We start from the raw sequence: 115,343 nt of genomic DNA, 5'->3' as shown, positions 1-115,343 counted from the left end.
CACCTGATTGTTACATGATTATGTGTGAGTTACGCCATCTTTCTCCAAAAAAAGCGGCGTTCATAGCTGCCTAAGGTAAGCGCTTTCTATTTTTCCACGCGCTTACTTTCTCCCCTTTTTGTCACCTCCTATGTTAGATTATAGTGAGCTGGAAAACTGCTGTAAATTGAATAAATTAAGGATTAAATTATTAATTAGGCACATGAATTGCCACAGTACCCGTTTTTGCTGTCTCCCCATTTCCAAGGGCCGAGTCCTTCATATGATGAACTATGCCTGCTGTGACAAGCTCTCCCGACCTTCGGGATCGACACCAAAAAAGCGGATTTAGAAAAAATAAGGGGATTTTCTTTAATTTCCGCCAGCTCAAATCGACAATGATAAAATCCAAACTCCGGTCTATGCCAAATCGTTAAATCTATCGACACCAAAAGGGCATTTTCAGGCTCTCATCGCCATGAAAATACCCTATTGATCGTAGTACAGCCTCACGGCCATTCATCATGCATGTACATGCAGTGAGCGCTCATACAATTGTACCAAGCTGCTAGTCCTTGCTAGGCTACACCTTTTCACGTTCCTTGCCTTTGTCGGATTCGCCCGCATTTTTGTTGGCCGCCTCCCGATCCAGCTGCATTTCCTCAATCGTCTTGACCTTAAGCCTTGCCGCTCCCTCATACGCACGAGTTGGGATCAGATCGCCCGCAGCTAAACGTTGACGCGCCTCGGCAATTGCCGCTCCGTATTGTGGAAGCCACTCTTCCTGCGCTACCAGCATTTCATCGACCATTTGCCAGATTTCCTTCGGATTACATACCGCACCCACCAGTGGGTCCATCATGAACGCCTGCCGCAACAGCTTGTCGTCCCCATGTACGGCAGCTTCAACCGCCAAACGCTGCACTGAAATGCTAACATTGCAGACAGCCGCAGGGCCGAGCGGCAGTTCACCCACATGAGGCATGGAAATGCCGTTACGATCCACATATCCGGGCGCCTCAATAATCGCATCATCCGGCAGATTGGAAATCACTCCGTTGTTGACGACATTAAAATGCCCCCGGTATACACGTCCTGTTTCCAGTCCTTCGATAATGTAGGAGCCATGCTCCTCACCACGATTCTCTGCCTTATACACCAATGGGTCTTCCTTCATCCAGTTTGGAAAATCTGTTTCAAACCAGTTGCGTCCTTCCGTACATACACGCAGATAGCCTCCCGTTTCTCCATTAATCCAGCTGCCCAGATCAATCCAGTCGAGAATTTCATCCGGACGCTTCCGGTACCAGGGAACATACTCACTTAAATGACCGTTCGATTCGGTGCTGTAATAGCCAAAGCGACGAAGCATGTCGATCCGTACCTTTTCGGTGCGGCTATATTCGGGATGCTTTTCAAAAGCCTCCAGCAGTCCAGCTGTCAGATCCTTGCCTTCATGTGACGCCTGAATGTACCACGTCTGGTGATTGATTCCGGCACACACAATGTCCACATCCTGCTTCTCCAAGCCATATACTTCAGCAATTTGGTGATGTCCATGCTGTACACCGTGACACAACCCAATCGTACGTACACCGCTGTACTTGTTGCAGGCCCAGGTAATCATCGCCATCGGGTTCGAGTAGTTCAGCAGCAGCACATCTGGTGCGCTTAGCTCGCGGATATCCTTGCAGATCTCCAGCATTTCCGCAATACCACGCTGCCCATACATAATACCTCCTGCACACAGCGTATCGCCCACGCATTGATCCACGCCATATTTCAGCGGAATGTCTACATCGGTCGCAAACCCTTCCAGCCCGCCAACCCGGATCGTACAAATCACATATTTGGCATCCTTCAAAGCCACTTTCCGGTCCGTAGAGGACTGTATTTGAATAGACAAACCGTTCTCCCGAATATCCCGCTGGCACAGCTCAGTGACCATATCCAGATTGTGCTGATTAATGTCCGTAAAAGCCACTTCAATCTCGTTAAATTCCGGCACCGTCAACAGATCTCGCAAAATTCCACGGGTAAAACCGATGCTCCCCGCTCCAATAAAAGCTACTTTAAATGACACGGCATTCAACCTCCAGCGTTAGATGTGTAGTATACCGTCATTGTAGCAATTTGCCAGAGGGGAGCGTTATCAAAATCATGACCAGATTCGCGTATAGGTGTCAAAAATTCTAACTTAACTTGCCACCTCATCCCTCTTCATCCTCCGCATAGTTCCACACATGGCGTTCCACGGCAGAGCGGTATTCGACAGGTGTCTTGCCTGTGTGCTTTTTGAAGAGCATATGGAAATATTGCCTGCTGCCCACGCCTACATAATCGGCAATTTCGTGAATGGGAATGTCCGTTTGCTGGAGCAGCATTCGGGCCTTGTCCATTCGCAGCATGGTCAAATAAGCGGTGAGTGTTTGTCCGGTATGTTTTTTGAAAATGCGATGCAAATACCCTGGATGCAGATTCACCGCCGCTGCCATATCCTTAACCAGAATATCCTGGTCATAGTTGAGATGAAGAAATTCGATACATCGTTTAATGTAGACATCCGTTTGCTGCGTGTCACTACGTTCCGTTTCCTCACGCAAACGCGCAATTCGCACGAGCAATTGCATAAACAGCAGTTCAGCCATTGCGCCTGGATGTTCTTTTCGTTGATCCAGCTCCAGCACGAGGCTTTTCAGCGTATAATACACCTCTTCCGGGTCAGACAGTACCAGATAAGGGAATGGACGCGACATGAAGGCTGTGACCTCGTGCTCTTCCCCTGCCAGTTGTCGGATAGACGGACCTACTCGCACCCCTTCCGTAAAACCGAACTCCACATTCAGCATCCGGCACGGCTGCTCTCCTTCTACGACCAGTCGGTGCGACACATCCGCGTCCAGCATAATAAACTCCCCTTTACGCAGCGTGATGCTTTCTCCCGCTTTCTCTCCTGTCTTTACATCCACCCGGCACAGGCCGGAGATCATGTACATAATTTCGGTAGAATGATGATCGTGATACGGCATGGTGTAATCGTGCCACTGCTTGTAATAGTAAGCAAAAAAACGGGGAATATAATCCCCGTCACACAGCCGTGGCTCAAACAGACTTCCGTTCATCCCCGCACCTCCGCAAAATAGATCAGGCTAACACGGCAACGTATCTGCAACCGCCTATTTTCACAGTTTAACAGACGATGCTATGTAATTCTATTTCGCTCTAGCGGACTATCTGAAATCCGGTGGAATACGCCGAGCCGTTCCCGTCAGAATAGCCGCTTCAATTACGGCCTTCCTCACCTGGGTAACGACCTGTTCGTTGAAGATGCTTGGAATAATGTATTGCTCGTTTAACTCCCGTTCACTTACGACAGAAGCAATCGCGCGGGCGGCGGCCAATTTCATCGGCTCGTTGATGTGACGCGCCCGGCAATCGAGCGCTCCCCTGAAGATGCCCGGAAACACAAGCACATTGTTAATCTGGTTGGGATAGTCGCTGCGACCCGTGGCAAATACACGAACATGCGGGATAGCTTGCTCAGGCGCAATCTCCGGCTCTGGATTAGCCATGGCAAAAACAATACTGTCCACCGCCATCCCCTGTACATCTGAGGCATTCAGCAGATTGCCACGTGACACACCAATGAACACATCCGCATCCCGAATGACCTCCTTTAAGGTGCCTGACTCGGGCTCTACTTGCGGCTGATCCGCTAGCCATTGCCACATAGGATAGGGATAGGTGCCGCCTTGTACGATGGCTCCATCCCGATCTACCGGAACCAGTCGGCTCACCCCTGCGGCCAGCAGCATTTTGCATATCGACACGCCTGCAGCCCCTATTCCGTTCACAACGACCCGAACATTTTCGATCCGCTTCCCAACGACCTTCAATGCATTCAGCAGGCCTGCAATCACCACAACCGCCGTGCCGTGCTGGTCATCGTGAAAGACGGGAATATCCAATTCTTCTGCCAGGCGGGCTTCGATCTCGAAACAGCGTGGAGAACTGATATCCTCTAAATTAATTCCCCCGAAAATCGGGCTGATCGCCTTAATCGTACGAATGATTTCCTCCGTATCCTTCGTGTCCAGACAAATGGGGAATGCATCGACTCCGGCAAGCTGTTTGAATAGCATCGCCTTGCCCTCCATCACAGGTGCAGCCGCATGTGGGCCGATGTCACCAAGCCCCAGAACTGCAGTACCATCGGTTACAACCACGACGGTGTTTCGTTTGATGGTCAGGGAGTACGCTTTTTTCGGATTTTCATGAATGGACGTACAGACCCGGGCCACTCCCGGCGTATATACCCGTGACAGATCATCCCGATTTTTGATCGGCAAATTGGGTTGGACTGATATTTTACCCCCCAGGTGCGCGAGAAACGTGCGGTCAGAAACGTTAATGAGTTGAATGCCTGCTAACGACTTGAGTGATTCGATGAGCGCAGTCTCCGCTATTTCAGCAACGTGGACAGTGATGTCGCGAACAGAAGAATCCTGTCCGGGGCGAATAACATCAATGGAAGTAATGTCTCCTCCAGCACGGCTGATCGTTGATGCGACCTCACCGAAGTTTATTTTGGAATGAATGAGCTCCAATCGAAGAATCAGACTATTAAAGGCCACGGTACATCCGCTCCTATTCTATTCATAGCATGTGTGAGACACAAAAGGCAGACACGTGTATTGTTTGTGTCCAGGTTCCCCTGCCTTTACATGTTACCGCTTTCATAAAAGCGTTGGGAAGTTTTTGTCCATATTGTTACTTATGGTCATTTTGGTCACGCAGCAGCTCATACCGATTAACGGGACGACCGACCCCGCCATAATGCACAACCAGGCGCACAATCCCCCTTTTCTCCAGATAATCCAGGTATCTTCTTGCCGTTACACGGGCAATCCCTACTCCCTCAGCGGTTTCTTCAGCAGACAGCTTGCCGCCATGCTGCTCCATGACCGCAAGCACCTGCTTCAGGGTGGCAGCATTCAAGCCCTTTGGCAGCTCATCGTAGGACATCGCCCATTCCTCGTATACTGAAGCAGAGACTACCGCTTTCTTAGCCGCTTCTCCATTTTGCATAATAATGAGGTCCAGCTCTTCCTGGGTTCCTACTTCTTCCGCCCATAATCCAGCCTGCTGCACCCGGTAACGCTCCAGCGTATGGTGGATACGCTCTACCTTAAAAGGTTTAATAATATAATCGAACGCTCCGTTTCGCATCATTTCACGAATCGTCTCCGTATCCTTCGCGGCGGTTACGACAACTACATCTACAGGCAATGCCATAGAACGGATGCGCTGCAAGGTCGCTATCCCGTCCAGCGACGGCATGAACACGTCAAGAAAAATCAGATCAGGCTGTAGCTCCTCAATCAGCTCCAATCCCCGAAGCCCGTTGGAGGCCAGACCTACGACCTGAAACCCGTCAACCTGTTCGATAAACAGTCGATTCACCTCTTGTACCATCGGATCATCCTCGACCAGCAGCACATGAAACAGTGATTTAATAGGTTTACTCATCGTCGCTCCCTCTCTCCCTCAACGGAAATAGAATCTCTATCGAAGTTCCCAAGCCAAGTGAAGACTCGCATGTCAGGCGGCCGTTCCCCTTGGTGACAATCCCGCTTAGTAAATGCAGCCCCATGCCGCGGCTTTCTCCCTTCTTGGTCGTAAATCCGCGTTCGAGCATTCGTTGCTTCGTTGTCTCCGACATTCCACAGCCATTATCCTCGACCAATATGGACATATATTCGTCATCCTGCTGGATGCTGACATAAATCTCCTTGGAGCCGACTTCTGTATCCGCCAGTGCATCAAAGGCATTCTCAATTAAATTTCCGAGTAACAGAACGAAATCATGGCGGTCAATCAGCCGGGGAAACTGATTCATTCTGCTGTCAGGATCAATCCTGATATCAATGCCGAGCTCTTTACCACGGCTAATTTTACCCAATAGCAGTCCTGCAACTCCGTCATCATCGAAATGCCGTTGAAGGAAGCGCGTGATCTCCTCCTGTTGCTCGGTCACCTCAAACAGATAGCTCAACGCCTCGTTCTGCTGCCCAAGCTGGAGCAAGCCGGCGACGGTATGCATTTTGTTCATATGCTCATGATTTTGTGCACGAAGCGCATGAACAAACTCTTTGACACCTGTGAGCTCCTCGGCCATTCTAGTCACCTCGGTCTTGTCCTGAAATATGGAGATTGCCCCCATCGTAACTCCCTGTTCGCGAATGGGAATTCGGTTGCTCCAAATAATGGTTCCGCCAATTTTTAGCTCCTGGCTCAAAATTGCGACTCCCGAATCCAGCACTTCCGGCAAACGAGTATCCGGGATGACCTCACGGATCGGCAATCCCGCTACATCACGGTGCACATCGAAAATTTGTTTGGCCCGTTCGTTGAAAATCGTAATGATGCAGTTGCGGTCAATGGCAATGACGCCCTCATGCATCGCCTGAAAGGCTGCGCTTCGCTCACGAAACATTCTCGCAATCTCCTGCGGCTCCAGGTTGAACATCTGGAGCTTAATATGACGGGCCAGCAATGCGGAGCCAATCACACCAAACATCAGCGACAGCAACGAAGTGATGATGATGGATTGCTTCTCCTGACGGATAATCTCCGTCACGCTTGGCAGCAGGCCGCCCGCCACAACGACGCCCACCTGCTCCGAGGAAGCATTCATAATCGGCACAAAGGAACGCAAGCCGATGCCCGCTTCGCTGCGTACTTTGGAGACATACGTATGTTCAGCAAATGCGGCATCATCATCCCGAGCCTGAAACGTTCCGCCGATTCGCTCCGAAAGCGGATGAGACAACCGTTTGCGGTTCATATCGAGCACGACGATATAAGCCGCATCGTTTAATATCCGAATTTTGTCCGCCATTGGTGCAATCACGGCAGAAGCATTCGGGTCATCAATTCTTTCCACTACATCCGGCAGGTTCGCAACCGTCTGGGCTGTAATCGTAAGCCGCTGCTTGAGTTCTTCTTCCTTGAGCCGGGTGGCGCTACCAAACAGAAAAAGGCCGCCGATCAAAAGAGAAAAAAGAACGACTCCAAATGAAAGTATCATGATTTTCCAATATATGCGAAGTCTGTTCATCCTCTTCTCCTTCCCTTTAAAGCGTTTACCTTTGAATATCATTGTGGAATAATGGGTCTAAAATAGCAACAGATGGGAGGTTACTTTGTGAAAAGAGCTGCTGGATTTGGTGTTTTGCTCGTACTGGGTATCCTAACGGCTTATGTGATCGGTTTTCAAAGGAATTTTGGTGAAAAACTCCCTTATGATAATGAATTTTCGGGCCTTAAAGATCGGATTGTGATCAAATTTAGCCATGTCGTTGCCGAAAACTCTCCCAAAGGACTGGCAGCCGCTCATTTTGCACAACGGGTTAAAGAAAAATCCAACGATCGGATTGAGATTCAAGTGTTCCCCAATGGAATGCGCTATTCAGAAACCACGGAAGTGGCTGCACTTCAACGGGGAGAAATCCAGATGATAGCTCCTTCGTTTTCCAATTTGAATGCGATTGATCCAGCCTGGCTGGTGATGGATCTTCCGTTTGCCTTCGAGAATCAGGCTCAGGTCGATCAGGCACTGAACGGAGAATTGGGCAAGCGGTTATCGCAAACACTTGAGCCCTATGGCATGAAAGGCGTCGCCTTCTGGTCGAACGGCTTTCGACAGATCACTAACAACGCCCATCCCATTAGACAACCCGCAGACTTTACAGGCTTGAAATTCCGTATCCAGCCAAGCCAGGTGTTGGACCGTCAGTTTGAAGCGCTGGGAGCATCGACCATCAGCACTCCTTTTAATGAAATATATCACAGCCTGGAGACGGGCACGGCAGACGGACAGGAGAACACGATATCCAATATTCTTACCAAACGGTTTTACCAAGTGCAACGTTATATGACCATCAGCAACCACAGCTATCTGGGTTATGCCGTCGTATTTAACAAATCCTATTGGGATAGCCTCCCAAGTGACGCCAAGCGGGTGCTGCAGGAGGCACTTGAGGAAACGACGCGTTGGAACAAACGGGAAACAGCTGAAAATGCCAATCGGCTTAGCCAGCTGCAACAGACCGGAGACATTAAAATTATCCATCTGTCCGAGGGGGAGCGTAAGCTTTGGAGAGAACGTCTGCGCGTGCTCTATCCGGAGTTCACTCCTATCATCGGTACGGAGCTAATGGATATGATTCAAGGACCTTAAAGACCAAAAAGAACGTTATGACCGTATTCTTGTTTGCCAAGAACGTAGCTTTTACACTGGGGATACAAAAATAAAGCGTTTTCAAAAATTAAAAGAAAGCGAGAGCGTATCCCTATGAAACTGAGAATTAATTTTAAAAACTTGACGGTTCAGGTCGTTATCGCTATTGTGCTGGGTATTCTTTTAGGTCACTTTTTTCCTGCAACAGGCGAAAAACTCAAAGTGCTTGGAGACGCCTTTATCAAGCTCATTAAGATGGTCATCGCCCCCATTGTATTTTTTACGGTTGTACACGGGATTGCCAGCATGGGGGACATGAAAAAGGTCGGTCGTATCGGTGGAAAGGCTCTTCTCTATTTTGAAATCGTTACCACGATTGCGCTGGCGATTGGTCTGATCGTGGTCAATCTGGTAAGACCGGGGGCTGGCATTGATGTGAGCAAAGCAACCGGGGACGTATCTCAATATGCTCAAAAAGCAGCGGAAACAAGTCACGGGGTAGTTGATTTCATCGTGGGTATTATTCCTGAAAATGTAGTAAGCGCTATGGCAGGTGGAGAATTGCTGCCTATCCTGTTTTTTGCCATCCTCTTCGGACTGTCACTGACGGCCATGGGGGAGCATGCCAAACCCGTCATTGTCCTGTTCGACAAACTGTCGCACGCCTTCTTTGGCATCGTCAATATGGTCATGAAATTGTCCCCAATCGCCGCATTTGGTGCCATGTCGTACACCATTGGTAAATTCGGCATTGGGTCGTTAACCTCTCTGGGTAAGCTGATGGGTTCCGTTTACCTGACTATGGCCTTATTCGTTATCATTGTGCTCGGTCTGATTGCTCGCATGTACGGGTTCAGCATTTTCAAGTTTATCGCTTATATCAAAGAAGAAATTTTACTTGTACTCGGTACTTCATCCTCCGAGTCTGCCCTGCCACGTATGATGGACAAAATGGAGAAATACGGCTGTTCCAAATCGGTGGTTGGCCTGGTCATTCCAACGGGCTATTCGTTTAACCTGGATGGTACGGCGATCTATCTGTCCATGGCCGCCATATTTGTGGCTCAGGCCTCCGGCGTCGACATGACCATATGGCAGCAGTTGACACTGCTCGGTATTCTCATGCTGACCTCGAAGGGAGCCGCGGGCGTCACTGGTTCCGGTTTTATTACACTGGCAGCCACGTTGGCGGCATTCCCTTCGATCCCGCTGGCCGGGATGGCGCTGCTGCTTGGCGTTGACCGCTTTATGTCAGAAGCACGCGCCATCACCAATCTGATCGGTAACGGGGTCGCTACTGTCATCGTCGCCAAATCGGAAAAGGAATTTCATCCCGACAGACAGGCGGAGATGGCTTCAGCATCGGCTGAGCTTGAAACTAGCCCTTTACACAGCCCGATTACTAAATCCGTATAATAATGCAGGCTTTATGTAGAGCCGGTTTACGGCTCTTTTTTGCGTTTCAATGAACAAGGTTCCATTTACGCATTTTCTTTATTAAATGTACAGTCAGATATCCTATTGCTAATAATCCTGTGCTTATAAACCAACTAATAATTTCGAAATTAATAGTTCCCCCTAAGAAAAATGAATGTATACAAAAAGAATATATATGGTGATTTACACATTGGGCTCCCGTTTTGCAAACTCTTGTAACATACCTCTTATTTGTTCTACTAATAAAGCAGGCGCTTTCTTTGGTGAGCCCGTGTCAAACGGAGGCTGAGGATCGTATTCCAAAATCAATTGGACTCCTTTACTCATATCTTCTCCCAATTCCCATGCTATTAGTTGGAGGGCCATATCAATACCAGAGGAGACACCGGCTGCTGTAACGATTTTGCCCTGACGAACTACTCTCTCATCTGTTGGTATGGTTCCAAGAGATTGGAGCAGGTCTAAGGATCCCCAATGACTGGTGGCTACGGTTCCATTTAACAAGCCTGCAGCGCTCAAAATCAGAGAGCCGTTACAAACCGACGTGGTCCATTTCGTAGTTTCATGTATTTGGCGAATCCAATTTAACGTTTCTTCGTCATTCATTGGAGTTTTATAATTTGGCGGACTACAACCTGGAACTACAAGAATATCAGCTGAAGTAACTTCAGAAAAACTGTAATCGGCATGCAAATAACCCATATTTGAGTCCAGCTTGATTAACCCTTTTTTCCTAGCAACAAACTTCACTTCACATTTCAGTGTAGCAGCAAATACATCGTATGGACCAATTGCATCTAATGCAGTGATTCCATCGAAAAGCATGATTGCGATTTTCATGATGATCTCTCCTTTGAAGTGGGATTCTATTCTTACACACCAATACTAACATACCCATACGGGGTATGGGTATATAAAATGTTGTGAAAACACTGCTCGGCTTTCTTCATGGACGATATCGCCCACAACCAGAACAATGACCTTTTGAAGTAATAATACGCCTTATCAGTGTATAACCCTCTGCCCTCGACCGAGGTACCTTAATTTCAAACACCTCTTGTCACAAATATGGATTGACAAATGCCCATGCAAACCTTTAATAGTACGTACCTGTAAAAGAGGCTTACTTAAAAAGGGCTACCCCCCAGAGTAGCCCTTTTTATCATCATAAAGCTTCAACATCACGCCTGCAAATCTGTTTATCCAGCTTTCTCAACTGCCCATAAAATAAATCACTGTAAAATCCTTTATGGGTCAGCAGCTCATCATGAGAACCCTGCTCCTCCAGATGGCCATCCTTCAAGACCAGAATCCGATCAGCCTGACGAATGGTATTCAGCCGATGCGCGATGACAAAGCTTGTTCGCCCCTGCATAAGCCGTTCCAGTCCTTCTTGTATTTTCATCTCGGTAATCGTGTCGATGCTGCTGGTTGCCTCGTCGAGTACGAGAATCGAAGGGTTGGCCAAAATAGCGCGAGCGATAGCCAGCAGCTGCTTTTGCCCTTGACTGATGCCGCTGCCATTAGCCTCCAGCACCTTATCGTATCCGTCCTTCATCCGCATGATAAAGGAGTGGGCGTTCGCCAGCTTCGATGCTTCCTCTATCTCTTCATCGGTGGCATCCAGTCTGCCGAAGCGGATATTTTCGCGGATTGTTCCTTGGAACAGAAAGGAATCCTGTAGCACAAACGCCATGCGGGAGCGCAAGCTTTCACGCTGTATGGTGGTAATGTCTCGTCCATCTAACGTGATCATTCCCTCGTCGGGACTGTAAAAACGGGATATCAACTGGATCAGCGTTGTTTTTCCAGCCCCGGTCGGACCAACCAGTGCGATCATCTCACCCGGCTTGGCTTCAAAAGAGATGCCTTTCAGCGTAGCACTCTCCTCATCATAGCCGAAGGAAACATCGGTAAACCGCACAGCCCCCTCGACATGCTTCAGCTCTACCGCGCCGTGCTCGTCCTTGGACTCTTCATCCTCATCCAATATTTCGAATACACGCTCAGCTCCGGCAATAGCGGACAGCAGTGTGTTCCACTGGTTAGCCAGATCGTTCAGCGGTCTGGTGAACTGGCGGGCATACTCTACGAATACGATAATCGTACCTATGGTAATCGAGCCGTGAATCGCCAAAATTCCGCCGATCCCCGCTACCATGGCAAAGCTGAGATTATTCAGCCCGTTCATCAGCTTTGGAATAAAACCGGAAATCGTTTGTGCCCAGAAGCCCGACAGACGGATACGGTCATTACGTTCGCCAAAGCCTCGAATAACCCTCTTTTCCTGCGAAAATGCTTTGATAATCTGCTGCCCGGATAACGTTTCCTCGATGTATCCGTTCAGTTCGCCCAAGTTCTTCTGCCGTTCCTTGTATAATGGACCCGTGCGGCGCGTAATCCAGCGCATCCCGACTGCCATCAGCGGCACCACGATAAAGGTCAGCAGTGTCATCAGCGGGCTTAACCACAGCATGACTGCGAGTGTACCCACCAGCGTCAATATGCTCGAAAAAATCTGAATGGCCGAGCTATTCAGTGTAGAGCTGACATTTTCGATATCATTCGTCAGTCGACTCATGATCTCTCCCTGCTGACGTTTGCCGTAGAAAGGAATTGGTAGCCGATGCAAATGTGAAAACAGGTCGAAACGCATCCGGTACACGGTCTCTTGGGCGATTTCGATCATCCAGATATTTTGCAGCCAGGAGGTCAGCGAATTAAGCAAGTACACAGCCCCCAGCCCAATGAGAAAATAAATCCACGTGCGTCCGCCCGGACCTTCCAGAAAATCGTCCACTGCAACGCCGACCAAATACGGACCCAGCAGAGCCAGTCCTGAACTGAGCAGTACCATGAACAGCACCAGCATCAGCTTGGCCTTGCGGCGGGCCAAATACTCCCATATCCTACCCAGCGTGCCGGACCAGTTCTTGGCCTTGGCCTTGCGGCGTCCCTCTGCTCCTGCCGGGTTCCTCAGCACACCGGACGGCGGTGTAGGCTGACGGAACGGATCAATGAGTTCCTTGAACATGCGACTCCTCCTCACCGTGTTGTGATTCATAGATGCGTCGATACAGCTCCGAACTGTCCATTAAATGCTCATGACTTCCACTCGCGATCAGACGGCCTTCATCCAGCAGTAAAATCTGATTTGCCGATGCGGTCGAGCTGATCTTCTGCGTAATGAGAAATGTCGTGCAGGACAAGCCTTCCAGCGCCTCCAACAAAGCCGCCTCTGTCCGCACATCCAGCGCACTGGTGCTGTCGTCCAAAATAAGCACCGCCGGATGGCGCACCAGCGCGCGGGCAATAGATAGCCGTTGCTTCTGTCCACCGGACAGATTCACACCGCGCTGTCCCAGCATGGTGTCATAGCCTTGCGGCAAGCGCTCAATCATATCGTGAATTTGCGCCATACGAGCTGCTTCCTGAATCTGCTCCAGACTGGCATCCTCCAGCCCCCAAGCGATATTTTCCCGAATTGAGCCAGTGAAAAGAAGCACCTCCTGTGGCACGTAGCCAATGGCCTCACGCAGTATGGAAGCGTCCAGTTCCCGCGCGTCCTTGCCGTCAAAGCGCACACGGCCCTCATCTTCTTCATACAAACGCGTAATGAGCTGCACAAGTGAGGATTTACCCGACCCAGTGGCCCCCATAATAGCGATGCGCTCACCCGGTCGAGCCATAAAGGAAATATCCTTTAGCACCGCGAGATCGCTGCCCGGATAATGAAAGCTCACCCGATCCAGTTCCACCTGTCCCTCTATTCGCGTGTTATGTGTTGGAATAGGCTCCCGTTCCCCATAGTCTTCATGATGTGTCTCCAGTACCTCACGAATCCTCGCCGTGGAAGCGGTCGCCCGGGAAAACACGACAACAATCCCCGACAAGGCAGACAAGGCTCCAATCGTCCGCAGTGAATAATTGACGACAGCGACCACCTGTCCCACACTGGCATCTCCTGTTGCAATTTGCCCCCGTCCGAACCAAAGCACGGCGATAATTCCCGCATTCATCGTAAACAAAATGAACGGCATCGTCGTTTCTGTCCAGCGCAAAGCGGAAACCGTCCCTTTCATCAATTCGCCCCCATAATGGGCAAAACGCTCGATTTCATGCCGCATCCGCACAAAAACCCGAATGAGCCGCATACCTGTCAGATTCTCCTGAATCACCCCGTTAACGTCATCCAAACGACGCTGGACGCCTTTAAACAAAGTGACGGTTCGCCGCATCATCACCAAAACAAACACGAACAGCACCGGGGCCATAACCGCCAGCAACAGTCCAAGTCTGAAATGCACAACCAGCGCCATCACGATGCTGCCAATCACCACCAGCGGCACCCGTGTCATAAACCGCAAGCTCATAAACACCGTATCCTGCACCTGTGTCACGTCCCCCGTCAAACGCGTAATCAGCGATGAGGTAGCAAGACGTTTAAACACCGGATAGGAAAAGGATTGCACCTTATGATACAGCCTTTCCCGCAAATCATACCCAAAGCCCTGACTGGCATGAGAGGCAAAAAAGGAACTGGAAATTCCCGCTATAAAAGCAATAACGGCGCTTCCTACCAGCACACCGCCCCATAACCAGACGACGGACAAATCCTGCTGCCGGATGCCCTCATCAATAATTTTGGAGATCAGATACGGTTGCGACAATTCCACCGTCAGCTCCAGCAGCATCATCACGAGGGCCGCGATGGCCGGAACCCGGTATTTTTTCAGAAAAGAGAACATCATCCCCACAAGCATTCCTCCAATTGCTCGACAGCCGTCCTTCCAGATCAGCGTGTGATCGTCATATGAATCGAACCTGCCATATTACAATATATACACACTTTATACAGCACTATATTTTATTATACCCTTCTGAACGCCCTCCTTCTAACTAATAAATTAAAGATTTCTGCTGACACATTTAAAAATATGCATTAAAAAGAGAGCACGTAAATACGGCTCTCCTTCTGAAAAAAATTCAAATTTACTCGACCCTTACATTTTGGTAAAAAGCCTGCCCTCCAAATACATTCACGCCAAAATGCCCTTCTGCAAACGTACCGTCCTCCAGGTCGATCACCTGTAAATTCAGGTAATAGCCATTCGATCGGTCAGCATTGGCGCGAAAGAGCATGGAACCAGCACTTCCATTTCCATACAGATGCCTCCCTATGCGGCTTTGTAATACATTTGAGATATTAATAAAAAGATTGGTGGTTGTGTTGGAAAGCATCTTCCTCATTCCACATCTACTTGAAGAGCGTCGCTGCACTTCTTGTCCTATCCTGAAATTCCTTTTTTTCGAGGCCAACAGAGAATAGCTCTTATTCTTCAATTTCAACGATGACGTTAACGACAGATGCATCGTGGTCTTTAATGCGAAGTGGTGCTGTGAAGGCAGAAATGAGCTTTTTGCCAACCAATGGCGCTGGATTAATGTCTTCATAAATGAGCATTGTCGGCTCTTCATACTTTTCATGGTCTAAAAAGGCATGGTGGACAAAATAGCCGTTTCCTTTTGCTTCTGTCAAATTTTCAATGCTCAAGGTATCTATGGCCACCGCTTTGCAGTTTGGCAACTTCGTTCGGATGTATTCGGCGGCTTCCGGAGAGACAGCCGGGAAATTATTGGCGTATTTCTCGAAATCCGTATCCCGGTGTTTCCAATGGCTCGTGTTGAAAATTAGAATATCTGCCTCATTCAGTTCTTCATATTCTTTGAGCTTTTCGATAGTGATAAAGCCGTTCGGGCCAAGCGGGCAATCGATTAATAGCGGCTTTCTGTAGATGAAGTCTTCAATCGGAATAGCATCTATTCCCTTACCGTTATTCTTATGATGCCACGGGGCATCGACATGGGTACCGGCATGAAGATACATGCTTAGCACACTTCCGTTCCAGTCATCCCCTTTGTCCAAACGCTCTTTAGGCTCTAATTTCACTTCCGGCAATCCTGGAAAACAGGCATTCCTTCATAAATTGGGTAACCAATTTCGACGTATTTTGACATACTAACACGCTCCTGTAGAATATAAGATTCCATACTTAATAAGGATATTTTTACACTAAGTCCTTTTGTTAGCCTGGTAAACTCCATCACCATCAACATAAGCATAAGGCTCACTGCTCATTAAAAATGCTGTAACATTTAGTTTTTGCCAATTGAAAAGGTCCTCTCTGAGTAAAACTACAAACATAGTTTTAAAAACATCCTTAATTTAAATGTGACATATATTCAAATGCTGTTGTTCCATATACGTTTTTAAATTGTTTATTTAAATGAGTTAAATCAAGTTCTTACATATATCGTCAAGTTTAAGTACATTTTCTAAGTTAGTATGATGAATTATATCTTTTGCTTTCCTGATTAGAGCGTTATCTCTCTTATAGTCTGAAGAAAGATTAGTTTGCATAAGGCTTTCCGTTAGGGATAAGAATAAATCACAGCACAAAGCCTCATCTTTTTCGTTTAATATTGCATTAAAAAGACTTAATATTCTTTGTTTAAGTCTATAATCATACACGATAGGGGTTGAAAAACGTACGATATCCTTTTTCTCAATAACATCTAAAAGCAATTGTGGCTCAATATATAGCATAATATAATTAAGCCCTGCCTTATCATGTGCCCTCCCGTCATGTATCTGACCTGGATTAAAAAGCATAACACCATTTTGATATGATAATTGTAAACTGCCATCTAAGTTATACTGTTGAATACCACGCAATGTTACGCCTATTGCATACTCCTGGTGAGAGTGCTTTTTATACGTAAAATCAGTAATACATGCTGACAACGCAGTAATACCTGCCGATTTTTTATAGATAAATTTGTCCATTTAATTCTCCTCTTTATTAGCTTACCTACATCCATATCATTACTGCGGCATAAACTAAAAATAATGCCATGATTACATTAACAGTCTTTTGATGCCTTTGTAAAAACTCCTTGAAGATTGTACCGAAAAGAACCCACGTAGCAAATGCTAAAAATCCAACAAGAGTTATAACCATAACACTTATGGTTACTGCAGGTATTGTATTATAGTAGGGCATAATAAAGGTAGGAATTATAGTCAATGTAAATATTATCACCTTTGGATTTAAAAACTGCATAAGGAAGCCTGTCATAAAGGTAGCGGTTTGGTTTACAGCTGGTTTTGATGTATCCATTTTGTAAATTTGATAAGCGAGATAGAACATATAAAAGCTTCCGATTATCTGCATAACAACTAAAATTCTTGGTATAATCGTTATAAGCGTAGTGCTCAACACAGCAGAAAAAACAAGTAATAAACCAAAAGCAATTGTTGCTCCATACGTATATTTCATTGCCTTTTTTGTCCCAAAATTATGCACTGTGGATAATATTACGATATTAGTAGGTCCTGGTGTAAAAGTAACAATACAACAGTATAATAAAAAAGATGCAATATTCATGAGAAAAGCTCCCTTCAAGGTATTCTTATGAATATTACATCTTAAGATTAAATGGTATGTAGTATATTATTGCATGGATTATAATAAAGCTTCTGTAAAGTCTCTCCTTTGCCTCACTAATTGTTTAATTTCATTAGATATCTATCTAAGCGGCTATGAACACAAGTCCTTGTCCTTTACTTTATGCCAAACACCTTGGCCATTTCATTGGATGATGTCATTATTGATGAGCCAAGGAAGAAATGATATGTGCAATAGTTTGCGGGCTTTCCCCACTATTTGACTCAAGCCATTGATTAATGACTCCAATGGAACCGTGAACCATGTAAGTGAAAGAATAGTCCATTGAAAATGGCTCCTTCCTGTTTTGTTTGTCTCCATTTCTTTGCAGATAATCTTCAAGCAAGACTTGTGATAGAAAGTTATTTTTTCCTCTCTCCGAAATTAAGATTTTATAAATCGTTTTCTTATCTTGAATTATGCTCAATAGGTTGATCAAGGATTCTTCGGTTGTGCAGGGACTTTCTCCTTTTTGTAACGTTTCCATTATTTCTTGATTAAATCCATTCTGCATTACCTCAAATAATTCATAAGGGTCTTTATAGTGAAGATAAAAGGTGCCACGGTTAATATCTGCTTGTTTACATATTTCAGTTACCGTTATTTGAGGCATTTTTTTCGTTTCTAAAAGAGTAAGAAAACTCAATTTAATGGTGTCTGTCGTATAATTACAGGAAATACTGAAACGTCTTAAAGAGCACGAAGTGGGAAATCGATCAACTGTTAGTTAAACAAAAATTCTTGCATTCTTGCATTTCCGGGATCAGTTTTGCTGTTTGTAAAAGGTCAACATGTTCGTTCTAAGTGCTTGAGACTTTCTCTTCCTCAATAACGAATGAGTCCAACGATATCAGTTATTGTCCTCAGCTCGGAACAAATAACTGATATCGTTAAAAATAAAGCCGTCATTATGGCGACTTCATAAGCGTTTATGTTCTTGCCTTTGACCCCCATCGTGAACGATTCAATGCTACGTTTCAATTGAGCATATGGATTAGAGACTTTCTCAGAGAATTCTACAATTGTTGCTGTACGCATAATATCTCATTTAGTAAATTTGGGATATGGATAGGTTACTCCCTCTTGAAGGGAGTTCATGTCTGCTTCCTGAGCGATATCCTAGAGTTATTTTATTTATTAATGAGAACAGATAACTCCCCTTCGAAAACTTTCACATCTTTATTGTTATATGTTGACAACAAAACTGTAACTATTCCTGTTCCATTATTCTTCTCATTTACTGCAATAACCTCGACTACTGTATACAATTCGTCACCTGGATAAACTGGCTTTAAGAATTTAAGATTATTCATAGCTGTTCCAGCGATTACATCATCACCATAACTCCCAGTTTCAACCCACAATTTGAATGAAACAGCAATTGTTTGTATTCCTGAAGCAATTATTCCATTGAATCTACCTTGTTTTGCTTTCTCCTCATCCAAGTGCATATATTGTGGGTCAAACTCTGCCGCAAATTTAGTGATATTTTCTTTAGTTATTTTTATGGACTTCGTTTTAAAAATTTGGCCAACGTAAAATTCATTGAATTTCATTATTTTCACCTCATCGTTAATTTGCATTTTTTAATATTAAATCAAGGTTGTAAGGCTAATCAAGTTATGACTCTTTTGGTATGTGCCTGTCTGTACTCTTCAACTTTATTGAAGTGTGAGTATGCCTATTTTTAATTTCATGAAAATGACAGTTAATTAATATTAGACAATCACCTAATCGGATATGGATACAAGTATCAAAATTCAGAATGATCAGTTAAGCCCTAATCAACTAAAGGGAGTTTTGTTGAACAAGGAATTAACGTTGTAACACAGAAGGTTTAAAGTAAAAAAACAGAATGTATAGAGAAGGTTTTCTATTGGAATAATTAGTTATTTTATTTTTATTTGCTATTACACTACATAATCTAGAAGAAGCATTATGGTTGCCAGCATGGTCGAATCAAGCTTCAAAATTCCAGAAGCCTGTGGGGAAAAGCGAATTTTATTTGGCAGTAATTTTATTACTTCGTTGGCTTACCTTTCAACTTTTTATTATTTAAAGAGGTGAAATATGTAATTAGAAGGCTTTGTTAGAAACTATAAAGTCGGTTTGTCAATTTTTTTTATTATAATAATAGATACTTCTAAATATAATAAGGAACTCCGTTAGAAGTTCCTTATTATTTTAGAAAATTAACATGGAAAACGGAGTAGGCGGAATGGTGCTGTACAAGCGGAGCGGTCGCCTTTGCCCCCGGATTTCAAACATTGTGCGTTCATTCAGGAAATCCGGGGGCAACAGCGATGGGAAGCACCATCCGCCTGCGTAGTGGCGCCTCATGTACATTTCCAGTTCAACTTATATATTAATACAGGGAAAGCCTAGTCTATTCTTTTATAAATCCTTTGTTGATTCCGCCGACTCTGCCTCTATTTCCTTCGCATTTGTCTCCGAGGTCTCTGCCTCATCCACCTCATCGCTACTCTCTTCCTGAATTACGGCTCTTGGGGTGTAGAGCTTGGGAATCGGCACATTCGCCCAATCCATATCGGATGCGAAGTAAAAGCTTGTATAGGATGGCTGGTTATAGCCCGTATTTTGGCGGGCCACATCCGCCCGATATTGCGGATCATGCATCAGTGTGTACAATTTATGCGTCGTAGGCTCAGTGCTCAAATAGATACGGATCGCCGAGCTATCCGCTGTGCGGACGAGCATTTCTTCCCGCCAATCTCCGAAAATATCGGCTACCAGTGATGGCGTTCCTTTTGTATAGTTGTTCGTCTTCGTTCCTGTTGCGGTCAGCAATGTACCCCGTTTCCAGTCCTCAATGGTTGGAGTTACGTCAATTGCCCCGTTTACGATTTGAGTGGTCATGTCCGCCGCCCATTTGATACTCATATTAGTGCCAGGCATCTTGGTATCAAGCTGCTTGCCGGCAGCGGTCCATAAGCCTATAGCCCAGGTTTCCAGCCCTCGCTGTTCAGGGTCTATGTCCCCGATCATTCCCCGGCCTGTATCCTTGCCGGAATATCCACCGTAGATGACTTTACCCGTTTTGGCATCCCGCAGCGAATAGCCATAAGGAGCATAGGTGCCGCCCTCATGCACCATAAAGATTTCTTTCCCTGGCCGATCAGGGTCAATATCCGTCACATGCAGCGCATCGCCGTGACCCAAACGGGCTGTTTCGCCGGGAATCGCACTTTCCGATGGCATGACATCGAACGAGCTGTACAGCAGGCTACCGTCATGGTCGATGGTGGCAGAGCCGTATACGATTTCGTCCTTGCCGTCACCATCCACATCCGCCACGCTCAGCGAATGGGCTCCCTGTGTGGTCAAGGTTCCGAATTTCGGGTCCGTTCCATCACGCCCGTGCGGGCTATCGTTAAATGGATTCGTCATTGGCGCCCAGCCGCTGTCCACCATCCAGTTCTTTTGGAGATGGCGACCGTCCCATGTGTAGGTGACCAGCGTGGAACGAGTATAGTACCCGCGTGCAAATACAGCGTACGGTTTGCGTCCGTCCAAGTAAGCCACGCCTGCCAGAAAACGATCCACCCGGTTGGCGGGTTCAATCCGGGCCATGGCGTAATCGCCCCACATGAGGCCATCGTCATGACGCTCCGGCTCATAGCGGACAGTGTCCAGCTCTGCTCCCGTTTTTCCTTTGAAAATGGTTAAATATTCCGGTCCATCCACAATGAAGCCTTCGAACTCTCTCAGCTTGTTTTTGTCGCTCCGCGCAGGCGCGTATACATCCATAAAATAGTCGGTCAAACTTTCCGCATCTTTACGGGATAACGGATAGCTATACTTTGGAGCGATACCAAAGCATTCCTCCAGCGTAGCAGGCCATTTCCCTTTGACCACTTCTTCATGCTTCGTCCAGTTCATGAACATGTTCACCACATGCTCGTAATAATCCGTGCGGCTTAAACGGTAATCGTCCTTATGCGTAATCCCTGCTTTGCGATCCTCACGGGGCAGGGTAATATATGTTTCTTTTTTTGGCTTGCCCTTCTTGTCAAAAGTAATCGTTTTGGTACCCGGAGCCGTTTTGAACATCAGCTCGGCTTTGCCGTCGCCATCAAAATCGTACACTATCATCTGTGTATAATGTGCACCTGACCGAATATTCACACCCAGGTCGATCCGATATAACAGCTTGCCCTCAACTGTATATGCATCGACATACGTATTTCCGGTATAGCCCTTCTGAGAAACGTCCTTGGAGTTCGACGGGTCCCATTTTACAAAAAATTCATATTGTCCGTCTCCGTCCACATCCCCCACACTCATATCATTTGCAGAGTAGGTATAGGACTCACCTGCGGGTGTTGCTCCATCGGCGGGCTTTTGAAGAGGCAGCTCGTAGTAACCCTGCTGCCACGGCGTCACTTTGGCGCTGCGATCCTTTTCCCGTCCATTAACGACTGAAGCCACCCTGTAGACTGCATTTCCGCTTCCTTCTTTATCCACATAGTTGGTGCTGTCGGTCACCGTCGCGATCTTTTTACCGTCACGGTATACATTAAAATTCGCGCCTGTCAGCCCCGTTGGGCCGTAACCATTCACTTCCTGCGCCAGCAGCCGCCAGCTTAGAAATACACCCTCCGGCGTCACCGCAGCCACCAGTCCCCGATCCAGCTTTTCCAGTTGGATGCTGCCACTTCGGTTCTGTTCGACGGCAACAGCCGATGCTGCCTGAAGCTCCGGTTCAGATGGAGCTTCTGCCGCCATCCCCACAGTTGTACCCGTCATCGCCAGCATCGTTGCCAACGCGGCGGTCAAGGTTCCCTTTCGCCATGCGCCTTTCCTTTGAGCCATCCAAGTCGTCCTCCTCAATTGTGTTGTGATGACAAGCAAATACCCAAAATGATTGCGCTTACATAATTTAAATTCCTTATTATTATAGTTTTGCCGTTCTTCCAAAAGCGTTTAAATATCCGGGGATTTCTCTTCACAAATCCGTGTTGTTTGCCGTTTCACATAAAACAGCCCCCACCAAGCCTATACGAACACGGCAAGATGAGGGCTGAAAAGTATTTACAGAGTTATAGTTTAGTGATATCCGATAATTTGGGCGACAACTACGAATACTGCACCCAGTACGAACCAGACAGCCAGTAGCGGCCAAAAGAAGCGAACCCATTTCTGATACGGAATGCCCGATACAGCCAAGCTTCCCATTAAGGCTGAGGAAGTAGGCAAAATCATGTTCGAAAATCCGTCTCCCAATTGGAAGGCAAGCACCGTCGTCTGCCGTGTAATGCCGAGCAGATCGGACAGCGGCACCATAATCGGCATCGTCGTTGCGGCCATTCCCGAACCGGAGGTGATGAATACGTTCATAATGTTTTGGAACACATACATACCCAGCACTTGTACCGATTCAGGCAAATGTCCCACCATGATAGCAAGGCTGTTAACGATGGAATCAATCACATTGCCGTGATCCAGTACAACCACGATGGAACGTGCAAAACCGATAATCAGCGCACCATAGGTGATATCCTTGGCCCCTTTGGCAAACTCTGTCGCAATGCGACTTGGCCCGTAGCCTGCGCAAAAGCCGGAAATGACTCCCATCGAAAGAAACAGGGCAGCCAGTTCTTCCATCCACCAATCCTTTTTGGACACTCCCCAGATCAACATCGCGAAGCTTACTACAACGGTCAAAATGATCAGGATATGCTTAAGCTGTATGGAAGGCAGATTGGATAGATCCACTGGCTTGTCTTCAGCGCTCTTTTCCAATTCGTAAACAAGGCTGCTTTCCGGGCTTTTCTTCACTTTACTGGCATAACGCATAATATATAAGCTCGTAATGACGATCAGGATGACCAACAGGATGGCACGAAGCCACAGCCCTGAAAAAATAGGAATTTGCGCAATCGCCTGTGCCAAGCCGACATTAAACGGATTCAGCAGCCCGGCAGTAAATCCACAGGAAGCCCCCAGTGAAATCATGGCCGTACCCGTCATCGCATCAAATTTCAACGCCCGGGCGATAGCAATACCAATCGGCACGAATACCATAACCTCGGTGGACATGCCCATCGTAAAACCGCCCACGGAAAACAGGGTAATAAACACCGGAATCACCCATATACCTTTGTTGGAAAAAGATCTCGCGACTCTTCCAGTCACAGCCTCAATCGTCCCCGAGGACGTAATAATCTGAAAAACACCGCCGATGATCAGAATGAAAAAGACCACATCGGCAGAATCGACCAGACCGGATACGATGGATTTCGGAATATCCCACAGCGTAACCGGATTGGGATCGACATGAGCGTACGAACCGGGAATGAGAAGCGTTTTGCCGGTTGTTTCATTTTTAACCCGTTCAAACTCTCCGGCGGGCACGATATAGGTCAATATCCCGGCCACTAAGGTCAGAAAAATAAGAATGACAAAGGTATGCGGCATTTTCAGCCATTTTTTCGGGCCGCTCGGTACGGCCGTATTGCTACTCATTCGGATGCTCCCCCGTTTCTCTGCGCTTGCCACTGTTCAAATTCAGTCCGTACCTCTCTCAAAGCCACCGGATCGGTCACTAGATCATACGCCGTCAAGGCCAGCGCTTTGGCGGCATAGTTCATTTCAATCATGCCTTCCTCCGCTCCCGCAAGCTGAGCAAATTCCGGCGTATGCGTGGATGCGTCACCCAATCGGATGTAAGGATGAATCGCTGCGGTAATCTGACTGACATTGCCGATATCCGACGAACCGATCCCCCCTTGCGCAGGCGGCTCGTGTACCTCCAGACCGAGCTGCTCCAGATTGTTCTGGAACAAAGCGGCCAGCTTCTTGTTCGTATTGCGCTCCGCATAAATAAGTCCCTCGGCAATGTCCACGGTGGCGCCCATGCCTTCTGCCGCCGCACGAACAGCGCGATACACCTTGCTCCGCACTTCTGCCAGGCCGACAACGGTTTGCGCCCGCAAAATAAATACGGCCTCGCACAGCTCCGGCACAACATTCGGGGCATCTCCGCCCTTTGTAATAATGCCGTGGATACGCACGTCGCTGGTGACGAACTGGCGAACTGAATTAATCGCCACAAAGGCATTAATCATGGCATCCAGTGCGCTGATGCCCTTCTCTGGGGAGGAAGCGGCATGGGCCTGCTTGCCATGAAACGTAAACGTGGCATCCACGCAAGCCAATCCACCGCGCAAAACCATCGTTTTGCTCTGCGGATGCACCATCATTACGGCGTCAATGCCGTCGAACACGCCATGCTCGCACATGATGATTTTGCCGCCGCCTTCCTCCTCGGCTGGTGTGCCTAGCACCACGATGCGTCCGGAAAGATCCGGCATCGCTTCCTTCAGAGCTATAGCGGCCCCCACTGATGCGGTACAAATCAGGTTGTGTCCGCAGGCATGTCCGATGGCTGGAAGTGCATCATATTCAGCCAGCAGAGCGATTGTGGGTCCGCCGGATTTCCCTTCCCATACCGCACGGAAGGAGGTTTCCAGTCCGGCAATGCCTTTTTCCACAGCAAAACCAGCCTGTTCCAGTGTATTGGTGAGCCAGCCCTGTGCCTGATATTCATGAAAGCTTAGCTCAGGATGTTTATGTATCGTTCGGGCAAGCTCCCGTAATTCGTGATCCTTCGCATCTACAGCCTTCATAATCTCTTCATGGAATGGCGTTTTGCCATTATGTCCGTTCGTTGTTGAGTTCATCAATGGAATGCCGCCTTTCATTCGTCAAAACGAATAAATATACAATCAATATTCAACATTGTATAAGCGAATGCCAGTGAAGTAAATTTAATATTTTTTGGGTTTATCCTTAAAATTATTTTATATATGACATGACATCTCTTGAAATACGCCATTTTTAACCAAAAATTACGTATATTCGCTGCCCTCATCACGTCAAGACTGGAGCATCCATTCTATAAATCTCTCCACTGCCATAAGGTGGCTAGATTTATTTTTATACAACATCCATGTTCGACGCAGGACAGGCTCCCCGTTCTTACGAACTAAGTTAAATGCATATAATTCATCCTTTGGAGAGACAAATATTTCGGGTACGATGGAATATCCCAGTCCGTGTCGGACCATTTCCTTGCAGGTTTCGTAGCTGTCCACCTCCATGGAAACCCGTGGCGGCCTGCCCAACATTTCACTCCACCACGCCTGCACCGATTCGTTAAACGAGGAATACATGTGGCCGGAAAGCTGCGGTTTGCCCGGGTCCTTATAACGAATCAGCGGAAGCTCCGGCAATTGCCCAAGCTCTACAGCTTCTTTGGAGATCACGCAAATATGCTCCTCATGAAGAAGATGCTTTCCCTCAGACCAAGGGTAATCATTGCGAATGACACCCAGATGAATTTCATCTCCGCGAAGCATTTCATAAATTTCTGCGCTGAGTCCGCAGGTAACGGAAAATTGCACATCAGGATAAATATCCTTGAAGCTCTTTAAGATCGGCGGAAGCCGATAATGCCCGTAGTAGCTTGAAATCCCTAACCGGAGTGTCCCTTTTACCTCGCCTCTCAGGTGAATAACGGCTTCTTTTAATTCGGTCAATTCTCTCAAATTTCGTTTGGCATACTCAGCCAATCTTTCCCCTTCCATGGTCAGCTTCGTTCCTCTGTTCCCGCGTACGATAATCGGCACCCCGAACTCCTTTTCCAATTGGTTCAGACGGTAGGTCAAGGCGGGTTGTGTAATATACAAACGCTCGGCGGCACGTTTCAGACTATGTTCTTCTGCAATGTAGCACAACATCAGGCAATCCTTTTCATCCATCATCGTCACTCCTTTCGTTATATTGTTCCCTTGTTCATCCGTTCCCAAATTCTCCGCAGGAAAAAAGCCCACAGACGTATCGGTCTATTATACCGCACGAAGGGCTTGGGCAAAGACCCGGTTAAACGATAGAACTAACATCATTAAAACAATTTGTGTAAAAAAATTTATTAATAAGGAGATTTGTTATATATGAAAGACAGGATTTCCAATCCAAATTGGAGGTGCTGTGCGTGATCTCACATGTATTACACTTTGTGACTCCGCCGATCCCTTATTTTGTTGACTGCGGTCGTGCCACTTATCCTGTTGGTGAATCTCATATTAGTCGAAGTAATATCGGGGCGTTTGATCTGATCGTCGTCGTTGAGGGAAATCTGTCTATCGATGAAAACGACAAGGAATGGACACTGACCGCAGGCGATGCTCCCACTCTCAGGCCGGATGCCGATCATTATGGTGCAGCCTCTTGCCCGGTACATACGGAAATTTTTTGGATTCATTTTCAGACCTACGACAGTTGGAGAGAATGTGCGAATATGGACGAATGTCTAGACAGTGAGACACATCTACTTCAAAAACATACTAAAAGCATGCTCAAGGTATATGGTATGACCCCGATGGAATTTTTGCTGCAAACCCCATGGTCCATTGCCCGCATTTCAGAAGAAATCGGTTTTCATCATGCATCGCATTTTCGTCCTGTTTTTCCAGAAGAGAGGGCATTTCCCCTTCCCTGTTCCGCAAAAAGTTTGCCTATTCACGCTCGTAGTTTACCAATATGACGTATGTGCTCGCTATGAATGTATCGTATTTTACAGATAAATATATTGAAAAAAGCTCACCGATGGATAGAAGGAATCTCTCATCGAGTAAGCTTTTTTAGGCTAGCATTTTGCATAATTCGATTCCTAATGCTTCATGCAAAATGCTCAGGTTTGAAAAATCATTCCTCCAGCTCTGCACCAGAGGCAAGACTCAAGGATACCTTCTCATTTAACTGAAAGGACAAGGGCGATATGACCTCCCAATGTCGCGTACCGCTACGAATATTATAATGAAATTCTTTACCCTGAAACTGTACATTGGCAATTTCCGCCGGGATTCCCTGTTCACCCTCTCTTGCAAGAGAGAACTGATCAGGCCGCACAGGATACAGTCCATGTGTTTTAAAATACGTGCTAATCGGCAATCCCGACCATGCTGTATTCACGCTGCCTTCCGGTATAAAACGGTTATTGATCCACTGGCCTTCGACAAGGTTGGCTTTGGACACAAACTTGGCGACAAATTCGGTCTGCGGGCGCAAATAAATATCCTGTGGAGTACCTACTTGTTCAATACGTCCTTCCTTCATCACAACAATGCGGTCCGCCATAGCCAATGCCTCTCCCTGATCATGTGTTACATAAACAATTGCAGAGCCAGTTCTGCGGTGAACATCCTGTATTTCACGTCGCATATCCATACGAAGCATAGCATCCAGGCTGCTCAACGGCTCATCCATCAGCAACAGCGATGGCTCGGAGGCAATCGCACGCGCAATCGCCACCCGCTGTTTCTGACCGCCCGACAGCTCATGCGGCATACGGGAGGCCAAATGCGAAAGACCCGCAAGCTCCAGCACCTGCTCTACCCGCTCCTGCTCATGTTGCTTAATATGCGCAGGCGTTTCTTTGTGCGTACGGATTGGAAAACGAACATGCTCTGCCACATTCATATGTGGCCACAAGGCGAAGGACTGGAAAACCATGCCGATACGCCTTTTTTCCGGCGGTAACTGAATACCATTTCCGGCTACGATATTACCATTAATGCTGATGTGCCCGGAGCTAGGCTGCTCGAATCCGGCAAGGATACGCAGAAGTGTTGTTTTCCCGCACCCGGATGGTCCCAAAATCGCCACAAACTCGCCATCCTCAATGGTTAAATCAATCACATGAAGCGCCTGAGCGCTGGCAAAGGATTTGCTGATTTGTTTTATTTCAATACTCATGATCGCACTCCCTTACGTGTCGCCCATTTCTGAACAAGCAGCACAATGGCTCCCCCGGCCGCGATGAGAACGACGATCAGACTAGACAATGCAGTAGAATAAAGGGTCTCCCCGGCCTGCTCAAAACTGAATATGGTGACTCCTATCGTCTGTGAACCGGATGAATAAAGTAATGCTGACACAGTCAGCTCCGTCAATGCCGTCAGAAATACCAGTAGCCCTCCGGTCAAAATCCCCGGCAGCACCAGCGGAAGAAGAACCGCCGTCCACTTGCGCCAGAAGCCGGCTCCCGATATGCGTGCTGCCTCCTCCATAGAAGCATCCACCTGCATAAAAGCTGTAATACCGGAGCGAATCTGTAAAATCATAAAGCGGCATATATAGGCTATGAACAGAATACCCATGGTTCCATAAATTCCTGGATTCCAACCAGGAACGGGTTCCATCCAGACCAGTATCATGGATAAAGCAAAAACAATGCCTGGCAACGTATATGGAACGGCAGTGGCAAGCTCAGCTATCTTATTCAGGCGTGAAGGCTTGCGCACACGCATATAAGCGAAGCAGGAACCAATCAGCAGACAGACCAGCATCGTAATCAGTGATAGCGTCAGGCTATTCTGAATCGCTTGCCAAACTCTCGGATTTTCAAACAAAATGTAGCGATAATTGCCTAACGTCATATTGGACGCTGTCAGACCGAGTCCGTAGGCTTTTTTCAAAGACATCGACAGCATGGAAGACAGAGGCACTACCGTAACCAGCAGCAGAAAAGCCCATACTAATACAGATACCCCCTTGCTGGATTTACCCAGCGTATATCGAGGTGTATGATCCGGCTGGATGGTTTCCGAAGCGTGGCTTTTACGGAGCAGCAGCCATTGCAACAGGCTCCCCAGCACCGCCGCGAGTCCCAGTAACACAGACAGTGAAGCTCCACGCGCAAAGGCCGATGGACCGAACCCGATAATCTCCTCGTAGATCAATGTACTAAGTACCGATATGTTTACGGGTGTTCCCAAGAAAGCCGGGATGCCGAAATTGTCCATAGAAGCCAGAAATACCAGTAACCCCCCAGCCGTCAATCCAGGCAGAGACAATGGGAGTGTAATTCGGCGAAACGTTTCTATTTTACTAGCTCCCCCCGTTCTTGCTGCCCATTCCAGATCGCGGGGAATTTTTCTGAATACATCCAGCGTGAACATATACACTAATGGAAAATGATGAATCCCCATGACAAAGATAATACCGCCCATACTGTACATGCTCCAGGGCGTTAATCCAGGATCAAACCACTGTAATAGCTTGGCTACCCAGCCTTGCGTACCCATAAAGGAAGACCATGATAAGGTGAGTACGTAGGATGGTAAAATAAAGCACATTAAAATTGCCAAATGGAGTAGCCTCTTGCGAGGAATATCCGTATAAGCGATCAGCCAGGCGGACATGGCCCCGAGCGCGAGCGACAATACAGTAGAACCCGCCACGATCATTACTGTGCTACGTACTGTGTTCCAGAAGCGTTCCTGTTTCAGCAATCCTGAATAGTTCGCAAGCGACAAACCCTGTTCTCCCTGAAAACTGAGCAAGATCAGCTTCAGAATCGGAAGTACAAAAAATAGGAATACCGCTATAGCACCAAGCCCTGTGATCATTCCTTTTTTCCAAACTAACCGGGAGAGCACGGACAAAGGTTGTCGCCCTTGTCCGTATTTCAGTTGAGACTGCTCATACGGTTTTGTATTTTCCATCTTAATTCGTCCCATGCGTTATTGGCCAAACACTTTAATAAATTGCTGCTTGTCTGCTTCACGCTCGTCTGTCAGCTTCACAAGATCAGACGAGAGCACCTTCAAGTCCGATATCCCCTTCAAGCCTGCTGGAGCCGCAACACCTTTACGAATAGGCGCATAGCCAATTTCCGCAGCCAGCTTCTGCCCATCCTCCGACAACACAAAGTCCACAAAAGCCTGAGCTGCCGCCGTATTGTGCGCATCTTTCATAATTGCAATCGGCTCTGTGATGATTGGCACACCCTCTTCCGGATAGCTCAGCTCCACAGGTGAGCCCTTGGCCTTTTCCCGTGCAACCAGATAATCCACGACCATTCCGTAGGATTTCTCGCCGCTGGCTACCGCCTTCATGACAGCCCCGTTTCCTTTGATTACAGACATACCGTTATCCTTCATACTCTGGAGAAAATCCCAGCCAAAGCCTTCCGTACGGCTAAATACGCCCACATTATACGCTGCCGCACCTGAATAGAGCGGACTTGGCATAATGCTTGCATTCTTGCTATCTGAAGATGTAAGTATCTTCCAAGAGGTTGGAGCTGCGGTTACCTTTTGGGTATTGCTTGCCAGCACAGTTGCCAAGACTTTGGTCCCGGTATACATACCATCAGGGTCTGCAAGCTCTGTAGGAATGTTCGCCAGTTCAGGTGATTTGTAGGCTTGCAAAAGGTTCTCCTTTTTGAGACTTTCAAAGGTTACAGCATCAGCGAGCAGCAATATATCTGCCTGAGTCTGACCCGCTTGGCGTTCAGCCTGAATTTTGGCTGTGACCTCCTCTGTTCCAGAACGGAAAATGTTCACTTTAACATCTGGATACTTCTGATTGAATGCTGCTGTCAGCTTGGTTGCATCCTCTTCCGGCTGTGAGGTGTAGAAGGAAAGACTGCCTGAAATCCCCGTCGACGTTGCTGTGCTCTCACCGCTGCCCTCTGTAGACGTCTGTTGTCCCTGTGCCGAGCATCCACTAAATACGAGCAGTGCCGCCAAAGCGGGCCATACCAAGCTTTTTTTAATATTAATCACAGATGATCGCTCCCTTTGTGTATAAAATCTGATCGTTAATGTCGTGATGAACTTATAATTATGATCTGTTGAGCAAGTAACGGTGAATCGCCTCAGCCACTCCATCTTCGCTGTTGCTGCCTGTCACAACCCTGGCAATCGCCTTCACCTGCTCGTTAGCGTTGCCCATAGCGATACCAAGTCCTGCCCAACGCAGCATCTCGATATCATTATCATAATCACCTGCTGCTGCCACCTCGGAAGGAACAATGTCCTGCTCCCTGCACAGCTGTTCCAGTGCAACTCGCTTGCTGATTCCCGCTGCATTCACATCAAATCGACGACTGCCGGTTCGTGTCAGCTGGAATACACCCCAACTATGCAATTCAACATATAGCCGTTTCAGCACATCCCTGTCATCACATATGACAGCAGCCTTGTACAAAGGCTCGTCTGTGGATTCAATGAAATATTGCATGCTCTTTTCAATCGGCTCTACCCGAATTAGTGCAGTTTGATCCTTGTAATTTTCCTTAGTTAAAGCTTTATCCGGCTGAACTACCACGTTGGCGAGAGGCCAGCGGGTATTCATATCGTTAAGCTCCTGAACAAAAAGTTTATTGTAGCCGTAAAAATGTACGTACGCCCCGGCCCCATGTACAGCCTGCACCAGTTGGAATGCATCTGCTCTATGCAAAGGACTTCCAGCAAAAATATTTCCGGTTTCAGCGTCCAGCGTAACCGCGCCGTTCAGGGCAATCAGCGGGAAATTCATCCCTGCTGCTCTTGCATGCAGCCATACGGATGCCGGAAATCGTCCGGATGCGATAGTTACTTTTACACCAGCCTGCATGAGTGCTTGTATGGAATGCCTTGTTTCCGTCGTAATCATCTTGTCTGGATTGAGCAAGGTTCCGTCCATGTCAAGGGCGAGAAGTTTATACATGTAGCCGTTCCTCCATTTTCACAATTAGACCCAATACAGACGGGAGGGTTCAGGTAAATCGACAGGGCCACCAAAGGCTTGGCTCGCTTCCTGTCGCATCAGCTCCAGGTTACCGTCACCCGGCAGATGCACCAGGACGAGTTTTTTGACATTGGCCTGCCCGGCAATCATTCCAGCCTGAATCGCATCCATGTGGCCCGCCCCCGTAGTGTGTACACTGCCTTTACAGATGGTGGCCTCACATAAAAAGATGTCAGCATCCTTCGCCAGCTGGATTAAAGCATCACAATAAGATGTGTCACCGGAATATACGAGTACTTTGCCACGGTATGTGATCTTGACCGCATAGCAAGGTATCGTATGCTCTACAGGTACAAACTCTATTTCCGCCCCAGCCATATACAACTTCTTTTCCGGATCAATAACATGGATATCCGTATGCGTTTCATACAAGGAACTCAGCTTGTCAGCAGGTTCAGCCGGGGCATACAAAGCCAACCGGTGAGGCATACGTCCATTTCGGATTGCCCCTGTCGCTGCATATTGGAGAATCCCCATATCCGCCATGTGATCATGGTGCAAATGAGACAAAATAACCCCCGATAATTCCTCCACTCTCGTCTCAAAAGAAAAACGGCTCATCACTCCGCTACCGCAATCGAGCAAAATTTGCCCTTCTGCCGTGGTTACCAGATAACCTGCCGTTGCCCCACCAGCCGTGGGATATCCCCCCCAGTAGCCTAGTATTTTCACATTCATGTGTGCACCTCGACCCAGTTCTTGTTTCAGCTTTCCGCAATGTTTATTTAGGGGGTTGCCGATCCTTGGTTACAAATGTTACGAACAGTTACAATTGTAATCAGCCTCTATTTGGGCAGTGTTAAGCAAATGTCAAATCTAAGTAAAGCAAAAATAAGGTATTTTCACGTCGCTTGACTCTCTGCCAGATTCCAATTTATAGTGGGTGTGTGCGGCATTATTACGATAAAGGCGGACTATATGTGAACATAGAAGAACGCAAAATGTTGGTGAAGGTTTGCAAAATGTACTATTACGAATCATGGACGCAGGAAAAAATTGCAGAGAAGATCGGCGTATCAAGACCCATGATTTCCAAGATGCTGCATCGGGCACGCGAAGAGGGAATTATTGAAATCGTCATTCATGATGACGATCATGAAATCTCCACATTGGAGAAGGAAATCGAGCAGCTATTTAAGCTAAAGCAAGTGTTGGTCGTACCTACTAAAGATTTGAATAAAGAGATGCTTTCAAGTGCTGTCGGGAAGGCCGCAGCCCAATTTGTTCTCAAGTTGATCAAGAATGGCGATCGCATCGGGGTTTCTTGGGGAAATACGTTATATCATATGGTCAGAGAGTTTCCAATAGAGAAAAAAGAGAACGTCAAAATCATTCCTCTGGTTGGCGGAACAGGCAATCATCGGAATGAGATGCATTCCAATCAGATCGCTTATGAGCTATCTAAAAAGCTCGGGGTCACATGCGACACACTGTATGCACCCGCCGTCGTAGAAACGGAAGAATTAAAGAACCAAATCATTCAACTTCCCAATATTGCTGAGGTTTTGAAGGAAGGAGAACAAATTGATCTGGCGCTGGTTGGCATCGGCAATCCGTTCTCCATGTCCACCATGGAAAGATCCGGTTATTTAAATGAGCAGGTACTCACCGAATTGAAAGCGATGCACATTGTCGCCGATATCAATTCCCGGTTCATTAACCGGGATGGTAAGGTCAATGAGCATCCAATTAATAATAAAGTCATCGGGTTGGGACTGGATCAATTGAAAAAGACAAAAACCGTCGTGGGTATGGCCTTTGGCCTGCACAAAATTGATTGCATCCTGGCTGCTTTAAGAGGTCGATTCATCAATATGCTCATTACAGATGAAGCAAGCGCGAAAATCATCGTGCAAGCTCAAAAAAGGATGTAAAAAACGGACAGTGGAATGATTTCCATTGTCCGTTTTTCGCAAAGAACCAATCAACTGTATTCCCCAGTTCTAATGTGGAACGAAGGAGCTGAAATCATCCCGGCTCGATTGATCCGCATGATAAAACACCACATCCCCATCCTGCAAATGAAAGGGTTGCCCGTACGGGTCTTTTACTTCTCTTCGGTAGCCTTCCATTTGCCACTGGTTCAGCAACGGGCCGTTAATATACTGCAAATGTGGATGCTCGGTATCCCCCTGACGGAGCGACTCCAAGTTGAATCGAACCACGATATAGCCCGTTTTCTTGAATATGCTCGCATGTTCGTTTAGCTCTCTGTGACGGCCTTCTTCACGTAAATCCGCCCCTTTAGGGACTGCGTACACATCAGCAGGCAGGCTGTATTCGCCGTACCAGCGCTGAATCGACGCATTGGCACGGTCAACATCGACCCCATCCGGCAGGTCCATCTTCGGACCGATCAAGGTACGGACCGCCGCAGGCAGCACCAGCCAATCATAGCGGCCGATCCATGTCTTGCTGCGCGTGATACGCTGGGCATAGAGGGAAACATAGCGTTCCAGCGTCGACTGGCTCCGCTGTGCTTCACTCAGCTCATGCTTGTATTGGTAGGCTGCTGTATCCTGCATTTCCTCCGTCGGTACATTGCGCAGCCGCTCATTCAAAATGACATATCGCTTCTCCCGATCCTCCGCCGATCCCAAGCGGATGAACTTGCGGCTTCCCGCATGTGTATACAGCTCCACCTCTTCTCGCTGACGACCATCTTTGCTCACCCAATAGAATGATGGCGTGATGCGGATACCATCCTTGGCGCTGAACATATTCCCTTTCGTTTTGAGGTCAAACTTGAAGTGGTAGCCTGTCTTGATCGCCACATTTTGGTAGCCTTCATGCGGATGACTGCCAGGGCGGACAGGCAAGGTAAACGGCTCCTGATTCCCCCTTGGCAGTCCGTCGATGTTCCCTAGTCCCGTCCAATAGGACAGACCACTATGCACCGGGCTTCCTTTGTGCTGTCGGAAAACCCGCTCCCAATGGTAGTCGGCAATATCCGTGATATGAAAATCATACATCCGTCCGATGACCTCGATCTCTACCCCATCATTCGCAACATGATGGGCAAGGTCCGTATTCGCATGGCGCTGTTCGGTGAACCCGTCCGGTGCGTTTTCCGCAATAGTTCGAAACTCGACGGCATAATTCCCTTCATCCACCCATACGGGCAAATAGAAGTCTGTGTCCAGTTGCCTTACCGGAATGTCGATCCAGGTTCCACGCGGATAGAACTGAGTTTTCCCCTTGTCGTACACATCGAACGGAAATCGCACCTGCTTGGTTCGCACATATTTGGCATACTCCCGATCACCATAGCCGGGAATATTCAGATGCGGGCCCGCCGTTGAAATCGTCACGCGGAAAGGACGTTCCAGAATGAGCGCCGATCGACCTTTCGTCGGTTGGGTTTTCTGGTTGTGGGCCGTATCGTCTGACACACTTGAAAGATTCACCACGGGCGTATGGACGGTCACGGTATTGATCCCTTGGATCGGCAAAATCTTATCTGCACCGCCATTGATATTTCCTTTGAGAATGGTATAGGTGATATCACCGCTACTAGGCGTATTGGGCTTATTTGTCTTGTGCTTTTCAATCACATGGCCCGGGCTGTACAGGGTATCCGGCCCGATTTTTACGGGTTCAGGGATTTTGCCAGGAGTAGGGCCCTTTTCCTTGACACGCTGGTGGTCCATGATCGTTTGACCGTTGAATTTCACGGTATCGTTCTCCACCTCTACGTCTGGTGTAGCCTTCTGGGCCACAGGCTCCAGTGACCTTTGTTCATTGGGCACCTTCGGCATACTCTTGCCGCCATAAATATAAAGTGAACCGCCGTCGATAATCCCCGGCGAAGGGGCCGGATAGTATTTCCCATTGGTCGCAGATTCCAGCGCTGGCGGCGTATAGTTACGCGGTGGAATCGTAATGCTTCCTCCCGGCAGAGCATAGTTGCGGAGCTGCGCGTTCTTGATGCCGTACACTTCGAGGTTGCCGATCGTCCAGTAAGAGTACGGTTTTACAATTTCGTATTTGTAATACTCCACGACCTTCATATGCCTGGTGTCGTTGATATCTTCCCATTCCAGATCATAAGTGCGCTTCAGCTTCACGTTGTAGGTACATTCGCCCTTGAGCTGCTGAAAGGTATTCTGGAACAGATAATTACGGGCCAGCACGTTTCCGTACAGGCTTTCGGAGGTTGGAATGCCCTTCGACACGTCGAAGCGTGACGCGCCTCGCTGATCGGCTTTGATCACAGCAGACACCATCGGGTCAAGGTATTTGTCCGACTGGCTGCCGCTAGGCGTAGGTCGAGTGCAGGTGACTCCTGTTGGGGGCTGCTCTATCGTCTCTATCTCCTTATAATATAAGTAAGCTGTAAACTGCTTGAAAGAGCCGTTATAGGTAAATCCGGGTACATTTCCCGGCAAAATGTCTCCGATGGGCGGATTACCCGTGGTACTCTTTTTGTATCCCACATACTCATATTTAGGATCGGTTGGCGGGGTGAAGTCATACGGTTGATCCGGTTTTAGCTCATCTTCGATTGGTGTAAATACGTTGTTAAGAGATTTTCCATCAGTAGTAAAATGCTTGACGATGAGTCCACTGTCCAGTTCGATCTTGAAGAGGATGGGCTGGTAGATACGCCAGGCTTCAACTTCTTTTGCGCAGGTGGGGCATGACTCTTCCTTGATGTTTTCAGCTCGTACTTCTGGATTCAACCTTATGTTTACTGTAATCGGAATAATCGTGGTATCCGTACCAATCCCTTTTTTCTGGAAAGTACGAACATCTTTGTCATAATCTGTGCCTTTACTCATCGAGTAGGCATATTGTTCGTAGTTATCAGAACGAGATTCTCTAAAATATTCCGGGTGATTCTCATTGTCATTTTTCGTATACAGGCTTGCTGTCACTGCCTTGATTTTACGACCCGGAAAACTAAATTTATAGGTGAATGTAGCTTCACCCTGCATGTTCTTATAAGGTTCCTTGCCGCCGTCTGTAACCCATTTCCCCGCAGTATTCTTCCACATGTCGAAGTACATCATGCCGACAAAGTAGCGGTCATTCTTATCTGCATAATAAGACAGCGGCGTAATTTCCGTGTCAGCTGTCGCCTTGTCCATAGGAAATGAAAAAGGTGGGAGCTGCAACAGTAGCAGTACCCCCACCAGCAATACGGCCAGAATGCGTTGTACCTTCTTCATACGCTTAATTACCTTTCCATGGGTTGACCATCATCGGAATATACTCCCTTGACGCTAATCCGAATGCAATATATTCAATGTCTTGGAGTTTAAAAGATTTGTAATTTTTTATGCTTTGAAAGAGTTCGTCTCCAGACGAATAAATTGGGTAATAGATCATCTTTGTACCATCCTCATTGTCTTTTGTCATTGCTCTAAAAGGAGCGCGAAGACGGGTATCATTGTATTTGGTAATGAAAAAAATGCTGCCTGCTGTAGACTTCGTTTTTACCCTTATTTGTAGATATGGTACGCCGCTAGGAGCCGTGTAAGGTTCAACAGAATAAATATCGTTCAGTAGCTTAATAGGCAAATCAGATTGCTTGAAGATCACTACTTTGTCGTACGGCTTACCTGCAACATCATCGATGAGGTTCGGTATCGAGTTAATCGCCTTCTTGTAAGGCTCAATGCTCACCGCCTGATGCCCCGTATCCTCCAGCGCGGCAATCTCCTTCTTCCCAATCCACACCCAGCGGCTGACCTTATCCCATTCCACCGTTTGCCCCAAGCCTTCACTTACTAGCCGTAATGGTACAAAAGTACGGTTCTGCTTCAAAATAATCTTCGTCTCATATGTTTTAGTCTGTCCATCCACGGTAGCCGTGTTCTGTCCAACCGTCATGTTGACCGCATGTGCGTCATTCTTAATCGACACAGCCAACTGGCCACCATTTTTCTCCCAGCCTACCTTAGCCCCCAGCGCTTCGGATACAAAACGAATCGGAACCATCACATAATCGTTCTCATCCTGAAAAGGCTTAGCATCCGGGAACTGTATTTTTTTCGCATTCAATAAGACTTCAATCGGTTTGGAACTGCTTGCTGCTTCCGTCGTTGGAATTGTACTTGTTGCTCCCCAAAGCAACGTGACTGTGGTCAAACTCAACACCCATTTTTTCATACTCATCTCTCTATCCCCTTTGTCTGCTTAAACTATGAACTATGTATATCAGCCCAAAGACCACGAATTTATCGCATCCCCACTTTCGGAAAATACTGGATACAACTTATATATTATATGGTTTCCCTATCACAAAATCTATAAGAAAAACTTCTAATATAAAGCCTTCTAAAAAAGCCAGACTACATTGACCAAAGTTTTATTCCCCTAATATCAGAAGACTAACTCCTTCAAGTAGTTACATTTCCCAAAAATCTCAACAAAAAAGGGCTGCCTCTCCCCTGTAAGGAAGAAACAGCCCGTGTGCTTCACGCGCAAAAAACGATGAATATATCAGTTCAAATCATAATGATTGTTCCAGCATCATCCAATATTTCTTTCATCATAAATCATAATCGACTAAAAATCAAACGTTACTTTTTCTCACAAAACATCTCAAATATCATTCATGCACACCTGAACTACCTGCTTGATATAGCTGCTCATACACATCTTTATTAACCATTCTCAGGCCAAACAATCTGCGAATACGCTGTCCCGGCTTGGCTTTGAAGGTTACTGTCGCTTTATCCTTGCCCTCCAGATATGCTGCCGGAATGGCGGCATTTACGTTGTAAAACTTGTCGGCCTCATCAAAGCCTTCACTAAAATGCTCAAGCGGATGACTGTTAATCAAAATATCAAAACCGCAGTTTGGCATTTCCAGCGTAGCTGTATAGGTGATGACCAACAGCATCAGAGCAGCCGGATCTGTATTCAGATCAAAAGAAAACCAGCCGTCAATGCCCGCATTTCGGTAAGGTCGGTTGTTTACATATCCGGTGCGAGTCGAAGCATCTCCCTGAAAGTTATGATCCCGCTCCGGCTGCATTTCTCCGGGTTGGGCGAAGTCAATCGTGCACTGCTCTAGAACAGCCAGCTTTTCACGTGCCGCTGTGTATTCCTTTTCTGCCTCCTGCCACGCTTCCGGTGTAAAGATGTCCCAATATACGGAATAGGTGCGGTCATGTATTTTATACAAAGGAGACAATTCCACATCCCGGGGGTGGCCTGCATCCAAAGTGCGAAATGTGTTCGTTTTGCCCTCCACGGGTTGTATCCAGGCATCCAGCTCATCCGTTTTGGGAATGAATACCGGTGTGTACAGGAAATCCTTGGCCTTGGGATCATCTATGGGACCGAGGTCCCCTGCCAATACCAGCGGTCCATACATAACAGCCGCCCGGTCAGGGTTATCCGGCATCTGCTCCAGTCTCAGCGACATCGGAATCGTCACCTCTACAACATCGCCGTCAATCCACGTTCTGGCGATAGAGACGAAGCTGCCCGGTTCCGATACGACCGCTTGCTCCTTGCCATTTACACGGATGGTGATCCCTTTTTCAGCCCAATAAGGATAGCGGACGAGCAGCATAAATTTGGCAGGTTGATCACATTGAATTTCCAGCGTCGTATGATCGGTATAAGGATAGGACGTGCTTTGTTTTAACGTAACGCCTGTGTCTTTCCATTCCAGCGTGGAAGCAATGAACTGATTGACATACAGCTTATCGTGATCGTGAAAATAAATGCCGCTGCCGTAGCTCGCATGGTTTTCCATCCCTGTCCCAACGCAGCATGTAAAATCATCAAACTTGCTTTCAAAATGCTTGTGTCCACCCATCGCCAGCGACAGAAAATACGTTACACCCCCCTGAACCGGGTCCTGAGAGGCCAAAATATGATTAAACAAACCCCGCTCATAAAAATCTGCCTCCTTAGCGGATACATTCCACTGAAACAGATGGTTGGTCAGCTTGAGCATATTATAGGTGTTGCACGTCTCCGTCGTATGCGGCCCGATGCGATCATTTAAACCACCCGGCGCTCCAAAATATTCTCCAAAGCTATTGCCGCCAATCACATACGAATGATGATCCACCACCCGATCCCAAAAAAACTCCACCGTCGCCCGGCGCTTCGTATCATTCGTCAGCTCATATTCCTTGGCAAGCCCGATCAGCTTCGGAATTTGCGTGTTGGCGTGAATCCCCTGTAAACAATCCTCCTGTGAGCTAAGCGGGTCCAGCACCAGCTTGTGCCAGAAGCACTCAGCCAGCCGCAAGTAGCTCTCTTCTCCAGTATCCGCGTACAAATCTGCTAATACTTCATTCATGCCTCCATATTCACAAAACATCATCTGCTGCATCTGTTCATCACTCATCGGCTTCAAAATACCCCCGAGCCAGTCCGCCAGCTTGCACTCTACTGCCAATGCCTTGTCACAGCCTGTTAAATGGTACGCATCACGCAGACCGGCGAACAACTTGTGCAATGTATACAGGGGAGCCCAGGCACCATTCAGGTCAAAGCCCTTCGAACGAATATTTCCGGCAGACACCTCTTCAAAAAGTTCTTTTCCCCCCGGAATGCCGGAAACATACCCGTCACCATGCGCTTCTTGACAAACGTCCAGCTCATCCGTAATGTAATGTACAATTTCTTTAAAACGGTCGTCGCCCGTCGAAGCATACATCATGGAGCAAGCGGACAAATAGTGTCCCAGTGTATGACCGGAAATAGACATGGCTTCCCAGCCTTCATATTGAGGCGCTTTGGGCGCAAGTCCGGCATATTCCCGAAAACGCGCCAGCAGACGGTCGGGTTGAAGCTCCAACAGATAGGATCGGTTCAGCTCCATCGCCTGCTTGAAGGGACCTTCAGCCAACACCACCTCGTTCAGTGCGAACGGTCTTGCTTTCATATGGGCTTTTGCTTGGAGTGTCATCTTCCGTTCCTCCTTTAAGGCGAATTTAGGATGTAAAAAGAAAGCGCATATCCAGTACAACCAGCCATTACACGCCGCTGCCAGTGGTTTGCCCCCACTGCTGGTACAGCTGCGTTCTCGCCTCTGTAATGCCGGGATGAAACTGGATCAGCGCGTTTTTCCTTGTAAAATGAACCTCACGGATCGCCTCCTGTACCCGCTGTTCCCCGTCGGCTCCGCTGAGGCCAGCGGCTTGAATCATGGAGGCGGCGGCTAATCGCCCTTGGGCCATGGCGACCAGCCCGCTTTCGATGCCGGTAATATTTCCGGCAACATACAGCCCCTTGAGCGAGGTTTCCATTCGCTCACCATGCAGTGGAACATGCCCGCCCAGCTCGGGGCTGTACACGAATTTGCACCCGGCTACTGCCGCCAGCTCGGCGAGCGGATACAATCCGCCGCTCAGCGCCACGAAGTCGGCGGGTTCGACGCGCTCGCTGCCGGGAATAGGCGAGCCGTCCGGTTTAACGTGGACCAGGGTCACAGATTCGACCCGGTCCTGCCCGTTGACGGACAGCACTGCCGTCCGCAAACGGATCGGGATATCCCACAGACGGAAACCTCTGTGGGGATAGCAGCGCGCGATGAGACCCTCCATCCGCATCGCTGCTGCCAGCCTGCCGCCTGCACGCATCCAGGCGGCGGGAGCCAACCCCGACAGCTGTAGCAGCAGCTTGGCGGAGGCTGTCGGATCTGCCGCCGTACCAGCCAGCGGATTGGCGCACGGCAGTGTAATCGCCGCCACCTTCACCCCGGCGACGGACAGCTCTCGGGCAATTGCCATGGACAGTACGTTCATGCCTACAATGATGCCACGTTCTCCCGGCTTGACGTAATGAACGTTGGTCATCACCTGCGCGGCCCCGATGGACATTACGCCCGGCAGCGTCCAGCCGTCTAGCGGAACGGGAATTTCGGCAGCCCCGGTCGCCAGCAATACATAATCGGCAGTGAACAATCCACGGGAGGTGGAAATTTCCCACGTTTTGGTATACTCCATGCCATGCACAGATACGCCGCAGCGGATGTCCACCCCAAGCTCCACGCAACGGGTAATCAGCTCATCCGATACGTGTTTTCCGACCCACCAGCCTTTGCTGCCTTCCTCATGATACTGTCCGGGCATACGTCCACCCGGCTCCGTAAATTCATCCAGCACAGTGACGGGCAACCCTTGCTCAGCGGCCGATGCCGCTGCGGACAATCCGGCGGGTCCCGCGCCAATGACGATGAGATACGCCATTTTATTCATGTCACAATTCTCCCTGTGATTTCATTGGAAAGCTGACGCCCGGTTTCCACCACCATACCTTCCTCCAGCTTGGTCAGACAGGAACGGACGGTACCGAGCGGATGAACCGTCAGGCGGCATTCGTTACAGTGCCCAATGGCGCAATATATACCTCTGGCTGTGCCGGATTCCTCATGCCTTCTCAGCAAACGCACACCGCTTGCCAGCAGCGCAGCCGCGAGTGGCTCTCCGGCCAAGCCCTGCATGGGGCGGCCGTCGAAAACGAAAGGCACCTGTCGCCGCTCCGGCTTCGTCCCCAGAATAGGATGATTCACAATACGCGCACGATTCATAGGGAACCTCCCTCTGCCAACTGACCGAACGTTACGGGACGCACCGGGGGTCTTTGTGATAACAGCTCCGCCTCCCGGCGGGCAGCGGGATACTGACTGTAAAACCACGACTCCACCAATTGTCGGCATACCCTGCCCTGACACGCCCCCATCGTGACTCGCGTAGCCATTTTAAGCTGGCGCACCGTATCCACTCCCATGCGGCAGGCCTGCTCCAACTGCGCCATACTCACTTCTTCGCAGCGACATACGAGCAAATGACCTGACGCCCCAACCGTCTCGCTCTGCCCCGCCGCCCGCTTATTCATAGCTGATCGCGCAGGTTTTAATGGCTGAATAAAAATCCAGCGCCGCCTGCCCCTGTTCCCGGGTATGTGAGCTGGATCGCTTCAAACCGCCGAACGGGGCCTGATATTCGACACCAGCCGTTTCCTGATTAACCCGTACCATTCCGGCGTCCGCTTCATCCAGAAACCGATGGGCGAGCCGCAAATCGTGGGTGAATAGCGAGGCGCTCAACCCGTAAATGGAATCATTGCACAGCCGAATCGCATCATCGAAGTCGTCCGCCTGCACGACACCGATCACGGGTCCGAAAATCTCCTCCTGAATCAGCGGATGTGATGAATTCATCCCGGTCGCCACCAGCGGACGCACATAATACCCGTTATCTGTCCCGGCGGCGGCTCCGCCCTCAGCTAAAATATCTGCTTCCCGATGGGCCAGCGCGACATAGGACATGACCTTCTCGTACTGACCTGCGGATGCCACAGGTCCGAGATACGCGCCGGGGTCCAACGCCGGGGCTATCTGAATTTTTTCCACCGCTTGGCGCAATGCTTCCGTAAACGTTTCATAGACAGACCGTTCCACGATCACCCGGCTGGTTGCCGTACATTTTTGCCCGGCTGATCGGAAAGCTCCGCTGGCAATCATCGCCACCGCCTTCGCTATATCTGCATCCTTTAGCACAATAGCGGCATTTTTACCGCCCATCTCGGTCTGGTACTTGATGTTACGACGCGCGCATCGCTCGGCAATACCCAAACCTGTAGCAGTAGAACCCGTGAAGCTGACTGCATCCAATGCCGGATGCTCCAGCAGGACATCACCTATGCGGCTGCCCTGCCCGACGACAAGGTTCAGTACACCAGGTGGAAGCTGTACAGCTTCGAACAGTTCTGCCACCCGTACCGCAGTTAATGACGCATGTTCGGCAGGCTTCCAGATGACCGTGTTTCCACACAAGAGTGCAGGAGCGATTTTCCAGAGCGGAATGGCAACCGGAAAATTCCACGGCGTAATGACAGCCGTTACGCCCAGCGGAATGCGCTTCGTGTACTGGAGCACTCCCGGCTCATTCGAAGGGATAACCGTACCGATGGAACGTACGCCCTCTGCCGCATAGTATCGGAGCAGATGGACGCCTCGCATGACCTCTCCGCGCATCTCGGTAATCGGCTTTCCCATTTCACGGCTGGCCAGCTCAGCCAATTCGGGCAGACTCGCTTCCAGCAACCCGGCTGCTTTGAATAAATAAGCTCCCCGCGCTGCCGGACTTAATGCCGACCATCCCGTCTGTGCAAGCCGTGCAGCCTCCCCAGCCTGTGTAATATCGCCTGTATCTGAAAAATGGACGACACCCACCTCCTCTTTCAGCACGGAAGGATTGCGAACGACCATTTCTTCGCCTGAAGGACTCAGCCACTCACCGCCGATCCAATTTCGGCTCTCCATCGTCTTCACCTCCATTCAGGATGAAACCCCGCTCGGACGAACCGCCACCTCAAAAGCTTCGCGAATGCGGTCATAATCCGCCTGCGGCAGCGCAAGTCTGGGTGGACGTGTTGGGCCGACCGGAAAACCAGCCAGCTCCATCATGTATTTAATGGACTGTACGAGTTGCGGGCTGGCATCATAGCGGAACAACGGTAGCAGCCTGCGATACAAAGCGGAAGCTTCCGCCATATTTCCTGCCTGTGCAAGCTGGAACAACTCTACCCCTTCCTTGGGCAACGCATTAGGTACCCCCGAAATCCAGCCTGTCGCGCCGAATAACGCCCCCTCCATAGCCAGATTATCCACTCCGACCATGACCTCCAGCTCGGTCTGGTCCAAAATAGCGTGAATACGTCGTACATCACCTGAGAATTCCTTAACCGCTACGATATTTTCAATGCGTGACAAGTCCGCAAGGATATCCGGGGTCATATCGACCTTGTAATCATGGGGATTATTGTATGCGATGATGGGCAAGCCTACCTCCGACAATGCTTCATAGTGGGCCGTTACCTCATGAGGCAGCGGATTGTAATTAATGGGCGGCAGCGCCATGACACCAGCTGCTCCGGCATCCTTTGCATGCTGTACCCAATGCACCGCCTGCCTGGTGGATGGAGCCGCCGAGCCGACAACGACCGGGACTCGCCCCGCCGCAGCGTCAATTACCGTATGCACAACCTGTGACCGTTCCTCCGCGGACAAAGCTGCATATTCTCCCAGTGATCCCGTAGGAACCAGTCCACTAATGCCGTTCGCAATCAGATGCTCGCACAGCTCGGTCAGACGTTTGTAATCGACCTCCAGCTCTGCCGTGAACGGTGTAACCAACGCCACATATACACCTTCAAAACGTGCCATATGCTCACCAACCCTTTCCCATCTTTATTTTGATATTCAGCATTTTGTATCATTCGATTCCAGTCGCTCGCGGGTACAATATATAGACGGATAGAATCATTCCGATCTATGTACTGCTGATGAAAAGCCGCTCTTTGGATTGATGCAAAATACTCACATAAGCAAAAATCCTTCTCTAAGCGGGTCCTCGGGATCCAGCACAAATTGATGATGTCCCGTCACCCAAGCCGATCCGGTAATTTGCGGAACCACTGCCGGATAAGGGCCTACCTGTGTCTCACACACAATTTCAGCCCGGAACATGGAGCCAGTGATGCTTTCATGCACAAACGCCTCATGCAAACCCAGCTTTCCCTTGGCATGCAGCACCGCTACCTTGGCCGAGGTTCCTGTGCCACAAGGCGAACGGTCGATGCCCCCAGGTGGAATGACGACCACATTACGGCAATCGGCCTGCGAAGCCACTGGTTCCCCGTAAAATTCAATATGCGTCAGTCCCTGGATGACTGGATTTTCAGGATGCACCACCTCAATCACAGCATTCACTGCCTCCCGAATCCGCACCGCCGTCCGTACAATCTCTGCCCCATTGCTCTGCTCCAGCGCAAGACCGATGGAAGCCGCCTCGATAATGCCATAAAAGTTACCTCCATACGCAATATCCAACGTTACTTGACCGATGCCGTCTACATCCACCTCTACCTCCCGACGGTAAACAAAAGAAGGAATGTTCGTGAATGTCACCTGTTGTACTTTTCCCTCATCTACATCCAACAGCACTTGAACCGGGCCTGCCGGGGTATCCAGCAAAATCGATTTTTTGTCCGCAGCAATCAATCCGCCTTCCATCAGCGCCGTGCATACGCCAATCGTATCGTGGCCGCACATCGGCAAGTAGCCGCCTGTCTCCACGAAGACCACACCGATATCGGCATCCGGATGACAGGGTTCTGTTAAAATGCAGCCCGACATGACCTCATGTCCACGCGGCTCGAACATCAGCAGACGACGAAAATCATCATGATGCTCTGCCATATACGTCATCTTTTCCAGCATCGTATGTCCCACCAGCTTGGGCGCGCCGTGAATGACCGTTCGCGTCGGATTGCCTCCCGTGTGGGTATCAATCGTAGTGATTTTGCCTGGTATGCTCATCCGGTTACCTCCCCGTGAACCTGACTGCTGATAAAAGCCTCCCCAAATCGGTCATACCGCAGTGGTTCCACCGGAATGCAAGTCGATTCGCCGCGCACCATTTCGGTCACCAGCTTCCCCGTAACCGCTGCGAGGCTAATACCGTCTCCTTCGTGGCCCGAGGCGATAAACAGCCCCGGTATTTCGTCCACCGCCGATACAATCGGCAAGTGATCAGGCGTCCATGGACGCAATCCGGTATACACCCTCATCAGCGGCACGTTCGCCAAGTCTGGAAAAAAGCGAATTGCTCTGTGGGCGATTAACCGGATCACCTGCTGATCCACACCTGTATCCATGCCAACAAACTGGCGGCTGCTGCCGATCAGGATATTTTGTGATGCTGTCGGCTCGAATACCAGTGCTACACCGTATTTTTCATACACCTCATCCACACTCCGTTGCCCGCCAAACTTGCTCATCAGATACCCGAACTCCATCACCTTGCGGTTCCCGATCGAGGGCATCCGGGCAGACACCAGAATATGTCCTTTGCGCGGCTTAATCGGAAGATGAAGACCGAGTGATTGACCGATGCTGCGTGTCCATACGCCTGCCGCCAGCACCACCGCTCCAGCATGGATAACGCCATGGGGCGTCTCCACACCCCGGACGTTCCCCCCTTCGTCCTTGAGGACGGAATGTATCGGCGTACGCGGCAGTAATCTGGCTCCCATCCGACGTGCGGCCCCGGCCAGTGCATACGTCATCAGCACCGGATTCACGGTTGAATCTGTCGCACATTCCAGCCCGCCCGGCAAATCTTTAGCCAAATGCGGCCATTCCTCCTGCAGATCCTGCTGATCCAGCATGCGAAACGGAAGTCCCTCCTGCTGCTGACGGGCCACCCACTGCTCTGCCGCCTGCATCTCCTGATCATTTTCACAGACCAAAATACTGCCCGGCGCACGGTACTCGAACTCATCCTCCAGTTCTCTGGCCAGCTCAGCCACCAGCTCCTGCGATACCAACGACATTCGACTGTCAAATCCCGGCTCCTTGTCAATCGCTAAAATATTCCCATCACAACGGGACGAAGTGCCCCCAGCAATCTCCCCCTGCTCAGCCAGCACGACCTTCAAACCGGATTTTGCTGCATAATAAGCGGTCGCTGCTCCGATGATCCCGCCACCTACAACGACCAGATCTGCCGCATCGTGTTTCATTCGTTTCCCCTCCCTCCGACCACTCCAGCCCGAGTACATCATAATCATACGCATCTAATCAAGCCGACTTTGCCCCCGAATGGATTATTTTCAGTTACAGCTTGAGCTTAAAGCTTTGGGTCACAGGCTTGCTCAGCTCGTCATAATCCCGTAGCTGTACAGTGAACGTATACGTCTTGTTCTCTGCTCCGCTGTCTGCTGTGCCGCTGATCGTTCCTGTGAAGCGATCCAGCTTCAAACCTGCGGGCAGTTCGCCGCCTGTCACAGTCCAATCGTAAAACGGTACACCCCCCTTGGCCTCCAGCTTGGCGATGTAGGCCTTTCCTTTGACGGGTTCAGGCAGTTCCTTCGTAACGATTTCCGGCGCAAGGAAAGGAGTCAGATCCTTACGCAGCGGCCAGCCTGCTTTTTCCGCTACCAGCAACGAAAGCTTCGTGTTCATCCAGCGCCGGGTCGGGAACATATGACGCCAGCCACCATTTTGTCCGCTCAGTCTATCGACCTCTGCAATATCCCCGGAGAGATGATAGCTATCGTCCAACGCGGCCGCTCTATGTTGATAGGCCATAATATCCGGGTCGTTGCCTGCGGCCTCCTTCAGCGCCTTGACGCCCGGGAACGTGTCGCTGAACACAATCGCATGACCGAATTCATGCATGATCAGTCCGTGTACATCTGTCACCTTGGACAGATCGGATTGATACCATTCCTCATCGTCCACCGATGTGAATGGAATTGCATCATCATAGAAATCCAAAATCAAACTGTAGGAACGGTTTAAGTTCCCCGGCACGGTCACCCCGTTGCGTGTATGATAATTGCCGTTATCGGCCGGAAAGCCTGTAGAATAAGGTCCATTCAAACCTCTCATAAACACCCACATGCCCTTATAGGGCTTATCATTCGTCACCTGTATCTCATTTTGCCAATCGTCTCCCGGCAGATGGTTTACCTCTGCATTGGCAGGAACCTCGTCGAAGGAATCCAGATCAAAGAAATAGAACCAGTCCTTCACCGCCAGCTCTGCGGCCTTTCTGGTAGAAGCGTCATTGAAATAGGGCATAATCGTATCGAAGCGGTAGTCAAAATGAATGGGTACTTTCGGATCTTCATTATCGTCCTGATCCAACACCCGAATCGGAATAGATTGCATGGTCGTCTGCCCATCATTCCCGGCAACGGACATAGACAATGTGTAATGTTCTATTTCGCCGTTTCCTCCGATCCGGTCGGGATGAATGGCTAGTCGGAATTCTTTTTCCTCCTGCGCGTTGTCAAAGGTCAAGGTTTTGCTCGCGCCTTGCGCCGACAACGTACTTGGCAAATCCATCATCAGCCGGGATGTGCCCTGCGCATTCAGCGTAACCGTCACTGGAAAAGCGGCGTCCGCAGGTGGCTTTACTTTTAGTTTCACATACGGGTTCGCAAGATAGCCTTGCCAATCGACCAGATCTATACCGATATCGTTCACCGTCCGGCTAAAGATGTCGATTACTTTTGCATCCGATTCCGCCTCGGCATATGCCTGTTGACCCGGAATGGCTGGGGTCAAAGCAATGATGAGAAAAGCCGCCAGTGCGATCAGCCATATTTTCGTGCGTCTTCTTTGCATGTTCATACGATCCCTCCATATCGTTTTTGGATGACTGGAAGACCAGACATGTTCTTACAGCATTTTGCATCATTCGATTCCCAGCGCTCTTGGGATGTATGCAAAATGCTCACAATAAAAGCAGCTCTTTTGGCGAAGAGGTCAGTACCTTTACACCGTCTTCTGTGATCAGTACATCATCCTCAATACGAACCCCGCCGAAGCCGGGGATATAAATGCCTGGTTCCACGGTAATGACATGGCCCGGTACGAGCACCGACTTACTTTCGCGGGACAGGCGTACCTGCTCATGAATTTCCAGACCAAAGCCGTGGCCCAATCCGTGACCAAAATGTTCCCCATAGCCGTACGAGGCAATTACATCCCGTCCCAGACTGTCTCCCTCCCGGCCGCTTAATCCAGGGCGAAGTCCTGCAATCGTCTTCATATTCGCTTCCAGCACAATGGCATATAGTTCCTCATGGCGTTCTGACGGTTTACCGACGAATACCGTGCGCGTGATATCGGACAGATAGCCGCGCACATTTGCACCAAAATCCATCGTGACGAACTCGTTCAGACCAATTTCCTTGTCACTGGCCAGTCCGTGCGGCAGTGCCGAACGCTCCCCCGAAGCAACAATGAACGCAAAACCGCCCGATTCCGCGCCCGCCAGCCGCAGCCGATATTCCAGCTCCGCCGCAATCCGCCGCTCTGTAACCCCAGGCTGAATGTAGTTCAACACCTCCGTAAAGGCGGTATCAGTGATACGCGCCGCTTCGCTGATCGTGCGAATTTCCTCATCGTCCTTCACATCGCGTAGCCGTTCAATCACATCCTCCGTTTGCACATATTCCAGCGAACCCAGCACGGCTTGAAGCTGACTCGATTGCTGGAGTGAGACATGGCGGCTCTCCAATCCCAGTCTGTGAACGCCCAGTTTGTCTGTCAGATCAGCCACCGTCTGGAAAATTTGTGCCTCATGCCGAATGACCGAATATTCCAGTGCCTGATCGGTTGCCTGCATCATATAGCGGAAATCCGTCACCAGAAAAGCATCTTCCTCTGTAATGAGCACAATCCCAGCCGATCCTGTAAACCCCGTCATATAACGCCGATTGGGTCCATGTGTAATGAGCAGCGCATCTATACCCAGCGCCGAAAACTCCGACCGTAATCGGGCTAATCTGCCCGGAACACCCTGTACCAGCTTTGTCGAACGAATTTGCTTTTCCAAAGCCACTGCCACCTCCTGAATTGTAGTTTCAATTCCTACTAGCCTTTGATGCCTGTCAACGTGATGCCTTCAATAAAATAGCGTTGTCCGATAAAGAAAATCAGGACAATGGGAGCCAAAATCGTACTGGAAGCCGCCATCAGATAAGGCCAATTTGTATTGTTCAGCCCTCGGAAAGTCGCCAAGCCCAGCGCCAATGTAAAATGCTTTTCATCACTCAAATAAATAATCGGGCCTAGGAAATCATTCCACACATCAATAAAAGTAAATATCCCGATCACGATCAGCGCGGGTGAAGACAATGGAATAATGACGCGCCATAGTACGGTCAGAGGTGTGCCCCCGTCCATATAAGCCGCTTCGTCCAGATCGCGTGGAATGGTCAACATGAATTGTCTCATTAAAAAGATGTTAAACGCTCCGCCGCCAAACCATGCGGGAACAATCAGCGGCAGGAACGTATTCAGCCCACCCAACTCACGCCACATAACGAAGGTCGGAATGAGTGTCACCGCGTAAGGCAGCATCATCGACCCGATCAGCAGCGAAAAAATCAGATTACGTCCGGGCCAGCGCAGGCGGGCAAAGGTAAACGCCGATACAATTGAAGTCATCATCACTCCTGCCAGCACACATACCTCAATGATGAACGTATTCATAAAATACCTGCCGAACGGCACAGAGGTCAGCGCTTCCGGGTAATTGCTCCATTGAAAAGGAGACGGTATCCACTCTGGCGGGAACACGAAAATTTGCGATGTGCCCATTAGAGAGCTGCGAATGAGCCATACAAATGGCAACAGCATTAAAATACTGCCCATCATTAAAACAACGTACAGCAGAACACGACTGATTTTAAGAGGCTTGGCACGGGTAGTGGTAGCAGGACTGCGGGAGCGTTCAGGCTGTGGAGGCGGATGCTTTGGTGTTGGTGAATCGTTGACAGAAGAAGCGACTTGATTCATGAACGTCCCCTCCCTTCATAGTGAACCCACTTTTTGGACGTGGAGAAAATCAGGACGGTCAGCACCATAATGACGAAAAATAAGATCCAGGCCAGCGCCGACGCATAGCCGATTTTTGTCTCCGTAAAGGCCGTGCGCCACAAGTAGAATACATAAAACAGGGTCGAATTGTTAGGGCCCCCGTTCGTCATGACATACGCCTGATTGAATGCCTGAAAGGTACTGATTAAGGACATGACCAGATTGAAGAAAATCGTCGGTGTCATCGAAGGAATCGTAATATGAATAAATTTGTGCCACATATGGCCCCCATCCACCTCAGCCGCTTCATACAAATGGGTGGGAACCGACTGAAGCCCTGCCAAAAAGATAATGACCGTGTTCCCGATTCCCCAGGTGCTCATCATGATCAGGGAGGGGATCGCCGTGCTTTCGTCGTAAATCCATTTGCTTCCCGGCAATCCGGCGTGTTCCAGCAATGAATTCAGCAAGCCAAAATCGGGATTAAACATCCACAGCCACAGCATCGTATTGGCGATACTTGGCACAATCGTGGGCAGATAATAAATCGTGCGGAACACGGACAGGCCCTTCACCTTTTGGTTTAATAAGAGCGCAATGATAAACGCCGCCACCAACCCGAGAGGCACGCTACCCAGCGCGTAATACGTGGTCACGAACATGGATTGGGAAAAGGTGGAGTCCTCGGTCAGAATCGTCCGGTAATTGTCCAGTCCAATAAAGTTCATCTGTCCGCCAATGGTCCAGTCGGTCAGACTGAATACGAACGAGGCCGTGATTGGTCCAATCGTAAATATCATTAAGCCCAGGATGGCAGGAAGCGCGAATAGCAGACCCCAGTTGCGTTCCATGCGCATCATCCCTGATTTTTGTCGCTTCATGGGCCGATCTCCTTTCGCTGCTGTCCTGCCAGATTATTCATCCGGGTATACTCCTTGAAGCAATGGCTGAATGATGGGCTCCAGCTCATCCAGCGCCCGCTGCGGCGTCTTCTTGTTCGTCCAGATCAGGTCCAGCCCCGGGGTCAACTTGGAACCGATATCAGGCCAGTTGCGGAGAGTCGAGGTGGACGGCTTGATTGCATAATCTCTGGCATACTCGATGCCTGCCTCCTGAAATTCCGGCGGATGAGCAGCATTATTCGTCCATGATTGGATGGCCTGCTCATCTGTATAATATTTTTCCTCGATAGGCATCCACAGACCGGACTTGAACAAGTCCACCTTTTCCGGATTATTATGATACAAATAAAACTCGAGTGCCTCCTTCGGATGCTTGGTGCTCTGGAAAATAACAGTGGCCCCCGCAACGATCATCGTTTTGGGCTCCTTGAGCTTCGGCAGAACGCCGATACTCCATTGCAGCTGCTTGTTGTTCGAAAAATCGAGTAGCGACCAGGTTCCGTCCACCACCATGGCGACCTTTCTCGTCTGAAGCCGAATCGTATTGGATGGCATGTCCTGCTGCTGGATCAAATCGGGAGATACATGCTCTTTGAAAACCAGATCCTGCAGCTTCTGAAATACCTCTACTGACTCGGGACTGTTCAGTGTATACTTCTTGCCCGTTTGGTCGGTCAAAGCTCCGCCGTTGCTCGCCAGAAGCGGTCCCCATGAGCTGCGGTCGTTGCCGAAGGCAAAGCCGTATTGCACAATATTTTTCGGATCAAAGCCGCTGTCACCCGGATGCTTCCCGTTCTGATCCTTGGTCAGCTTTTTGGCGATGGCCAGAAATTCATCCCATGTCCAGGCCTTTTTAGGATCAGCCGGGGGAACGGGTACGCCTGCTTCTGAAAACAGCTCTTTGTTGTAAAATAACTGCATCACTTCCATGGCGGTGTAGTTGCCGATAGACTTGCCGGGCTCGCTGTAGAGATAGGAGGATTTAAGCTTGTTTTTTAATTCGGGATATTCATCATAATAGGAGGATAAATCCAGAAGTCTGCCTTCACTTGCCCACTTCATCGTGAGCGAATCGCCCAGGTAGGCGATATCAGGAAGCTGATTGGCGGCCATTAACGTGTTAATCTTCGTCGTGTAATCACCCGGGACATGCTCGCCCTTCACTCGAATATCCGGGTGGGATGCATTAAAGCTTTGGATCATTTTTTCCATTGCCTGTTTCTCGTCATTGCTCCCCCAGTACATGAACTTGAGTTCGACCGCATTGGGGTTGACCGGTTCACCAGCGTTACCGCTGCAAGCCGTCAACCCTGTCAACATCGCCGTCATCACGAGAGCCATCCATGTCCGTAACCTTCGTTTCAGCAAATCAATCGGCCCCTTCCTGAACTGGATTCTCCTTACAAGCCTATTATGCGCCGAGAGCCCGGAGCCGACTACCCAACGACTCCAGACTCTCTTTGTTTTGGTATGATTTTTTTAACAGCGCGTTTACAAAAATGTTTTACGAAACTCCGTCGGGGTCAGTCCGGTATGCTTTTTGAAGGCAATGCTGAAATAGTTCGTATCCGCAAAGCCCACAAGCTCCGCCACATCAGCAACCTTCCGATTCGGGTCCAGCAGCAGCTCGCGGGCACGTTCGAAGCGGACACGCGTCTGGTAGTCGGCAAAGCTTTCTCCCGTAACCTGTTTGAAACGGGCGCTCAAATATTTGGGACTCATATTCATGTAAGCCGCAAGGCTGTTCAGCCCGCCATCCTCCTGAAGATGCTCCCGAATCCATTCCTTGGCCCGTTGGAATTTGCGGGGAATGCCCTTCTCGCGCGATTCCCGAACATGGCGACCCACCCGCACAAAATAGCGGGATACATAGTCGATCATCTCGGGTCCGTGCCGCAATCGGGACAGCTCCAGCAGCGGGTCCTGCTCCTGCATGGACGTTTGGCCTACGGATGCATCACTCTGAACGATCCGCATGACGAACAGCACGAGCTGGGTGACGATCATTTTCACCTGCTTGACGGGCAAACCTGCCAATTGTCCCGACCATTCCTGTAAAATCGCATGTACGGCGGCATCATTTCCGGCCCGAATTTCCGTAATCATCAGCAGCTCCTTCTCCAGCAAATGACTGCTATTCGGCTCAGCCGCCTGAATGCTCTCATAGGGGATGATCTGGCTGTAGCCGACCCAGCCCCGATGCTCCGCTGCCCGGACAGCTTCCTCATATGCTTCGGGGAGCTGCTCCATCCGCCCTACAGGCCGGCTAATCCCGATGGACACCGCACGGTTCAGCCGCTCCTGTACCGCCTGCCGGATATGCTGTGCCGTCCGCTCCGCCGCCCTGCAAGATGCTGCCGCCAGCAGCACGACACGCCGATCCCGGGAAACCGCCGCTCCGTGTGCCTTCGCCCCGGCGGCGGCGGCGGCTTCCCAAGCCAGCCCGGCGAATTCGCTGCTGCTTCCCTCCTTACTGCCGTGCAGCTCGCCCGTGGCGGCTGCTTCCTGCTGCGGCGCCTCTTCCAGCTCGCAGCAGAGTACGGTGTAGGGCGGCCCGGAAGTCTCGCCGGAAAGCTCCAGCCCGTCCATCTCCCGAATAACCTCGGCTGCGGGACGCCGCTGCTGTAACAGATCCAGCAGTAAATGCTCCCTGTACAGCGGCTCCGACAAACGATGACGGTGAATGGCCTCTTCCTCGCTTCTTCTCAACTGCACAATCCGGTCTTCGGCCCGCCGCAGGGCCGCTTCAAAATCCCCGCTGGTCACAGGCTTGAGCAGATAATCGACCGCTTGAAGTGAAACCGCCTGACGAATGTACGTCATAGATTCGTACCCTGTCAGGAATAGCAAAGGTGTCTGCTGATCCTTTTCCCGAATGATTTTTGCAATATCCAGTCCGCTCATATCCGGTAAATTAATATCCAGTAAAATCATGTCCGGTCGCTGCTCCGCATATAAACGCAATGCCGTTTCGCCGTCACCCGCCACATCACTGACTTGCACAGGCAGGCCGCTTTCCGCCACCATCAGCTTCAGTCCTTCCCGAATATGATATTCGTCGTCCACAATCAGCAGCCGGTACATGCCATCCTCTCCCTTCCTTATTCGGTTCGAATCGGTGCCCACAAGGTAACCGAGGTGTATGTTCCCGGCTCGCTTGTCACGGACAGTCCATATTGCGGGCCATAATGGCGAAGACGCTCATGTACATTACGCAGTCCAAAACCAATGGCACTTCCCCGCTCAGCGTCCAGTGACTTCCGAATATCGTCCAGCCGCTCGGCTCCGATACCGCCTCCATCGTCACTGACCGTTAATCGCAGCGCATCGCCTTCCCTTGTACCGGACAGCATGATGTAGCCACGGTCGGTACGCCCTTTTAAGCCATGGTAAATGGCATTTTCAACGAGCGGCTGGAGTATAAGCTTGGGTACGTAAAACCCGCAAATATCTTCCTCCACCTCGCAAATCCACTCGAACGAATTCCGAAATCTGAACTGCTGTACCTTCACATAGGCGCTCACATGCTCGACTTCCTGTCCCAAGCTAATCTGCTCCCGGCCATAGCTTAGCGAGATGCGAAAGCATTTACCAAAAGCACCGATCACCTCCGCCATATCCCGTTGCCCGTTGGCCAGCGCCATTCCCTTGAGCGACTCCAGCGTGTTGTACAGAAAATGAGGATTAATCTGCGCCTGAAGCGCACGAAACTCCGCCTGCTTGCGCGACAGCAATGCTTCATAGACCTGCCCGTATAGCTCATGATTTTTTTGCATCATATGAAGAAAACGCTCCCCGATCTGCCCCACCTCATCCTTGGGATTAAAAATAACAGGTGCAGGATCGTCGGAAACTTTGGCTGAGCTTGTGGCGCTCGTACTGCCGTCCACCGCCATTAATCGGCTCAACTGAAGCAACGGACGACGAATCGTATCACTCAGCCGATAAGACAGCATCCAGCCCGACACCAGTGCAATTAAAAAAGTCCAGATGGTCCAGGCACCAATCTGCCGCGCATCCTCGAACAGCACGGACTGATCGACTTTTTGCAGCAGTGTCCATTGTCCTTCATTCAACGGGCCGTAGGAAATCATGGTCTGACGACCGTTCCATGTTCTCCAGTCCTTCGTAAGCATGGGTTTGTCCACAGCGGATTTGGCAATCTGCCGCAGCAGCGACTTGTCCGCAACGGCCTGCTCCGGCAAACGGTATACAGGCTCGCCCTTTTGATCCAGCACCCACATCTGGGTATTGCCGTCCGTTTCATGAAAGGCAAGCCCCCGGAACAGGCTGGCCTTGTCAATTTCCAGCAGCAAAAATCCAAGCGGTGCATAGTCGCCGGTCGTTTTTCGAAGCAGCTTCCCGACGTATAAACGATCATCCGCCATCCCTCGTCCCGATTCGAACGATGAATGGGCCATCCACATCATGGGCTGATCCGCGAGCAAGCGACGATAGTAAACACGTGCTTCCTCTAATGTAGGAAGGCCGCCAAAGCGGACCGAAACATTCCCTTGATACAGCGAATGCTTGGGCCCGCCATTGGCGGCATATATAAGAGAGGACGTGATATACGGCTTGGTCTGGGTTTGCGCCCGAACGACCATGCTGAGTGTTTCATCGTTCCGTAAGTATTCATAATCGTCTTCCGGCTTGTTCTCCAGCGTGGCCTGCACGTCGGGATTGCCGAGAATGGCATTGGTCAGATCGTTCAAATCGGAAAGCGTCGCATTGACGTAATTTTCACTCATTTGCCGGGACTGCATAGCCAACGCTTCCGACTTCTCACCAAGTGAATGGGCCGCGATCCGGTAAAAGGTAAAGGTCAGCACCACCATCGGAATGACCGTGAGCACCAGTGTCAGTACGATAAATTTCCCACGAATTGTAGGAATCCCGGTAAACTTTTGACGACCACGGCCTCCCATTCAACTGCCTCCCTTACACATAGGCTGGAAGCCACTCTCCGTGCGCCGCAATCAGGTCATCGCACAGAGAAACAATCTCATCCATGGACAGCTCGGCTGACGTGTGCGGGTCCAGCAGTGCGGCATGATAAATATGCTCTTTTTTCCCGGTGACAGCAGCTTCAATCGTCAATAGCTGTGTATTAATGTTCGTCCGGTTGAGCGCAGCGCATTGGGGCGGCAAATCTCCGACATAGGTCGGCGTAACTCCGTTGCGATTCACCAGACAAGGCACCTCTACACAGGCTTCTTTTGGCAGATTGGTAATTAAACCTGTATTCATCACGTTGCCGCCAATGGTAAAAGGCCGATCCGTTTCGATAGCCTCCAAAATATACGAAGCATATTCATTCGACCTTTCATGGCGAAGATCCTGATTGCTCAAAAGCTCCCCGCGCATCGTTTCCCATCGTTCAATCTGGCTCACGCAGCGACGCGGATATTCATCCAAGGGAATATTGAACCGTTCGATTAGCTCGGGATATGCCCGTTTGATAAAATACGGATGATATTCCGCATTATGCTCGGACGATTCCGTAATGTAATATCCGAATTTCAGCATCATCTCAAAGCGTACCATGTCGTTATGCTTTTCCTGCTGCTTGGCGGCAGCCCGTTTTTTAATCTCGGGATATAAATCCTCACCGTCCTTGCTCACTTCGAGCAGCCACGCCATATGATTGATGCCTGCGATTTTCGCCTTCACGCCTTCCTGCTCCAGCCCGAGGCTTTTGAACAGCTCCGGTATACACGCCTGCACGCTATGACACAGCCCCACCGTACGGACGCCGCCGTGTACGTTCATCACATTCGTCAGTACAGCCATCGGGTTGGTGTAGTTGAGAAACCATGCATCCGGGCATACCTCACGCACATCTGCAGCAAAATCGAGCATCACCGGAATCGTCCGTAAGTTGCGGAAAATACCACCTATCCCGACCGTATCGGCAATCGTTTGGCGCAGACCGTAGGTTTTGGGAATTTCAAAATCCGTAATCGTACACGGATCATAGCCGCCAACCTGAATAGCATTTACCACATAGGCAGCTCCACGCAGCGCTTCCTTGCGGTCTGTGTAGGAGCGGATCACACAGGTACTCCCCGTTGTTTTTTTCAAATTGGATAAAATATGTTCCGAATCCTTCAGCCTTCCGGGGTTAATATCGAACAACGCCAGCTCAAAGCCCTGCAAAGCAGGTGTCAGCATACAATCGCCAAGCACATTTTTAGCAAATACCGTACTGCCTGCACCCAGAAATGTAATCTTGCTCATGCCTTTCCCCCATTCACATTCTTATTCGCAGCTTTGTACTCCAAATGCAAGGATACCCACCGCCACTCTCCCCTTTGCAGGAAGAAAGTGACAGTGGGAAAGGTTATTTAACAAGAGCTATTCAATGTTTCCTCCAGATCGTAATCCCCCTGCTGATTTAGCAGAGCTGACAGGAGCAGGTGTTTCAGGTGTTACTGAGTTAACCGGATTTGTCGGCGTTTCCGGAGTACCGGAGTTGACAGGGGCCCCCGCCTCGATCACGGTCACCTTGGCAATCGCCTTCAATTCTGTTCCTTCTACATTGCCCTTCAATTCAAATGAACCCAGAGAAGCATATTGTGCAGGGGCTATATCCTCCCATTCCACAGCCACCCATTTGGTGGAGCCTTCTCCATACGTAGCTTCCACCACGCTCGGCAATTCGGGTTTTTCACCCGCACGTGTCGTCACGTTTACTTCTTTTATAGCCGTGATTTTCTCGGCTCCCGTCAGGCTCTGTGCTGTACCGGAGGCCAGACCTGCCACCTCGGAAGCATTCAGAGCCCGGCTGTAGATGCGGAATTCATCCACCAGACCGTCGAAGTATGGGTCAGGGTACTGAGACTTACCGATAAAATTGTTTTTGGTTTGACCCAGACTGGTAGGATTCAACGTCAGGCTGGTATTGCGTCCCACTTCTTTTCCATCCACGTATAAAATACCTGTGGAGCCTGAGAGAGTGACCGCAACGTGTTTCCACACCCCTGTCGGCAGCACAGGAGCCTCAATCGTCTGTTCCTGTCCCTGCCCGTTGCCTTGGTTGGTAATCGCAAACAGCATCGTATTTCCGGCTTTAGGGGTCAGGAACATATATTCATTCGTCCCGGAGCCGAAGTCAAAAATCCGTACATAATCGCTCAGGCTGTTCGCTTTGACCCAACCGGATACGGTCAATTGCTGTGCCCGGCTTACAATGCCCGCTGGAAGCTGCACATAGCTGTCCTTGCCATTCAGGCTGACAGCATTGCCTGTTTTCCCAGCAGCCCATGCAGCCGTGCCCTTCACGGCAGCATCATTGTGACTGCCCGATGAATCCACAGCAACAGAACCGCTGGTTTCATCAAACTTATACAACGCAAGCTGTTCAAGTAACGGAGCCGCCGGTTCTACGATCACGCTTACTCTGGCCTCAGCCGATAACAGCGAGTCGCTGGATGTCAGCTTGAATATATACGTTCCCGGCTCGGAAACGTCCACCTTCGTACGCAGCGATGTTTTACTGCTGAATGTGACCTTGGCATTCTGTGGCCCTTCAACCAGACTCCACTCGCTTGTAACCTTTCCTTGCGGAAGTCCATCATCCTCAGCCGTACCTTTCAAAATGATTGGATCCGGCAGCTTCACCTTGGACGCTTTACCCGCATCTACGACAGGCGCCTTGTTCGGATCAGGCGTCGTAGGTGTCAGCTCCACGGTATAGGAGGATGCTGTGCCCATGTCCAATTTCAGCTTGTTGGTAGGTGCATACGCATTAAATTTACCTTGCGATTGACCACCTACTTTAACCAAATACGTTCCCTTCTTCAAGCCATCGAACGTAACGTATGTGGAATGTGCTTGACCAGGTGTCTGATTTTTCAGCTGGAGCCATACATAATCCTTGGATGTTGCCAGCTTGGCTTCTGTATATTGGTCCCTGTCCAGCTCGATATACAGCTTTTCCGTGATCAGATTGACCCGCTTGAACAGGCCGTCCAGCGGCTTGATCGTATACACGTTACCGCTTTTGCTTACCTCTGCACCATAGCCCGTCAATCCGAAGATCGGATCTACTGCAATGTCGGCACTTAGCGTTTTGAGTGCACCGAACAGTCCAAGATCGGCCTCGCCGCTCATGCCGCGCCAGCCGTTAAAGAGCGGAACATTTTTACCGCCGCCGGTGCCGTTCGTTCCCTGGTTGCCTTTTTCTGCCTGATATGTCCATGCGACTGCCCCGATGTTGTCAGGGTCCGAGCTGATTTGCCCGGAATTAATCGCTCCGACATTGGCGATTTTAGCTGCATAGGACAGACGCTGTTGTTCCTCGCGGTGATTGTCCTCATGGTGCCGGATCCAGTCGTCCATCGCATATCCCGCAAGCGAAGTCGTGTACTGGAAATTAAACCAGTTCTCCCCGGTAATCGTCACCGGATCGGTATAGTAGTACCATACTGGCATATGTCCGCGTGCTGCACGGGTTTTGGCATTGATTTTACTCATCATTTCCAGGGCTTTATTTTGCTCGCCCTCTGTATCTATATTCTGCTTGGCTAACGTATATACGGCCTCTTCCCCAGTGTTATCGTAGCTGTATTCGGAGCCGTAAGGATATTTTGTATTTTTAAAATTGTTATATTTGCGATCCATTTTTTCCTTGAGATCATTCGCTTCATCATCATAGCCTTCATCATGAAGTGCCTGAATAATATCCGGTGTAGTCAGTTCGCCCATCAAGCCCGTTTCCCAGTTGTAAGCAACCGGCCCTTCGTACAATGCTTTGAAAATGTTATACGCCCGCAGCAAATACGTTTCCTTCGGCTGCTTGTAAGTGACAAGATCCGGGTATTCCTTCGCAATCTTGTACATGCTGAAATACGTGTTGTATACGTGCGGGTAAGCGTACCCCCGATAGGTTGGTGTATCGTTCGGCTCTGGCATCAGGAAATCATGAATCAAATAATCCTCATGATGCCCGTTCATCAGATTCGTCCAGATGGCCGTCTCCAAATAATCGTCTACCGCCCGTACCTCTTTGGCAACCGGAGACAGTGTGTTTTTCTCAGCCAGGAACTGTCCGTGGGTCAGACCCCAATCATCCCCCCAGCCCCAGTATCCGTTAAAAATGTTACGCTTGGATTTGGTATGCATCATCCAATCGTCAAAGACTTTATCGCGCAGATCACCCGGTACATTCCACTGGGTTTTATCTACCATAAATGTAGCGTGCCGTTGCAGCGCTAAATCAATCGGCTCGATGGCATAGAACTGTAAAACCGTCTTGTTGCCGTTTCCATACTCCACTGTGATGAAGTTTGGACCCAGCTTGGTGAATTTCAGTTCATAGATGTGGTGCCCTCCAGTCTTGCTGTCCGTCTGCGGAATGACGGTTCCATCTGGATAGGTTACCTTGCTGATCGCCTGCTTGGTACGCAGATCCACTTTCGCCTTCTGATTCGTAGGCACGATCATCCCCGGTACAACCGTTGTATCCACCAGGTTTTCTTGATACAACGTATCTTTCACATCATGCTCATCCTTCACTGCCAGAAACTTGAAGCCATAGTTACGGCTTTGGCCGGGGTTCAGGATCAGACTTGTGTTGGGCAAATATCCACGGTTGGCGGACTTAATCACATTGGAGTGAATATAAAATACATTCAGTCCCTCCAGCCATTTGCCTTCATTCGCCGGATTCCAGGCCCATTTGCTGCCCGGATGCTCCTCATCCCGCCAGTGATCCTGATACTCAAAGCCCGCACCCGTTGAGGAATCAGGAATCAGCAGCAGCGAAGAACCAATGCCGCTGGGACGTCCAGCCGTAATATAGGAGCTGTTGTTGCCGACAAAGGAATGCGTTACGACTCTGGTCTCGTAAATCGCATCACCGTTCGTCCACTGCTCATTGAATGGCAAAGGCAGGCCAAAATCGCCAATCTCCAACTTTTTGCCACTTGTGTTCTGTACCTGTATATTCCACAACACCGAACCGTTCGACTCCGCTGAATACGTTTCGATGACTTTAAAATTGCGAATGCCTTCTGCGTTGCTTGAGTTTTCATACGTGACGGTGACGCGGTTGCCACTGGTCGTGATTTTGCGTGCATCTGCCGACTTGTTCGTCCAAGCCTTCGTCCAGCTGCCTTCGTCCAGTCGGTACGTGAACATCAGCTCACCCAGCCACTGATGATCCGCGGTATTCTGTTCGGGTGTTACCGTTGCGTTCATCACGTACTCTGTCGGGAAAGCATCTCCCTTGATACGGATGGATGAAATTTCGCCATGCTCGCCTGTCTGAATCGTCAGCTTGTCATTGGATAGTTCATAGGCCTCCGCCGTATGCGTCCCAAATAGTACAGACGCCGCGGTTAAAAACAAAAATGCTGCCAATATTCCTTTAAATTTCATCAATACGGCCTCCTTTTGGATCTTGGGGTCCTGATTTGCTTGCCAATCGCCTGAACTCTCTTCATTTCGCCGCAACCTCCTTGGAAATGTAAGCGTTACAACTCCATTGTACAAATACTTGTCCATTGGTAAAATCAACATTTTCAACCGATTTATATATAATTTCAACCTATAGTGGGATGAGTTACGACGGTGAGTTGCGAGCGCTGCGCGTGCAGATTGTTCTTCCGATCGCTGTTGTAACGGGATTTTTTTATTTATATAACACCTGTTAAGGTTAAAATCCCGTTACAAAGGCGAACGCTTCGCTTCTTCAGAACAATTCTGCCCGCTCCGCTGACCGACCACCGTAAAGTCATCGCCCTTTTTAGGGAATTGGGGCGGCAGGGAGACTACAAGTGCCGAGCGGCAAGAAGGCTTGCAGCCTTCTAGATTTGTAAAGAAAAAGGAGCAAAAAGGTTGCCCCTCCTGCTCCTTTTTTCATTATAAAAGTATACTAAAGAATAGAACAAGTTGGACACATCAACTCAAAAGGAATGGAGTAAATCATGGTCATAAACAAGTGAGAATTTTATGTGAATGGTCTGCATTATACCGTTAGGTCGGCAATCAACAAAGCTACGACAGATTGATCTGAATTAAGATTACAGATGATGGAGAGACAGGAATTTAGATAGAGAGCAAGGGGAGGCATTTTTAGATATGCCAGGGTTTGAACAGATTATACAAACGGACACCGTGAAACCGAGAAATTTTTTTTAGTTGCTGTAGTGGGTGATCGAATCATGGGGTTTTCAAGAGGCGAAGGTATTTATTAAGATAGATTCGCTCATAAAGTAGAATTTGGAGTCTGCGCATGTAAAGAATTTTTGGATTAGAGTATGGGGAAAAATCTGCTGAAAGAATCTATCAGCTGGGCTTATTCCAATGGCATGCTTTGTATGGTCAAGCCCCATTTTGTAGACAATGAAAAAAGCCCTATTAACTGTAACTGAACTTCGAAAATTTCCAGACCACCACTTTATCATTGAACTATCGTGTCCCGTTAGTTGAATGGGAGATGAGTTTGTTTTTAGAAAAAGGTGAAGGCTTATTTGGTGTACTTTTTTGTTTTGGGTTCCAGCCCTGTTTCTTCCCTCAGTAATGATGTCTATTTCCGAAGGCTAACAAAATCATGTCTATCCCATAGCAATAGCAAGAGGCATGTAAACCGTACAAATATAAATACTGCCCCAAAATCTATTTTTTAGGGCAGTATCAACACATCACATGATTTTTCTATTTTTATAGTTCTTGAATTGTTGGACGAATAATCATCTCATTAATTGCTACATCGGCTGGCTGCTCAATTGCAAATGCTATGGCACGAGCAATGTTAGAAGGCTCGATAGCAATTTTCATATTCTCATTAATTGCAGTTTTTAACTCTGAGTTTGAAATTGCTGCTGTTAATTCTGTATCAATCGATCCTGGCGAGACAATAGTCGTTCGAATATTGTTGATACACTCTTCTCTACGAAGGCCTTCTGTAATGGCACGCACAGCAAACTTTGTACCACTATAAACTGAACTAGCAGGGAATACTAAATGACCAGCTATGGAGGAAACGTTAATGATATGCCCTTCTTTTCTTTCTCTCATGGACGGAAGAACAGCAGCAATACCATAAAGAACACCTTTGATGTTAACATCAACCATTTTGTCCCATTCACTGATCTTGATCTCAGAGATTGCGGATAAGGGCATTACTCCTGCATTGTTGATCATCACATCAATTTTCCCAAATTCTTGGAGCGTATATTTAGCCAGCTCTTCCATATGTTCTTGGGAAGCGACATCTGTAACTTTATAGATCGCTTTTCCACCATTTTTTTGAATCTCATTCTGTAGAATTTTCAAACGATCTTCACGACGTGCGGCTAGTACCAATTTCGCACCTTTGGATGCGAGTTCTTTGGCAGTAGCTTCTCCAATCCCACTAGAGGCACCTGTAATAATTACAACCTTACCTTCAATATTCGACATATAATTGACATCCTTTCTTAATGAAAACGTGATAACGCTAAAAATGTTATTCTTCGATATTAAACCATGGACCTGAAGCTTGGATGACACCCCAAAGTTTTTCCGGAAGCTCAAGCTCACTAACTTTTGAAGCCTTTATCGCTGTTTGGATTTCCGACTCTTGTCCATTTTGAACCTTTTCTACCCAGTCTGGATTCATGATTAAGGCGTGCCCAATCGCAGCTAGGGTAAGACCCTTATCTAATGCTGTTGCAACATTATCCGGGGTTACCATAGAACCAGCAGCCAGTACGGGAACCCGGCTATTTACATGTTCAACGATCAACTCAAGATACGTTTTTTCATCTTGGCTATCGACTGGCTTTGAAGAAAGAGCATCAGCTAGTGAAGCATGCACATAATCAACACCAGCTTCAATCAGTCGGTCAATCAATACATAGGTATCCTTCATTCTTAGACCGCCTTCTTGATGTTCGTCAGGAGAAATTCGGTAGCCGAAAATAAACGGTTTTGTAGCATGTTTTTTAATGACGTTTTTCATTTCCCTAATTACTTCCAGTGGGAAACGCAGGCGGTTTTCAAGTGATCCTCCCCATTGATCCTCACGTCTGTTGAAGAAAGGAGAAAAAAAGTTTTGAAGCAAAAATCCGTGCGCACCATGAATTTCAACGCCATCAAACCCTGCTTCAATGGCTCGTCTTGTTGTTTCTCCAAACGCATGAATCACTTCCAATATTTCAGCGTGCGAAAGTTCTCTCGGCAAAACGGAAGGAGCAAATTCAGTTGCTTCCGTCTCTACAGCGCTGGAACTAACCACATCTCCATTTGGCGTAAGATCCGGCAGTGCTTTGTTGCCTGCGTGAAAAATTTGAAGTACCGCAGGAGCTCCGCCGCTTTTCGCCCCATCCGCCAATTTCCGTAAACTTGGAATAAATTTATCGTCATAAGCGGCGAATTCATTCGTAAAACCTATACCGTTTGGTTGTACATGCGTACATCCTGTTATAACTAGACCAACGCCATTCACTCTTTTTTTGTAATATTTCACTTCTTCATCTGAAATCGTGTAATCGTCATTACTGGACCAAGTGGTCATAGGTGACATAACGACACGATTTCTAAGGGTTATTCCATTTTTGAATGAGAAGGATTCAAGCAAGTTGTTATATTTTGTGTTCATTTTCCAACCTCTTTCTAATTATTCATTTATAAACTGTAGTAATTGTTGTCTTAAGTTAAAGCTTTTATTCGCATTCCCAAAGTAGTCAAACAAACAATCCTCTATTCCTTGTCGGGGAATGATAAAGGAGATTACCAGTTGATGAGCGCTCACAACATTGGTACAATGACATCATAAAGTATTCGAGCAACTCGAAGTCAATAGCAAGGAGGCACAAAATTTTGAATCAGACATTACATGAACCTAAATATACGGTAAAAGATGTATCTGAAATAACTGGCCTTACAAAACATACGATTCGTTACTATGATGACCAACAATTAATACCATTCGTTTCGAGAGACGGCAGAAACAATCGCTTATTCTCTGACCATGATCTGGATTGGTTGCGAATGGTGCATTGCTTTCGTATTTCAGGATTGCCGATTTCAGAAGTCAAACATTACATTGCTATGTGTTTGCAAGGTGATGAGACGATTCCTGAAAGGGCTGAGCTTGTTGTAAAACAAGAAAAAGAACTAGAAGCGAAGATTCATGAATACAACCTTCAATTAATGCACATAAAAGAGAAGAAGGCTTACTACGAAAGTGTCTTGGCTGGTCAATTGGACGATACCTGGAATCCAGTTAACAATAACCCAGAATGTGGAGAAAAATACGATATACCAGAACATATCAAATCAGCGTCAAAAGTTCATGCATGACCTTAGAAGATAGTCTACCGCTTCGAGTACACTCGAAGTCAATTTTTTTGTCTATTTAATTTGACGGATATTGCACTAATCTGCCCGTTACTTCAATGAAAGAGGGAGCATTTGCCGCGGCGGTGGGCTCCCTGTTCTATATTCAACTATCGTTTCCCGTTAGTTGAACCCCGAATTAAATTAAATTTTGCTTACATTCCGTAAAAGTATTTCCCTTCCCTTAACTGGTTTCGTTATATTTTGAACCTTTTTATGCTTTTAGACGCTTTATATCTTGTCTAGGCGGAAAGCCAAACATTCGGGAATACTCACGACTGAATTGCGAAGGACTTTCATAGCCTACTCGAAATGCCACATCAGTGGCATCTGCTGATTCGATTAATAATAGGCGACGGGCTTCCTGAAGCCTCAATTCTTTTTGGAACTGAATAGGGCTCATAGCGGTTATCTCTTTGAAGTGCCTATGTAGCGACGAGACACTCATATTCACTTTTTCCGCAAGCTCCTCAATCCGAAATGATTTTTCATAGTTATTAGTGATATGTTCGATAACGTCTTTTATTTGATGGGCAGAGCTGCCCTCTATTGCAATTTGTTCGAGTCTAACCCCATGCTGACCTTGCATAACCCTATACAGAATTTCCTTTGTAAACAGCGGCGCAAGTATTGGGATATCCTTCGGGTTGTCCAACAAACGAGCTAACCTGATGACCGAATCCAACAAAGGCAGCTCCATCCGGCTAACAAACATACCTCGCTTTGCATTTTCTTTAGTTCCTACTCGGATTTCAGAATCACGTAAAACCTCAAAAATTTGATTCGCCGTAAATTCAAGTTTAAAACCCAAATACGGAACGTCGGGAGAACCATCGGTGTTTCGGAAATTCCCGGCATCGATGGTTCTTTTTGTTTTCGACTATGGCTAAAATAAAAATTTTCAATAAAGGAATATAAAGGTGAAATCTATTTATTCCTTTTCTTGTCTAAAAACACTAAAAAAATACAATATACCAAAAATAAGACTTACTAGAAATGAGGTTGATAATGCACTAAAAATAAAATCAGACGCAGGCAAAGTGAAGAATTTAGTCACACCGTTAACTGTAGACGACTGTGTTGGGCCTTTGATGAAGGAATAATATATGCCTACCATAAATCCATAAGACAAATACTTAATTAGGTTTATTTCAAATTTGCTCATAACGATAACCCACCCTAAAATTTTTTTGAAAAAGGAGAATTTCAATAATTATGAAACCAATCAAAATAATGACTAAAACCGCAATCTTGGCAGCAATGACCGCTCTATTACTACCATACGGCGCTCTTGCTTCTGCAAGTGAAGCCCCACATTGCTCTGTATTGGTCAAGCTCCATTTTGTAGACAATGAAAATTTGGGACAACATTAGCAATCATCCATTTTTAATTTTTTGTAGGCTAATGGTGTCATATTCATCGCCTTTCTGAATCTTTCTATAAAATAGCTTGTACTGTTAAATCCAACCTTATAGGCAACTTCTGTAACGTTAGTTTCTGATTGTTGTAGTAAGACTAAACTTTTTTGAATGCGATAATCCATTACATAATTTAACGGGGTTATCTTTAAAATTCGTTTGAAATATCGGCAGCATTCAGAACGGCTCAATTGACCAGCTCTTGCAATATCATCTAATGTGATTTTTTCAGCGTAATGTAAATAGATCCAATTCAACATTTGCTTGATCCGATGACTCTTTACCATTTCCATCTGGTCGTATTCTAATTGAAAGCCATTAATGATTAAGTTTTTCCAAATTAATGTTAAATGCATGGTGATATCGATTTCAAAGTATGGTGATTTTTGTTGAATACATTGATTAATTTTCAAAATGGCATCTAAAATGTTTTTCCCCCAAGGCTCATTAGGGTCTATGTATAAATAAGGTAAATTAGTCGCTTGGATATAAGGGGTTACATAGGCTGTGTAAAGCTCTTGTGATAAAACGAAATGAGGAGAAACATTTAAACAGATATAGACGCAACCCGATTCATTCTTTTCTTCCGCCATGTGTAGGCAGCCACTATTTATAAATATCCCATCACCTTGTCGTACTATTAGTTTATCTTCATTTATTTGAAAAATTGCTTCCCCTTTTACAATCAGAACAAATTGAATTTCATCATGCCAATGAAGTGGTATATATCCATGTATATTTTGGTTAATCGTTGTTTCGTAACACGCAACCGGTAGTACGACCGTTCGATGCTCAGTTAGTTCTTTTAAGTTTTGGTCAATCATGAAATTTTTTATTTGCAAATCATCACAACCTCAATATATTTATATTTTAACAGCAAATATAGGTATAATTAAAAAGATTTTTCACCTATCATAACACTATTATTATATTTCAAGGTGGAGAATATTCATGGGTAATTCAGCTAGAAGAACAGGATTATTTCTTGTTATAACAGGAGCTATATTTTGGGGGATTAGTGGCACCGTTTCAAAAAAACTCTTTCAACAATTCACAATCGATATAAATTGGCTTGTAACAACACGTTTGCTCATAGCTGGTGTTTTACTTTTGACCGTTCATTTTTTTGTAAAAGACCATTCGCAAATATGGGGTGTATGGAAAAATAGAAGGAGAGCTTTTCAACTCATTGTCTTCGGTTTGGTCGGTATGCTTTCGGTTCAATATACGTATATGGCATCGATCAAAACTGGAAATGCTGCTGTTGCAACGCTATTACAGTATTTAGCCCCCATAATGATTATCATCTATTTAATTCTGCGGAAACACATGGTCTTAACACGAAAGGATTTGTCAGCTATTATCCTTGCTTTAGCTGGTTGTTTTTTCTTATTAACAAACGGCTCCATTTCACAACTATCCGTGCCGAAAATCGCAATAATTTGGGGGCTTTTATCGGGAATAGCGATGGCTTTTTATACCTTGTACGCAATTCCTCTTTTGAAGCAATACGATTCCCTCGTCATTGTTGGTTGGGCTATGATCATCGGCGGTTTCGGATTAAGTTTTATCCATCCACCTTGGCATATAGACTTTAAAAACTTGACACTAGAAACCTCTTTATATTTAGTATTCGTTATCATATTCGGCACAATGATAGCATTTTGGTTCTATATAGAAAGTTTACAAAGTCTTTCACCAAAAGAAACGAGCCTTCTAGGTAGTTTGGAACCACTAGCTGCTGTTTTAACAACTGCATTTTGGTTAAAAGAGCCTTTTGGATTTTTCCAATGGATTGGTGTAATATGTATCATCGGACTGATTTTGTTAATGGCATTCAATAAAAAGGCTTCTTCAAATAACCAATCGAAAAAAGATGAAGAGCCCCTCAGAGTCAGCTAATTTTACTGGGGGGGTTATTACGGTAAACTACCCGTTAGTTGAGAAAACGGCAGCCACTTTAACGATTGCCGTCTCTTCATGTTAATTAAGCTATTGTTTTAAATTCGTTTAACAATATTTTGGTGTGACTTGTTCCAATTATTCTTTACGAGCTACACGAAACCCTTGATCGGGACCAAAGCCATTCGCATCGAACTTGCCTCGGAAGGATATCTCGTTGTTGCTGACGTTGCCAATCCAACCGCCGCCCTTCACTACCCGGAAGGAACCGCTTTGACTATCCAAATCTCCGTACCAGTCCCAGCACCATTCCCTTACGTTGCCAGACATATCGTAAATTCCTAACTCGTTGGGTTTCCGGGTACCGATCGATTTTGTTTTATTATGGTTGCTCTCTATGATAGGCCAGTTCCAGTCTCCAGATAAGTATTTGTCTCCGGCGTTTTTCCAATACCATGCGACCTCGTCGGCATTATTGCTTCCACTGTATGTGTAGCCCTTGCTCGCCTGACCTCCGCCTGCAGCATATTCCCACTCCACTTCTGTAGGCAATCGGTAACCGTTAGCTCCCTCATTAATCGTTACTGTCCATTTTATATTATCGTTATCATTCTTATTATTCGGGTCTTTTTTATCCTTGTCTATGTTGTAATACGGTTTTAAACCCTCTCGTATACTTCTTTGATTACAGTACTCCACAACGTCATACCAACTCACCATTTCTACTGGCATCTTGTCGCCTATGAATTGTGAGGGATTACTTCCCATGACTTCAACCCACTCTTTTTGAGTTACCTCGTATTTACCGATATAAAAGTTCGATAGAGTCACGTTTTTTCCAGAGTGGTTGGACTTGTTGTTCTGAAAAGCCCCACCTTCCACGTACACAAGGTTATCCTTTTTTTCAGGCTTATCTGGTGAACAAGCGCTGATCACAACCATTGTTGCTATTAAAAGGAACATTAATAGCTTTCTCATTGATATATCTCCTTTAAGCTGATTGGAAAAATGATAGGCCATAACGGCCTGCAACTCGCCTCCAGCAGCGTCGAAGGCCGTTCGCCTGGCAGGAAAACAGCCCACAACGCATCCGAACTGACGGATAGACTGGAGGGGAACGGCCATCGGCCTGTCTACAATGCTTAGGGCTCGGGGAGTCCTCCATGATCGATTCATTTAAACCCTATCTATCAGACAGCTCTCAAAACCCGCTTATCCCGTGAGACAGTCCCAACCGCGCCTGTTCGTTGAACAGCTTGCAGTTGATTGGTTACCACACCGTTACGTTAGAGCTCCCGCTACTCTGATACCCCTCTGTCGCCAACACCTGGTAAGACCAGCTACTTCCCAGATTCATTCCTTTGCTCGCCCATGCGTTCACGTGGTTACTGAAAGTGATCGCGGAGTTGCCCCCGGTCGCTCTCTTCGACTGTCGAACACTCCAGTACTGAGCAAACGTTTGTGTGCCGTCAATGGAAGGTGCGTTGTATCGCATTGTTGTGTAGATGTCATATGTGCCCCCATCACTGGTCACCGTACCTTTATACGTTCCGGTAGGTCGATAAGTCCCCCAGCTATCAACGACGTAATATTCGATGAGTGCGTTTCTCGTCCACCCGTAGAGAGTCAAATACCCATTGCCAGACGGCGCCCAGACGCCAGCATTGTAGTTAATCGTCCTGTTTGGTGATCCGGTAGTCCAGCCTTTGCCGACAACAAAATTCCCGGTATTTTGCCATGTCACGCTGTAATTACCGCCTGATCCATTAACAGCATTGACCGTCCCGCCGCCATCGGTCCAATTTTGCCAATAGTCTGTCGCTGCACTTGAGGTTGTTGCAAATAACCCAAAACTCATGGAAGCTGCAAGAACTACTGTCATCATTTTCTTACTAAACTTAAACATACTTTACCTCCTAAAATTTTTGTGTTTGTCCCATACACCTGCTTGTTGGTTGATTCTCTTTGCAGCACACATCACTTATCCGTGCCATATCCCGTTTTTTTACTTTTACCTCCTTTCTGAGTAAATTATAGAATGATAGCGCTTACATAAAAACCTAACAAATTAAAGCTTTAACTCTATTATGTTTAGCTTTCTTTGAATTTTACAGAACCCGTTGAAGGGTAATCGGGTTTCGTAACGTTGGAAGAAGGTCTTCGCTGCTTTTAATTAATTCGAGCAATATGCGAATCTATCTTTATGTCGGATTTTTTAGATATTCATTTAATCGTAAAACTAAAGAAGTTGCCATTGGTAACTGGGGTTTGAGATCGAAGGCATATTAAAAAAAGAACAAAATTCTGTCGACAGTAAGTACCACAACACAGTTAAGATGGGAATTGGCATCCCAGTGAACAAATAAAGTCTACCAATCCTGAGTCTCAAAAAGTGAATCAAAAAATTAGTGAACATATGGAGATGCTGAAAAATAAATTATCAGAAGTCGATTTTGAGCAAATGGAAGTCATATTTGATTTATTAAACGAGTCAACCTCCCTGCACTCCGCAGCAGCATTCATCCACGGGTATCGAACGGGAGCCTTAACGATGATTGAAGTATTTAGCGAGGAGAAGTAATTTGTTGATGGTAATAAACCATGAAGATTGACAATGTCCTCAGTTATAAACGTACCATTTAATGGATGGTTTCATTAAAAACACATAAAGAGGAAAACGTACAACGAGGAAGCGTATAACAGAATAGTTGCACTTGCTGCCACATAAAAATACACCCTCGCAAACATAAAGTGCGTGAGTGTATTTTTGTGATTAAGCCGATCTTTATTCCATTGTAATTCTGTTTATGAGTTTATTTAAAATAGGTATCTCTCCAGACAGATTCTTTAAATCAAATGTTTTTCTGGCGCAAAACTCCCCCGCGAGCAGTGCAGTTTTGCACCAGCGTATGGTGCTGGATTTCAGTATCCGACGACCCTTCCGCTTCTAACCAATAGCGGTCGCGCCTTCTCGAAGCCCACCGACCGCGGTGGCCGAATTAGTCAGTGTGTGCGACGGCGCGGATTTCAACCAGTTGGTGAGGGAACGCCAAACCCGACACACCGATGAGGGTGGCGGCTGGTCGATGGTCTCCCACATACTCCTTCAACAGAACGACGCACTGCTCGAAATGCTCTTGCGGGTTTGTCAGATAGACCTCGACCTCAGCGATGTTCGATCTCGTGACACCAAATCCCGCCAGCACGTGATCGAGATTCTCTAGTGTCTGCCGGGTCTGTGCCTTGATATCGCCCTCGCCAACGAACGCGCCCTGCATATCGTGGGAAAATTGTCCCGAAATGTAGATGGTGCCGTTGACGCTGTAGCCTTGGGTGACGCCAAAAGCTTCTTCCCATGCAACACCGTGATTGTAGGTTATGGCATTAGTCATTTTTTTCTCTCCTTTATTTCAAAGTAATGTTAGTATAAAATGAACGCAAATAAAAAAGTAGTACGCACTATTTGGATAGATACTACCGGAAAGGATAGTGTAAATATGAGTATGGCTGAATATAAAGGTAAAGTTAAAAATATTAAAGATACCCCTTTTGGTTATACATTGTCAGTTATTGGTGGGAAATGGAAGATGGTTATTATTTACCTCCTAGCAGAAAACCAACCGGTTCGCTTTAATGATCTGAAAAGACAGATAGGAGCTATTACTTATAAAACATTGAGTTCACAGCTTAAAGAATTGGAAGCGGATGGTATGGTGAATCGGAAAGAGTATCCCCAAGTTCCCCCTAAAGTCGAGTACCGTCTCACAGATAAAGCGGAAACACTATTACCTACTTTGGAAGGGTTATGTGAGTGGGGAGTAAAAAACCAAAATAATTAAATCCAGTTTTCTAATTGCTCCCGGTATATGAGTTCAGAAAAAAGCACTTCAAACGGCAAAAGTAATCTTTTGCCTTGAAGTGCTTTGCTTTGTATGCAAATCCCTTTACTTCGCTTCTGCCGCTCGATATTGGGCCAGTCGTTCCTTGACCATGGCGGGGTCGACTTAACGACCTGATACGTGCCTATACCACCTGCTTAAAAATAGGTTGCCTGCACAGGTGGTCGGTCAGCGCAGCGCCTCTCCTGAGAACAACTATATTTTTAATCCCCCACCCGATTCAAAAACACCTTCGTCCGCTCTAGCTGCGGATTACCAAAAATCTGCTCTGGTGTACCGGATTCCGCAATTTCACCATTATCCATAAAAATGACACGATCCGCCACATCTCTCGCAAAGTTCATTTCGTGGGTCACGATGACCATCGTCATATGTTCCTCAGCCAGCTTTTTGATAACTCGCAGCACCTCGCCCGTCAGCTCGGGATCAAGGGCCGAGGTCGGCTCGTCGAACAGCAAAATGTCGGGATTCATCATCATTGCCCGGGCAATCGCCACACGCTGCTTCTGTCCGCCCGACAGTCGGGACGGATACGCATCCGCTTTATCCGCCAAGCCGACTTTAGCCAGCAGTTCAACGCTTTGGCGGCGCAGCTCGGCCTTGCTCGTTTTTTTCACCAGCTTTGGAGCCAGCTCCAGATTATCCTGCACCGTCAAGTGAGGGAACAGATTAAAATGCTGGAACACCATGCCCATCCCGGTGGTAATACCTTTAATGTCGCCTGCCGGGGCGTACTGACCATTTTCCACCAAAGCTTTATCATGAATGCGGATCGTCCCGCCCGTCACATCCTCCAGATGAACCAGACTGCGAAGCATCGTGCTTTTCCCCGAGCCAGAAGGACCGATGACCGCAACGACCTCACCCGCCTTGACGTTAAAGCTCACTCTTTTCAGAACGTCGAGCTTACCGAACGATTTTTTCAAATCGATTACTTCTATTGCGTTAGTGTTCATATCCCGACATTCCTTTTACTCGAATTTAAAACGTTTTTCCAGCGCTCTAAAGAATAGCGTCAGCACCAAAGCCAACAACAAATAGATCATAGCCGCTACAAAATAAGGCACAATCGTAAAATCACGGTTCACAGCCGTATTCGCAAAATGTAGCAGCTCCGGTACAGCTACCGCATATAGCAACGCCGTATCTTTGACCAGTGTTGTGGCCTCATTCGTGACCGCTGGCAAAGCAATCCGTACCATTTGCGGCACAATGACTCTAATCAGCGTCTGCGACTTGCTCAGGCCCAGCACTTGAGAAGCTTCGTATTGCCCCTTATCAATCGACAACATTCCGCCTCTGAAAATTTCAGCAAAATAAGCCGCATAATTCAGCACAAACGCCAGCAACGCAGCCGTTGTCCGGTCCAGCACCAGATACTCCCCGATCACAGGCAGCATCGGCAGACCAAAGCAAAAGAACAGCAGTTGCAGCAAAAGCGGTGTGCCCCGTATGACATAAATGTACGTATGCATCAGCCAGGCAATAGGCTTAATCCGACTTTTCGCCAGCAACGTAACGATAAATCCCAGCGGAATGGACAAGATGAGCGTGATGAAAAATAAAATAACCGTCATCTGCGCCCCTTCGAGCATAGGCTTCATAATTCGTAAAATATAATCCATACTCATAACCTTCGACTCCTAAACCCTTAGTTCAATACGCTACGTATTAATTCAAAACTTTATCTTCACCAAACCACTTTTTCGAAATTTCAGCGGCTTTACCGTTCTTCTGCAGCTCATCCAAAGCGGATTGTAACTGCGTTAGCAGCTCGTCGTTCCCTTTTTTCACGCCGATACCGTACTCCTCAGGGGCCAGCGATTCGCCAAGCAGTTTATACGTTCCTGGCTCTTTGGACATGTAGTATTTGGCTACCACTTCGTCAATGACAACCGCATCCAGACGTCCGGTTTTCAGATCGGTCAACGCAAGCACATTATCGGGATACTCAGACACCTGTTTCAGTTTGCTCTTGATCGGATTCGCATCCAGTGCATCGGCTGCCGAGGACAATGTTTGAAGACCCACGTTTTTGCCCGCCAGATCGTCCAGCTTCGAGAGATTGGATTTGGCCGGAAGCGCGATCACCTGACTATTTTTGAGATACGGCTTCGTAAACAGCACCTTTTCCTTGCGCTCATCCGTAATCGTATATCCGTTCCAAATCAGATCAATACGGCCGCTGTTCAGCTCAGATTCTTTGGCAGACCAGTCAATGGGCTGAAATTCCACTTGCTTGCCCATCTGCTCCGCAGCCGCCTTGGCGTAATCAATATCAAATCCGGTCAGCTCGTTATTTTCATCTCTAAAACCCATCGGTGCAAATTTATCATCAATTCCGATGATCAGCTTGCTGTTATCTTTACCACCGGAACATCCGGCCAAAACGATCATAATCAATCCAATCATCATTGTGAACATGGCTGTTTTTTTCATTTTATTCCCTCCAGCAATGGTAACCTCCCTATCCAAAGGACAGGCGGCAAACGCTTTAGTTCGTTAACACGTTATCAGAGTATCATCATAACATACCACAGGATACTCGTCGAGAGGAAGGAGCGGAATCTTGGCCTTATAAAAATGGAAAACCTGTGACGAAAATTTGACCAATGTTCTATAATGTAAAACCTTACCTTGACACGTTGCCAAAACCGTTTTATCATTTCCTAGTATTCTTATATACTTTTATTTATTTCATAAATTTAGCAGCAATAGTATGTAAATCAGCTTGATAGACAGGAGAAATAAAGCCCCATGTACATTTTAAAACGTCTTTTTACGATGCTCGTTACATTGTGGATTATCGTCACTTTAACGTTTATCATCATGCACATCATTCCGGGGGACCCATTCTCGAACGATTCTAAAACGATTCCGGAAGCAGTGCTGCAAAACATGCGTGCCAGATACAATCTGGACAAGCCGCTTGCCGTACAGTATGTGTTGTATCTGAAAAATTTGCTGGTGCTGGATATGGGCCCATCTATTCAATCAAAAACGACGGACGTAAACATGCTCATTGCCAGAGGTTTCCCACCTTCCGCATTGCTCGGCATTCAATCCATCGTAGTTGCGATTATTGCGGGTATTGCGCTTGGAACGCTGGCTGCTTTACATCATAATCGACCATTGGATTATATTTCGATGTTTATTGCCATTGTCGGTATTTCCGTGCCCAGCTTCATTTTGGCACCGCTTTTAATCAAATATGTCGCCGTCAAATGGCATCTGCTCCCGGTCGCCTCATGGGGAACCTGGCAGCACACGGTGCTTCCATCGCTGGCTCTGGCCGTTTCACCTCTCGCCGTCATCGCCCGCTTCATGCGGACAAGCATGCTTGAAGTGATGCATCAGGAATACATACGCACCGCCAAGGCGAAAGGGCTGTCCTCTTGGGCCGTAGTCATCCGTCACGGATTACGCAACGCGTTAATTCCCGTGCTGTCCTTCATCGGACCCCTGTTCGCTTCCGTCATTACAGGTACCTTTGTTGTGGAAAAAATATTCGCCATTCCCGGCATCGGTAAATACTTTGTAGACAGTATATTTAACCGGGACTATCCGGTCATTATGGGCACAACCATTTTTTACAGTGCCATTCTGGTCGTCACCTTATTTTTAATTGATATTTCCTATCGTCTTGTCGATCCGCGAATCAAATTAGTCAGCAAAGGAGATTAACATGAAAGCAGCACCCACTGTCGAAAGGGACAGCCTGTTCAGTCCCGTTGACCGCAGCCAGCTACCCGCCCCCATATTGTCCAGACCCAAAGAATCACTATGGCGGGATCGGCTTCGCAGACTTTTTAACAACAAGCTCTCTCTACTGGGGCTTTCCTTACTTATCATTATTATCGCGCTGGCAATTGCCGGGCCTTCCATGGTTCCTTATGCACCCAGTGACCAATCCCTATTAAAGACGAACCTTCCTCCTTCGGGAGAGCATTGGTTTGGTACGGATGATCTGGGAAGAGACGTATGGGCACGGACCTGGGCCGGGGCGAGAATCTCGCTGATGATCGGCTTTGCCGCTGCCGCCATTGATTTGGTGCTTGGCATTCTCGTCGGCTGTATAGCCGGATATTGTGCGGGACGTGGCAAAACGGGCGACCGGATTGACAGCAGCCTGATGCGTATTATTGAGATTTTGTACAGCATTCCTTATTTGCTGGTCATCATTTTGTTGCTTGTCATTATGAAACCGGGACTGCTCACGATGATTATTGCCCTATCCATCACTGGATGGGTGGGTATGGCTCGTGTCGTTCGGGGGCAAATTTTACAGCTCAAGCAGCAGGAATATGTGTTAGCCGCCCGTAGTTTGGGGACCTCCCATTCGCGCATTATTTTCAAGCATTTGCTGCCGAATGCAGCGGCGATCATTATCGTGAATCTGACGTTCACCATCCCCTCGGCTATTTTTGCTGAATCGTTCCTGAGCTTTCTCGGTCTGGGGATTCAATCTCCTTCCGCCAGTTGGGGGACGATGGCTAACGATTCACTCGGGGTCATTTTAAGCGGACAATGGTGGCGCCTGTTCTTCCCCGGACTGATGATCTCGCTCACCATGCTGGCGTTCAACACGCTCGGAGACGGGCTTCAGGATGCGCTTGATCCGCGTTCACAGCATTAATAACAGGGATTTACAAATGGAAAAAGGAGGGGTGTCTACCATGATCCGCAATTTCTCGCCCAACAGCAGAACCAACGGCAGCTCCTTTATGGAACTCCGCACACGCGGCATACCTGCCGGAAAGGAGGATGAATAAATCCCGGTACGGTGCACGTTATCTTTTGGACAACTAACAAACTTAATGGAGGAATTATACGATGAAAAAAATGCATTGGATGACTGTCATTTTACTGTTGGCAGTAACGGCTTTGGCCGGATGCTCTGGCAATACAGACAAAGCAGCAAGCAATGATCCAGCCGCTGCGCCGCAAGCAGATGTTCCACAGGAAATTACAGCCAACCTGGCAGGTGGCGAGCCTTATACACTGGACCCTGCTTTTGCATCGGATACAACGTCCTACTTTGTTATTGATAACCTGTACGAAGGTCTGTATACATATGACAAAGCCGGTAAAATCGTAGAGGGCGCTGCCAGCAAAGTAGACGTAACTCCTGACGGCAAAACATACACCTTCACCATCCGCGACGGCGCGAAATGGTCGAATGGCGATCCGCTTACTGCAAAGGATTTTGAATACTCCTGGAAACGGGTCCTGAATCCGAAAACGGCTGCCTACGATCCTTCCGCTCTGTACTACATCAAGGGAGCCGAAGCCTACAACACAGGCAAAGGTAAAGTCGAAGATGTGGGCGTTACAGCCAAGGACGACAAAACCCTTGTGGTCGAGCTGAAATCACCGCTAAGCTTCTTCCCAACGATCGCAGTGGGTCATGCGTATCTGCCCGTAAACCAATCCGTGGTTGAGAAAAGCGACAAATGGGCGGCAGAAGCCAACACCATTGTCGGCAACGGCGCGTATGTAGCCAAGGAATGGAAGCATAATGAGCAAATTACATTGGCGAAAAACGATCAATACTGGAACAAAGATGCCATTACGATGGCAACGATTAACTTTAAAATGGTTCAAGACTCCACAACCTATTATCAAATGTACAAAACAGGCGATCTGGACCTGATTTTGGGTCTTCCCGTTGATACGCTGGATCAGGAGAAGAGCAACAAGGAATTTTTGTCGCATCCATCTTTCAGTGTGTACACGTATTCTTTTAACGTAAAACAAAAGCCTTTTGACAATAAAAAAATCAGACAGGCCATTGCTTACGCGATTGACCGTGAAATCCTGGCGACCAACGTAACCAAAGGTGGCGAAACTCCGGCTTACGGATACGTACCATACGGAACAACAACTCCATCCGGTAAGGACTTCCGTGATGAAGCGCCGAAGAAATACTATGAGTTTGATGCTGCAAAAGCAAAACAATTGCTGGCCGAAGGTCTGAAAGAAGAAGGTTTGGCCCAACTGCCACCGATCACCTTCAAGTACAACACTTCGGACAAGCATAAAAAAGTAGCTGAAGCGATTCAGGAAATGCTGAAAACGAACCTGGGTGTTGAAGTGACGCTGGAAAATCAGGAATGGAAAACGTACATTGATACCTTTAAACAAAAGAACTTCCAGATCGCCCGCATGGGCTGGGAAGGAAACTTCCTTGATCCGCTCGGCGTATTGGGACACTACACTTCCAAAAACTCGAACAACTTTACCAACTGGAGCAATCCGGAGTATGACAAGCTGATCGAATCTTCTACCTTCGAGCTTGATCCGGCAAAACGCTTCGAGCAGCTTCATCAGGCTGAGGACGTATTGATGGAGGATCTGCCAATTATCCCGATCCAGTTCTCTGCGGACACGGCATTGATCAGTCCTAAAGTTCAAGGCATCGTATTTGACGCTCGTTCGAACCCGGACCTTCGTTTTGCCAAACGGGTCGAAAAATAATGTTTTTTCGTTTCGGGATAACGGCCCTGATCATCGGTACCTTTGGCTATCTGTACGCCTCACCCCATCTTCTGGATGGCCGTGAAAATATGGCTACCGCGAATCTGCTATTCCTGTTGGGCTTGCTGGGCTTGGTGATCGGCGCAATCTTCCACGTCCTGCAAAGCGGGTTTCTCACCCTCTTCCTGCGGGGATTCGCCGACATCAGACATCTGTTCATCCGACAATCCAAGGCACTACAGGAGGAAAACGAACGCTTGCGTTCGGATGAGTCTCTAACTGCCTGGAAAACGTCTGTGTTCCGACATCTCAAGGTGTACACCTCGGGATGCGGTACGGGGCTTGTGCTTTGCTCGCTGGTTTTAATGGGAATAGGTTAAAGCGTGTGAGAAGCTTTCTTACGGTTGGTAGGCGCTGCGCGTGCAGATTGTTCTTCCGATCGCTGTTATTCCCGGATTTCTTTTGAATAAGAGCCTGTAAAGGGTGAAATCCGGGAATAAAGACGAACGCTTCGCTTCTTCAGAACAATTCTGCCCGCCCCTCTTTCCACCCCTACACCCTTCTATACGTTTTAGAAGGGTGTAGGGGTGGAAAGAGGGGCAGGCCAAGTGGTTAAACTTGGCCTGCCCCTAGACAATACAAAAAAAGAGAGTTCCGCGGAGTTGTGAACTGTGACCCTATTTGTGGACACATAAAAGAAAAGAGTTAGATTATGCTGTTAATAGATGGTTCCTGTATTCATCAGGAGTCATCTTTTTTAATGTCCATTGATACCGATCGGTGTTGTAGTAATCCATGTATTCATTAATGCGTGCCCGTAATTCCTGGAGAGTAACGCTGTCCCTATACTCGAGTTCATCCTTCATATGACCGAAGAAAGACTCCATGGAGGCATTGTCCCAGCAGTTACTCTTTCGCGACATGGACTGCTGGAAGCCTATCTCTTTAACTCGAGCTTGGAACCTCGGATTCGTGTAGTGAAAACCTTGGTCAGAATGGATGGTGGCTTCGGGGTGAATGTTGCCATCCAGTCGTTGAATCAACCTGTCCAAGGTTCGATCTACGATCGTCATTTCTAAGGACGAGGATACATAATGAGCAAGAATCTGTTTGCTTGCACCGTCCTTTACACAGGACAAATACGCACATTGCCCCTGACCATAGTGCAGGTATGTGATGTCTGTGAGAAAGACTTTCTCCGGCTCGCCCTGGTCAAACTGACGCTTAAGGTGATTAGGGAGTGTCTGGTGCTCTTGTGTGGCCTTTACAAGCTTACGGTACGGATTGGCCTGGCGTATCTTGGCCACCAACCCGTATTTACGCATGATACGGCGAATTTTCTTATGGTTCATGATGACGCCACTCTTATGCTCCAAGCACATTTTTAAAACAAGTGCTCCCACTTTCCCATTACGTTTTTCAAAATGTTCCCTGATGAGTAACAGATCCTGTTCGTCTGCTTCTTCTCTCAGCTGTCGTGCTTGTTCAGCGGCTAACCACCGGTAGTACCCGCTTTTACTGACATTCGCCATTTTACAAAGATGATGAGTCATCTTCTCAAGTTGATGCTTACGGATGGTACGATGGATGAGTTCGAAGCGCTCAGAGGGTGTCAGCGTTGGTTCTGCTGGGCTTGTCTCTCGAGCGCCTCGAGCTTTTTTAGGAAGTCGTTCTCCGCTTCCAGGAGCTTTATCCGTGCCTCAGCTTGTGCAAGCTTCTTCTCCATCGACTGTTCTGCTGCGGGCCTTCCCGTGCTGCCTTTTCCTCGTTGCTCTTCCAGAAGACCGGCTTCACCTTGAGAAGCAAAGGTTCTTCTCCAACGTTTTAAGCATCTATTCGGATTCTCCCGTCCGATCATATCTAAGTTGAATCCTGCCTCCCTGAAGATTTCCGCAGGAGTTTTCCCCTCCTGATAGGCCTTTAGAGCTGCCAACTTGAATGTGGGTTGGTAAGCAATAGAACGCTCTGTAATATGCAATACGTTAGTATTATCCTCCATCTGGCGGATCTGACTTTCACTAAACCTTTGCTCACCGGTAGACCAACGGTTCCCCATTTTGTATCCCCAACCTTTCGTGTATACCGATAATAAACGCAAAGAGACCCGAGAGAGGTCACTTTTTTTCAAAGTGTCCATCTTTCGGGTCACAGTTCATTTATTCGTGGGACTCTCTTTTTTTAATATCTATTTTTCAACTCAAGCTTTGTAGAAATCTCACATTACAAGGCCTACTAAGCTTAATAAATATGCTTGTCTTTCGCTTCTTGCAGCCATAAAGGGAACTCGTTAAGCAATAGTTCGTACAATGCATTGTCTTCCATAGATTCGATATCTTGGATTTGAAAAAAGTTAGCGTTATCTACCACACGACCTTCTATGTTGTCGAGCTTTTTTAATACGCCAAAATCGGACTCACCCACACCGATAAATTGCCAGAAAATCGGTTCTCCTGACGAATCAATTACCGCGTTGTCGATGTTGTCTCCTTTTCCACGTTTCACACCGCCATCATTAATAAAAATAACAAAAGCCGGATCAGCAAAAGGCTCTTCCTTGGTGTATTTGGCGATGACATCCCGCATTACAGGCGGCTCATCATTACGACCGAACTTGGGCAAATAATCATTGGACAAAATGTGTCTTTCAACATAGCTATCAACGTCATTTTCGGTAACGGACGGCAAACGCGAAAAACGGTGATCATACACCCATACGTCCAGCACACCATCATCATCCAAAGAACTCGCTACCGCGACAATTCGCTCCAACACCTTTTGAACGGTTCCATTTTTGTACAAACTTCTCATAGATCCTGAAATATCGAGCACCAATCCAACTCTCGCAGTCACATTCGTTAGATTCTTTTTAGTCAGTACCAGTTGCGCATTCTTTTTAAGCAAAGAAATACCGCTCATATTCCCCACGCTCCTCTATGATGTTTGCCTTAGTCCGTCTAATCTACCATCTGCGGCGTTCGTCGCCTCTCAGGGGAAAGTCGCTCAAATCTCCAAGCTGGTCATGCGCATCTTTGTAAATTCGGATCATAGCTTGTACCTTGTTAAAGTCGCTGTCTTCCGGGCCGAATCCTTCCATATACATTTTTTGAATAATGTTCTGGAAAAATTCGATACGCTGGCGGATGGAATCCTGCTCCATATGCAGCACATCTTCAAAGCTGTGTGCCCCAGCAAATTCAGACAGTTCATCTGGCTCCTGCTCTTGGTATCGCTCTCCCCGGGTTTCTGGATTGAGATCAATAGAGGTACGCAAGGCTGACAACAAAATATTTTCCCGTACCAGCATGACATGAAAATCTTTGTTCTTAAACAGGTCCGCCACGATCAGACGGCACATTTCCTTGTTTTGCAACAGAATTCCGTCAAAAGGATGCAGCGTCCATACACCGTAATTAAAAAACAAATTGAAATTAAAGCTGCTGCTCCCATACTGATACACAATGTTGATTTTCGATTCGTCGATGATTTCAAATGAAAATTCCAGCATGCATTCTCCTTTGGGATTCCAATATTTAACTCTATCCTATCAGAAAATGCATGATTTTCAATAAAAAAATTTATTTCACAGCATCATTTAATTCCACGATAGAATCAGCTTTTTCACTACTGGCAGCTACAAGCAGATAGACAATCACACACCCCAAAATAAAGGACATCATACGCTCGTTCTCTCCTTTGTCATTTCACTTTTTAAGAGTTTATGCACGAGATTGCTATGTATGATTATCATGTCCTTTATTAGCTGCCCCCAAACCAAAAAAGACGCCTTTCAGGATCGCCCTGGCGTCTTTTCAATAGGTTAGGTCTATTATTTTACATTTGTAAAATCAGTTCAGAAACGAGCTTAGTCCTTCGGAAGAATCTTTATCCTTCAAACTCTTGGGCTGTTCCTTCCCCTCTATACCCAGACGTTGGCTGAGGTTGGCGTTGATTGCCGTCATTTTGCTCGTATAATCATGGCAGCTTTCAATAATTTGACGGTTGGATTTTTCGGACAGATCCAAAGCTGATACCAAATCGCCAATCGCCTGATTTACAGCCTCCAGTGACATAGAAGGCTTGCTAAGTAAATCTGTCGTTCTCTCAGTCGTCGTTTTGAGAAGCTTGGCATTTTCCTTGAATTGATTCTCAATCGTACGATTCGTGGCATCCACGGCTGAAATGATTTTGTCCTGATCCGCCAGTGCCATCGCGATCATAGCCGATACAGTGATCAAATTCGACGTTTTATCAATGGCATTATTCACAGAATCAATCAGTTTATCATTATTATCATTAATAATATCCGTTGCCGCAATCGCTTGATTGTAGAGCAAAATCATTTCGGTCATCGACTGCGTGCGAGTAACCACCTTGCGCAATCCCCGTTCCAGATGAGGCTTCCGCGTTTCATTCTCCGGCTTGGCAATCTCAGTCTCGAACAGCTCCTTCAACCGATTGCCAAAGGCGATCTTCGTCTGCAAATTGTAGATTTCCTCAATGGAAGCCTTTTTCAACTGCCTCATGCTGACGATATTTTCTTCCAGATTGTCCTTACCGTCTCTCAAGGCTGTAATGATTTGCTCGATGTTTGTTTTGACGGACTGATATTTGTAAATGTAGTTCTTCAGCGGGCTTTTCCGTAGAAGCTTGCCGAAAAAGCTCACATTTTTGCTCTGCTGGAGCGTTTCGCATTCATCCCGCAGCTTTAAGATCATGTTCGATACTTTTGCCCGGTCGCCGGACATGAGGTCGTTCACCGGGCGATCCAGCATTTTAAGAGTCTGTCCCGCACGCTCCTGCGTTTTAACCCCCAGCTTCCCGATGTCGTCCATTAAGGTATCCAGACTCATGACATCGCTCTGTGACACCTTCTGAATGAGCAGTGAAGCCTCCTCGGTCACCTTTTGTTCGTCTTCTTTTTTCAATTCAGCCCATGGGGTCGCCATAACGCTACCTCCTATTCTACACAATAACTGTTAACCAACGGCTAATAGTTATTGTTCAGAGCAGCTATGCTGCTGTTTCTTAAATAGCCTACAATTCGAAACTGCTATAACGCTGGTGAATCAGCTCGGCTTTGGTTTGTAATTCAAGCAGATCCTTGTGCTCCACCGTGGATACAATCACCGATATTTTGCTATCCACATCCCGCAAGCCGTTTAATAACGTTCTCCGGTTGGTTCGCTTGGCATCACCGCTGAGCCGGAGAAACGGATTAATCAGTCCATTCAGGTCCTTCAAAATCAGCCTCCGAACGGTGTGGTTTACTTCGCTGTTATTTAATTCATGCAAAAGCGGAATCACCCGCTGTAAACGTGCGAACAGAGCCAATGCCTTCTCGACGATCTCGTTATCGAGCGCATCCTTTTGCCCCTCGGAGATTACCATATCCTCCAATACCTCCAGATACTCCATGACCTGAGCAAATTCGCTGCTCACCTGTTCTGATAAGCGTGGTTTTCCAGTTACAGGCTCCGTTGGTGCCGAGGCTTCCTTTTCAATTTTCTGTGTCTCAACAGCTTGTACCTGCTCTACCGGGATAACGGAACCCGTGAGATTGGGACGGGGATGGCGGATAGCCATAACGACATTGTATCCCCCTAAGCAAATGACCGGAATCGCCAAACACACAAACAACGGTAACCAAAAACTTAGCAAAAGCGCAATCAGATAGCTGGCCACGGCAATCGTGGTTCCCCACATTTTTGACGTCATAGCTTGTACCTCCTGACGTAAACCCTTACCATATTGTAGAAAACACACTCTACATATGTCAATGTAAGGATTTACGTATGGTGATCGGCTGCTCGATGTGACTGGCTAAAATGTCGTATTGCGGATGAAGCGGACCGACCTCGTTACCCAAAGCCGATTTCACCGCCAGATAAGGAAAATTGATGCCGGACAAGCATGACACATGTAGTCCACCAGACATCCGCGGATTGATTTCCAGCAGTTTGGGACGCTCGCCGTTATATTTTACCTGAATGTTATAATTGTACGGAATATGATACGCCTCAGCGACCTTATGCGCCACATCCAGCAGCTCGGTATGCTGCTCCAGCAACCGTAATCGTCCTCCCGCCTTCCTGCGCGGAACTGCTGCCAGCAGCTTTCCGTTTCGATCAGCCAGGCAATCAATACTGTATTCATAGCCCTCCAGCAGCTCCATCACCATCAGGTTGGGGAACGACTCTGTGGATGACAATACACGATATGCCTCCTCGAACGAAATATGGTTCAGCGCATGACCGAACAGCTCCTCCAGCGGGTTACGTTCGTTGTCGATGATGCGAAAACCCATTCCGCCCTCTGCATTACATGGCTTGAAGCATACCTTATGCTCGCGTGCCGTTAACGTCTCATAAGCCTGTTTAAACTGCTCTGCATTGCTGGCAATGGCATAATCGGGAATCGTGACAATGTCCTTTTGGCGAATGGATTCGTAAAACAGATCCTTTTCCATCAACTGTTCCAGCAGTTCGGTATCCCGGCATACGATGACCTTCGTTCCAATTTCGTCGAACAGATGAAGATTCTTGCTAATATCGAGCATATTCCACCGTGGAATAAATACATCAATTCCGTGACGCTGGCAAAAATCCGCACAATAACGTGCATACTCCACGCCACTTATGCGCGGCTCCACCTCAGCCACATCACTGGCCTGTAATGCCATATGCTGCGGGTCCGAGTGCGTCGCATAGATCTCGAACGGAATACCGTCCTCATTGTTACGAATCGCATTCATATAATGATACGCCACCGAAAACCAGCGGTTAAAATACACCTTGAGCTTCTTCACAGAGCCTTGCCCCCTTTCTGTCTTGAAATGAACTGTATTTCATGGACATAGGCCATAATCTCGTCCGCAGCATATACACCCGACACATCCGTAAAACGGTAATTGACCTCCAACTCATCCCGCAGCTGTTCCCGGTACAGCTCGCCATGACGTGGAGCAATTGCATAGTCGGCATAGTCCAGCAGACAACGGTCCAGCAAAGAATCGCCGGACGCAATGATTGGCCCCCCATCCGTGAGGTTACGGATATGCTCCACGGCTGCCTGTTTATTCACGGCCGCAGGCACCAGATACACCTTACGCCCTTGAATGGATACCTCCCAGCCCATTTCACGCATGATTCGCGCCTTCTCCAGCACCTGTTCCAGCGGCATCCGATCTCGTTCTATAACGAATGCGTAAAATAACTCGTCGCATAAACGCTCACTCCTAACCCAATCCTCATGCAGCACCTGTCCGAATACATGACGTGCTTCTTCCGCATTAGCACCATCTCGACGTACCTGCTCGTGAATGCGACGATTCCACTCCCGATCCACCTCGCCTCCGACGATGATGTTACCGCCATTACTGGTCACGGCATACGCCGGAACCAGCTCCGTTTGAAACACCATGATCCGTCCATACTGTGCCATCGTGCGAGTCGTCACAGGTATAAACATCACGTCTGGCGGCAGCGTCTTCAGCAGTTGGAGGGCCTGTGCTGAAATAAACGCCGCTGTTTCCCCTTCAATGTGTTCCGCAGGCAGCAGCCCAGGCGACTCCAACGGCACGCCAAGCGAGCGTTTGGAGTAAATTAGCGTCTGATCCAGATCGCTTGCGTAGATCATTCTTGTCCTCCCTTGAGCGGCTTGATGATCCCGCAGCAGGAATAGGTCAGACCTTCAAACACCTCGACAGGCACTCCCCGGTCCTTTGCCAGCAGTATAATATGCCGAAGATTCGGATTATCTTCACGGTCAATCAGGATTTTCCATGGCACCCTGCGCAGCAGCACACGGGTCGTCTCCCCCACACCGGGCTTTACCAGATTGATATCCCGAATACCAAAAGCCTCTTGAATCGCCTCGATATCCCGTAAGCCCTGCCACGTCACCACAGGTGGATTCAATGTCATCTGTTCAGCATACGCAACGGCAGTTTCAGCCACGTCTTGATAGTAACCGGAAACCGTATCCACAAACGTATTGGACTGGTCGACCGACCGCCAGGATTCATAAAATTTGGCCCCATGGAAATCGTCCGGTCCTATCAGATCGTCGCGCAATACCGTCCGGCTCATCAAACCCGATACGGTCGAATTCAGACAAGCGCTCGGGATCAAATAATCTTCCCGTGTACCGAAGGTATCCGAGCAGCTACCCGGATCGGCCAGCACCGCCAGATCATCATTCAGGCGCAATCCGTAATCTGCGTTCATCTCACGGCAAGCCTCAATCAGCACCTGCCGAATCGCACCTTTTCCCGTCCAGCCATCGACAAACTGGAGCTCAATATCCAGCCCATGCTGCTGTAAAATATACAAAATAGCATTCCGGTCAATGCCTTTGCCGCGAATAATGGAAATGCTGTAATGCGGCAGGGAAACGCCATACTTCCAGTCAATATACCGCTTGATCAAGATACCGATGGGAGTTCCTGCTCTGGCAAGCGAAACAATCGCCGTGTTCAGGCCCCTTTTTCTCACAATCATTTCAGCCACAGAAGCTGCGGCTAACGCGACTTTTTCGGCCGATTGGTCAAGCGTTTCGTGAAACAGTGCAATATACTCCGCTGTAGGCTCATATTCCACCGGAAGCATTTCTGAATAATGGACTCCCGACTGAATCGCCTCTTCACGATCCTCGGTCCCTTTTTCCAACGTAACACGGCTCAAATCCTTCAATAAAAATGTCACATCCGATGTAGGATAGCTCCCCAACGGTTCGGGCGGATGAATGTTCTTCTGTTGTATTTGCTTAATGAGTGTCTGCTTCATATCCGCTCTCCTTTACTCTCCGGCCCAGTTAATCGGTTAAAATAAACGACATGCACTTGGTCGCAGCCAAGACGGGTCAAAGCATCCAGCATGGGCTGCATTCGCTGCGCGTCCGACTCCCTTTCGATCAATACAAAGATCTCGTCATACTGACCAGGATCTACATTATAAATAAAATTGCGCACCGTCCCATCATCAGGTGAGGGATAAGGTACACCACAAACTACGCCATACCCTTCCTCACGATGGGGGTAAACCGGGCTGCGCGTTGTCGACTGATAATGCACATTCGGGCCTAGCTCCGCAGCAATCCGCATCGGAATGTACATAAATTCCCCCGTACCCATCACCAGCGTGCGCTGCCCTGAGCGAAGCTTCTTCAATCGTTCCGCAGTACACGTAATTTCCGCATCCAACGCAACATTATCGACGGATTGCAGGCCGAAACGACCTGTATATTTCAAATAAGGAGCCTGATTGGCATATCCGTCCGTTGAAATCGAGCTGTGTACTACCCGTTCAAAACCAGACGCATCCTCTGCAAAACAGTGGTCAATTATTCCAGAAGCGTCTGTCGTATCCTCTGCTATGCTAGTAGCAGCATGTTCTGCATGCCCGGCTCGCCCAGCGTATTCTGCGTGATCCAGCATCGGCACTCCCTGTACCTCAATCTTTCCTTTGAGCAAGCTTAAAGGCGTAATCGTAATGCCCAGCTCTGCCTCCAGATCGGTGAAAGCCTGCTCATCGCTGTCTGTCCGCCAATCCAATAACGAAGCAATCACATATTGCTTTCTTGGAAAATGTGCCTGAATATCCCGAATAATATTAAGGGTCGTTTTGCCCGTCGTAATTTCATCATCTACCAGCACAATGGGGCCGTCTCCCGCAAATGCATGCTCATCCAGCGCATAGCAGCGATGATCAACAGCATGCGAATGTTCTTCTTCAAATCGAATGATCGGCTGAAGACCCGGAATATCCTCGCGCGTCGTATGAATATACGAAGCACCGTCCGCAAACACCTGATACATGGCGTGTCCCAGCGCCGTAGCCGTCTCGGCAAAGCCAACAAACTTGATCGGCTCCGCAAAAGCCAAACGTTCGTCCATCAGCTTACGATAGGCTTCTTGGGCATAGTCCGAATCCAGAAGTCCCTTCACAGCCTCTCCAATCAGCTCATCCATCTGTTGTCCCGCCTGTGGGACAAGCTCCTTGTACAGCAGTATAGCCAGCGCCGCACCACTCAGCAGAGAGGTGTAAGGGCTCACCGGAATATGCTTGCCCAGCACCTTGCTGACAAACAAAAACGAACGCTTCTTGTTCACCCGCGCCGCCATCGCAAACAGCTTGTCTACAGGAAGGCGGAATGGATTATGTGTTTCGGTAATTTTAACGCTGAACTGCTCCAGGATAGGCAGCAGATGTGTTTTCGTGGTTGGGTAAGAGACTGACAAAATGTTGTTGTTCATGTAACACCCCGTATACTTTTGATCTGTTTATAATACGATGAGCCCAATTTAAATGCGGCTTAATTTCATTCATTTTGTTGGCATAGGTGCTTTTGAATACACCCAGACTACCGTCATTACGCTCCACAATCGCGAGGGCATCCATGTACTCTTCATGTGTCACTGCGTACATGGCCTGTACCGGCTTAATATGGGAAGGATGGATGATCGTTTTGCCGATGATGCCATTTTCCTTGTCCATCATGACCTCTCGTATTAGTCCGTCCACCGCATCTGAAATGAAGTCCATCCGCAGATTGCGTCCCTGCTTACCAAATGCATCCTCAAAGGGCGACACTCTTAATTGAGGCTTAAATACACGTTCCCGATGAGAGAAATATTCCCACACAGGACCGGAAATGACATAATCCGAATCTACGCGTCCAAACAAGTTAATAATATCAGCGATGCAATCCCGAATGACGGCAATTTCATAGATTGTAATATCCGGGCTACGTCTCAAGCCAAACAGGCTGGAAAAATCAGTTGCCCCAATTCGTACATTCAGCACATATTCCTGATACTCGTCCAAAATATCTTTGATCGACAGCAGCTCATTCCAGCGGGTTTCCCGGTAAATGATGTTGGAGCTTTCGAGGATCGGTAATCCGTACAACACGGGGATGCTCTGTTCAGCCTTACCCCGGTTATATCCGGCAATGAGTTCAAAATATGCTCGTCCATTGTCAGAAGAAAACTTGGGCAAAACAAAGCCCGTCAGTAGCGACAGAGATTCTCCCAACCCGTTCAGTAGCCGTTCGAGCTGTTCCACAGATCGCACACGTACAAACAGCAGCGGTAAACTCTGTTCACTCATCACGCCTGTCCGTACATACGAAAATAGTTGAAGTAACTGCTGTGCCAGCGACTGTTCCGCCTGCCCGACCTGCTGATCCCCAATGGCATCCTCCAAATCCAGCATGACCGTCGTCAATCCTTCATGTTTTCCATTCTTGATCTCTTCCGCTACTTCCGAACGGGTCGCAGGCATGTACAAAGCCGCCCCTATCGCGTAAGCCAATATACTTTTGGGGGATCGGTTATTAAATTCTGACGGCGGCGTACAAAAGATCGCTTCTACTTCCTCAGAGGTCAAATCATTAAAATATTTCAGGGCCTTCTCCTCCTCTTGCTCTTTCTTGCCTGACTGAAGCCCTGTGCCTCGGGTATAAAAGAAATCCCCCCTTAAGTTCAGGAGGGATTTCGCTATACTTTGTACATTAAGCCTCTTCGTCGGCCTTTTTCTTTCTTTTCGCCGAGCTAATAAACATGGTGCCTACAAAGACGGCAATCAAAATGCCGAAGAATAAAACCTGCGACATATGAAAGCCAAAAGCAGCAGCCAGCATTTTACCCCCGATAATGGCGATCAAAATAAAGGCTGTCTGTTCCAGTTCCGGAAATTTATCAATGAGCTTGAGGAACACTTGTGCAACACCGCGCATCATCAGAACGCCGATAATACCACCCAGGAACAGAACCCATACCTGTTCGCTTACACCAAAAGCGGCAATGACACTGTCAATACTGAAGGCAATATCCATCAGCTCGACCATTAATACGGTTTTCCAGAAAGAAGTAGGTTTGTTTTTCACTTCTCCGTCACTTTCGGACTTGAATAAGCCCTTATAAGCGATATAGAGCAGATAAGCCGCACCCAGCACCTTAATCAGCGTGAACTTAATCAGGAATGTACCCAAGCCGATCGCGAGGAACCTGAATATATACGCACCCAAAATCCCGTAAAATAAGGCTCTCTTCTGTTGCTCCTTCGGTAAATGCTTAACCATAACTGCGAGAACCAAGGCGTTATCCGCCGACAAAAGACCTTCCAGCAAAATGAGAGTTCCAATAATCCCCCAACTCACCGGGTCAGAAAGCGTAGCTACAACATCACTCCATGAAAAGAAATGGCCGTAGTTCTCGCTGATATTTTTAAATAAATCATTCAACATGAAAAGAGTGCCTCCGATAATTCAGTTTATTTGCTACCCTGCGACCAGCGCATGCCCCAGTTATGTGCACGATCCAACTCACGATGACCGCCATAGAACTGCACGAGTCTTTCAATGCTGAACGTCTCATCGTTCACGTTTTGGAGCATGGCAATCGCACACATCCCCTTGCGGTTGTCATGTTCATTCAGGTGAACGACAATGTCCGGTCCGTCCTTCTGGTACAACGTGACTACCCCGTCCGCCTGTGACCAGTTCGTGACCCCTTCATAGATGAAGGTAAACACCAAAATTCGCTTGATTTCAGAAATTTTAGCACCGTTGATGCGGAGATTTTCCCCTGTTTTCACAGATCCAGTACGGTCGTCGCCGTCCAAAGCAATGTATGGAAAGCGATTCAGCGAGCCGAAAGCTTCACCCAGCGCCTGAACAACACCTTTGTCCCCGTCCTTCATCTCATACAAGCAGCCCAGATCCAGATCGACACCCTTGGAGCCACGACTGAAAAAGCCCTTGCTCTGCTGCACCTGATTCCAGTTCAGATTGATCAGGATTTCTCCCAATCCACCTGAGCCTTTTTTCAGGTTGATGGTGTCGCCCTTCTTCTTCAGCTCAATTTTGCGCAGATTCAGATTCACCGGTGTTGCAGATGGCTCTGGCTTCGGAGCAGGAGGTGCTGGCGGCGGTGTTGGTACTGGCTGAGGAGTTGGAGGTGGTGTAGGCACTGGCGGCGGAGCCGGATTATTTTCCACTTCAATCCCAAAATTAACGCACAACGCATCCAATCCACCGGAAAAACCTGCGCCAATCGCGTTGAATTTCCATTCCCCGTTATGACGATACAGTTCACCAATGACAATGGCCGTTTCCACTGTAAATCCGCTGTCCAAATTAAACCGCAAAACCTCTCCGCTAACCGGATGAGCAAAACGAATGAACCCGCCTTGAACCTGTCCAAAATTTTGCCGTTTCTGATCCGCATCATAAATCGTCAGCGTGAACGCAATCTTCTCGATGTTTGCAGGAATTCGCGTCAGATCAAGGGCAAATTGCTTTTTGTCACCGGACTGTTGTCCGTCTGAATATGTGATAAAGGGCGTGGTCGGATTGTTATAAAAAATTAAATCCTCATCGCTTGACACTTTTCCTCCAGAGCCTAACAAAAATGCCGAAGTATCCAGTTCCAGAGCCGCTGGGGACTCCCAGCCGATCCCTACGTTGACCTGGGTCAGACCCGGATTCGTTTTCGTCAAATCCGCCTTCTGTCCCTTTACTACGATAACAGCCATGATTGTGTCACCTTTCTGTCCGTTTGTCATGTGTCAGCGCACGCCAATTCAATGGCTTAAAAAAAGGGTAGCGCCCTATGGACACCACCCCAAGTGGATATTATTGAGCGTCCAAGCCATAGTTTTTAGCAAGCGCACCCAATCCACCAGCAAAGCCACTGCCGATCGCCTGGAATTTCCAGTCCGCATTCTGACGGTAAAATTCACAGAATACCACGGCCGTTTCGGTTGAGAAATCCTCTCCCAAATCGTAGCGCAGCACTTCACGATCCGTCGCTGCGTCTACCACACGTACGAAAGCATTGGACACTTGACCAAAGTTTTGCGCACGTGCCTCGTAATCATAAATGGTAACCGTGATCCCGATACGGTGGATGTTCGCAGGAATCTTCGAAAAATCAACGATGATTTGCTCGTCATCCCCATCCCCTTCACCTGTGCGGTTATCGCCTGTATGGGTCACTGATCCTGCTCCGCCAGTTGGATTGTTGTAAAATACAAAATCATCAGCAGCTTTTGCTTTGCCGTCTTCATAAAGCAGGAAAGCCGAAGCATCCAGGTCAAAGTCAGCGCCACCGCTGTATTTATTCGTATCCCATCCAAGACCTACGACAACACGGGTCAAGCCAGGATTGGTTTTGGTCAGATCAATGCGTTGTCCTTTGGAAAGACTAATGGTCATACCGCATACCTGCTTTCTTTGTACAGATTTTAGTTACGCCAAACCATAATCGCGAGTCAACCCTGCAAGACCATCCTGGTAGCCACTACCAATGGCATTAAACTTCCACTCACCACTATGACGATACAATTCGCCTACAACAACGCCCGTTTCGATCGAGAAATCTTCTCCCAGATCAAAGCGGATCAATTCCTCATTGTTCGCTTCATTTACAATACGAGCATAAGCACGGGACACTTGTCCAAAGTTTTGGCTGCGTTCTTGTGCTTCATAGATTGTAATCGTAAAAGCGATCTTTTCTACGTTAGCTGGCACGCTACCCAAATCAATTTTAATTTGCTCGTCATCTCCGTCACCATCACCCGTACGGTTATCCCCAGTATGAACGACAGAACCGTTCTCATTTTGTGGGTTATTGAAAAAGACGAAGTTCTTATCCGATTCTACTTTACCTTCTGCATTAGCCAAAAATACGGATACGTCCAAGTCAAAATCCTTGCCGCCGTCGTATTTGTTCGTGTCCCAACCCAAACCAACCGTGATTTTGGACAAGCCCGGATTTGTTTTCGTCAAATCAATCTTTTGACCTTTGGATAAGTTAATTGCCATGATAAGAACCCCTTTTCCATAATTAAGTTTTGTATTCGTAAAATAAAATTACATGTAGCGCTGAGCCAGCACATCAATATGTACGGCATTCGTACCTTCACCGATGGCAGCAAACTTCCATTCGTCGTTATGACGATAGAGTTCTCCACAAACCAATGCAGTCAGCCCTTCATAATTATCAGATAAATTAAACGTCACCAGTTCCTTGGAATTAGCACCGTCCAGAATGCGGATATACGCTTTCTCGATCATGCCAAAATCCTGTTTCCGGTTTACGCAATCATATATATTTACAACAACAAGCACTTTGTGGACACTGGCAGGAATACGTGCCAAGTCAATCACAATTTGTTCATCATCACCGTCACCTTGTCCAGTCAAATTATCACCGGAATGTACGATAGAGCCGCATGGGCTTTTTTTATTGTGGAAGCATACTACGTTATCCGATTGAGTCAGTTTTCCGTTTGCGTCCAGTAAAATGGCAGAAGCGTCACAATCAATATTTGGTTGCTTCTTGATGCCAAAAAATCCTTTGGACTGCACCGGGTCCCATCCCAATCCGGCAATAACTTTGGTTAGACCTGCGTTTCCTTTGGTCAAATCAATTTTCTGGCCCTTAACCAGATTAATTACAGCCACTGATTAACACACCTCCCTTCCGTAAAATTTACAGACTAAATTCAGACGGATTCAAACCCAGCGCACCGCAAATTTCAGCGACAATTCGTTGTTCATCTGCATCAAAGTCACCGTCAGCAGCACCAATGGCACTACATACGCCAACGACGAGTCGGCCCACTTCAGGCTTGCCTTTCAATTTGCCAATCGCTTTGAGTGCTTCCTGTTTGCCGATTTCAGGCGAAAATTCAAAGTTCGCTACATAGTGATTGAAACGGCTAATGACCTCTCCCATATCAAACACTTTCAATTCTTCACTGAGATTTATGTATCCGGCCATCTTTGATTTCTCTTCCGGACTAATGGTACCATCAGCAAAGGCTACCAGCGCACAACCCGCAACAACAGCTTCCATGAAATCTTTATTTTTAAACTTCTTAACTTGGTCTCCAAGATCCTTTTTAGTCGTGTTTAGCCAATTTTTAAATGTACTCATGTTTCCCTCCACAAAATCGTATTTGGGTGAAACGCATCCTAGTTAATTTCTCCCTTTACTATAACCTGAATTACGATCTTTTTCTACAATAATATACAAAAATACGGTAAATCCGGTCTATTTTTTGTCGGTATCCTCTCTATCTTTAGCCCTATTTTCTGCTAAAAGGCCCTCTTCCATCATCTATCATTTGGTACCCTAATTGCAAGTCCATAGATACCTCGCGGGTATGATTATATGGATTGTGGCTAAATACATTTAAGATAGATTGACAGTTTGAGAGGAACAAGCTATTATTCTATCAAATTACAAGTATTTCGCTAGGAATAATATAAAATAGTATAGCCTATTTAGGAGGAAATTTCACATGACCGCACCTTTTGCCAACCTAAGACTATCCTCTTGGAGAATGATCCCACTATCCGCCGCCCTACTCATTGCTGCCTTTTCCAGTCCTATTGATTCCTATGCCGCGCCCGCGGCAGCCCCGGTCGTCCAGCAAGTAAGCATCTCCGATTCAAGCAATATTACTGATCCGGACAACCAGCTCACCTATCTAAAGGACCGTTTTAACATCCAACTATCCTCAACCCCGACAAAGGGGGAATATATCGCTGCTCTTGCCACCGTGCTGAACCTGAACAGCTCAAGTACAGCTTCTGCGGACAAAAAAACCGCCTTTACAGGCTTAAATTCAAATGACCCGTTGTATACCCAAGCGGCAGCACTGTATGCAGAAGGTATACTGGATAACACTGACGTAAAACCGTCCGTCCCCCTGTCACAAAATGACGCGATCCGTATAGCTGTAAAAGCCGCCGGATTGACTGAATTGGCTGCTACATATTCTGAGGATAAAGCGCAGGCTGTGCTGACTAAATCGGGGATTCGTACATTGGCTGGAACTGCTGAGACCCGTCTGGCGGCCTCGAAGGATCTGGCAGTCGCTGTAGATACAGGACTGCTGCCGCAAAGCGTGCTGTCCTCCTTCCAGCCGGACGAGCAAGCCGATGCGTCATTCACCACCGAGGTGCTGAGCCGTGTGCTAGCATTCCACGGCGAATACAAAAATACCATCGGTCAAGTACAGGATGACGATATTTTTGCTAAAATCCATCAGGCCTATTTTACACAGATACTCGTCCAATCCCCGGAGCTGCAAGCCCTGTTCGACGCAGGACTTCAGCAGAATCTGTTCACAGGCTACAATATCAAGGACAGCCGCTATGATGCCCATTTTGATCCGAAGCTGTCCCTCACCTATGGACACAGCAATCTCAAGCACGCGATCCAGCTGATCGGGCTGCTTCGCAGCGAGGGTATTCAAGCCAATGTACAGCTAGAGCCAAAAACTTCGGCTTTTGTATACTTGAAAGAATGGGGACAGCCTGCCCAGACCGAAGACTATAAAGTCGTACAAATCAACAACGGTAACTACATCGCCTACTCCAAGGAGTATGACTTGGCTCTCGAATTTGCGACGATCGGGCAGAAGAATCGTTTTGACACCATCATCAACCAATACGCCAAAAAGAACAGCAAAGACCAAGCCGGCCTGATCGCTCAGTCCTGGTGGCAGCCGCTCTATTACTCCCTGTCCTCCCCCGGTTCAGCCTACACGGAGATTGCGAACAACCGGGTCAGCGCGGGACGCTATTACGCCCAGTCTTTTTCGCTCACGGACAAGGCCTCCTCCATTGCCGATGGCTTACGTAAGATCAAGCCAGGTGTAGAGGTGGAAAGCTACCACTTCTGGGTGGATGCTCCCTTTTATCGTTATTTGAACGGGGAAGCTCAGTAAATATTAAGTAGCAATAAGGCGCAGCTTCCAATTCAGCGGAAGTCACTGCGCTTTTTTCTATATAAGAAACAAAAAATCTACAGACTTCTCCAGCTAGCGAGTTTTACAGTTTCCAACTGCCGCTCACCGTTCCAGAAAAAAAGACTGTAGATTGTATAGATACTCCTATTCGCGTTGCTAATGTCGTTTCAAACCCTGGACCACTTCTAGTTATAGTCCTCCCAATAGCGGTATTCCATTTCATTCTCACCTTTGGTGACGATGATCATGTTTTCGATATGTCCGGTTTCCTTGTCGGTTCGGTAGATCATGGTGCGGGTTTCGCCTTCTTCCGGTACAGAGAATAGCACCTTGTCACTGATCATGCCGCCACCGATGCCGACGACGTGCTCTCCCCAGCCGGAGGCTGCGCCGGAACTAATGCTCGAACCTGCGCCACCAACGCCAGTCCCACGCGACAAAATAAGGCCTATGCCATACCCGGTGACGGTCTGGGCCGTTTTACCCAGAGCGTGCTCTCCGGCCGATTGGGTATGCTCTTGGACCCAGTAATCGTATTTGTCGTTATTTTGCTCGTAGCTTACAATATTTCCTTTTTTATCTATAGAAATATCCGTTTTCGTGCCATCCTTACCTGTCAGCTCGGTGACGGCGACGAGAGAATCGGATGTGATCTTGGACGTTTCTCCTGTATTGTAATCTGTGCGGGTAACCGAATCCTCATATTGCAGCCGCAGGACGTTCATCTGGTCGTGGATTTTCTGCATGACCTGCTTGTCTCCAATCGCCTCGGCATCTTTCAGGAGTTTCTCATATTGCTGGTATTTATCGGCGTCAGCCTGATCCCAATCATCTATGTTTTTGGGCGACTTGGAGGCATCCCCAGCATGGTTTCCAGCTACTCCACCGCTCTCCAGCGCTGCACTAGCGCTCATAGCCGCCGCCAGCGCGGTCCAGAAGCCACGCGGATTGTCATCCGCATTTCTAAACTTCGAAGCGATGCTTTTCAGCTCAATTTCAATGGATTGAACCTTGTTTAACACGGAAGAAAGCGTATATTTAGCCGTCCGATAGTCGTTATAAAAACGATTTCTCTCCATACCGTCCCACTGGCTGTGAAGGTTGTTCATAGTGTTATCCAGGCCGTTTAACTGGTTATTCAGTGTTCCGTGGGCATTGGCAAATTGGGAGGCCACGCTATCCAACTGCTCCGGTGTGACTTGGATTTTCGTCATGATGATCACATCCCGTCTATGAAAATAGGAGATAGGCATTATATTTTACAGTAATCCTTATTTCATATTGTAAGCTATAGAAGTCAGACATTCATGAGGATTTATACGTATTTGTGTATTCAGAAGCAGTTCCTTTGATATAATGAATCCATATGAGTTAATTTCGACAATACATTATTGAAAGTCAGGTGTAAGAACATGTCAGACAAAAAAATTATCTTTTTCGATATCGACGGTACATTACTGGACGATGACAAAAAAATGCCACTAACGGCTGAAAAGGCTGTCTTTGCTTTGAAAGAGCAAGGGCATGAGGTAGCCATTGCCACAGGACGCGCGCCTTTTATGTTCAAGGAAATCCGTGAGCAGCTGGAAATTGATTCTTACGTCAGCTTTAATGGGCAATATGTCGTGCTTCGGGGAGAAGTGGTTGCTACCAATCCGTTGAACAGAGAAGCTTTGCAAGCGATGACTGATCTGGCCCTCACACATAATCATGCGATCGTATATATGGATCATGCCAATATGAAGGCTAATATTCCTAACGATGAGCTTGTAGAAAAATCGCTTCAAACGTTCAAGGCCAAGCTTTCGGTTGGATACGATCCGCTTTATTTCCAGGGAAGAGATATTTATCAGACGCTGTTGATGTGTACGGTAGAAGAAGAACCCTTCTATGAAGCGGTATTCAAAGCTTTTGACTTTGTACGCTGGCATCCGAGTTCTGTGGACGTTGTTCCTCACGCTGGCTCCAAAGCAATAGGCATCCGCGAAATTACGTCCAGACTGGGCATTGCCGATGAAAATCAATACGCTTTTGGCGACGGTTTGAACGATGTGGAAATGCTGACGGCTGTACATAATAGTGTCGCAATGGGTAACGGTTGTGATGAAGCCAAAGCCGCAGCTAAAATGGTCACGAAACGCGCAGATGAAGACGGCATTTTGTACGGGCTGCAAAAGCTTGGTTTGTTATAAGCTAACAGGATTGCTGACTGACTGGGCAATGTTTAGGGAAAAATAAGGTCTGTTTAAAGACTTACATCCGAGAAAATAGGAGGTTGTCGTTGGATATGGAGACGGAAGGCTTACGCAATGTCGAACAGCTAGCCATGAAGAAGTACAAAATTTACAAGCAAAGCCTGCTCCGGTATTTGGCTCGTTCCATGCTGGCGAGTATGTTCATCGGGTTCGGCGTTATTGTGGCCTTCAAGACGGGCAACTTTTTTTACATGGAGCATTCTCCATTCACTTATCCTATGGCAGCGCTCACGTTCGGGGCGGCCATCATTCTGATCGCTTACGGCGGCGGGGATTTGTTTACAGGCAACACCTTTTATTACACCTATGCTGCGCTCCGTAAAAAGCTCCGCTGGGGACAGGTGCTTCGGCTGTGGGCTGCCAGCTATGGCGGTAATTTGCTGGGTGCCGGGGTGTTCGCACTCCTTATTTTCTTAACTGGGCTGTTTGAGTCCTCCAATGTGAACAGTTTTTTGCTGAACGTGGTGGAGCATAAGATGGAAGCGCCCGCAATGCAGCTGTTCTTCCGAGCTATTTTGTGTAACTGGCTGGTCTGCCTTGCCTTTTTTGTTCCGATGTTTATGAAGGAAAATGGCGCGAAGATGTTTGCGATGATGCTGTTCGTGTTCTGCTTTTTCATTTCGGGATATGAGCATAGTGTGGCTAATATGTGTACTTTCGCCATTGCGCTCGTGCTGGACCATCCGGGTACGGTCTCTGTTGCTGGTGTGATCCATAACCTCGTTCCGGTTACGCTCGGGAATCTGGTTGGCGGTGTGCTGCTGATGGGTGTGATGTACTATTCGGTGAATCTCCCGTTTTTGGACGAGGAGGAGCATTAAAAAAGAAGCCGTGGAATCTAAGCATTCCACGGCTTCTTTGCATTATTTTTAGTTAGAGCATGCAGCGTCTACAGGTGTTCACTTGTCTGTTATCTTTCTTGAGCAGGAAAATGAATAAATTCCTCCAGCTCCTTAAACAGCTTTTTGGGATTGACGGTGTCGGGCACCACCAGAGTCAGCGGTTCATCCAGCTTTAGCACATACATGCCCAAAATGGATTTGGCATCTGCCATGCCGCTTTTGCCATGAATCCAAATATCATAGGTATAATTCGAAACGATTTGATTGATTTTTTCAATATCCTTAACGTCTTTTACCTTGATGGGTGTCATCATTGCACAGCACTCCCCTGCCTTGAATTGGGACTTACGAAACAAGCCTCAACCTCACTTTACCCCGTTTGAGAATAACGTTGCAAAATCTTAATTTAGAAAATGATATGCGGCGCGGAGCTGATTTTCCAGTAGCTGCCGACCTTTTCAAAATTCACGGTGATTTTCTCGTTCGCCTGCTTGGTTCCTGCCGGATAAGGCACGGTCAGCAGATAGCTGCGCTTAACCGGGGTCATCGTCACCATTTTCGCTGTAGCCCGGTTGAACTCCAGCAGGTTACCACCATCTGCGTCCAGCTGAGCTAGTTTTCCGTTAATTTCAACGAAAAATTTTCCAACAAATTGCTCACTGGCCTGCTTGGTGTAGGCCTGCGTCAGATAGCTGGTCAGCTTGGTCTTTGTGCCGATATCCTCGGACAGGTAGCGGTAGCTTTTGCCGTTCCACTGGAACGATTCGCCCACCGAGCTGCCACCGCTGATCGCGTACAGATAACGTGACTGCGCCTCCAGCACGAGCGGAATGGCGCTCTCATGATTCAGCTTATCCAGCTGCGTTGGCTTCACGCTGGCAGCCGCGGCTGCTGCTGGCGCCGAAGTGGACGGCTGCTGCGGCTTCGACGGCTTGGCAGTCGACGGTACGGACGGAGCAGCCGCTGGCGTTACTGAAGCAGGGCGCGGTGCTGGCGCAGACGGAGCTGCTGGTGTAGCGGCTTTGGCGGAATCGGCGGCTGTGGCCGGGGCCGATGTAGCTGGAACCGACGGCGCTTGTGCCGGGGCCGGCGTCGTAACCGACGCAGATACTGCTGGTGCTGGCACCTGGGCTGGGGCGGCGGCGGCCGGACTGGCAACGCCCGGCTGCGTCGCTTCCGCTGGAGCGGTCACGACGGGCGCGGCGGCGGCGGCCTGCGCGACGCTCATAAGTGCGGCTGCGATGCACAGCGCGGATAGCTTCGTATTTATTTTCATACCTGTTTTCATCATTCTATGCACCTCCATAATCATATACCTGCATAAACTGCACACGTTTCTATTATAAGAATCCCCTGCCACAATTGGGTTGCTAAATTGTTTCTATTTGCCTTTATTGTTCATTCTGCACGAAGTTTGTCCGTATTTGTCGGGCACGGTTCATTTGACTGCTTCACCTGCTTTGCCTCCACCTCTTTCAGGGATCGTGACAGTTGCTTAACAGATCGGTCAAGCTGCTCCAATCTGCGGCTGAGGGTGACAAGAATGTATTTTAACAGAATCAGACTTAATGCAGCAGGGAATCCGACATTGGTTACGAGCGCAATCATACCTTCGGTCGTTAGAGAAGTCACATATCCCGCCTCCTTTTTCATACGTATATTTCACTAATAAGAACTAATGTTCCCTTTTCTATGAAAATCATACGTTGCTCTCTTCTGAAAAAGAAGGCTGCAAAGGTGATGCCACATCTAGCCTGTAACTCCCTGCTCCCGAAGCTGTCGTTCTCTTTTTTGCTCCATAACATTCTGGCAGTATAAGCCCACCAGCATCAGATTAAGAGCGCATATGGAAACCCATCCTCCCAAGCTAATATCAATCTGCAAATAATCAAAATCGGAAAAAGACTTGCGCACAAAGCGGGCTGCCACCAAGTTTCCTACCTTCTTGACAATGGGTACAAAATCGGTGATCTGGTGTACACTCATCATGTAATCACGGACCTCTATTTTTAGCAGTTCCACTTCACTCCACGAAAACGGGTAGACCCATAGCAGTTCATTGTTTTCGTTGGTAGAGAAGGCTACGACAAAATCGTTTTTGTTCCCGCCTTCCCATTTGTCCTGAAGCGCGAAGCCATAGTCCTGAGTTTTATTCAAGCCCACATTAACAAAAATCAAATTGACCTGCTTCCATGACTTCGTTTTTCCCGGTTTTTCCGGGTTGGGTACAGGCTTGTTCAGTTCAGTGTTCATGCTCGCCAACATACGTAATGCCTTTGCTTTGTTAGGAACTTGACCGATAATACGGTTAACATCGATATAATCAAGCACAGCCTTGGGGTATTCCGGCAGGTCTGAGTATTGCTCCACATCTATATCTTTATGTCTGAAAATGGAATAGGAAGCCTGTACTTTGTTCAGATAATGATGCGTCGAAGCACTCGGTGTGCCATAGGGCCAGAACCATTTCAGTGTTGCGGTATTGTTGGGCCAGCTATCCCCAAACGTGCTGCCATCAGGCGCACGATACACGCGAATCCATCCGTCATCTGTGGTATAAATGGAGTTTTCCGCTTTATGATGCTCCCAGTAGCCGCTATGTCTCGTACACTTCTCTTTACCATTACTGTCTTTACTACAGCTTTTTCTAGGCGGATGCCACTCATCCCATTCCTCCTTATGGTGCCAATCTGTGACTTTGCCGGACCACACCTCGGTATCCCATGTCTCTATTCGGAAATCAATATAGATGGTCACAGCCGTCAATACAGCACTGAAAATAGCAGTCCAAATGATCGTTTTCCAGCGGGTCCCGGTCAGTAGCTTCACTGGAATCAACCCCACGAATATAATCAGAGGGATAAACCAATACATAAAATGATCCCCCTATTTCAGACGGATTTCATCCGCTTTCTTCTTGGTAAAAGCATCTTCGGTTTGGTCTGAAGTTACGATATATTGGGACATATCATATGTTTTCATATTAGTCAGGGAAGCCATAATAAAATGTACCTTGATATACGTGTTATATTCCCGAACGATATCCATCATTTGCTTCTGGTTGTTATCAAACTGTTGGCGACTAGCAGCAATTTCACGCTGTAGATCCGTATAAACAGATGTAGCCAAACGGGGATTTTGTTCATGCACCGCCTGATACAGCAAATTCGTATCATTATATCGTCCGGTAATCATCCCGGTATATACCTCTTTGACCTGTCCAGCCTGTAAATCCGTGACCTGCGTCATTTCCTTAAATTTCTTCCACATATTATCGTAGTTGGACTGGTTCGATAGATATTGAGCCTCAATTCTTCCTTCCAGCTTCACAGCCGTATTCCGGTGACTCCAGATCGAACCTACCGTAATCACGCAAAATAAAATAATGACGCCCATAAATATAGCAAAACCAATCAACACTTTTTTCCCCATTCGTCATGCGCTCCTTCTATTGTTGTCATTCATAGAAAATGTGTGTTACTTTGTATTTTATCGGTAGATTCCTGCGGGAATATGAATAACACACCTTATCCGATCTACTAAATAATGCCATGACAAAAAGAGCTCCGCTCAACCCGGGGCCCTTTCGTTTTTTGGTTCATTCACTGTTTCATTTCGACCTCCAAACCGCCCTGTAAATCAAGGGGTGTATATATTTGGCTGCGCGGGCTTGGACATCCCTTCTCCCAGATAAAACCCAGTGTGTGGCGGCTGATTGTAGGCCACGTTCTGCCACGCTATACTCAGACGATACAACGGATTATGCATAAGTGTATAAAAACGATACTCTGACTCATACGGTGTTGTGTAGATTCGTAGTGCAGAATTATCGCTTTTGCGCCAAATCACCTCCTCGCGCCAGTCGCCGAACAGATCGGCCTGCAAGGACGGTGTTCCTTTCGTTCCGTTATTGGAGGTGGTGCCTGTAGCCGTAAGCAAATTGGAAGTGGTCGAGTTGGTATAGTTCCACTTGTCGATTTTACCAGCGCTTGACGAGGTATGATCCAGCAGTTCACGCAGCAGGTCGCCATCCCACCAAATTCCAAAGTTAATGGAGGACGGTAGCGTATTCGTAATAAGCTCTCCTTTAGCCGAACGCACACCGATCCCCGGCGCCCATTGCTCGTTTCCTTTTGTACGGGGATCAATGTCTGCCGACATGCCTCTCCCGGTATCCTTGCCTGTATTTACGCCCCATAAAATGCTTCCATTACGCGGATCATACATAGCAGCGCCATAAGTCGCATTTTTGTCCTCGTTTACCTTAAACACTTCATAGCCTGAACGGTCCGGGTCCAAATCTCCAACATGAAGCGCATCCCCGTGTCCCATGCCCGTGTTAGCCAGCTTCGCTCCGTTATCGTCCACCACCAGCGAACCGTACACAATTTCATCCTTATCGTCTCCATCCACATCCGCCACACTCAAGCTATGGTTGCCCTGTCCGGCGGTTCCAGCATTGGTCGAACTGTTGCTATCAAAGGTCCAACGTCGATTCAAGTTACCATTACGCCAATCGTACGCGACCAGAACCGTTCGGGTGTAATACCCCCGTGCCATGACTATGCTCGGCCGTACGCCATCCAGATAAGCAACCCCGGCGAGAAAACGGTCCACCCGGTTGCCATAATTATCTCCCCAGCTGGATACCGTTCCCCGTGGCGGCACATAGTCAATCGTGCTAAGTGCTTTGCCCGTATCGCCCGAGAACACGGTCAGAAATTCAGGCCCATCCAAAATATAACCACTGGCATTGCGATAATCCGCCGAGGCGTTGCCAATGGTCACCCCTGTGCCATCTTTAGTGCCGTCTGCTGTTTTGCATACGATTTCCGCTTTGCCGTCTCCGTCAAAATCATAAACGAGAAATTGCGTGTAGTGCGCTCCAGCCCGAATGTTCCGGCCCAGGTCGATTTGCCATTTGCGTGTTCCATCCAGCTTGTAGCCGTCCAGAAATACATTTCCCGTGTAGCCGGATTGCGAATTGTCCTTGGCATTGGAAGGGTCCCATTTTAACACAATCTCATACTCGCCATCCCCATCCAGATCACCTACACTGGCGTCATTGGCATTGTACGTGTAGCTCACATTATCCGGGGTTGTACCGCCCGCAGGCTGCTGGATGGGAACATCCAGATAGTTGTTGCTCCAAACCTTCACTGCCTGAGAAGCAGCCTGTTCTGCTCCATTCACAACGGCACGAACCGTGTACGAAGAGGAAGTCGTACCTGCCTTGTCCAAAAAGTTGGTTTTCGACGTAATCGGCGCATCATTGACCTTGCTTGTCCCTCTATACAGATTGAAGCTGACCGAATCCGCTTCCGTGCCCAACAAACGCCAGCTCACCAGCACGCCCTCCGGCACCTTTACCGCAACGGCTCCACGGTTCAGCTTTTCCATTTGCCTCGCAGAAGCAGCAAAGACCTGGCTATCCATCGGGGTGACTGTTCCACACAAAATAATACCGAGACAGAGCAACGCGGTATACCGAAATCTTTTTTTCATCTGAATCCTTAACTCCTTTCATGGTTTGTTTTTTCAATAAATTTATTTTATCTGACTGATAAATTATTGTTGTTTAAATTTTATGATAGCGCTTACATAAAAGTAAAGGGACGCATTCATCCTTTTTGTTCAAAAATCCGAGCTAATGCTTTAAAAATCAGAGGTCCATGAATAATCGTTCTTCATCCGCTATGCTTTGGATATCCTCTGAGCTGATGCTGATATATTGATAGCCTTCTGCCTGTTGTTTTTTTAATGCCATTTCTTTCATAAAACGTGGGCTGCCCTCCCCGGCATCCTCGTCATAAACGAGCAATAAACCATCGGTTTTGCGGAAAAGCAGTTCATCCCGTGCCTTGAGCTGCCATATTCCCTGATAAGGCTGGCGGCTGACAATTCCCACATAGTCAACTCCCTCACAAATCTGCTGAAAATACTCCTTTTTATCCTCCTTCCACTTTTCCTCCATATTTTGATAGGCCGCCATAATCGAGCATTTTAAGTGAGGATACTGCTGCTTCAGTGAAATTGCCACTTCACAGGTCCACAGATCCACCCCGTACTGACCGGGGGTAATAATCCACTCCAGTCCTTCTTCAATCAGGGGAATGAGCCTGCCTGTGATCGCCTTTTTGATATATGGAATGCCTTCGTGCTTTTGGTTGAAAATATTCAATTCATGGGCGCGGTAGCCCGAAACGAGCAAGTTTTTCATCATCTCAACGTCCTTCTCGAATGGTCATAATGGTTATTGTACCACTTGCAAGGAGGCCACTACATAACTTAATTCTTTGGAGAGCTGAGTGAATATGTCCAAAAAGACGAACTTCGCTCCATGTTTGCTGGATGAGGTTCGTCTTTTTGGATTCGCTACTGGTTTCGTGTTCGTGCTTCTTTATGAATAATGCGTTTGGTAAATTTGTTCTCCTGATATTCTTGAAATTGGGCAAGATTATTCTTTTCCATTAAAAACCGCTCTCTATTTGGGTATTATTCCCAACTTATTAAAAAGGGATTTCATACTCGCAATAGTCGTCACCGTTTACATTACATACTTCCCCTAGCCACCCAGCACTCTTCAAGTAGACGATTTGACACGCACATCTTTCATTCTAATGTTGCTGCTGAATAGGCCCGCATCGCTGCTCAATTTAAACGACGGATAATTAGGGTCTGCCTCAAGCCTCATTCTGCTGTCGAATTGCTGCTCCTGCTGCCGATCTACAAAAAAAGAATAGGGCTCGGACTGAATGACTATATCGGTAGCATCGGGTGCAGTGACCACCAAGATGACAATTACGCCGTTACATCCACAGCCCTCTGTGTCATAAAACAACTTAAATACTCCCGGTCGTGCTGAAAGCGCGCTTGCTAATCGTTCAACTGTCAATGGGTCCAACTGTAATTGTATATCCATGAGGATATTCTTCTCCTTTATACACGAATGCTTGGAACTGCCGATTCCAAAAGGGCTGAATTTAAACAATGTATATGTATACATTGTAGTTAATTTTTGTATTTTAACTTAAATATTGTTGCTATATATGCCGAGACAGAACCGCCGAAGTATAAGCGGTTCTGTTAGTCCTATTCAAAGTTTTTCTTTGCTTGTTCGAGTAAATTGTATACGAAATCGGCTTTTTCATCCGAATAAGAAAGTAATGTAGTATATCCTTTCTCTATGGATTTGAGCTTTTTTTCAGAGTAATGTTTGGCTACATCTGGATTATCTCTTAAATAATTTCTTATGAGAAGATTATTTACCCATTGCTCTCCGTTCCAAATAACGACAGCAAGATTAAAGGAATATTCTTGCCGCTTCCGAAAATATAATCTCCCCACCCCAATTTCTCCGAATCCTTCATAACCCAGTTCTATTAAATTTTTAGTGACAGAGCTGTTCAATTCAATCGTTTTTACACCAATCAGGACATCAATAATCGGTTTTGCAATCATTCCTTGTACAGATGTGCTTCCGAAATGCTGTATATCAATAACGTCTTCTCCGAAAGCCTTCAAAAGATTTGCCTTTTCGCTTTGAAATAAAGTATTCCACTTTTCATCGTAAGGAACCACACTTATAATTTCATCAATTTCCATCTAATATTTCACCCACTTTTTTGGTATATTGTAAGCCCACATCAATTGAAACAACTTTTCTAAACATCCATTAGCCAGTTTTAAATAACCGTATTGTGGTGAAATTTGGTTTTTGACACGATGCCAAAATAGGTAATTATCCAAGTAGCGAGTCGCTACACCATCAAATCGTTAGAGACTTCCCTTTATCTTGAACCATCATCCATCTATCTTGCATCCATTTCTCTGGATGGTGTGTGCCAGAAATGGGAGTACCACTTATATCGTTGAAGCTCTTCCTACAATCCTTACATAAGTAACGTTGACGTTCGCGATACGTTCCATTTCGCTTCACACGAAGACTTCCGCAATGGACACATGCTAATCCATTCCGAAAACGAGCTTCACGAATGCCTTCATATAACTTAGTCGCTTTTTGTCTTCCTCAGACAAATCCGTAAACTGTGCGTAAAGGTCTAACCATGCTTTTGCAATGCGGAACACCGCCTATCTGAATCGTTACTATTATGTATTATAAAAAAATTTCAGATAAGTTCAATATACTTGTGTGACTGCACTCACTTTTTGAACGATTGAGTGATGGTCGGCCCCGAACCAATTCTGAACAATGCTAAAATTTTATCTTTTCGTGGTTTGAACTTTGGAGCACACACAAAAAGAGCACTCAGCCGGATAGGCTGAGCGCTCTAAATCTACTGTTAAGCATTCATAGGAATGGCGTTTTTATGAAGCCGAAGAGTTCCATTGAAAGGTAGCTGCCGATTTGGCAGGAAGCTTGCAGGTAAAGACTTTGCTTCCCTGCCGAACCTTGAAAGTCCGCTCGTCCGCTTCCGTATTAGCGGCAATCAGGACAAGGGTACCGTCGGGGTTACGGTAGGCGACCGTTTCAATACTTCCGCTGTAATGCGTGGAATCAATACGGACCGCACCCGGGCGGACAAATTTGCTGGCATGTCCAATCGCATAGTACTCCACATTTTTAGTAACGGAACCGCTCAATGGATCAATGGTAACCACACCGCGACAGTTGGTACAGCCACCATTTGTCGGGCCACCGGATGGATCAAGCGCCACGTTCCAGAACAAAACATTTTGCGACCAGTTCCGTGGTGCGCCGATGATCAGCTTGGACATATCCCAGCTCAAATTATCCCCAAAATCCGGACTCCACTGCCCCCCACTGCATTCTGTCATGTACACAGCCTTGTTCGGAAAGGCATTATGCACGTCTGTCATCGCTGTGGGCTCTCCTTTGTAGCAGTGAAAGGCCGTGCCGTGCGTATAGCTTTGAGATTGCTCATCTCCCAACACTGTATGGGCATAATCACTCCCGGTATCCCAGTTATGGTCAAAAGCAATAATCTGGGTGGACAATTTGTTCCGACTTAAGGCAGGACCCAAATATTGCTTAATAAAGTTTGCCTGCTCGGCTGCCCCCATACTCATGCTGGGATACTTGGACGTGGTGAACTCTGGCTCATTTTGAATGGAAATCGCCTGAATCGGAATGCCTTCGTTCGCATAAGCCTGAATATAACGTACAAAATAGTCAGCATATGCGGAATAGACGCGCGGATCGTTATAGTCCAAATACCAGCCATTGTACGTCTGCTCCCCATATTTCATCCAGGGCGGCGCAGTCCACGGAGTTCCCATAATCCGAAGGTCAGAATTTCTGCGTACGATTTGCTTTAGCACATCCGTCACGTCCTGATCCTTGGTAATGGAAAAGTGGTTCAGATCATAGTCCTTGCCTGATGCCACATCGTCATAGGTATAGCTGCTGGGCTGCCCTTGTTCATCCACCGAATAATCGGATGCCCCGATGGTGTGGCGAATATAGCTCAATTGAATACCGCTCGCGGTAAACAAATCGTTGAGTAACTGGTCACGCTGATCCGGAGACATGCCGTGATTCATGAGATAAGCGGATGAACCGGATACCGCTGCGCCGAACCCCTCCATCGTCTGGTAACGAATATCCGGCTTCACCTCAACCGTCAGTACGTTCGAGTTGGCTGCGCCGCCTTTAGCATTATCGTTACTCCAATGTATCGGAGCTTGCTCGGTCAGGCGATTCGCCGGGTCCGGTGACGTCAGCCACATGCTGACGCTACTTTCTGCTTTCGGCTCAGGGCTATTCCGTATAGTGATACTGACCAGAATAGCACAGACCAAAATCGCAGTTGCAGCTACGAGCAGCCAAATGTTGGAACGTCGTTGCTTTTGGGGTTTCTTCATCGTCCTCAGCCTTCCTTCTGTTTCAGCTTTCACTTGAATTCCCCCTTGCATACCTACCGCAAAAAGAGAGCCGGTGCTTGTGCCCGCGCTCTCTTGAATAAACCACTTTAAAACAATTGTAACAGGATTACTTCGATGCCTTTCCTGTAGAAGCTGCCGGAATCGTAACACTTACTGTCAGTCGTGTATCCTGAGAGGAACTGCCTACATAAATCGGCACTTCACCGGACGGCATAACCCATGCTTTGGACTTTTCATCCCAGTATGATAAAGCCTTCGGGTCCAGTTCAATGCGGATCTTCTTCTCCTGGCCCGGCTTCAGCTCGATCTTAGACCAGCCTGCCAGTTGACGGGATGGAGTTTCCACGTTTGTCGGAAGCTTCCCACTGTACACCTGCACAACCTCTGCTCCGGCAGTTTTCCCGGTGTTTTTCAATTTTAGCGAAACCTCGACGGTGCTCGTACGATTGGATTTATTTCCGCTCGCGTGCTGTTTTATTTTCAGATCGCTATAGCCAAAGGTCGTATAGGATAAGCCGTATCCGAAGGAGAATGCGGGTTGAATTCCCGATTTCTCATATCCCCGGTAGCCTACAAAAATACCGTCCGAATAGTCGCCTATTCCGTTCACACCCGGGAATTTCTCCGGTGAGGATACCGGCGTGGACTGCTCGTTAACCGGGAAGGTTACGGGCAGCTTGCCAGAAGGATTCACATCCCCGAACAGAACGCGTGCTATGGCATTCCCCTGCTCTTGACCAGCAAACCATGCTTGTACGATGGCGGGAACTTTATTCTGCCAAGTGTCCATCTGTACAGCTCTGCCGCTCATTTGCACAACAATGGTTTTCGGGTTCGCCGCGGCAACCGCACGGATCAGCCGATCCTGATTGTTTGGCAGTTCCATATCGGAACGCTCAACATAGCCTTCGCTCTCATAAGTACGTGTGACGACAATCGCTACATCCGACTTTTTCGCCAGCTTCACCGCATTGTCAATCAGCTTGTCTGACGTATCTGCCGGAGGTTCCCAGCCGAAACGAACCATTCCGCCGGAATCACGGCCATTTGTCGGATAATCGGCACGATATTCGATCCGCACCTTGTGCTTTTCACCTGCTTTGAGCGAGATGTTTTTCTTCGTGGTACCCAGCTTCGTGCCCTGATTATCCACAAATAGCTTGTCATCGAGATATAGCTTGCTTGATCCCAAACTGGTTAAAGATAATGCATAATCGCCATCCTTAGGTGCTGCAATTGCTCCCGTCCAGCGCGCCGATATCAAGCCGTTCAGTGTCGTTGGCGTATTGGGAACTTTAGGGGACTTCGCATTAAAGCCCTGATAATTATAAAATCCAAGATTCATGTTGACCTGACCATCATTACGTACAAGCTCCGGACTGCCCTCCATTTTGTTGTTCTTCCAGTATTCGCCCCGCAGTCCCTGTTCGTCATCTCCATAAGTAGCGTATCCAACGCTGATATCCTCTTTTTTGTCGGATGTGGTCAGCAATGAGGATGGCACAGCCGATGGACCCGGCATAATGTCTCCCGCAGAAATCGGGTCTGTACCTGGTGCATATTGGACGGTTACCCCTTTGCCGACACGATTGCGGATTCCCTCTAACGGACTTACAGTATACGTCGGGTTCACCAACGAGCTGCCTCCGCCTGCTACAGTGCCGCTATCTGCATCGGGACCGATAACAGCAATGGATTTGAGCTTATCCTTGGAAAGTGGCAAAGTATTATTTTTATTTTGCAGCAGCACCATGCTCTCCTCAGCCAATTGGCGGGCCGTCTTGCCATGGTCACGGGCATCAATCTGATTATTTTGAACCGGGTGATCAAACAACCCTTTGCTAAACATTTGCACCAAAATACGCCCAGCCTTCTCATCAACTGTTTTCTCACTTACCTTGCCGTTCTTGACAGCAGTCAGCAGTTGATCTCCCCATTTACCAAAAGGTGTACCCGGTGTTTCCAGGTCCAAGCCCGCATTAGCGGACTCTACCGTACTCAGGTTCGCACCGTAATCGCTCATTATGAAACCTTTGAATTGAAGCTCCTTCTTCAAGAGGTCCGTCAAGAGGGTCTTGTTCTCACAAGCAGGCTCGCCGTTAACCTTGTTAAAAGAGCACATCGCCCCTCCCAAATCAGCCTTGGCAATAACCTCCTGAAACGGACGTATGTAAATTTCATGCAGCGCACGGTCACTGACTTTGACATTCGTCGTGAAGCGCTCCGTCTCCTGATTATTCATAAGATAATGCTTGGCTGTGGCCAACACAGGATGGCTTTGTACACCTTTGACATAAGCGGTCGCCATTTGCGATTGCAGCAACGGGTCCTCACCCATAGATTCAAAGTTCCGCGATCCCCATGGAATGCGGGCAATATCCATCCCCGGTCCGAGCACGACATTATGGGTCGTATTAAAAGCCTCGTCTCCGATCAGATCACCATACTGTTTGGCAGCTTGGGTATCCCATGTTGCAGCTAACGCAATTGGAGCTGGCAGCGCAGTAGATTGCTTGTTCTGAACGTCCGGATTGGCGATACGTACACCCGCAGGGCCGTCTGCCATCGTCAACGCCGGGATGCCCAGACGCTCAATCGGATCATTGTAGAATCCATAATAATTGTTGACCTTACCAGTCACCAAATCTATTTTTTCTTCCAGCGTCATTTCCTTCAACAACAGCGTCGTTCGTTCTTCAGCCGAAAGGGACGTATTCATCCAGGGCCGGTCTGTCCGGCTTCCTGCCGCTCCTGCAATATTCATCGGTCCGATCACAACAGCCGCAATGACAGTCATCATCATCATACGAAACAACCATGTTGATTTCATTTTCACGTTTGTAATTCCTCCTTGATGTTAGGTCATGAGATGAATGCCAGTTCAACTCTCACAGGCTTGCAAAGGCTCTTGATCCTGCGAGCTCCGACAAGAATCAAAAGCCACGGGATAAGCAAGCAAGTCAGCAAAAGCCGCACTGGCTCAAGTGACATGTACAACACCCTACCGTATATTTCTGAAAATTTCATTGAAAAATTCTGGAAACCACTTCCTAGGACCATCATTTATTTTCAAAGAAAGAGAGCGTTACCAATTCAGTTAACTGATGATGTCATTACATTTTTGTCACTTTTATATGACTATTTTTTAACTAATTCAAATCACAAAAAATGATTCATATGGCCCACTCATTCCAATGCTCATATGAACATCTTTAATCTGCGACCAAAGTTGGAATTGAGCCGATTTATGAGGATTGCATTAATTCCAAACGGTGTACACAAAAAAGTCCAAAGAGCTTCAAAAGCTCTCTGGACTTTAAGTGGTTTCTTTATTCAATTCAATAATTCAATTACTCAAAAGATTACTCAAAAGGATACCGAAGCCCCCACTGTGCACGAATCTGATCCATCAGCTTCATAATGCCCAGTGATTCATCCAAAGATATCGTGGAACTTTCGAATAAGCCTTCATTCAGGCAGCGCCCCACTTCTTCTGCTTCAAAGGCATACCCTGTGGAAGCTCGGTCATCCTGAAAGGTTTGTACCTCTTCGCCGTCCACATGTAAAGTAGCCGACGTGCTATTCAGGAAAGATGGAATGTGGATATATCCCTTTGTGCCATGGATATATGCCTCATTCGTCAACCCGAGACGAACCGCCCCATTGAGCACAGCCGTACGTCCATTTCCGTAATCCAGCAGGATGGAAAACGTCTCGTCAACACCCGTTTCCCCGATATGAGCGGTACTCCATACATGCTTGGGTTCAGGACCGAACACCATCGAAGCAAAAGAAACCGGATAAATTCCCGTATCTAATAAAGCACCTCCGCCCAGATCGGGGTTCAATAAGCGTCCTTCCGGGTTCCATTCTACACGAAAACCAAATTCTGCCTTAACCAGCTTCACCTCACCAATTCGTCCCGCGTCTATCCACTCCCGCACTTGGCGAATCGGAGGCAAAAAGCGTGTCCACATCGCTTCCATCAGGAATAGCTTATGCTCACGTGCTAAGCCGATCAGTTCCTCCAGTTCCCCACTATTCACGGTGAAAGGTTTCTCACACAGGACGGCTTTTCCGGCCCGAAGAGCCGTCAGAACATTTTCTTTATGAAAAGGATGAGGAGTACCTATGTATATAGCATCTACCTCGGGATCTTGAGCCAGTTCCTCGTAGCTTCCATAAGCGCGTGCAATTTGATGCTTGGCTGCAAATTCGGTAGCGCTTTCAATGGTACGTGATCCAACAGCGTACCCTTCCCCGTTCGTAACATGCGCCAAATCCGCGGCGAATTGATCTGCAATCCATCCCGTGCCGACAATTCCCCATTTGATCTTCTTGCTCATACTTGTGTCCCTCCCTGCAATATGGTCAACGTTGACTTACACAATCCCCTTTATTCTAGCAAACCCCTGCCAGGAACAAAAGAATTATCTGACGCAAATAATGAAGCCCCGCCACACGGATCTGCATGGACAGGGCTTCACGCTACTTCAAAATGAATCTCTATATTACAGCTTCTATCCTACGCCTGAAGCTGCGTAAGAATTTGCGGGTCCTTGATTTTCTGATCCTCAGCCAGCAGTACAATTTTGGATAAAA

96 protein-coding genes and 4 pseudogenes (1 of these 100 running past the window's edge) are annotated in these 115,343 nt (G+C 47.7%); 16 read left to right on the top strand and 84 right to left on the bottom strand.

Features of this window, described 5'->3' with window-relative positions:
* Positions 1-562 precede the first annotated feature (562 nt).
* The 5 genes from melA (ABIA61_RS10780) to ABIA61_RS10760 all read right to left on the bottom strand — a co-directional run bounded on the left by melA (ABIA61_RS10780) (position 563) and on the right by ABIA61_RS10760 (position 7,099).
* Complete coding sequence (gene melA, locus ABIA61_RS10780) at positions 563-2,062, bottom strand: alpha-glucosidase/alpha-galactosidase (RefSeq protein WP_404580715.1); 1,500 nt, start codon at positions 2,060-2,062, stop codon at positions 563-565.
* Between the two features lie 127 nt (positions 2,063-2,189).
* Positions 2,190-3,101: a helix-turn-helix domain-containing protein gene (locus tag ABIA61_RS10775; RefSeq protein WP_404580714.1), complete on the bottom strand. Its 912-nt coding sequence runs from the start codon at positions 3,099-3,101 to the stop codon at positions 2,190-2,192.
* Between the two features lie 108 nt (positions 3,102-3,209).
* A complete protein-coding gene (locus tag ABIA61_RS10770; protein WP_404580713.1) occupies positions 3,210-4,613 on the bottom strand; it encodes an NAD-dependent malic enzyme in 1,404 nt (467 codons plus the stop codon).
* 136 nt (positions 4,614-4,749) lie between these two features.
* The gene (locus ABIA61_RS10765; RefSeq protein ID WP_404580712.1) at positions 4,750-5,508 is read right to left on the bottom strand and encodes a response regulator; all 759 of its coding nucleotides are present in this window, start codon (positions 5,506-5,508) and stop codon (positions 4,750-4,752) included.
* Positions 5,501-7,099, bottom strand: a complete 1,599-nt coding sequence (locus ABIA61_RS10760; protein WP_404580711.1) for an ATP-binding protein — start codon at positions 7,097-7,099, stop codon at positions 5,501-5,503. Before ABIA61_RS10760 ends, ABIA61_RS10765 begins: the two co-directional genes overlap by 8 nt.
* A gap of 87 nt (positions 7,100-7,186) precedes the next feature.
* Here ABIA61_RS10760 and ABIA61_RS10755 point away from each other — a divergent pair, with 87 nt between their 5' ends.
* Positions 7,187-8,221: a DctP family TRAP transporter solute-binding subunit gene (locus ABIA61_RS10755; RefSeq protein WP_404520418.1), complete on the top strand. Its 1,035-nt coding sequence runs from the start codon at positions 7,187-7,189 to the stop codon at positions 8,219-8,221.
* A 114-nt stretch (positions 8,222-8,335) separates the two neighbouring features.
* The gene (locus ABIA61_RS10750; protein WP_404520419.1) at positions 8,336-9,637 is read left to right on the top strand and encodes a dicarboxylate/amino acid:cation symporter; all 1,302 of its coding nucleotides are present in this window, start codon (positions 8,336-8,338) and stop codon (positions 9,635-9,637) included.
* 204 nt (positions 9,638-9,841) lie between these two features.
* On the opposite strand, the gene ABIA61_RS10745 is transcribed toward ABIA61_RS10750, so the two are convergent.
* The 9 genes and pseudogenes from ABIA61_RS10745 to ABIA61_RS10705 all read right to left on the bottom strand — a co-directional run bounded on the left by ABIA61_RS10745 (position 9,842) and on the right by ABIA61_RS10705 (position 18,722).
* Positions 9,842-10,498 carry a DJ-1/PfpI family protein gene (locus ABIA61_RS10745; RefSeq protein WP_404520420.1) on the bottom strand — a complete coding sequence of 219 codons (657 nt, stop codon included), beginning with the start codon at positions 10,496-10,498 and terminating at the stop codon, positions 9,842-9,844.
* A gap of 325 nt (positions 10,499-10,823) precedes the next feature.
* Positions 10,824-12,692, bottom strand: a complete 1,869-nt coding sequence (locus ABIA61_RS10740; RefSeq protein ID WP_404520421.1) for an ABC transporter ATP-binding protein — start codon at positions 12,690-12,692, stop codon at positions 10,824-10,826.
* The gene (locus tag ABIA61_RS10735; RefSeq protein WP_283656206.1) at positions 12,673-14,409 is read right to left on the bottom strand and encodes an ABC transporter ATP-binding protein; all 1,737 of its coding nucleotides are present in this window, start codon (positions 14,407-14,409) and stop codon (positions 12,673-12,675) included. Before ABIA61_RS10735 ends, ABIA61_RS10740 begins: the two co-directional genes overlap by 20 nt.
* Positions 14,410-14,650: 241 nt before the next feature.
* Positions 14,651-14,800 (bottom strand): hypothetical protein, encoded by a 150-nt coding sequence (locus tag ABIA61_RS10730; protein WP_283654831.1) that lies wholly within the window; start codon positions 14,798-14,800, stop codon positions 14,651-14,653.
* Between the two features lie 190 nt (positions 14,801-14,990).
* On the bottom strand, positions 14,991-15,608 hold the full coding sequence (locus ABIA61_RS10725) for a cyclase family protein (protein ID WP_404580846.1): 618 nt from the start codon (positions 15,606-15,608) through the stop codon (positions 14,991-14,993).
* Between the two features lie 271 nt (positions 15,609-15,879).
* A pseudogene (locus tag ABIA61_RS10720) lies at positions 15,880-16,505 on the bottom strand (AraC family ligand binding domain-containing protein).
* Positions 16,506-16,530: 25 nt separating this feature from the next.
* Positions 16,531-17,106 (bottom strand): LysE family translocator, encoded by a 576-nt coding sequence (locus ABIA61_RS10715; protein WP_404580710.1) that lies wholly within the window; start codon positions 17,104-17,106, stop codon positions 16,531-16,533.
* A 220-nt stretch (positions 17,107-17,326) separates the two neighbouring features.
* Positions 17,327-17,812: a TetR/AcrR family transcriptional regulator gene (locus ABIA61_RS10710; RefSeq protein WP_404580709.1), complete on the bottom strand. Its 486-nt coding sequence runs from the start codon at positions 17,810-17,812 to the stop codon at positions 17,327-17,329.
* A gap of 484 nt (positions 17,813-18,296) precedes the next feature.
* The gene (locus ABIA61_RS10705; protein ID WP_283657637.1) at positions 18,297-18,722 is read right to left on the bottom strand and encodes a MaoC family dehydratase; all 426 of its coding nucleotides are present in this window, start codon (positions 18,720-18,722) and stop codon (positions 18,297-18,299) included.
* 386 nt (positions 18,723-19,108) lie between these two features.
* Here ABIA61_RS10705 and ABIA61_RS10700 point away from each other — a divergent pair, with 386 nt between their 5' ends.
* Positions 19,109-19,225 (top strand): hypothetical protein, encoded by a 117-nt coding sequence (locus tag ABIA61_RS10700; protein ID WP_404520424.1) that lies wholly within the window; start codon positions 19,109-19,111, stop codon positions 19,223-19,225.
* Positions 19,226-19,560: 335 nt separating this feature from the next.
* Here the strand turns inward: ABIA61_RS10700 and ABIA61_RS10695 are convergent, their stop codons facing one another.
* The 4 genes from ABIA61_RS10695 to ABIA61_RS10680 all read right to left on the bottom strand — a co-directional run bounded on the left by ABIA61_RS10695 (position 19,561) and on the right by ABIA61_RS10680 (position 25,997).
* On the bottom strand, positions 19,561-21,999 hold the full coding sequence (locus ABIA61_RS10695; RefSeq protein WP_404580024.1) for a rhamnogalacturonan lyase: 2,439 nt from the start codon (positions 21,997-21,999) through the stop codon (positions 19,561-19,563).
* Between the two features lie 234 nt (positions 22,000-22,233).
* Complete coding sequence (locus tag ABIA61_RS10690; protein WP_404580708.1) at positions 22,234-23,652, bottom strand: YfcC family protein; 1,419 nt, start codon at positions 23,650-23,652, stop codon at positions 22,234-22,236.
* On the bottom strand, positions 23,649-24,869 hold the full coding sequence (locus tag ABIA61_RS10685; protein WP_404580707.1) for a M20 family metallopeptidase: 1,221 nt from the start codon (positions 24,867-24,869) through the stop codon (positions 23,649-23,651). The genes ABIA61_RS10690 and ABIA61_RS10685 overlap by 4 nt, the downstream gene beginning before the upstream one ends.
* Positions 24,870-25,064: 195 nt before the next feature.
* Positions 25,065-25,997, bottom strand: a complete 933-nt coding sequence (locus ABIA61_RS10680) for a LysR family transcriptional regulator (RefSeq protein ID WP_404580706.1) — start codon at positions 25,995-25,997, stop codon at positions 25,065-25,067.
* A 185-nt stretch (positions 25,998-26,182) separates the two neighbouring features.
* Between ABIA61_RS10680 and ABIA61_RS10675 the strand changes: the two genes are divergently transcribed.
* Positions 26,183-26,734 (top strand): AraC family ligand binding domain-containing protein, encoded by a 552-nt coding sequence (locus ABIA61_RS10675; RefSeq protein WP_404580705.1) that lies wholly within the window; start codon positions 26,183-26,185, stop codon positions 26,732-26,734.
* Between the two features lie 161 nt (positions 26,735-26,895).
* Here the strand turns inward: ABIA61_RS10675 and ABIA61_RS10670 are convergent, their stop codons facing one another.
* Genes ABIA61_RS10670 through ABIA61_RS10650 form a run of 5 tightly spaced genes read right to left on the bottom strand, consistent with a single transcriptional unit; the run spans position 26,896 to position 32,445 of the window.
* A complete protein-coding gene (locus ABIA61_RS10670; protein ID WP_404580704.1) occupies positions 26,896-27,945 on the bottom strand; it encodes an ABC transporter ATP-binding protein in 1,050 nt (349 codons plus the stop codon).
* The gene (locus tag ABIA61_RS10665; protein ID WP_404580703.1) at positions 27,942-29,696 is read right to left on the bottom strand and encodes an ABC transporter permease; all 1,755 of its coding nucleotides are present in this window, start codon (positions 29,694-29,696) and stop codon (positions 27,942-27,944) included. The genes ABIA61_RS10670 and ABIA61_RS10665 overlap by 4 nt, the downstream gene beginning before the upstream one ends.
* A gap of 18 nt (positions 29,697-29,714) precedes the next feature.
* Positions 29,715-30,761 carry an ABC transporter substrate-binding protein gene (locus ABIA61_RS10660; protein ID WP_404580702.1) on the bottom strand — a complete coding sequence of 349 codons (1,047 nt, stop codon included), beginning with the start codon at positions 30,759-30,761 and terminating at the stop codon, positions 29,715-29,717.
* Positions 30,762-30,819: 58 nt separating this feature from the next.
* On the bottom strand, positions 30,820-31,686 hold the full coding sequence (locus ABIA61_RS10655; protein WP_283654820.1) for a Cof-type HAD-IIB family hydrolase: 867 nt from the start codon (positions 31,684-31,686) through the stop codon (positions 30,820-30,822).
* A 24-nt stretch (positions 31,687-31,710) separates the two neighbouring features.
* Positions 31,711-32,445 (bottom strand): MBL fold metallo-hydrolase, encoded by a 735-nt coding sequence (locus ABIA61_RS10650; RefSeq protein ID WP_404580701.1) that lies wholly within the window; start codon positions 32,443-32,445, stop codon positions 31,711-31,713.
* Positions 32,446-32,687: 242 nt separating this feature from the next.
* Here ABIA61_RS10650 and ABIA61_RS10645 point away from each other — a divergent pair, with 242 nt between their 5' ends.
* Positions 32,688-33,641 carry a sugar-binding transcriptional regulator gene (locus ABIA61_RS10645; RefSeq protein ID WP_283654818.1) on the top strand — a complete coding sequence of 318 codons (954 nt, stop codon included), beginning with the start codon at positions 32,688-32,690 and terminating at the stop codon, positions 33,639-33,641.
* A gap of 69 nt (positions 33,642-33,710) precedes the next feature.
* Here ABIA61_RS10645 and ABIA61_RS10640 read toward each other — a convergent pair whose 3' ends face one another.
* The 21 genes from ABIA61_RS10640 to ABIA61_RS10540 form a co-directional block, all read right to left on the bottom strand.
* Positions 33,711-36,938, bottom strand: coding sequence for a DUF5704 domain-containing protein (locus tag ABIA61_RS10640; protein ID WP_404580700.1), 3,228 nt, complete (start codon positions 36,936-36,938; stop codon positions 33,711-33,713).
* Positions 36,939-36,942: 4 nt separating this feature from the next.
* Complete coding sequence (locus tag ABIA61_RS10635; RefSeq protein ID WP_404520430.1) at positions 36,943-37,887, bottom strand: copper amine oxidase N-terminal domain-containing protein; 945 nt, start codon at positions 37,885-37,887, stop codon at positions 36,943-36,945.
* Positions 37,888-38,323: 436 nt separating this feature from the next.
* A complete protein-coding gene (locus ABIA61_RS10630) occupies positions 38,324-40,648 on the bottom strand; it encodes a glycoside hydrolase family 127 protein (protein ID WP_404520432.1) in 2,325 nt (774 codons plus the stop codon).
* Positions 40,649-40,715: 67 nt separating this feature from the next.
* The gene (locus ABIA61_RS10625) at positions 40,716-41,939 is read right to left on the bottom strand and encodes an NAD(P)/FAD-dependent oxidoreductase (RefSeq protein WP_404520433.1); all 1,224 of its coding nucleotides are present in this window, start codon (positions 41,937-41,939) and stop codon (positions 40,716-40,718) included.
* Positions 41,936-42,271, bottom strand: a complete 336-nt coding sequence (locus ABIA61_RS10620) for a (2Fe-2S)-binding protein (protein WP_283654813.1) — start codon at positions 42,269-42,271, stop codon at positions 41,936-41,938. The genes ABIA61_RS10625 and ABIA61_RS10620 overlap by 4 nt, the downstream gene beginning before the upstream one ends.
* Positions 42,268-42,579, bottom strand: a complete 312-nt coding sequence (locus ABIA61_RS10615; RefSeq protein WP_404520434.1) for a (2Fe-2S)-binding protein — start codon at positions 42,577-42,579, stop codon at positions 42,268-42,270. Before ABIA61_RS10615 ends, ABIA61_RS10620 begins: the two co-directional genes overlap by 4 nt.
* Complete coding sequence (locus ABIA61_RS10610) at positions 42,572-44,008, bottom strand: aldehyde dehydrogenase family protein (protein WP_404520435.1); 1,437 nt, start codon at positions 44,006-44,008, stop codon at positions 42,572-42,574. Before ABIA61_RS10610 ends, ABIA61_RS10615 begins: the two co-directional genes overlap by 8 nt.
* A 15-nt stretch (positions 44,009-44,023) precedes the next feature.
* Positions 44,024-44,911 (bottom strand): dihydrodipicolinate synthase family protein, encoded by an 888-nt coding sequence (locus ABIA61_RS10605; protein ID WP_283654810.1) that lies wholly within the window; start codon positions 44,909-44,911, stop codon positions 44,024-44,026.
* Positions 44,912-45,064: 153 nt separating this feature from the next.
* Entirely contained in the window at positions 45,065-46,066 is a 1,002-nt protein-coding gene (locus tag ABIA61_RS10600; protein WP_283654809.1) for a proline racemase family protein, read from the bottom strand.
* Positions 46,063-47,271: an NAD(P)/FAD-dependent oxidoreductase gene (locus tag ABIA61_RS10595; protein ID WP_404520436.1), complete on the bottom strand. Its 1,209-nt coding sequence runs from the start codon at positions 47,269-47,271 to the stop codon at positions 46,063-46,065. The genes ABIA61_RS10600 and ABIA61_RS10595 overlap by 4 nt, the downstream gene beginning before the upstream one ends.
* A 94-nt stretch (positions 47,272-47,365) precedes the next feature.
* Positions 47,366-48,889 carry an Ig domain-containing protein gene (locus tag ABIA61_RS10590; protein WP_404520437.1) on the bottom strand — a complete coding sequence of 508 codons (1,524 nt, stop codon included), beginning with the start codon at positions 48,887-48,889 and terminating at the stop codon, positions 47,366-47,368.
* A gap of 103 nt (positions 48,890-48,992) precedes the next feature.
* A complete protein-coding gene (locus ABIA61_RS10585; protein ID WP_404520438.1) occupies positions 48,993-50,099 on the bottom strand; it encodes a M24 family metallopeptidase in 1,107 nt (368 codons plus the stop codon).
* Positions 50,100-50,137: 38 nt separating this feature from the next.
* Complete coding sequence (locus ABIA61_RS10580; RefSeq protein ID WP_404520439.1) at positions 50,138-51,064, bottom strand: carbohydrate ABC transporter permease; 927 nt, start codon at positions 51,062-51,064, stop codon at positions 50,138-50,140.
* Positions 51,061-51,966: a carbohydrate ABC transporter permease gene (locus tag ABIA61_RS10575; RefSeq protein ID WP_404520440.1), complete on the bottom strand. Its 906-nt coding sequence runs from the start codon at positions 51,964-51,966 to the stop codon at positions 51,061-51,063. The genes ABIA61_RS10580 and ABIA61_RS10575 overlap by 4 nt, the downstream gene beginning before the upstream one ends.
* A gap of 33 nt (positions 51,967-51,999) precedes the next feature.
* Positions 52,000-53,355, bottom strand: coding sequence for an ABC transporter substrate-binding protein (locus tag ABIA61_RS10570; protein WP_404520441.1), 1,356 nt, complete (start codon positions 53,353-53,355; stop codon positions 52,000-52,002).
* A gap of 123 nt (positions 53,356-53,478) precedes the next feature.
* Entirely contained in the window at positions 53,479-55,071 is a 1,593-nt protein-coding gene (locus ABIA61_RS10565) for a response regulator (protein WP_404580699.1), read from the bottom strand.
* Positions 55,072-55,088: 17 nt separating this feature from the next.
* A complete protein-coding gene (locus tag ABIA61_RS10560; protein WP_404580698.1) occupies positions 55,089-56,915 on the bottom strand; it encodes a sensor histidine kinase in 1,827 nt (608 codons plus the stop codon).
* Positions 56,916-56,928: 13 nt separating this feature from the next.
* Positions 56,929-58,227 (bottom strand): alpha-glucosidase/alpha-galactosidase, encoded by a 1,299-nt coding sequence (gene melA, locus ABIA61_RS10555; RefSeq protein WP_404580697.1) that lies wholly within the window; start codon positions 58,225-58,227, stop codon positions 56,929-56,931.
* A 117-nt stretch (positions 58,228-58,344) separates the two neighbouring features.
* Positions 58,345-62,370, bottom strand: coding sequence for a DUF5695 domain-containing protein (locus ABIA61_RS10550; protein WP_404580696.1), 4,026 nt, complete (start codon positions 62,368-62,370; stop codon positions 58,345-58,347).
* A 1,284-nt stretch (positions 62,371-63,654) separates the two neighbouring features.
* Positions 63,655-64,395, bottom strand: coding sequence for an SDR family oxidoreductase (locus tag ABIA61_RS10545; RefSeq protein ID WP_404580695.1), 741 nt, complete (start codon positions 64,393-64,395; stop codon positions 63,655-63,657).
* 46 nt (positions 64,396-64,441) lie between these two features.
* Positions 64,442-65,575 (bottom strand): NADH-dependent flavin oxidoreductase, encoded by a 1,134-nt coding sequence (locus ABIA61_RS10540; RefSeq protein ID WP_283654797.1) that lies wholly within the window; start codon positions 65,573-65,575, stop codon positions 64,442-64,444.
* Positions 65,576-65,796: 221 nt separating this feature from the next.
* Between ABIA61_RS10540 and ABIA61_RS10535 the strand changes: the two genes are divergently transcribed.
* Positions 65,797-66,279, top strand: a complete 483-nt coding sequence (locus ABIA61_RS10535) for a MerR family transcriptional regulator (protein ID WP_283654796.1) — start codon at positions 65,797-65,799, stop codon at positions 66,277-66,279.
* Positions 66,280-66,529: 250 nt separating this feature from the next.
* On the opposite strand, the pseudogene ABIA61_RS10530 reads toward ABIA61_RS10535, so the two are convergent.
* The 3 genes and pseudogenes from ABIA61_RS10530 to ABIA61_RS10520 all read right to left on the bottom strand — a co-directional run.
* Positions 66,530-67,150 (bottom strand): annotated as a pseudogene (locus tag ABIA61_RS10530) (AraC family transcriptional regulator); the annotation flags it as partial.
* Positions 67,151-67,466: 316 nt separating this feature from the next.
* Positions 67,467-67,667, bottom strand: coding sequence for a hypothetical protein (locus ABIA61_RS10525; protein ID WP_404529702.1), 201 nt, complete (start codon positions 67,665-67,667; stop codon positions 67,467-67,469).
* A gap of 18 nt (positions 67,668-67,685) precedes the next feature.
* A complete protein-coding gene (locus tag ABIA61_RS10520) occupies positions 67,686-68,576 on the bottom strand; it encodes an AraC family transcriptional regulator (protein WP_404580694.1) in 891 nt (296 codons plus the stop codon).
* A 109-nt stretch (positions 68,577-68,685) separates the two neighbouring features.
* Between ABIA61_RS10520 and ABIA61_RS10515 the strand changes: the two genes are divergently transcribed.
* Positions 68,686-69,636, top strand: a complete 951-nt coding sequence (locus ABIA61_RS10515) for a DMT family transporter (RefSeq protein WP_404580693.1) — start codon at positions 68,686-68,688, stop codon at positions 69,634-69,636.
* 138 nt (positions 69,637-69,774) lie between these two features.
* Here the strand turns inward: ABIA61_RS10515 and ABIA61_RS10510 are convergent, their stop codons facing one another.
* Together ABIA61_RS10510 and ABIA61_RS10505 are read right to left on the bottom strand one after the other, a co-directional pair.
* The gene (locus ABIA61_RS10510; RefSeq protein WP_404521120.1) at positions 69,775-70,614 is read right to left on the bottom strand and encodes a formylglycine-generating enzyme family protein; all 840 of its coding nucleotides are present in this window, start codon (positions 70,612-70,614) and stop codon (positions 69,775-69,777) included.
* 292 nt (positions 70,615-70,906) lie between these two features.
* The gene (locus ABIA61_RS10505; protein WP_404580692.1) at positions 70,907-71,542 is read right to left on the bottom strand and encodes a glycoside hydrolase family 11 protein; all 636 of its coding nucleotides are present in this window, start codon (positions 71,540-71,542) and stop codon (positions 70,907-70,909) included.
* Between the two features lie 444 nt (positions 71,543-71,986).
* Between ABIA61_RS10505 and ABIA61_RS10500 the strand changes: the two are divergent.
* Positions 71,987-72,217, top strand: a pseudogene (locus tag ABIA61_RS10500) (DUF6809 family protein); the annotation flags it as partial.
* 418 nt (positions 72,218-72,635) lie between these two features.
* On the opposite strand, the gene ABIA61_RS10495 reads toward ABIA61_RS10500, so the two are convergent.
* Entirely contained in the window at positions 72,636-73,028 is a 393-nt protein-coding gene (locus ABIA61_RS10495) for a RidA family protein (protein WP_283654790.1), read from the bottom strand.
* A gap of 105 nt (positions 73,029-73,133) precedes the next feature.
* On the opposite strand from ABIA61_RS10495, the gene ABIA61_RS10490 reads away from it, so the two are divergent.
* Complete coding sequence (locus ABIA61_RS10490) at positions 73,134-73,475, top strand: winged helix-turn-helix transcriptional regulator (protein WP_283654789.1); 342 nt, start codon at positions 73,134-73,136, stop codon at positions 73,473-73,475.
* A 263-nt stretch (positions 73,476-73,738) separates the two neighbouring features.
* Here ABIA61_RS10490 and ABIA61_RS10485 read toward each other — a convergent pair whose 3' ends face one another.
* The 3 genes from ABIA61_RS10485 to ABIA61_RS10475 are packed head-to-tail and all read right to left on the bottom strand — an operon-like array spanning position 73,739 to position 75,974.
* Positions 73,739-74,491: an amino acid ABC transporter ATP-binding protein gene (locus ABIA61_RS10485; RefSeq protein WP_404521115.1), complete on the bottom strand. Its 753-nt coding sequence runs from the start codon at positions 74,489-74,491 to the stop codon at positions 73,739-73,741.
* Positions 74,492-74,506: 15 nt separating this feature from the next.
* Complete coding sequence (locus ABIA61_RS10480) at positions 74,507-75,166, bottom strand: amino acid ABC transporter permease (RefSeq protein ID WP_025683112.1); 660 nt, start codon at positions 75,164-75,166, stop codon at positions 74,507-74,509.
* A gap of 40 nt (positions 75,167-75,206) precedes the next feature.
* Positions 75,207-75,974, bottom strand: a complete 768-nt coding sequence (locus tag ABIA61_RS10475; protein WP_404521113.1) for an amino acid ABC transporter substrate-binding protein — start codon at positions 75,972-75,974, stop codon at positions 75,207-75,209.
* A gap of 318 nt (positions 75,975-76,292) precedes the next feature.
* On the opposite strand from ABIA61_RS10475, the gene ABIA61_RS10470 reads away from it, so the two are divergent.
* The 4 genes from ABIA61_RS10470 to ABIA61_RS10455 all read left to right on the top strand — a co-directional run bounded on the left by ABIA61_RS10470 (position 76,293) and on the right by ABIA61_RS10455 (position 80,392).
* Positions 76,293-77,219 (top strand): ABC transporter permease, encoded by a 927-nt coding sequence (locus tag ABIA61_RS10470; RefSeq protein WP_044646710.1) that lies wholly within the window; start codon positions 76,293-76,295, stop codon positions 77,217-77,219.
* A 1-nt stretch (position 77,220) separates the two neighbouring features.
* On the top strand, positions 77,221-78,171 hold the full coding sequence (locus ABIA61_RS10465) for an ABC transporter permease (RefSeq protein ID WP_404580691.1): 951 nt from the start codon (positions 77,221-77,223) through the stop codon (positions 78,169-78,171).
* A 197-nt stretch (positions 78,172-78,368) separates the two neighbouring features.
* Positions 78,369-80,012: a peptide ABC transporter substrate-binding protein gene (locus ABIA61_RS10460; protein ID WP_283654784.1), complete on the top strand. Its 1,644-nt coding sequence runs from the start codon at positions 78,369-78,371 to the stop codon at positions 80,010-80,012.
* On the top strand, positions 80,012-80,392 hold the full coding sequence (locus ABIA61_RS10455; RefSeq protein WP_283654783.1) for a DUF3899 domain-containing protein: 381 nt from the start codon (positions 80,012-80,014) through the stop codon (positions 80,390-80,392). The genes ABIA61_RS10460 and ABIA61_RS10455 overlap by 1 nt, the downstream gene beginning before the upstream one ends.
* A gap of 330 nt (positions 80,393-80,722) precedes the next feature.
* Here ABIA61_RS10455 and ABIA61_RS10450 read toward each other — a convergent pair.
* The 16 genes from ABIA61_RS10450 to ABIA61_RS10375 all read right to left on the bottom strand — a co-directional run bounded on the left by ABIA61_RS10450 (position 80,723) and on the right by ABIA61_RS10375 (position 95,955).
* Positions 80,723-82,068, bottom strand: a protein-coding gene (locus ABIA61_RS10450; protein ID WP_283654001.1) for an IS3 family transposase whose coding sequence is annotated in 2 segments (ribosomal slippage) — positions 80,723-81,684 and positions 81,684-82,068 — 1,347 coding nt in all. Because the reading frame shifts where the segments join, the coding sequence is not laid out codon by codon here.
* Between the two features lie 182 nt (positions 82,069-82,250).
* Complete coding sequence (locus tag ABIA61_RS10445; protein WP_404580690.1) at positions 82,251-82,928, bottom strand: vWA domain-containing protein; 678 nt, start codon at positions 82,926-82,928, stop codon at positions 82,251-82,253.
* Between the two features lie 43 nt (positions 82,929-82,971).
* On the bottom strand, positions 82,972-83,517 hold the full coding sequence (locus ABIA61_RS10440; protein WP_044646579.1) for a hypothetical protein: 546 nt from the start codon (positions 83,515-83,517) through the stop codon (positions 82,972-82,974).
* 340 nt (positions 83,518-83,857) lie between these two features.
* A complete protein-coding gene (locus ABIA61_RS10435) occupies positions 83,858-84,958 on the bottom strand; it encodes a toxic anion resistance protein (RefSeq protein WP_404580689.1) in 1,101 nt (366 codons plus the stop codon).
* Positions 84,959-85,046: 88 nt separating this feature from the next.
* Positions 85,047-85,727, bottom strand: a complete 681-nt coding sequence (locus ABIA61_RS10430; protein WP_404580688.1) for a hypothetical protein — start codon at positions 85,725-85,727, stop codon at positions 85,047-85,049.
* Between the two features lie 58 nt (positions 85,728-85,785).
* Positions 85,786-86,817, bottom strand: coding sequence for an ATP-grasp domain-containing protein (locus tag ABIA61_RS10425; RefSeq protein WP_404580687.1), 1,032 nt, complete (start codon positions 86,815-86,817; stop codon positions 85,786-85,788).
* Positions 86,814-87,647 carry an HAD family hydrolase gene (locus ABIA61_RS10420; RefSeq protein ID WP_404580686.1) on the bottom strand — a complete coding sequence of 278 codons (834 nt, stop codon included), beginning with the start codon at positions 87,645-87,647 and terminating at the stop codon, positions 86,814-86,816. The genes ABIA61_RS10425 and ABIA61_RS10420 overlap by 4 nt, the downstream gene beginning before the upstream one ends.
* Positions 87,644-88,795, bottom strand: coding sequence for a cysteine protease StiP family protein (locus ABIA61_RS10415; RefSeq protein ID WP_404580685.1), 1,152 nt, complete (start codon positions 88,793-88,795; stop codon positions 87,644-87,646). The genes ABIA61_RS10420 and ABIA61_RS10415 overlap by 4 nt, the downstream gene beginning before the upstream one ends.
* The gene (locus ABIA61_RS10410) at positions 88,792-90,132 is read right to left on the bottom strand and encodes a phosphoribosyltransferase family protein (protein WP_283656203.1); all 1,341 of its coding nucleotides are present in this window, start codon (positions 90,130-90,132) and stop codon (positions 88,792-88,794) included. The genes ABIA61_RS10415 and ABIA61_RS10410 overlap by 4 nt, the downstream gene beginning before the upstream one ends.
* A gap of 52 nt (positions 90,133-90,184) precedes the next feature.
* Entirely contained in the window at positions 90,185-91,399 is a 1,215-nt protein-coding gene (locus tag ABIA61_RS10405) for an HpcH/HpaI aldolase/citrate lyase family protein (RefSeq protein ID WP_283654775.1), read from the bottom strand.
* 124 nt (positions 91,400-91,523) lie between these two features.
* Positions 91,524-92,258 carry a TerC family protein gene (locus ABIA61_RS10400; protein WP_283654774.1) on the bottom strand — a complete coding sequence of 245 codons (735 nt, stop codon included), beginning with the start codon at positions 92,256-92,258 and terminating at the stop codon, positions 91,524-91,526.
* Positions 92,259-92,284: 26 nt separating this feature from the next.
* Positions 92,285-93,547, bottom strand: a complete 1,263-nt coding sequence (locus ABIA61_RS10395; RefSeq protein ID WP_283654773.1) for a TerD family protein — start codon at positions 93,545-93,547, stop codon at positions 92,285-92,287.
* 100 nt (positions 93,548-93,647) lie between these two features.
* Complete coding sequence (locus ABIA61_RS10390) at positions 93,648-94,229, bottom strand: TerD family protein (protein WP_023987194.1); 582 nt, start codon at positions 94,227-94,229, stop codon at positions 93,648-93,650.
* 33 nt (positions 94,230-94,262) lie between these two features.
* Complete coding sequence (locus tag ABIA61_RS10385) at positions 94,263-94,838, bottom strand: TerD family protein (RefSeq protein ID WP_044646587.1); 576 nt, start codon at positions 94,836-94,838, stop codon at positions 94,263-94,265.
* Between the two features lie 48 nt (positions 94,839-94,886).
* Positions 94,887-95,480 carry a TerD family protein gene (locus tag ABIA61_RS10380; protein ID WP_283654772.1) on the bottom strand — a complete coding sequence of 198 codons (594 nt, stop codon included), beginning with the start codon at positions 95,478-95,480 and terminating at the stop codon, positions 94,887-94,889.
* Positions 95,481-95,508: 28 nt separating this feature from the next.
* Positions 95,509-95,955 carry a tellurite resistance TerB family protein gene (locus ABIA61_RS10375; protein WP_283654771.1) on the bottom strand — a complete coding sequence of 149 codons (447 nt, stop codon included), beginning with the start codon at positions 95,953-95,955 and terminating at the stop codon, positions 95,509-95,511.
* Positions 95,956-96,322: 367 nt separating this feature from the next.
* Between ABIA61_RS10375 and ABIA61_RS10370 the strand changes: the two genes are divergently transcribed.
* Positions 96,323-97,756, top strand: a complete 1,434-nt coding sequence (locus tag ABIA61_RS10370) for a hypothetical protein (protein WP_283654770.1) — start codon at positions 96,323-96,325, stop codon at positions 97,754-97,756.
* Between the two features lie 206 nt (positions 97,757-97,962).
* Here ABIA61_RS10370 and ABIA61_RS10365 read toward each other — a convergent pair whose 3' ends face one another.
* Complete coding sequence (locus ABIA61_RS10365) at positions 97,963-98,991, bottom strand: WXG100 family type VII secretion target (protein ID WP_283654769.1); 1,029 nt, start codon at positions 98,989-98,991, stop codon at positions 97,963-97,965.
* Between the two features lie 198 nt (positions 98,992-99,189).
* Between ABIA61_RS10365 and ABIA61_RS10360 the strand changes: the two genes are divergently transcribed.
* Entirely contained in the window at positions 99,190-99,969 is a 780-nt protein-coding gene (locus ABIA61_RS10360; RefSeq protein ID WP_283654768.1) for a Cof-type HAD-IIB family hydrolase, read from the top strand.
* Positions 99,970-100,064: 95 nt separating this feature from the next.
* Positions 100,065-100,853, top strand: coding sequence for a formate/nitrite transporter family protein (locus ABIA61_RS10355; protein ID WP_283656202.1), 789 nt, complete (start codon positions 100,065-100,067; stop codon positions 100,851-100,853).
* 89 nt (positions 100,854-100,942) lie between these two features.
* On the opposite strand, the gene ABIA61_RS10350 is transcribed toward ABIA61_RS10355, so the two are convergent.
* The 14 genes and pseudogenes from ABIA61_RS10350 to ABIA61_RS10285 form a co-directional block, all read right to left on the bottom strand.
* Positions 100,943-101,188, bottom strand: coding sequence for an HPr family phosphocarrier protein (locus ABIA61_RS10350; protein WP_283654767.1), 246 nt, complete (start codon positions 101,186-101,188; stop codon positions 100,943-100,945).
* 92 nt (positions 101,189-101,280) lie between these two features.
* Entirely contained in the window at positions 101,281-102,150 is an 870-nt protein-coding gene (locus ABIA61_RS10345) for a DL-endopeptidase inhibitor IseA family protein (protein ID WP_404580845.1), read from the bottom strand.
* A gap of 122 nt (positions 102,151-102,272) precedes the next feature.
* The gene (locus tag ABIA61_RS10340) at positions 102,273-102,506 is read right to left on the bottom strand and encodes a hypothetical protein (RefSeq protein ID WP_404521087.1); all 234 of its coding nucleotides are present in this window, start codon (positions 102,504-102,506) and stop codon (positions 102,273-102,275) included.
* 117 nt (positions 102,507-102,623) lie between these two features.
* Positions 102,624-103,748, bottom strand: coding sequence for a hypothetical protein (locus tag ABIA61_RS10335; RefSeq protein ID WP_404521085.1), 1,125 nt, complete (start codon positions 103,746-103,748; stop codon positions 102,624-102,626).
* A gap of 12 nt (positions 103,749-103,760) precedes the next feature.
* Positions 103,761-104,306, bottom strand: coding sequence for a LemA family protein (locus ABIA61_RS10330; protein WP_014279991.1), 546 nt, complete (start codon positions 104,304-104,306; stop codon positions 103,761-103,763).
* Positions 104,307-104,513: 207 nt separating this feature from the next.
* Positions 104,514-106,379, bottom strand: a complete 1,866-nt coding sequence (locus tag ABIA61_RS10325) for a rhamnogalacturonan lyase (RefSeq protein WP_404580684.1) — start codon at positions 106,377-106,379, stop codon at positions 104,514-104,516.
* Positions 106,380-106,536: 157 nt separating this feature from the next.
* On the bottom strand, positions 106,537-107,094 hold the full coding sequence (locus ABIA61_RS10320) for an SLOG family protein (RefSeq protein WP_404521134.1): 558 nt from the start codon (positions 107,092-107,094) through the stop codon (positions 106,537-106,539).
* 363 nt (positions 107,095-107,457) lie between these two features.
* Positions 107,458-107,796: an iron-sulfur cluster biosynthesis family protein gene (locus tag ABIA61_RS10315; RefSeq protein WP_283654763.1), complete on the bottom strand. Its 339-nt coding sequence runs from the start codon at positions 107,794-107,796 to the stop codon at positions 107,458-107,460.
* Between the two features lie 170 nt (positions 107,797-107,966).
* Positions 107,967-108,479, bottom strand: coding sequence for a GrpB family protein (locus ABIA61_RS10310; RefSeq protein ID WP_283654762.1), 513 nt, complete (start codon positions 108,477-108,479; stop codon positions 107,967-107,969).
* Positions 108,480-108,669: 190 nt separating this feature from the next.
* Positions 108,670-108,879 (bottom strand): annotated as a pseudogene (locus ABIA61_RS10305) (transposase); the annotation flags it as partial.
* Positions 108,880-109,202: 323 nt separating this feature from the next.
* Entirely contained in the window at positions 109,203-110,720 is a 1,518-nt protein-coding gene (locus ABIA61_RS10300; protein WP_404580844.1) for a glycoside hydrolase family 30 protein, read from the bottom strand.
* Between the two features lie 127 nt (positions 110,721-110,847).
* The gene (locus tag ABIA61_RS10295) at positions 110,848-113,577 is read right to left on the bottom strand and encodes a glycoside hydrolase family 3 C-terminal domain-containing protein (RefSeq protein WP_404580683.1); all 2,730 of its coding nucleotides are present in this window, start codon (positions 113,575-113,577) and stop codon (positions 110,848-110,850) included.
* A 526-nt stretch (positions 113,578-114,103) separates the two neighbouring features.
* Positions 114,104-115,087: a Gfo/Idh/MocA family protein gene (locus ABIA61_RS10290; protein WP_044646598.1), complete on the bottom strand. Its 984-nt coding sequence runs from the start codon at positions 115,085-115,087 to the stop codon at positions 114,104-114,106.
* Between the two features lie 179 nt (positions 115,088-115,266).
* Positions 115,267-115,343, bottom strand: the end of a protein-coding gene (locus ABIA61_RS10285) for a DUF4132 domain-containing protein (RefSeq protein ID WP_404521079.1). 4,894 nt of this gene lie beyond the right edge of the window; 77 of the gene's 4,971 nt are visible here — the last part of the coding sequence; its start codon lies beyond the right edge, outside the window; the stop codon is at positions 115,267-115,269.

This window comes from Paenibacillus sp. RC21, assembly GCF_044907935.1.
In the GTDB taxonomy this organism is placed as follows: Bacteria; Bacillota; Bacilli; order Paenibacillales; family Paenibacillaceae; genus Paenibacillus; species Paenibacillus terrae_A.
The sequence above is the reverse complement of the archived record's forward strand: the minus strand, read 5'-3'. Positions and strand labels throughout refer to the sequence as shown.

Coding starts and splice junctions, on each gene's coding strand:
- ABIA61_RS10765 (WP_404580712.1), bottom strand. CDS start 5,508: ATGAGTAAACCTATTAAATCACTGTTTCATGTGCTGCTGGTCGAGGAT.
- ABIA61_RS10625 (WP_404520433.1), bottom strand. CDS start 41,939: ATGAATAAAATGGCGTATCTCATCGTCATTGGCGCGGGACCCGCCGGA.
- ABIA61_RS10465 (WP_404580691.1), top strand. CDS start 77,221: ATGAAAGCAGCACCCACTGTCGAAAGGGACAGCCTGTTCAGTCCCGTT.
- ABIA61_RS10685 (WP_404580707.1), bottom strand. CDS start 24,869: ATGAACTCAACAACGAACGGACATAATGGCAAAACGCCATTCCATGAA.
- ABIA61_RS10655 (WP_283654820.1), bottom strand. CDS start 31,686: ATGTATAAACTTCTCGCCCTTGACATGGACGGAACCTTGCTCAATCCA.
- ABIA61_RS10435 (WP_404580689.1), bottom strand. CDS start 84,958: ATGGCGACCCCATGGGCTGAATTGAAAAAAGAAGACGAACAAAAGGTG.
- ABIA61_RS10730 (WP_283654831.1), bottom strand. CDS start 14,800: ATGCTCTTTCGCGCCAATGCTGACCGATCGAATGGCTATTACCTGAAT.
- ABIA61_RS10505 (WP_404580692.1), bottom strand. CDS start 71,542: ATGTTTAAGTTTAGTAAGAAAATGATGACAGTAGTTCTTGCAGCTTCC.
- ABIA61_RS10775 (WP_404580714.1), bottom strand. CDS start 3,101: ATGAACGGAAGTCTGTTTGAGCCACGGCTGTGTGACGGGGATTATATT.
- ABIA61_RS10345 (WP_404580845.1), bottom strand. CDS start 102,150: ATGAAAATAAATACGAAGCTATCCGCGCTGTGCATCGCAGCCGCACTT.
- ABIA61_RS10630 (WP_404520432.1), bottom strand. CDS start 40,648: ATGACACTCCAAGCAAAAGCCCATATGAAAGCAAGACCGTTCGCACTG.
- ABIA61_RS10595 (WP_404520436.1), bottom strand. CDS start 47,271: ATGAAACACGATGCGGCAGATCTGGTCGTTGTAGGTGGCGGGATCATC.
- ABIA61_RS10400 (WP_283654774.1), bottom strand. CDS start 92,258: ATGTTGAATGATTTATTTAAAAATATCAGCGAGAACTACGGCCATTTC.
- ABIA61_RS10745 (WP_404520420.1), bottom strand. CDS start 10,498: ATGAAAATCGCAATCATGCTTTTCGATGGAATCACTGCATTAGATGCA.
- ABIA61_RS10580 (WP_404520439.1), bottom strand. CDS start 51,064: ATGAATCAAGTCGCTTCTTCTGTCAACGATTCACCAACACCAAAGCAT.
- ABIA61_RS10640 (WP_404580700.1), bottom strand. CDS start 36,938: ATGAAGAAGGTACAACGCATTCTGGCCGTATTGCTGGTGGGGGTACTG.
- ABIA61_RS10600 (WP_283654809.1), bottom strand. CDS start 46,066: ATGAGCATACCAGGCAAAATCACTACGATTGATACCCACACGGGAGGC.
- ABIA61_RS10620 (WP_283654813.1), bottom strand. CDS start 42,271: ATGAATCGTGCGCGTATTGTGAATCATCCTATTCTGGGGACGAAGCCG.
- ABIA61_RS10370 (WP_283654770.1), top strand. CDS start 96,323: ATGACCGCACCTTTTGCCAACCTAAGACTATCCTCTTGGAGAATGATC.
- ABIA61_RS10325 (WP_404580684.1), bottom strand. CDS start 106,379: ATGAAAAAAAGATTTCGGTATACCGCGTTGCTCTGTCTCGGTATTATT.
- ABIA61_RS10760 (WP_404580711.1), bottom strand. CDS start 7,099: ATGAACAGACTTCGCATATATTGGAAAATCATGATACTTTCATTTGGA.
- ABIA61_RS10740 (WP_404520421.1), bottom strand. CDS start 12,692: ATGTTCAAGGAACTCATTGATCCGTTCCGTCAGCCTACACCGCCGTCC.
- ABIA61_RS10750 (WP_404520419.1), top strand. CDS start 8,336: ATGAAACTGAGAATTAATTTTAAAAACTTGACGGTTCAGGTCGTTATC.
- ABIA61_RS10715 (WP_404580710.1), bottom strand. CDS start 17,106: ATGAATATTGCATCTTTTTTATTATACTGTTGTATTGTTACTTTTACA.
- ABIA61_RS10445 (WP_404580690.1), bottom strand. CDS start 82,928: ATGAGCGGTATTTCTTTGCTTAAAAAGAATGCGCAACTGGTACTGACT.
- ABIA61_RS10475 (WP_404521113.1), bottom strand. CDS start 75,974: ATGAAAAAAACAGCCATGTTCACAATGATGATTGGATTGATTATGATC.
- ABIA61_RS10670 (WP_404580704.1), bottom strand. CDS start 27,945: ATGAGTATTGAAATAAAACAAATCAGCAAATCCTTTGCCAGCGCTCAG.
- ABIA61_RS10615 (WP_404520434.1), bottom strand. CDS start 42,579: ATGAATAAGCGGGCGGCGGGGCAGAGCGAGACGGTTGGGGCGTCAGGT.
- ABIA61_RS10415 (WP_404580685.1), bottom strand. CDS start 88,795: ATGAAGCAGACACTCATTAAGCAAATACAACAGAAGAACATTCATCCG.
- ABIA61_RS10330 (WP_014279991.1), bottom strand. CDS start 104,306: ATGGGGAAAAAAGTGTTGATTGGTTTTGCTATATTTATGGGCGTCATT.
- ABIA61_RS10410 (WP_283656203.1), bottom strand. CDS start 90,132: ATGGCGGCGCGGGTGAACAAGAAGCGTTCGTTTTTGTTTGTCAGCAAG.
- ABIA61_RS10300 (WP_404580844.1), bottom strand. CDS start 110,720: ATGAAGAAACCCCAAAAGCAACGACGTTCCAACATTTGGCTGCTCGTA.
- ABIA61_RS10455 (WP_283654783.1), top strand. CDS start 80,012: ATGTTTTTTCGTTTCGGGATAACGGCCCTGATCATCGGTACCTTTGGC.
- ABIA61_RS10315 (WP_283654763.1), bottom strand. CDS start 107,796: ATGGATATACAATTACAGTTGGACCCATTGACAGTTGAACGATTAGCA.
- ABIA61_RS10515 (WP_404580693.1), top strand. CDS start 68,686: ATGGGTAATTCAGCTAGAAGAACAGGATTATTTCTTGTTATAACAGGA.
- ABIA61_RS10560 (WP_404580698.1), bottom strand. CDS start 56,915: ATGGGAGGCCGTGGTCGTCAAAAGTTTACCGGGATTCCTACAATTCGT.
- melA (WP_404580697.1), bottom strand. CDS start 58,227: ATGAGCAAGATTACATTTCTGGGTGCAGGCAGTACGGTATTTGCTAAA.
- ABIA61_RS10290 (WP_044646598.1), bottom strand. CDS start 115,087: ATGAGCAAGAAGATCAAATGGGGAATTGTCGGCACGGGATGGATTGCA.
- ABIA61_RS10695 (WP_404580024.1), bottom strand. CDS start 21,999: ATGGCTCAAAGGAAAGGCGCATGGCGAAAGGGAACCTTGACCGCCGCG.
- ABIA61_RS10545 (WP_404580695.1), bottom strand. CDS start 64,395: ATGTCGAATATTGAAGGTAAGGTTGTAATTATTACAGGTGCCTCTAGT.
- ABIA61_RS10310 (WP_283654762.1), bottom strand. CDS start 108,479: ATGGAAATTGATGAAATTATAAGTGTGGTTCCTTACGATGAAAAGTGG.
- ABIA61_RS10480 (WP_025683112.1), bottom strand. CDS start 75,166: ATGAGTATGGATTATATTTTACGAATTATGAAGCCTATGCTCGAAGGG.
- ABIA61_RS10735 (WP_283656206.1), bottom strand. CDS start 14,409: ATGATGTTCTCTTTTCTGAAAAAATACCGGGTTCCGGCCATCGCGGCC.
- ABIA61_RS10420 (WP_404580686.1), bottom strand. CDS start 87,647: ATGATCTACGCAAGCGATCTGGATCAGACGCTAATTTACTCCAAACGC.
- ABIA61_RS10470 (WP_044646710.1), top strand. CDS start 76,293: ATGTACATTTTAAAACGTCTTTTTACGATGCTCGTTACATTGTGGATT.
- ABIA61_RS10385 (WP_044646587.1), bottom strand. CDS start 94,838: ATGGCAATTAACTTATCCAAAGGTCAAAAGATTGATTTGACGAAAACA.
- ABIA61_RS10460 (WP_283654784.1), top strand. CDS start 78,369: ATGAAAAAAATGCATTGGATGACTGTCATTTTACTGTTGGCAGTAACG.
- ABIA61_RS10490 (WP_283654789.1), top strand. CDS start 73,134: ATGAGTATGGCTGAATATAAAGGTAAAGTTAAAAATATTAAAGATACC.
- ABIA61_RS10360 (WP_283654768.1), top strand. CDS start 99,190: ATGTCAGACAAAAAAATTATCTTTTTCGATATCGACGGTACATTACTG.
- ABIA61_RS10690 (WP_404580708.1), bottom strand. CDS start 23,652: ATGAGTAGCAATACGGCCGTACCGAGCGGCCCGAAAAAATGGCTGAAA.
- ABIA61_RS10495 (WP_283654790.1), bottom strand. CDS start 73,028: ATGACTAATGCCATAACCTACAATCACGGTGTTGCATGGGAAGAAGCT.
- ABIA61_RS10605 (WP_283654810.1), bottom strand. CDS start 44,911: ATGGCACGTTTTGAAGGTGTATATGTGGCGTTGGTTACACCGTTCACG.
- ABIA61_RS10510 (WP_404521120.1), bottom strand. CDS start 70,614: ATGAGAAAGCTATTAATGTTCCTTTTAATAGCAACAATGGTTGTGATC.
- ABIA61_RS10430 (WP_404580688.1), bottom strand. CDS start 85,727: ATGACGTCAAAAATGTGGGGAACCACGATTGCCGTGGCCAGCTATCTG.
- ABIA61_RS10350 (WP_283654767.1), bottom strand. CDS start 101,188: ATGATGACACCCATCAAGGTAAAAGACGTTAAGGATATTGAAAAAATC.
- ABIA61_RS10550 (WP_404580696.1), bottom strand. CDS start 62,370: ATGAAATTTAAAGGAATATTGGCAGCATTTTTGTTTTTAACCGCGGCG.
- ABIA61_RS10375 (WP_283654771.1), bottom strand. CDS start 95,955: ATGAGTACATTTAAAAATTGGCTAAACACGACTAAAAAGGATCTTGGA.
- ABIA61_RS10440 (WP_044646579.1), bottom strand. CDS start 83,517: ATGCTGGAATTTTCATTTGAAATCATCGACGAATCGAAAATCAACATT.
- ABIA61_RS10390 (WP_023987194.1), bottom strand. CDS start 94,229: ATGACCATTAGTCTTTCCAAAGGACAACGCATTGATCTGACCAAAACC.
- ABIA61_RS10365 (WP_283654769.1), bottom strand. CDS start 98,991: ATGACGAAAATCCAAGTCACACCGGAGCAGTTGGATAGCGTGGCCTCC.
- ABIA61_RS10395 (WP_283654773.1), bottom strand. CDS start 93,547: ATGGCTGTTATCGTAGTAAAGGGACAGAAGGCGGATTTGACGAAAACG.
- ABIA61_RS10590 (WP_404520437.1), bottom strand. CDS start 48,889: ATGAACATGCAAAGAAGACGCACGAAAATATGGCTGATCGCACTGGCG.
- ABIA61_RS10665 (WP_404580703.1), bottom strand. CDS start 29,696: ATGGAAAATACAAAACCGTATGAGCAGTCTCAACTGAAATACGGACAA.
- ABIA61_RS10540 (WP_283654797.1), bottom strand. CDS start 65,575: ATGAACACAAAATATAACAACTTGCTTGAATCCTTCTCATTCAAAAAT.
- ABIA61_RS10355 (WP_283656202.1), top strand. CDS start 100,065: ATGGAGACGGAAGGCTTACGCAATGTCGAACAGCTAGCCATGAAGAAG.
- ABIA61_RS10335 (WP_404521085.1), bottom strand. CDS start 103,748: ATGTATTGGTTTATCCCTCTGATTATATTCGTGGGGTTGATTCCAGTG.
- ABIA61_RS10610 (WP_404520435.1), bottom strand. CDS start 44,008: ATGGAGAGCCGAAATTGGATCGGCGGTGAGTGGCTGAGTCCTTCAGGC.
- ABIA61_RS10575 (WP_404520440.1), bottom strand. CDS start 51,966: ATGAAGCGACAAAAATCAGGGATGATGCGCATGGAACGCAACTGGGGT.
- ABIA61_RS10565 (WP_404580699.1), bottom strand. CDS start 55,071: ATGTACCGGCTGCTGATTGTGGACGACGAATATCATATTCGGGAAGGA.
- ABIA61_RS10485 (WP_404521115.1), bottom strand. CDS start 74,491: ATGAACACTAACGCAATAGAAGTAATCGATTTGAAAAAATCGTTCGGT.
- ABIA61_RS10320 (WP_404521134.1), bottom strand. CDS start 107,094: ATGAAAAACTTGCTCGTTTCGGGCTACCGCGCCCATGAATTGAATATT.
- ABIA61_RS10635 (WP_404520430.1), bottom strand. CDS start 37,887: ATGAGTATGAAAAAATGGGTGTTGAGTTTGACCACAGTCACGTTGCTT.
- ABIA61_RS10650 (WP_404580701.1), bottom strand. CDS start 32,445: ATGAATGTGAAAATACTAGGCTACTGGGGGGGATATCCCACGGCTGGT.
- ABIA61_RS10705 (WP_283657637.1), bottom strand. CDS start 18,722: ATGAAATTCAATGAATTTTACGTTGGCCAAATTTTTAAAACGAAGTCC.